Source organism: Cedecea neteri, assembly GCF_000758305.1.
GTDB lineage: Bacteria > Pseudomonadota > Gammaproteobacteria > Enterobacterales > Enterobacteriaceae > Cedecea > Cedecea neteri_C.
Map to the genome: position 1 here is coordinate 3,778,324 of NZ_CP009458.1, position 115,343 is coordinate 3,893,666.

General features: G+C 52.3%; 102 protein-coding genes, 2 pseudogenes and 1 other annotated feature (2 of these 105 only partly in view). Of the genes and pseudogenes, 38 read left to right on the forward strand and 66 right to left on the reverse strand.

The features are described 5' to 3' along the window. Together tpx and LH23_RS17625 are read left to right on the forward strand one after the other, a co-directional pair. A protein-coding gene (gene tpx / locus LH23_RS17620) for a thiol peroxidase (RefSeq protein ID WP_039293984.1) crosses the window boundary here: on the forward strand, nt 1–199 show its 3' end. 308 nt of this gene lie to the left of the window's left edge; only the last 199 of its 507 coding nucleotides appear in the window; its start codon lies off the left edge, out of view; the stop codon is at nt 197–199. A 146-nt stretch (nt 200–345) separates the two neighbouring features. Beyond that, nucleotides 346–973 (forward strand): annotated as a pseudogene (locus tag LH23_RS17625) (phage portal protein); the annotation flags it as partial. A 389-nt stretch (nt 974–1,362) separates the two neighbouring features. Here LH23_RS17625 and LH23_RS24180 read toward each other — a convergent pair. The 8 genes from LH23_RS24180 to pspA form a co-directional block, all read right to left on the reverse strand. Then, nucleotides 1,363–4,137 (reverse strand): hypothetical protein, encoded by a 2,775-nt coding sequence (locus tag LH23_RS24180; RefSeq protein WP_197062492.1) that lies wholly within the window; start codon nt 4,135–4,137, stop codon nt 1,363–1,365. A gap of 808 nt (nt 4,138–4,945) precedes the next feature. Next, the gene (tyrR, locus tag LH23_RS17640) at nt 4,946–6,508 is read right to left on the reverse strand and encodes a transcriptional regulator TyrR (RefSeq protein ID WP_039293991.1); all 1,563 of its coding nucleotides are present in this window, start codon (nt 6,506–6,508) and stop codon (nt 4,946–4,948) included. A gap of 226 nt (nt 6,509–6,734) precedes the next feature. After that, nucleotides 6,735–7,802: a YcjF family protein gene (locus LH23_RS17645; RefSeq protein WP_039293992.1), complete on the reverse strand. Its 1,068-nt coding sequence runs from the start codon at nt 7,800–7,802 to the stop codon at nt 6,735–6,737. Continuing rightward, nucleotides 7,799–9,196, reverse strand: coding sequence for a YcjX family protein (locus LH23_RS17650; RefSeq protein WP_039293994.1), 1,398 nt, complete (start codon nt 9,194–9,196; stop codon nt 7,799–7,801). Before LH23_RS17650 ends, LH23_RS17645 begins: the two co-directional genes overlap by 4 nt. 108 nt (nt 9,197–9,304) lie before the next feature. Next, nucleotides 9,305–9,535: a phage shock protein PspD gene (gene pspD, locus LH23_RS17655; RefSeq protein WP_039293996.1), complete on the reverse strand. Its 231-nt coding sequence runs from the start codon at nt 9,533–9,535 to the stop codon at nt 9,305–9,307. A 212-nt stretch (nt 9,536–9,747) separates the two neighbouring features. Beyond that, nucleotides 9,748–10,107 carry an envelope stress response membrane protein PspC gene (gene pspC / locus LH23_RS17660; protein ID WP_039293997.1) on the reverse strand — a complete coding sequence of 120 codons (360 nt, stop codon included), beginning with the start codon at nt 10,105–10,107 and terminating at the stop codon, nt 9,748–9,750. After that, complete coding sequence (pspB, locus tag LH23_RS17665; RefSeq protein ID WP_008461355.1) at nt 10,107–10,331, reverse strand: envelope stress response membrane protein PspB; 225 nt, start codon at nt 10,329–10,331, stop codon at nt 10,107–10,109. Before pspB ends, pspC begins: the two co-directional genes overlap by 1 nt. Nucleotides 10,332–10,392: 61 nt before the next feature. Beyond that, nucleotides 10,393–11,061 (reverse strand): phage shock protein PspA, encoded by a 669-nt coding sequence (gene pspA / locus LH23_RS17670; RefSeq protein WP_038471992.1) that lies wholly within the window; start codon nt 11,059–11,061, stop codon nt 10,393–10,395. 172 nt (nt 11,062–11,233) lie between these two features. Between pspA and pspF the strand changes: the two genes are divergently transcribed. The 10 genes from pspF (at nt 11,234) to pdeR (ending at nt 24,287) form a co-directional block, all read left to right on the forward strand. Next, nucleotides 11,234–12,232, forward strand: coding sequence for a phage shock protein operon transcriptional activator (gene pspF / locus LH23_RS17675; protein ID WP_039294009.1), 999 nt, complete (start codon nt 11,234–11,236; stop codon nt 12,230–12,232). Between the two features lie 114 nt (nt 12,233–12,346). Beyond that, the gene (sapA, locus tag LH23_RS17680) at nt 12,347–13,984 is read left to right on the forward strand and encodes an ABC transporter substrate-binding protein SapA (RefSeq protein ID WP_039294012.1); all 1,638 of its coding nucleotides are present in this window, start codon (nt 12,347–12,349) and stop codon (nt 13,982–13,984) included. After that, complete coding sequence (gene sapB / locus LH23_RS17685; RefSeq protein WP_039294015.1) at nt 13,984–14,949, forward strand: putrescine export ABC transporter permease SapB; 966 nt, start codon at nt 13,984–13,986, stop codon at nt 14,947–14,949. The genes sapA and sapB overlap by 1 nt, the downstream gene beginning before the upstream one ends. Beyond that, nucleotides 14,936–15,826, forward strand: coding sequence for a putrescine export ABC transporter permease SapC (gene sapC / locus LH23_RS17690; RefSeq protein ID WP_039294019.1), 891 nt, complete (start codon nt 14,936–14,938; stop codon nt 15,824–15,826). Before sapB ends, sapC begins: the two co-directional genes overlap by 14 nt. Further along, nucleotides 15,826–16,818: a putrescine export ABC transporter ATP-binding protein SapD gene (gene sapD, locus LH23_RS17695; RefSeq protein ID WP_039294023.1), complete on the forward strand. Its 993-nt coding sequence runs from the start codon at nt 15,826–15,828 to the stop codon at nt 16,816–16,818. The genes sapC and sapD overlap by 1 nt, the downstream gene beginning before the upstream one ends. After that, nucleotides 16,818–17,624, forward strand: a complete 807-nt coding sequence (sapF, locus tag LH23_RS17700; protein WP_008461344.1) for a putrescine export ABC transporter ATP-binding protein SapF — start codon at nt 16,818–16,820, stop codon at nt 17,622–17,624. Before sapD ends, sapF begins: the two co-directional genes overlap by 1 nt. A 276-nt stretch (nt 17,625–17,900) precedes the next feature. Next, nucleotides 17,901–18,692 carry an enoyl-ACP reductase FabI gene (fabI, locus tag LH23_RS17705; RefSeq protein WP_039294025.1) on the forward strand — a complete coding sequence of 264 codons (792 nt, stop codon included), beginning with the start codon at nt 17,901–17,903 and terminating at the stop codon, nt 18,690–18,692. 211 nt (nt 18,693–18,903) lie between these two features. Beyond that, on the forward strand, nt 18,904–20,079 hold the full coding sequence (locus LH23_RS17710) for a CMD domain-containing protein (RefSeq protein WP_039294028.1): 1,176 nt from the start codon (nt 18,904–18,906) through the stop codon (nt 20,077–20,079). An 85-nt stretch (nt 20,080–20,164) separates the two neighbouring features. Further along, on the forward strand, nt 20,165–22,099 hold the full coding sequence (locus LH23_RS17715; RefSeq protein ID WP_039294030.1) for an exoribonuclease II: 1,935 nt from the start codon (nt 20,165–20,167) through the stop codon (nt 22,097–22,099). A 196-nt stretch (nt 22,100–22,295) separates the two neighbouring features. After that, nucleotides 22,296–24,287 (forward strand): cyclic di-GMP phosphodiesterase, encoded by a 1,992-nt coding sequence (gene pdeR / locus LH23_RS17720; protein WP_039294032.1) that lies wholly within the window; start codon nt 22,296–22,298, stop codon nt 24,285–24,287. Here pdeR and LH23_RS17725 read toward each other — a convergent pair. Continuing rightward, complete coding sequence (locus LH23_RS17725) at nt 24,284–25,153, reverse strand: crotonase/enoyl-CoA hydratase family protein (RefSeq protein ID WP_039294035.1); 870 nt, start codon at nt 25,151–25,153, stop codon at nt 24,284–24,286. The genes pdeR and LH23_RS17725 overlap by 4 nt on opposite strands. A gap of 222 nt (nt 25,154–25,375) precedes the next feature. Here LH23_RS17725 and LH23_RS17730 point away from each other — a divergent pair, with 222 nt between their 5' ends. Beyond that, nucleotides 25,376–25,558, forward strand: a complete 183-nt coding sequence (locus tag LH23_RS17730; protein ID WP_008461338.1) for a hypothetical protein — start codon at nt 25,376–25,378, stop codon at nt 25,556–25,558. A gap of 68 nt (nt 25,559–25,626) precedes the next feature. On the opposite strand, the gene LH23_RS17735 is transcribed toward LH23_RS17730, so the two are convergent. Continuing rightward, nucleotides 25,627–26,742 (reverse strand): nickel/cobalt efflux protein RcnA, encoded by a 1,116-nt coding sequence (locus tag LH23_RS17735; RefSeq protein ID WP_039294038.1) that lies wholly within the window; start codon nt 26,740–26,742, stop codon nt 25,627–25,629. A gap of 118 nt (nt 26,743–26,860) precedes the next feature. On the opposite strand from LH23_RS17735, the gene rcnR reads away from it, so the two are divergent. Continuing rightward, nucleotides 26,861–27,133 (forward strand): Ni(II)/Co(II)-binding transcriptional repressor RcnR, encoded by a 273-nt coding sequence (gene rcnR, locus LH23_RS17740; RefSeq protein WP_039294041.1) that lies wholly within the window; start codon nt 26,861–26,863, stop codon nt 27,131–27,133. 40 nt (nt 27,134–27,173) lie between these two features. On the opposite strand, the gene fsa is transcribed toward rcnR, so the two are convergent. Continuing rightward, nucleotides 27,174–27,836 (reverse strand): fructose-6-phosphate aldolase, encoded by a 663-nt coding sequence (gene fsa, locus LH23_RS17745; protein ID WP_039294043.1) that lies wholly within the window; start codon nt 27,834–27,836, stop codon nt 27,174–27,176. Nucleotides 27,837–27,972: 136 nt separating this feature from the next. Here fsa and LH23_RS17750 point away from each other — a divergent pair, with 136 nt between their 5' ends. The 4 genes from LH23_RS17750 to osmB all read left to right on the forward strand — a co-directional run bounded on the left by LH23_RS17750 (nt 27,973) and on the right by osmB (nt 32,588). After that, nucleotides 27,973–28,872, forward strand: a complete 900-nt coding sequence (locus LH23_RS17750) for a glycyl-radical enzyme activating protein (RefSeq protein ID WP_039294047.1) — start codon at nt 27,973–27,975, stop codon at nt 28,870–28,872. Nucleotides 28,873–28,877: 5 nt separating this feature from the next. Beyond that, nucleotides 28,878–31,310 (forward strand): formate C-acetyltransferase/glycerol dehydratase family glycyl radical enzyme, encoded by a 2,433-nt coding sequence (locus tag LH23_RS17755; protein ID WP_039294050.1) that lies wholly within the window; start codon nt 28,878–28,880, stop codon nt 31,308–31,310. 43 nt (nt 31,311–31,353) lie between these two features. Next, nucleotides 31,354–32,112 carry a DNA-binding transcriptional regulator YciT gene (locus LH23_RS17760; protein WP_039294053.1) on the forward strand — a complete coding sequence of 253 codons (759 nt, stop codon included), beginning with the start codon at nt 31,354–31,356 and terminating at the stop codon, nt 32,110–32,112. 257 nt (nt 32,113–32,369) lie between these two features. Further along, nucleotides 32,370–32,588: an osmotically-inducible lipoprotein OsmB gene (gene osmB, locus LH23_RS17765; RefSeq protein ID WP_008461331.1), complete on the forward strand. Its 219-nt coding sequence runs from the start codon at nt 32,370–32,372 to the stop codon at nt 32,586–32,588. A 129-nt stretch (nt 32,589–32,717) separates the two neighbouring features. Here the strand turns inward: osmB and yciH are convergent, their stop codons facing one another. The 5 genes from yciH to pgpB form a co-directional block, all read right to left on the reverse strand. After that, nucleotides 32,718–33,044: a stress response translation initiation inhibitor YciH gene (gene yciH, locus LH23_RS17770; RefSeq protein ID WP_039294057.1), complete on the reverse strand. Its 327-nt coding sequence runs from the start codon at nt 33,042–33,044 to the stop codon at nt 32,718–32,720. After that, entirely contained in the window at nt 33,044–33,781 is a 738-nt protein-coding gene (pyrF, locus tag LH23_RS17775) for an orotidine-5'-phosphate decarboxylase (protein WP_039294060.1), read from the reverse strand. The genes yciH and pyrF overlap by 1 nt, the downstream gene beginning before the upstream one ends. A 194-nt stretch (nt 33,782–33,975) precedes the next feature. Next, nucleotides 33,976–35,145: a lipopolysaccharide assembly protein LapB gene (lapB, locus tag LH23_RS17780; RefSeq protein WP_039294063.1), complete on the reverse strand. Its 1,170-nt coding sequence runs from the start codon at nt 35,143–35,145 to the stop codon at nt 33,976–33,978. Nucleotides 35,146–35,151: 6 nt separating this feature from the next. Further along, nucleotides 35,152–35,457, reverse strand: coding sequence for a LapA family protein (locus LH23_RS17785; RefSeq protein WP_039294065.1), 306 nt, complete (start codon nt 35,455–35,457; stop codon nt 35,152–35,154). Between the two features lie 140 nt (nt 35,458–35,597). After that, nucleotides 35,598–36,362, reverse strand: coding sequence for a phosphatidylglycerophosphatase B (gene pgpB, locus LH23_RS17790; RefSeq protein WP_039296848.1), 765 nt, complete (start codon nt 36,360–36,362; stop codon nt 35,598–35,600). Nucleotides 36,363–36,567: 205 nt separating this feature from the next. Between pgpB and ribA the strand changes: the two genes are divergently transcribed. After that, entirely contained in the window at nt 36,568–37,158 is a 591-nt protein-coding gene (ribA, locus tag LH23_RS17795) for a GTP cyclohydrolase II (protein ID WP_039294068.1), read from the forward strand. 48 nt (nt 37,159–37,206) lie between these two features. On the opposite strand, the gene acnA is transcribed toward ribA, so the two are convergent. From acnA to topA, 6 genes are all read right to left on the reverse strand, one after another. After that, on the reverse strand, nt 37,207–39,882 hold the full coding sequence (gene acnA / locus LH23_RS17800) for an aconitate hydratase AcnA (protein WP_039294071.1): 2,676 nt from the start codon (nt 39,880–39,882) through the stop codon (nt 37,207–37,209). A gap of 230 nt (nt 39,883–40,112) precedes the next feature. Continuing rightward, complete coding sequence (gene ymiC, locus LH23_RS24315) at nt 40,113–40,211, reverse strand: small membrane protein YmiC (protein ID WP_231560145.1); 99 nt, start codon at nt 40,209–40,211, stop codon at nt 40,113–40,115. A 158-nt stretch (nt 40,212–40,369) separates the two neighbouring features. Continuing rightward, nucleotides 40,370–40,540: a hypothetical protein gene (locus LH23_RS24065; protein ID WP_156108056.1), complete on the reverse strand. Its 171-nt coding sequence runs from the start codon at nt 40,538–40,540 to the stop codon at nt 40,370–40,372. 2 nt (nt 40,541–40,542) lie between these two features. Then, complete coding sequence (locus tag LH23_RS23595; protein ID WP_071842743.1) at nt 40,543–40,671, reverse strand: YmiA family putative membrane protein; 129 nt, start codon at nt 40,669–40,671, stop codon at nt 40,543–40,545. A 345-nt stretch (nt 40,672–41,016) separates the two neighbouring features. Further along, nucleotides 41,017–41,991, reverse strand: a complete 975-nt coding sequence (gene cysB, locus LH23_RS17805) for an HTH-type transcriptional regulator CysB (RefSeq protein WP_008461319.1) — start codon at nt 41,989–41,991, stop codon at nt 41,017–41,019. Nucleotides 41,992–42,189: 198 nt separating this feature from the next. Further along, the gene (gene topA, locus LH23_RS17810; protein ID WP_039294073.1) at nt 42,190–44,787 is read right to left on the reverse strand and encodes a type I DNA topoisomerase; all 2,598 of its coding nucleotides are present in this window, start codon (nt 44,785–44,787) and stop codon (nt 42,190–42,192) included. Nucleotides 44,788–45,186: 399 nt separating this feature from the next. Here topA and LH23_RS17815 point away from each other — a divergent pair, with 399 nt between their 5' ends. Beyond that, the gene (locus LH23_RS17815) at nt 45,187–45,438 is read left to right on the forward strand and encodes a YciN family protein (protein ID WP_039294075.1); all 252 of its coding nucleotides are present in this window, start codon (nt 45,187–45,189) and stop codon (nt 45,436–45,438) included. A gap of 52 nt (nt 45,439–45,490) precedes the next feature. On the opposite strand, the gene sohB is transcribed toward LH23_RS17815, so the two are convergent. Continuing rightward, nucleotides 45,491–46,540 carry a protease SohB gene (gene sohB, locus LH23_RS17820; RefSeq protein ID WP_039294080.1) on the reverse strand — a complete coding sequence of 350 codons (1,050 nt, stop codon included), beginning with the start codon at nt 46,538–46,540 and terminating at the stop codon, nt 45,491–45,493. Between the two features lie 256 nt (nt 46,541–46,796). Here sohB and LH23_RS17825 point away from each other — a divergent pair, with 256 nt between their 5' ends. Next, nucleotides 46,797–47,558: a YciK family oxidoreductase gene (locus tag LH23_RS17825; protein ID WP_039294082.1), complete on the forward strand. Its 762-nt coding sequence runs from the start codon at nt 46,797–46,799 to the stop codon at nt 47,556–47,558. Further along, the gene (gene cobO, locus LH23_RS17830; protein ID WP_039294086.1) at nt 47,555–48,145 is read left to right on the forward strand and encodes a cob(I)yrinic acid a,c-diamide adenosyltransferase; all 591 of its coding nucleotides are present in this window, start codon (nt 47,555–47,557) and stop codon (nt 48,143–48,145) included. The genes LH23_RS17825 and cobO overlap by 4 nt, the downstream gene beginning before the upstream one ends. A 30-nt stretch (nt 48,146–48,175) precedes the next feature. On the opposite strand, the gene rluB is transcribed toward cobO, so the two are convergent. The 4 genes from rluB to rnm form a co-directional block, all read right to left on the reverse strand. Then, entirely contained in the window at nt 48,176–49,063 is an 888-nt protein-coding gene (gene rluB / locus LH23_RS17835) for a 23S rRNA pseudouridine(2605) synthase RluB (protein ID WP_008461308.1), read from the reverse strand. 190 nt (nt 49,064–49,253) lie between these two features. After that, nucleotides 49,254–50,075 (reverse strand): MerR family transcriptional regulator, encoded by an 822-nt coding sequence (locus LH23_RS17840; protein WP_039294088.1) that lies wholly within the window; start codon nt 50,073–50,075, stop codon nt 49,254–49,256. 10 nt (nt 50,076–50,085) lie between these two features. Beyond that, nucleotides 50,086–50,706, reverse strand: coding sequence for an L-threonylcarbamoyladenylate synthase (locus LH23_RS17845; protein ID WP_039294091.1), 621 nt, complete (start codon nt 50,704–50,706; stop codon nt 50,086–50,088). Further along, on the reverse strand, nt 50,703–51,602 hold the full coding sequence (rnm, locus tag LH23_RS17850) for an RNase RNM (protein ID WP_197062524.1): 900 nt from the start codon (nt 51,600–51,602) through the stop codon (nt 50,703–50,705). Before rnm ends, LH23_RS17845 begins: the two co-directional genes overlap by 4 nt. 138 nt (nt 51,603–51,740) lie before the next feature. Beyond that, nucleotides 51,741–51,838 (forward strand) — a sequence feature (Trp leader region). A 21-nt stretch (nt 51,839–51,859) separates the two neighbouring features. Between rnm and LH23_RS17855 the strand changes: the two genes are divergently transcribed. The 6 genes from LH23_RS17855 to LH23_RS17880 all read left to right on the forward strand — a co-directional run bounded on the left by LH23_RS17855 (nt 51,860) and on the right by LH23_RS17880 (nt 59,809). Next, nucleotides 51,860–53,422, forward strand: coding sequence for an anthranilate synthase component 1 (locus LH23_RS17855; protein ID WP_039294095.1), 1,563 nt, complete (start codon nt 51,860–51,862; stop codon nt 53,420–53,422). Then, nucleotides 53,422–55,017, forward strand: a complete 1,596-nt coding sequence (gene trpD, locus LH23_RS17860; protein WP_039294098.1) for a bifunctional anthranilate synthase glutamate amidotransferase component TrpG/anthranilate phosphoribosyltransferase TrpD — start codon at nt 53,422–53,424, stop codon at nt 55,015–55,017. The genes LH23_RS17855 and trpD overlap by 1 nt, the downstream gene beginning before the upstream one ends. Before the next feature lie 4 nt (nt 55,018–55,021). Continuing rightward, nucleotides 55,022–56,383: a bifunctional indole-3-glycerol-phosphate synthase TrpC/phosphoribosylanthranilate isomerase TrpF gene (gene trpCF, locus LH23_RS17865; protein WP_039294101.1), complete on the forward strand. Its 1,362-nt coding sequence runs from the start codon at nt 55,022–55,024 to the stop codon at nt 56,381–56,383. A gap of 12 nt (nt 56,384–56,395) precedes the next feature. Continuing rightward, complete coding sequence (trpB, locus tag LH23_RS17870) at nt 56,396–57,586, forward strand: tryptophan synthase subunit beta (protein ID WP_008454293.1); 1,191 nt, start codon at nt 56,396–56,398, stop codon at nt 57,584–57,586. After that, the gene (gene trpA, locus LH23_RS17875) at nt 57,586–58,392 is read left to right on the forward strand and encodes a tryptophan synthase subunit alpha (protein WP_039294104.1); all 807 of its coding nucleotides are present in this window, start codon (nt 57,586–57,588) and stop codon (nt 58,390–58,392) included. Before trpB ends, trpA begins: the two co-directional genes overlap by 1 nt. Before the next feature lie 367 nt (nt 58,393–58,759). Further along, entirely contained in the window at nt 58,760–59,809 is a 1,050-nt protein-coding gene (locus LH23_RS17880; RefSeq protein WP_039294105.1) for a hypothetical protein, read from the forward strand. Nucleotides 59,810–59,893: 84 nt separating this feature from the next. Here LH23_RS17880 and ompW read toward each other — a convergent pair whose 3' ends face one another. Continuing rightward, entirely contained in the window at nt 59,894–60,526 is a 633-nt protein-coding gene (gene ompW, locus LH23_RS17885) for an outer membrane protein OmpW (RefSeq protein WP_039294107.1), read from the reverse strand. Nucleotides 60,527–60,811: 285 nt separating this feature from the next. Here ompW and LH23_RS23600 point away from each other — a divergent pair, with 285 nt between their 5' ends. From LH23_RS23600 to yciA, 4 genes are read left to right on the forward strand one after another with little or no spacing between them, the layout of a single operon-like run. Further along, nucleotides 60,812–61,222, forward strand: a complete 411-nt coding sequence (locus LH23_RS23600; protein WP_071842744.1) for a YkgJ family cysteine cluster protein — start codon at nt 60,812–60,814, stop codon at nt 61,220–61,222. 28 nt (nt 61,223–61,250) lie between these two features. Next, on the forward strand, nt 61,251–61,994 hold the full coding sequence (locus LH23_RS17890) for a YciC family protein (RefSeq protein ID WP_039294109.1): 744 nt from the start codon (nt 61,251–61,253) through the stop codon (nt 61,992–61,994). A 59-nt stretch (nt 61,995–62,053) separates the two neighbouring features. Continuing rightward, nucleotides 62,054–62,590: a septation protein A gene (locus tag LH23_RS17895; protein WP_039294111.1), complete on the forward strand. Its 537-nt coding sequence runs from the start codon at nt 62,054–62,056 to the stop codon at nt 62,588–62,590. Then, entirely contained in the window at nt 62,590–62,985 is a 396-nt protein-coding gene (yciA, locus tag LH23_RS17900) for an acyl-CoA thioester hydrolase YciA (protein WP_039294112.1), read from the forward strand. The genes LH23_RS17895 and yciA overlap by 1 nt, the downstream gene beginning before the upstream one ends. 73 nt (nt 62,986–63,058) lie before the next feature. Here the strand turns inward: yciA and LH23_RS17905 are convergent, their stop codons facing one another. The 18 genes and pseudogenes from LH23_RS17905 to LH23_RS17970 all read right to left on the reverse strand — a co-directional run bounded on the left by LH23_RS17905 (nt 63,059) and on the right by LH23_RS17970 (nt 73,175). Further along, nucleotides 63,059–63,520, reverse strand: coding sequence for a hypothetical protein (locus LH23_RS17905; protein ID WP_039294113.1), 462 nt, complete (start codon nt 63,518–63,520; stop codon nt 63,059–63,061). Continuing rightward, nucleotides 63,507–63,626: a polymorphic toxin type 25 domain-containing protein gene (locus tag LH23_RS24450; RefSeq protein WP_156108057.1), complete on the reverse strand. Its 120-nt coding sequence runs from the start codon at nt 63,624–63,626 to the stop codon at nt 63,507–63,509. The genes LH23_RS17905 and LH23_RS24450 overlap by 14 nt, the downstream gene beginning before the upstream one ends. 20 nt (nt 63,627–63,646) lie before the next feature. Then, entirely contained in the window at nt 63,647–64,102 is a 456-nt protein-coding gene (locus LH23_RS17910; RefSeq protein WP_039294115.1) for a hypothetical protein, read from the reverse strand. Between the two features lie 4 nt (nt 64,103–64,106). Then, nucleotides 64,107–64,582, reverse strand: a pseudogene (locus LH23_RS23605) (polymorphic toxin type 25 domain-containing protein). Nucleotides 64,583–64,659: 77 nt separating this feature from the next. Further along, a complete protein-coding gene (locus LH23_RS17915; protein WP_039294116.1) occupies nt 64,660–65,154 on the reverse strand; it encodes a hypothetical protein in 495 nt (164 codons plus the stop codon). A gap of 473 nt (nt 65,155–65,627) precedes the next feature. After that, nucleotides 65,628–66,086: a hypothetical protein gene (locus tag LH23_RS17920; RefSeq protein WP_039294118.1), complete on the reverse strand. Its 459-nt coding sequence runs from the start codon at nt 66,084–66,086 to the stop codon at nt 65,628–65,630. Between the two features lie 89 nt (nt 66,087–66,175). Continuing rightward, complete coding sequence (locus LH23_RS24400; protein WP_331280461.1) at nt 66,176–66,427, reverse strand: hypothetical protein; 252 nt, start codon at nt 66,425–66,427, stop codon at nt 66,176–66,178. After that, nucleotides 66,397–66,615, reverse strand: a complete 219-nt coding sequence (locus LH23_RS24405; protein ID WP_331280462.1) for a hypothetical protein — start codon at nt 66,613–66,615, stop codon at nt 66,397–66,399. Before LH23_RS24405 ends, LH23_RS24400 begins: the two co-directional genes overlap by 31 nt. A gap of 202 nt (nt 66,616–66,817) precedes the next feature. Further along, complete coding sequence (locus tag LH23_RS17930) at nt 66,818–67,144, reverse strand: hypothetical protein (RefSeq protein ID WP_039294120.1); 327 nt, start codon at nt 67,142–67,144, stop codon at nt 66,818–66,820. Nucleotides 67,145–67,384: 240 nt separating this feature from the next. After that, nucleotides 67,385–67,843 (reverse strand): hypothetical protein, encoded by a 459-nt coding sequence (locus LH23_RS17935; protein WP_039294121.1) that lies wholly within the window; start codon nt 67,841–67,843, stop codon nt 67,385–67,387. A gap of 135 nt (nt 67,844–67,978) precedes the next feature. Continuing rightward, nucleotides 67,979–68,236, reverse strand: a complete 258-nt coding sequence (locus LH23_RS17940; RefSeq protein ID WP_156108058.1) for a VENN motif pre-toxin domain-containing protein — start codon at nt 68,234–68,236, stop codon at nt 67,979–67,981. Nucleotides 68,237–68,597: 361 nt separating this feature from the next. Next, nucleotides 68,598–69,233 (reverse strand): hypothetical protein, encoded by a 636-nt coding sequence (locus LH23_RS17945; protein ID WP_071842745.1) that lies wholly within the window; start codon nt 69,231–69,233, stop codon nt 68,598–68,600. Beyond that, nucleotides 69,202–69,477 carry an HNH/endonuclease VII fold putative polymorphic toxin gene (locus tag LH23_RS24320; protein ID WP_071842746.1) on the reverse strand — a complete coding sequence of 92 codons (276 nt, stop codon included), beginning with the start codon at nt 69,475–69,477 and terminating at the stop codon, nt 69,202–69,204. Before LH23_RS24320 ends, LH23_RS17945 begins: the two co-directional genes overlap by 32 nt. A 92-nt stretch (nt 69,478–69,569) precedes the next feature. After that, entirely contained in the window at nt 69,570–69,770 is a 201-nt protein-coding gene (locus LH23_RS17950; RefSeq protein ID WP_039294127.1) for a hypothetical protein, read from the reverse strand. A 9-nt stretch (nt 69,771–69,779) separates the two neighbouring features. After that, on the reverse strand, nt 69,780–70,106 hold the full coding sequence (locus LH23_RS24185; protein WP_197062494.1) for a hypothetical protein: 327 nt from the start codon (nt 70,104–70,106) through the stop codon (nt 69,780–69,782). 248 nt (nt 70,107–70,354) lie between these two features. Beyond that, nucleotides 70,355–70,798, reverse strand: a complete 444-nt coding sequence (locus tag LH23_RS24190) for a VENN motif pre-toxin domain-containing protein (RefSeq protein WP_197062495.1) — start codon at nt 70,796–70,798, stop codon at nt 70,355–70,357. 480 nt (nt 70,799–71,278) lie between these two features. Further along, a complete protein-coding gene (locus LH23_RS24325) occupies nt 71,279–72,541 on the reverse strand; it encodes a VENN motif pre-toxin domain-containing protein (protein ID WP_231560147.1) in 1,263 nt (420 codons plus the stop codon). 376 nt (nt 72,542–72,917) lie between these two features. Next, nucleotides 72,918–73,175 carry a hypothetical protein gene (locus LH23_RS17970; protein ID WP_039294130.1) on the reverse strand — a complete coding sequence of 86 codons (258 nt, stop codon included), beginning with the start codon at nt 73,173–73,175 and terminating at the stop codon, nt 72,918–72,920. Between the two features lie 362 nt (nt 73,176–73,537). On the opposite strand from LH23_RS17970, the gene LH23_RS23835 reads away from it, so the two are divergent. Further along, a complete protein-coding gene (locus tag LH23_RS23835) occupies nt 73,538–73,978 on the forward strand; it encodes a SymE family type I addiction module toxin (RefSeq protein ID WP_081946126.1) in 441 nt (146 codons plus the stop codon). A 44-nt stretch (nt 73,979–74,022) separates the two neighbouring features. On the opposite strand, the gene LH23_RS17980 is transcribed toward LH23_RS23835, so the two are convergent. The 6 genes from LH23_RS17980 to tonB all read right to left on the reverse strand — a co-directional run bounded on the left by LH23_RS17980 (nt 74,023) and on the right by tonB (nt 93,310). After that, on the reverse strand, nt 74,023–74,340 hold the full coding sequence (locus LH23_RS17980) for a hypothetical protein (protein ID WP_039294132.1): 318 nt from the start codon (nt 74,338–74,340) through the stop codon (nt 74,023–74,025). Continuing rightward, the gene (locus LH23_RS24195) at nt 74,340–74,837 is read right to left on the reverse strand and encodes a hypothetical protein (RefSeq protein WP_039294134.1); all 498 of its coding nucleotides are present in this window, start codon (nt 74,835–74,837) and stop codon (nt 74,340–74,342) included. Before LH23_RS24195 ends, LH23_RS17980 begins: the two co-directional genes overlap by 1 nt. Nucleotides 74,838–75,229: 392 nt before the next feature. After that, nucleotides 75,230–75,595, reverse strand: a complete 366-nt coding sequence (locus LH23_RS17990) for a DUF596 domain-containing protein (RefSeq protein ID WP_208330149.1) — start codon at nt 75,593–75,595, stop codon at nt 75,230–75,232. Further along, nucleotides 75,595–90,651, reverse strand: a complete 15,057-nt coding sequence (locus LH23_RS17995) for a hemagglutinin repeat-containing protein (RefSeq protein WP_039294138.1) — start codon at nt 90,649–90,651, stop codon at nt 75,595–75,597. Before LH23_RS17995 ends, LH23_RS17990 begins: the two co-directional genes overlap by 1 nt. A gap of 9 nt (nt 90,652–90,660) precedes the next feature. After that, nucleotides 90,661–92,322 (reverse strand): ShlB/FhaC/HecB family hemolysin secretion/activation protein, encoded by a 1,662-nt coding sequence (locus tag LH23_RS18000; protein WP_039294140.1) that lies wholly within the window; start codon nt 92,320–92,322, stop codon nt 90,661–90,663. Between the two features lie 262 nt (nt 92,323–92,584). Continuing rightward, the gene (tonB, locus tag LH23_RS18005) at nt 92,585–93,310 is read right to left on the reverse strand and encodes a TonB system transport protein TonB (RefSeq protein WP_039296853.1); all 726 of its coding nucleotides are present in this window, start codon (nt 93,308–93,310) and stop codon (nt 92,585–92,587) included. A 224-nt stretch (nt 93,311–93,534) separates the two neighbouring features. Here tonB and LH23_RS18010 point away from each other — a divergent pair, with 224 nt between their 5' ends. Further along, complete coding sequence (locus LH23_RS18010) at nt 93,535–93,831, forward strand: YciI family protein (protein WP_039294141.1); 297 nt, start codon at nt 93,535–93,537, stop codon at nt 93,829–93,831. Between the two features lie 43 nt (nt 93,832–93,874). On the opposite strand, the gene LH23_RS18015 is transcribed toward LH23_RS18010, so the two are convergent. The 3 genes from LH23_RS18015 to LH23_RS18025 all read right to left on the reverse strand — a co-directional run bounded on the left by LH23_RS18015 (nt 93,875) and on the right by LH23_RS18025 (nt 96,554). Then, entirely contained in the window at nt 93,875–94,639 is a 765-nt protein-coding gene (locus LH23_RS18015; RefSeq protein ID WP_039294143.1) for an EAL domain-containing protein, read from the reverse strand. A gap of 26 nt (nt 94,640–94,665) precedes the next feature. Then, the gene (locus LH23_RS18020) at nt 94,666–96,195 is read right to left on the reverse strand and encodes a sensor domain-containing diguanylate cyclase (RefSeq protein ID WP_039294145.1); all 1,530 of its coding nucleotides are present in this window, start codon (nt 96,193–96,195) and stop codon (nt 94,666–94,668) included. A 179-nt stretch (nt 96,196–96,374) separates the two neighbouring features. Next, nucleotides 96,375–96,554 carry a YciY family protein gene (locus tag LH23_RS18025; RefSeq protein WP_008454259.1) on the reverse strand — a complete coding sequence of 60 codons (180 nt, stop codon included), beginning with the start codon at nt 96,552–96,554 and terminating at the stop codon, nt 96,375–96,377. A 146-nt stretch (nt 96,555–96,700) separates the two neighbouring features. Between LH23_RS18025 and cls the strand changes: the two genes are divergently transcribed. After that, the gene (gene cls / locus LH23_RS18030; RefSeq protein ID WP_039294147.1) at nt 96,701–98,161 is read left to right on the forward strand and encodes a cardiolipin synthase; all 1,461 of its coding nucleotides are present in this window, start codon (nt 96,701–96,703) and stop codon (nt 98,159–98,161) included. A gap of 37 nt (nt 98,162–98,198) precedes the next feature. Beyond that, nucleotides 98,199–98,528: an HI1450 family dsDNA-mimic protein gene (locus LH23_RS18035; RefSeq protein WP_008454257.1), complete on the forward strand. Its 330-nt coding sequence runs from the start codon at nt 98,199–98,201 to the stop codon at nt 98,526–98,528. Between the two features lie 30 nt (nt 98,529–98,558). Here the strand turns inward: LH23_RS18035 and LH23_RS18040 are convergent, their stop codons facing one another. The 7 genes from LH23_RS18040 to LH23_RS18070 form a co-directional block, all read right to left on the reverse strand. Next, nucleotides 98,559–99,404, reverse strand: coding sequence for an ion transporter (locus tag LH23_RS18040; protein ID WP_039294148.1), 846 nt, complete (start codon nt 99,402–99,404; stop codon nt 98,559–98,561). A gap of 51 nt (nt 99,405–99,455) precedes the next feature. Then, nucleotides 99,456–100,460 carry a murein tripeptide/oligopeptide ABC transporter ATP binding protein OppF gene (oppF, locus tag LH23_RS18045; RefSeq protein ID WP_039294149.1) on the reverse strand — a complete coding sequence of 335 codons (1,005 nt, stop codon included), beginning with the start codon at nt 100,458–100,460 and terminating at the stop codon, nt 99,456–99,458. Next, on the reverse strand, nt 100,457–101,470 hold the full coding sequence (locus LH23_RS18050) for an ABC transporter ATP-binding protein (protein ID WP_039294150.1): 1,014 nt from the start codon (nt 101,468–101,470) through the stop codon (nt 100,457–100,459). The genes oppF and LH23_RS18050 overlap by 4 nt, the downstream gene beginning before the upstream one ends. A 10-nt stretch (nt 101,471–101,480) precedes the next feature. Further along, nucleotides 101,481–102,389 (reverse strand): oligopeptide ABC transporter permease OppC, encoded by a 909-nt coding sequence (gene oppC / locus LH23_RS18055; protein ID WP_039296855.1) that lies wholly within the window; start codon nt 102,387–102,389, stop codon nt 101,481–101,483. A gap of 12 nt (nt 102,390–102,401) precedes the next feature. Then, entirely contained in the window at nt 102,402–103,322 is a 921-nt protein-coding gene (gene oppB / locus LH23_RS18060) for an oligopeptide ABC transporter permease OppB (protein WP_008454251.1), read from the reverse strand. A gap of 108 nt (nt 103,323–103,430) precedes the next feature. After that, nucleotides 103,431–105,062 carry an oligopeptide ABC transporter substrate-binding protein OppA gene (gene oppA, locus LH23_RS18065; RefSeq protein ID WP_008454249.1) on the reverse strand — a complete coding sequence of 544 codons (1,632 nt, stop codon included), beginning with the start codon at nt 105,060–105,062 and terminating at the stop codon, nt 103,431–103,433. A gap of 803 nt (nt 105,063–105,865) precedes the next feature. Then, nucleotides 105,866–106,513 carry a YchE family NAAT transporter gene (locus LH23_RS18070; RefSeq protein ID WP_039294151.1) on the reverse strand — a complete coding sequence of 216 codons (648 nt, stop codon included), beginning with the start codon at nt 106,511–106,513 and terminating at the stop codon, nt 105,866–105,868. 476 nt (nt 106,514–106,989) lie between these two features. On the opposite strand from LH23_RS18070, the gene adhE reads away from it, so the two are divergent. Next, on the forward strand, nt 106,990–109,662 hold the full coding sequence (gene adhE, locus LH23_RS18075; RefSeq protein WP_039294153.1) for a bifunctional acetaldehyde-CoA/alcohol dehydrogenase: 2,673 nt from the start codon (nt 106,990–106,992) through the stop codon (nt 109,660–109,662). 116 nt (nt 109,663–109,778) lie between these two features. Here adhE and tdk read toward each other — a convergent pair whose 3' ends face one another. Next, complete coding sequence (gene tdk, locus LH23_RS18080; RefSeq protein WP_039294155.1) at nt 109,779–110,384, reverse strand: thymidine kinase; 606 nt, start codon at nt 110,382–110,384, stop codon at nt 109,779–109,781. A gap of 554 nt (nt 110,385–110,938) precedes the next feature. Between tdk and hns the strand changes: the two genes are divergently transcribed. Then, on the forward strand, nt 110,939–111,346 hold the full coding sequence (gene hns / locus LH23_RS18085) for a histone-like nucleoid-structuring protein H-NS (RefSeq protein ID WP_008454242.1): 408 nt from the start codon (nt 110,939–110,941) through the stop codon (nt 111,344–111,346). A 756-nt stretch (nt 111,347–112,102) separates the two neighbouring features. Here hns and LH23_RS18090 read toward each other — a convergent pair. The 3 genes from LH23_RS18090 to rssB all read right to left on the reverse strand — a co-directional run. Beyond that, nucleotides 112,103–113,443 carry a UDP-glucose dehydrogenase family protein gene (locus tag LH23_RS18090; RefSeq protein ID WP_039294157.1) on the reverse strand — a complete coding sequence of 447 codons (1,341 nt, stop codon included), beginning with the start codon at nt 113,441–113,443 and terminating at the stop codon, nt 112,103–112,105. Nucleotides 113,444–113,467: 24 nt separating this feature from the next. Further along, the gene (galU, locus tag LH23_RS18095; RefSeq protein ID WP_039294159.1) at nt 113,468–114,376 is read right to left on the reverse strand and encodes a UTP--glucose-1-phosphate uridylyltransferase GalU; all 909 of its coding nucleotides are present in this window, start codon (nt 114,374–114,376) and stop codon (nt 113,468–113,470) included. 202 nt (nt 114,377–114,578) lie between these two features. Next, nucleotides 114,579–115,343, reverse strand: the 3' portion of a protein-coding gene (rssB, locus tag LH23_RS18100) for a two-component system response regulator RssB (protein WP_039294161.1). Its footprint extends 249 nt past the window's final position; 765 of the gene's 1,014 nt are visible here — the last part of the coding sequence; its start codon lies off the right edge, out of view; it ends in the stop codon at nt 114,579–114,581.

Consider the following 115,343-nt stretch of genomic DNA (forward strand, 5'->3'; position numbering starts at 1 on the left):
TGTCACCCTGTCCACCCTGCGTAACCCTGAGTTCCAGCAGACTTACGGCGTCAGCATTGCCGAAGGCGCGCTGAAAGGCCTGACCGCACGTGCGGTAGTGGTTATCAATGAAAACGATGAAGTGATCTTCAGCGAGCTGGTGAATGAAATCACCACCGAGCCGGATTACGCTGCGGCACTGGAAGTGCTGAAGGCTTAAGCCTCAGGTCTGTATGAAAAGAAAACCCCGGCATGCCGGGGTTTTCTTTTCTTCATTTCATTGAAAAATAAATAATTATTTTTACTTCATCCACTTAGCATCCATCATTAGCGCCCTGAATGATTTCATCCAAGGCGTTTTTATTTTTGAGCAAAGATCAATACTGGTTTATCACCCGGCGTGATGCGGACTACGCGTTTAAGCCCGGCAGTATCTGCCAGATAAAAAACCAGCATTCACCAAGAGATCTATGGTGCGCCCGAATACACGACCTTGCTTCAAAGCGCTATGCTCAACAACCAGGCTACCATCTGCCGCCGTAACTACTACATCAACGGCACTCACCCCGGGGTAATTGTCTATCTGACAGACCCGATCACTAACAACAAAGGCGTTGAAAGTCTTAAGAAATCATTTAAAGATACGCGCGGCTGCGGGGCATTTAAAAACCTGTTTGTGTATGCCGCGGGCAGGAAGAAAGACGGCTTGCAAATTATGCCATTCAGTCAGATAGCGGCAAAGGATGAATTTACCGGCATCAAGGATGCGACGCGGGATGACATGCTCGCGGCGCACCGCGTCCCGCCTCAGTTGATGGGCGTCATGCCGGGTAACGCCGGGGGGTTTGGTGACGTCGAGAAGGCCGCCCGGGTCTTCTCTATCAACGAGCTGACACCGATACAGGAAAGTTTGAAAGAGCTAAATGACTGGTTGGGCATCGAAGTGATCCGCTTCAACCCTTACGCCCTAACCGCCCCCTCGGAAGCAGCCTGAACATTCAAAAACATTGACGCATCACCCCGCCTAGGTGTGGGCGCGACCGGCCGAAGGCAAGACGCGATATTAGCCCCCTCAGAGTCCCGCAGGTAGGGGCTCTCTCTTTTCACCCTCCAGCATGACCTCGAACGAAGCACATCAAAACAGGGCCGCACAGGCGCGAAAAAGGGCACCGGCAGACATACCCTCCTGGCCCCCTCAGCGCGCGGTGAATCCCCCGCCTCGCCCGCACACAAAACCCCCATCTTTTTGTGCAATCTTACATCTTGCGGCAGGCAGCGCCGCGTCTGGGCTAGCCTGACAAAATCACCATCAAAAAAATTGTGCAAACCGGGGCTAAAGCTTGCATTAAAATTACATATTTACAAAAAATTTGATTATCCAAATCACGATATGTTTTTAGAGTCGTTTAGAATCGTTTCCTTATCAGGAGTTAAACGTGCATTATGGTCGTGTAATGCCGTTAGTTTCTTACAATTATCGACCGATAAAAAATAAAAGGTGTAACACTCTTCTTCGATTAAGTCCAAATTAATAGCCACTACTAGGTGAGCATATAAGAATGGGTTTTCGGTTCCCCAAAAACCATTTTCACTTACCAACCCCACATTATCATCTGAAATTTTCTCAATTAACACATCGTACAAAGAATGTCCCCTAGAAAATTTGAACTCATTATCAAAATCCATATAGTAAAGTCCGGGGCTTTCAAGACCAAGAAATCCTTTCTCATCATTCATTTTCACCCCCTTTGAATAACGATAAACACCAGGCTCTCCCTTTAACTTATTATGAATGGTAACAATTTTTTCAGTTGGCAACTCTTTGAGTGTTTCTATTTCAATGATATTTTTTTTCTTTAATTTTACTTTATCCAATACACTCTTAATCCAATTAAAAACATCACGCTCAGCATAATACCCCCCATTCATTGAGTAGTGAACGCCATCAATAGGCTTCATCACCTCCCTTTTATTAATAAATGAATTAAATGTGCTACCCGATACAAGATTAGATAATCCCAGGCTTTCAGTATCCAATATTTTATCTAAACGTCTTTTTAAAGATACTGATACTTCATTTATATACTTCCCAACCAATTCATCATCTAAATCTGAGCTGGTAATAAATTTAGCAACAATATTATTCTTTTCAAGAATTATACCATCAAGGTATTCAGCGACAGCCTCTCTATTGGAATCATCAGCATCCCCATGATTTATCACCTTGAGAAACCCGGTGAATTCCTCACCTCTTAAATATGAAGAAATCGCCTGTAATTGAAATGTTGTAAGCCCAGTTACTTCTAAAAAATCTTTTTTGTCACGAATAAATATTGGGTTGAGATTATTTTTGTTAAACGAAGACTGAGTTATTATTGAGACAATGGATTTATAGGTGTCATCACTTGCAGATGCTACTGATGCTTGATAATCTGGTATCTCTCTTAAAGTTCTTCCAGAATCAAAATCTGTTTTTTTTGGAATGACAAAAAGTGTATCATACGTACCCTCCTTATAATACAGCTCATTAAAAAATTCCGCATTAACCCAAGACCTCAAATATTCAAAAAGTATTACAAGCTCATTGTCATCCTCTAAACTCTTGTCGCGTAGATAGTCCAAGCGAATCAAAATTAATGTAACAACATCTTTTACACATTGGACCATTTTAATTTCTATAGCACTTAATGACTCTCTATCATCGGGATCCTGAAGATAACGAAACTCCTTCGTTAAGAATTCTGTATTAAATCCAAAAGACATGTAGTTTTTATACAGTAAGTTTTGACACACTGTGTATACATATAAATCAAAAAAGCTAGAATCACCATCTACAAAACCATACCTTATTTTTTCATGAAGCGACCTACAAATTAAAATGTAGAACTCATGAAAATAATCATTGGTATAAAGAAATCGTCCAATATCAATAATACACTTCATTGCCTGACTGGTTTTTTTAACATCATTTCTTATTATCGCTTCGAATGCGACCTTTTCACAGAATGCCGCAAAAATAGAATAATCGACACTATTTTTTTTATTAGTATAACTAAATGAATGATCCAAGCCACTTATGGTTCTCAGAAAATCATTTTTATCAGTGAGTGCAAATAAAGCTTTTACACCAAAATCAATCCCCCACTCACTTCCTTTTAACAAGCTAGTTCTTATGTTTTTTATTACTGCCTGTTCATAATTCCGGTAAATAACAATTTCATCTGGTGTAGTATCTTTTGTTAAAAATGCCGAGCCGAGCATCTTTTCAATTTTATAAATCAATTCATCTTTGACAACTGAGCCATTTTCAAAATCAATATTGAATGAAGAATAGGAAACACTTAGATTAAAACTCAAGTTCAACAGCAACTTAACATCACCACCATCAGTACCATTTTTAATTTCATCATTTATAAGCCTAAGACACAGAGGACAGAACCCGCTTAATACAAGCTGCTCGCTTTCATTAAAAACATTTAGCGTACGCTGCTCTCTTAATAAAAAATTTGAGTTCCAACCATAATCAATATGACTTAAACCTTCACAGCACTCATTAAAACGCCTAATCAACCCTTGGCTATTAACAATGAAGGAATAATGATTTTCCCCTGCAGAATTTAGCTCCATAAACAAATAGTCATTTATAATTGCCGGATTTTCTGTGACATTATATAGTTTAAGATACATCAATCCATAACTAAAAATGAAACACAAAGAAACAATAATTGAAATAACATAAGCGATCATACCTCCACCAAAAGCTACAAGAACAATGCCACTTAATAAACTAAAAACTGAGTTCAGACTAAAAATTAGAAAATGGCTCTTTCTTAGCAGCAATGACTTGCATATATCTTCAAATCCCGGCTCTGAATAACTTGAAACTTGACTGACAAACATGCCCATAAATGTGATCGACAATGCAGCGATAGTACCATGTATCCCTAAAACGCCCACCCAAACGCCAGTCGTCCAATTGAGAGAAGTACTATTTAAATAAGAAGGTGTTATCAGTAAGTATTTAAATAAGGGTCCAAAAGAATCCGAGTAAAAAACACCAAAAATCCCTGCAATTATGATCATTAAATATAAAACGAATGTTAAAATAACATTTTCATTTAACCACAAAAAATCTCGCCTTTTCTCAACACGCTTCATAACATCTCCAGCATTATCCAATAACATCCCATGAAAAGGTAAACTAAACCAATAGGTTTTGTTTACACCTATAGTTCACACTTTCGGCATCTCTTAATTTTTTATATATGAAGCCTATTAATTTCTGCTATTTCCTTTCCTCGTCAACCATACTTACCTCTTGCTTCCTGTTATCAAATAAATTTTTCCAAGCAGCCGGGTCAGCCTTTTTCAACATCTCAGCATAACTACCCATGGGATCGCTCCTGAATTTCATGCTATCAATATTATTCCTTAGTTTCATATGCTGCCACAAATTAGAGGTTCGTCTGTCGAAACCGGTATCTTCCCGCTTCCTCAGCTCACCTGTGCCGGTTGCTGAGATAAGATAGCCGTCAATGCGCAAATGCTTACCATGTAGCTTCCGTTGGTACCAGATGCGCAACGGTAAATCGCGACGGGCAACGAATGTCCCGCCCTGCAATGGGGTGTATTCCTGCCAGTCTCCAGCATCCGCAGCGCGGTGCAACTAGGCAAAAAGCGGGTTTATCTTGTCGGCCTGTTCCTGATTGCGGAACCGGCGTAGCTCACGCCAGACGGATACCGGCGCGCCACCCAAAAACTGAAACTGACGAATTCCCCAGCAATATGCTCACCTGGCTCCCAATAACTTAAATGATGTGATGTTGCGTAACTTGCTTAGTGGCGACATGTGCATGGCATTTACTTCAACTGGTTATACCCATAAATGAAGTGACCCCATGATATATAGTGAAACATCGCTTATAGCATGGGGCTACGAATACCGGTCTCCCGGTTTTTTTTATGTTTACTCTTCGCCCTTCTTCTGGCTTAGTCCGTACTCGCGCAGCTTGTTGGCGATCGCGGTATGGGAAACGCCCAGCCGTTTAGCCAGCTTACGCGTACTTGGATAACTGCGGTACAGCTGTGTTAACACGGAACGCTCAAAGCGGCTGGTGATATCGTCCAGCGAGCCTTCCATTGCCTCTTCCCCCACGGCCAGGCTGGCCGAATCGAAGTCCGGCAGCAGGATGTCCTGCGGACGCAGCTCGTAGCCTTCCAACTGGGTTAAAGCACGGTAAATGGCGTTTTTCAGCTGACGCACGTTGCCCGGCCAGCCGTAGCGGGTCAGCACGCTGCTTAAATCGTGAGACAGCTTAGGCCGCGGTACGCCCTGCTCGTCGGCAAAGCGCGCCACAAACAGTTCCGTCAGCGGCATGATGTCCTGCGGGCGATCGCGCAGCGGCGGCAGGTTCAGGGTCAGGACGTTGAGGCGATAATAGAGATCCTCGCGGAACTCGCCTTTCTGCACCAGCTCCACCAAATTTTTTTGCGTCGCGCAAATCACGCGGACATCAACATGTACTTCGTGTTCTTCGCCTACGCGACGGAAAGTGCCGTCGTTCAGGAAGCGCAGCAGTTTAGTCTGCATACGCGGCGACATTTCACCGATTTCGTCCAACAGCACCGACCCGCCGTTGGCCTGCTCAAAGAAGCCTTTTTTACCTTCGACAGCGTTGGCATAAGCCCCGGCCGCGTGACCAAACAGTTCGCTTTCGATCACATCGTCAGGAATAGAGCCGCAGTTCAGCGCCAGATAAGGTTTCTGTGCTCGCTGGCTGCTCAGGTGACAGGCATTGGCCAGAAGATCTTTGCCCGTACCGGTATCGCCCACAATCAGCAGCGGAGCATTCAGCAGCGACAGTTTGCGGGCTTGCTCAACCACATGACGCATTTTCTGGCTGACGGCGACAATCTGGTCAAAGGCGCTGAAATCACTGCTGGAGAGGTTCTGCAGCTGGCGCCCCATGCGCACGGTAGAACGCAGCATCACAACCGCGCCCACCAGCAGCGGCTGATTATCTTCGCCATCCAGATGAACCGGCGTGATCTCCAGCAGGAAATTTTGCCCGTGGATCACAACATGTTCGGTATGGGAATCGTGCGGCTCGCTTTCCAGCCAGCGGGTAAAGTTAAACCCGCTGATCAACGTGCCCGCATTATGGTTACGCAGGCGATCTTCGCTCTGCCCAAACAGCGCGCAGCTAGCCGGGTTAGCCAGCTCAACTTTACTGCGCATATCCAGCGACAACACTGGCTCCGGCAGCGCCTCAAGCAGTGCGCTCAGGGCACGGTGTTCTCGCTCAGAAGGCATCCACGGCACTTTACGCACGTCGGTAACGTCAGGGATGCGGCGAATTTCCGCCATCAGGCTGCTGAAAGATTCAAAATCAAGAGAGGAAAAATTAAGGTAAATACGCCCGATCGGGTCAATTTCGATACCGCGCAAATCAATACCGCGCAGCACTAACAGATCGAGCAGTTCACGAGTGAGACCAAGGCGGTCCTGACAAAAGACTTCCAGACGCATGCAGGTGACCTTATGTTACGGAAAACGGCCTATACGACCTCCAGCCGGGCTGAAGGTCCTCATAGAGTTGCTGGGATAATAACGCAGTTAGCCGTTGGCAAGAAGATGCCTGTCATGAAATGTTGACACTAAAAGACAAACCACTGGTCAACAAGCACGAAATTTATACGTGAGCTGTAAATAACAAAGGGCAGCCGAAGCCGCCCTTAGGGTCAATGATACAAATTCAGCTGGCCGGTTTGTTTTTCCCGGAGGCCAGCGTCTCTTTCAGCTGAACCAGAAGCTGTTTGCGGAAATCGCCCAGCCGGGGCTTGTCATCCTCCAGCCACGGCAGCGGACGACAGAGTTCCATCGCCTTAATACCCAGACGGGCAGTCAACAACCCGGCCCCAATCCCCTGCGCGGCGCGAGCCGAAAGTCTGGCGGCAATATCCTGCGACATCCAGTCCATACCAACTTCACGCACCAGTTCGCTCGCCCCGGCGAAAGCGATATTCAGCAGCACCAGGCGGAACAGGCGAATACGGCTGAAATAGCCCAGTTCGATACCGTACAGCGTGGCAATGCGGTTAATCAGGCGCAGGTTGCGCCAGGCAATAAAAGCCATATCCACCAGCGCCAGCGGGCTGACGGCGATCATCAGCGTGGATTCTGCGGCAGAGCGGCTAATTTCACGCCGGGCCTGCGCGTCCAGCACCGGCTGAACAAGCTGAGCATAAAGCGCCACGACTTCCCGGTCGTTGTGGGTTTCATGGATCGAAGCATACCAGCGCTGCAGCGCAGGATGACCTTTATCCAGCCCGGCCTGGCTGGCCAGTTTTTCGCAGAATGCCCGCCCTCTGCCCGTGCCGTGACTGGCGAGCAGTTCTCTCGCCTCGTCACGCTCTTCGGCACGCTGGCGCAAACGCCACAACCGCCGCCATTCGCTGGCAATCGAGCCGACGCCAGCCGCGACGATAAGCCCCCCGGCAACGCCGCCGCCAAGCGCGATCCAGTCCTGAGTGACAAAAGCGTTGTGGGTCCACTGTACGCCCTGCGCTACGACGCTGACGCCAAACAGCGCCAGCCCGGCTGTCACCATTTTGCGCCACAGGCTGCGTTTCGGCCTTAAAGCGGCCTCAATAACGGCCTCGGCCTGCCCCTCTTCGTCGGCAAGCGTTTCAACGCTGGTGGTGACCGGGGTAAACTTTTGCGCTTCCGGTTCACTGAACGCGTGTGCCGCTTTCCAATCCTGCTCTTTTTCCGCCTCCAGCGGCTGCGCAAAATCGATGCGCGGTTTAATAGGATCGCTCATCGCAATTTATCTCCAATTAAGAATTCCAGCGCCGCGTCCAGCCTGATGTGCGGCAGCGGACGGTCAACGTCCATCACCTGCGGCCGAAACTGTTCGAACTGAAAGCCCTGGTTTTGCCAGAAAGCGTTGCCGGGCAGGCGCGAAGGCACTTCCCCTGGATACACCGTCAGCGGCGCACCATCGCTCAGGCGATTACCGCGCAGCGCCGGGATTTGCTCCCCCTGCACATCCACAATGCCGCTTTGCGTTGCCTGTACGGAAGCCAGCCCCATGCAGTCCATGCTGATACCTTCGAAGGCCGCGTTTTGCCAGGCATCCTGCACGAGCTGTTGCAGCAGAGAAACCATGTTGGCGTGCTGGTCTACCGTGACATGGTCGGCTTTAGTGGCGGCAAAAAGCAGCTTATCGATCACCGGGGAAAACAGACGGCGGAACAGCGTGCGCTGCCCATAGTGGAAGCTTTGCATTAGCTGGGTTAACGCCAGCCGCATATCGTTGAACGCCTGAGGCCCGCTGTTGAGCGGCTGCAGGCAATCCACCAGCACTATCTGCCGGTCGAAGCGCAGGAAGTGATTCTTGTAGAACCCCTTCACCACCTTTTCACAGTAATAATCAAATCGCGCGCGCAGCATGCCGATGTTGCTGCCCTTATCCGCCTGGGCCAGCTTCGACTCACCAAAAGCGTCCACATCTGGCCACGGGAAGAACTGCAGCGCGGGCGCGCCTGCCATATCTCCGGGCAGGACAAAGCGCCCCGGCTGAATAAAGTGCAGCCCTTCATTTTTGCAGCGCATCAGGTAATCGGTCCAGGCTTCGGCAATCGCCGCCAGGCGGTTTTCGTCTGCGGGCGCGAGAGGATCTAACCCCTCGCAAAGGCGACGCCATTCGGCCGACCACTCGGCGCGCTGGCCCTGCAGCAGGCCAGTCATCTGCCGCGACCAGCTCAGGTAATCCTGCGCCAGCATGGGCAGGTCAAGCAGCCATTCACCGGGATAATCAACAATCTCCAGGTAAAGCGTGGACGTGTCTTTGAAGTGACGCAGCAGCGAGTCGTTGGAGCGGTAGCGTAACGCAAGGCGCATTTCGCTTACGCCACGGGTCGGCGTCGGCCAGGCCGGTGGCGTGCCGAAAAGCTGCGCCATACCCTCATCATAGGTAAAACGCTGAATGCCCAGATCGCGCTGCGGCACGCGCTTAACGCCGAGCAAACGCTCTTCACGCGCGGCGCTAAGCATTGGCAGGCGTGCGCCGGTGTGAATGCCCAGCAATTGGTTGACCATCGCGGTGATAAACGCAGTTTTACCGCTGCGGCTAAGCCCGGTTACCGCGAGGCGTAAATGACGATCGACGCCCCGGTTCACCAGGGCGTTAAATTCGTTTTTGAGTCGGTTCATAAGCGTCCTGATTGCCTTCCGCTGCAGAAAATACCTTTATTGATAATATCAAATGGGAGCGATTGCCAGGAATCAAAGCATGGCGCGGAGGAACCCGCCGCCGGGAGGTTATTTGGCCATGCGGCGGTCGTAACGGTCATAGACGTTACGCATAATGCGGGTCAGTAACGGCTCAAGCACCACGGCCAGCACCATTTTAAGCGGGCGACGGGCAACGGATTTTATCGCCCACGCTGCAAAACCCGCCGGGCCGAAGCGCAGCGCGGTAAGTAAAGCAAGCTTCCCGGCAAGTTTCAGGCCTGGTTTAGCTTTCTGGCTGACGGAATGGAATGTGGTCATTGTCTCTCCAAAAGCGGTTAATTGCGGTGTGCGGTTAGACGTTGAGTCTGGGAGCCCTCACCCCGGCCCTCTCCCCCAGGAGAGGGAGAAAACCTGTTTATGCCCTCTCCCTCAGTAGCAGAATAACGCCTGTTTATCCCCTCTCCCTCAGTGGCAGAATAACGCCAGTTTATCCCCTCTCCCTCAGGGAGAGGGTTAGGGTGAGGGTTGTTTTACAGCTGACGAAAACGGCTGCGCAGCGTGAAAGTGTCAGACGTAATGTAACGCTCCATCGAGCGCAAACGCTGCTCACCGGCAGCCAGCTCAGCGTCCACCGCGTTCAGCAGATCGCGGTTGGTCGGTTGTGTATCTTTTTCATCTGCGCCGTAGGGCATCGGGTCCAGTACAAATGTCATCACGATGTAGGCCACCAGCACAAAGAACGACAGGCCAAAGAATATCGATAAAATCGCAATGGCGCGGACCAGCTTGACCGGCACATCAAGGTATTGCGCAATACCCGCGCAAACTCCTTTTACCATCCTTTTCTCAGGGATACGCCACAGCTTACGACCGGAAAATGAATTCACCATTAGTTGTTTCTCCAGTTCGGGTGTTCGGCATCAAGGATCTGTTCCAGAGACTGAATGCGCTCCCGCATCTGTCGCGCTTCATCGGTCAACTGGGCGAGCCGCTGCTGCTCACTCTGTGAAAGCTGCCCTGCATCAGGACGGTTGCTGTAGTGAAGCCACAGCCAAATCGGCGCCACGAACAGCACAAAGATGGTCAGCGGGATAGCAAGAAAAAGCGCAGTCATGTGTACTCCTTACGGGTCAGGCTTGAGTCGCGATGCGCCGGGCGCACCGCGGCCTGGATTATTATTGACGATCCTGGTTCATTTTTGCTTTCAGCGCGGCGATCTGGGCACTGATTTCATCATCGGCTTTGAGCTCGGCAAACTGGGTGTCCAGCGATTTCTGTTTGCCAAAACCGTGGCTTTCCGCCTCGGATTCCATCTGGTCGATGCGGCGCTCGAAAGATTCGAATCGGGCCATCGCTTCGTCCAGTTTACCGCTATCCAGCTGACGGCGAACATCGCGTGAAGAAGAAGCCGCCTGATGGCGCAGGGTCAGCGCCTGCTGGCGAGCGCGAGTTTCGCTCAGCTTGTTTTCCAGCTCGCCGATTTCTTTTTTCATGCGCGCCAGAGTTTCATCCACGTGCACAACTTCATTTTCCAGCGTGACGATCAGGTCAGTCAGCTTCTGTTTTTCAATCAGCGCGGCACGCGCCAGATCTTCTTTCTCTTTACGCAGCGCCAGTTCGGCTTTTTCCTGCCATTCGGCCTGCTGCGCGGTAGCCTGCTCAACACGACGGCTCAGCTGCTTCTTCTCGGCCAGCGCGCGGGCTGAAGTGGAACGCACTTCCACCAGCGTGTCTTCCATTTCCTGAATCATCAGGCGCACCAGCTTCTGCGGATCTTCCGCTTTCTCCAGCAGGGAGTTGATATTCGCATTCACGATGTCGGCAAAACGAGAAAAAATACCCATAATTCAATCCTCTTAGTCATTATCTCAGGTGCCAGGCACTCTGCTCTGACAGAATATTGCAGCATCCGTGCCAACTTTTTATTTCATTGATTAATAAGGATTCATGGAAATTTGACGATCCCACAAAAGCCGCTATAGTGGTTAAATTAACTAACTATTAGGGAATTTAACCATGCCAGAAAACAAGGACAGCCTCATTGGAGAGGCCAATAGCTTCCTTGAGGTCATGGAGCAGGTTTCCCGCCTGGCCCCGCTGAATAAACCGGTGCTGGTCATCGGCGAACGCGGCACCGGGAAAGAGCTGATAGCCAACCGCCTGCATTTCCTCTCCCAGCGCTGGCAGGGGCCGTTTATCTCCCTCAACTGCGCGGCGCTGAACGAAAATCTGCTCGACAGCGAGCTGTTTGGTCACGAAGCCGGCGCGTTTACCGGCGCACAGAAGCGCCACCAGGGCCGCTTTGAGCGCGCGGAAGGCGGCACGCTGTTTCTTGATGAACTGGCCACGGCTCCAATGTTGGTGCAGGAAAAACTGCTGCGCGTGGTGGAATACGGCGAACTCGAACGCGTGGGCGGCAGCCAGCCGCTGCAGGTGAACACTCGCCTCGTCTGCGCCACCAATGCCGATTTGCCGGAACTGGCCGAACAAGGGAAATTCCGCGCCGACCTGCTCGACAGGCTGGCGTTTGACGTGGTGATGCTCCCGCCCCTGCGTGAACGACGCTCGGATATCCTGCTGCTCGCCGATCATTTTGCGATTCAAATGTGTCGGGAACTTAATCTGCCGCTGTTCCCCGGCTTTACCGGGAGGGCCTGCGAGACGCTGCTTAATTATGGCTGGCCGGGCAACATCCGCGAGCTGAAAAACGTGGTCGAGCGCTCGGTATACCGTCACGGCTCAAGCGATGAGGCGCTGGACAACATTATCCTTAACCCTTTCACCCATAAACCTGCCCCGCTCCATCAGGCCAGACAAGAGGCTCCGGCGAGCCTGCCCGGCCTGCCGCTCGATCTTCGAAGCTGGCAAAACGAACAGGAGAAAAACCTGCTGGAACAAAGCCTGAAGCAGGCAACTTTTAACCAGCGCCGGGCTGCAGAACTGCTGGGCGTGAGTTATCATCAGCTACGAGCGATGCTGAAAAAGCACCAGTTAAACAGCCTGACGCCGGACTGAACGGCGCTTTTTTCATCGTCCTGCGCAGAAAATTGCCGATCGTCACCAGTAATTTTGGGGAGAAGGCAAGAGTGCGATACACTTTGCCTATCACTTGAGATAACTCAAAAACTTATGCGCGGAATGCTCTCCTCCCTGTTACTGGGTTTATGCTGCCTGAGCGGCGCGGCGCGTGCCGCAACGCCCGCTGAAAAGCCGGCAGATATTCGCCGCAGTGGCTTTGTTTATTGCGTCAACGGGCAGGTCAACACCTTTAACCCTCAGATGACCAGCGGTGGCCTGACCGTCGATACGCTGGCGGCGCAGCTTTATGACCGCCTGCTGGACGTCGATCCTTATACTTATCGCCTGGTGCCTGAGCTGGCAGAAAGCTGGGAAGTGCTGGATAACGGCGCGACCTATCGCTTCCACCTGCGCCACAATGTCCAGTTCCAGACTACCGCCTGGTTTAAGCCCACCCGGGCGTTAAACGCCGATGATGTGGTGTTTACCTTTGAGCGAATCTTCGACCGCAACCATCCGTGGCATAACGTTAACGGCGGCAGCTACCCCTATTTCGACAGCCTGCAGTTCCCGGAAACGGTGAAAAGCGTTCGCAAACTGGATGACAGTACCGTTGAATTCCGCCTCAATAAGCCGGACGCCTCCTTCCTCTGGCATTTAGCGACGCATTACGCTTCGGTGATGTCCGCTGAGTACGCCGCGCAGTTGACCAAATCTGACCATCAGGAATTGATGGACAGGCAGCCTGTCGGCACCGGCCCTTTCCTGCTTAGCGAATATCGCGCCGGGCAATACATTCGCCTGGCGCGCAACCAGCACTTCTGGCGCGGCGTACCGCTGATGCCGCAGGTAGTGGTCGATCTCGGTTCCGGCGGCACCGGTCGTCTTTCCAAACTGCTCACCGGCGAATGCGACGTACTGGCCTGGCCTGCGGCAAGTCAGTTAACGATCCTGCGTGACGACCCGCGTCTGCGCCTGACGCTGCGCCCGGGCATGAACATCGCCTATCTGGCGTTTAACACCAACAAACCACCGCTGAATAACCCGGCCGTTCGCCACGCGCTGGCGCTTGCCATTAATAACCAGCGCCTGATGCAGTCTATCTATTACGGCACGGCAGAAACCGCCGCATCAATTTTGCCGCGCGCCTCATGGGCCTACGATAACGACGCAAAAATTACCGAGTACAACCCGGCGAAAGCCCGTGAACAGCTGCAGGCTCTGGGCGTGGACAAGCTGGAACTCCGTCTGTGGGTGCCGACCAGTTCCCAGGCCTGGAACCCAAGCCCGCTGAAAACCGCTGAGCTGATTCAGGCGGATATGGCGCAAATTGGCGTGAAGGTGATTATCGTGCCGATGGAGGGCCGCTTCCAGGAAGCCAGGCTGATGGACATGAATCACGATCTGACGCTGGCCGGCTGGGCAACGGACAGTAACGACCCGGACAGTTTCTTTCGCCCGATGCTGAGCTGCGCGGCAATTGGCTCGCAAACCAACTATGCCCGCTGGTGTAACCCGCATTTCGACAGCGTGCTGCAAAAAGCGCTCTCTTCTCAGCAACTCTCCGCTCGCATTGAAGCTTATAACGAAGCGCAGGACATTCTGTCCGCCGAGCTACCGGTGCTGCCGCTGGCTTCTTCGTTAAGGCTGCAGGCCTACCGCTACGACATGAAAGGCCTGGTGCTCAGCCCGTTCGGCAACGCCTCATTTGCGGGCGTGTCCAGGGAAAATGAAGAGGCGAAAAAATAATGATCATCTTTACTTTGCGCCGCCTATTGTTGCTGCTGATCACCCTGCTGTTCCTGGCGGTGGTCGGCTTTAGCCTCAACTATTTTACGCCGCACGCGCCGCTGCAGGGTGCCTCGCTGTGGAACGCCTGGGTGTTCTGGTTTGAGAGCCTGCTGCACTGGGATTTTGGCGTGTCCAGCATTAACGGTCAGTCGATTAACGAGCAATTACGCGACGTCTTCCCGGCCACCATGGAGCTGTGCATTCTGGCCTTTGGGCTGGCGTTGCTGATTGGTATCCCGGTCGGGATGCTGGCGGGCATCATGCGCAATAAGTGGCAGGATAAGCTGATCAGCGCCCTGGCGCTGGTGGGCTTTTCGATTCCGGTGTTCTGGCTGGCGCTGCTGCTGACGCTGTTTTTCTCACTGACGCTGGGCTGGTTCCCGGTCTCCGGGCGTTTTGACCTGCTGTATGAGGTCAAGTCCGTCACCGGCTTTGCGCTGGTGGATGCGTGGCTCTCGGACTCACCTTACCGTAGCGAAATGATCGTCAGCGCCCTGCGTCATATGGTGCTGCCTGTTGCCGCGCTCGCCGTCGCCCCGACCACCGAAGTGATTCGCCTGATGCGTATCAGCACTATCGAAGTGTTCGATCAGAACTACGTCAAAGCCGCCGCCACGCGTGGGCTTTCCCGCTTCACTATTTTGCATCGCCATGTGCTGCACAACGCGCTGCCGCCGGTGATCCCTCGCCTGGGCCTGCAGTTTTCAACCATGCTGACGCTGGCGATGATCACCGAAGTGGTCTTTAGCTGGCCGGGCCTGGGACGCTGGCTGATTAACGCCATTCGCCAGCAGGATTACATGGCGATCTCCGCCGGGGTGATGGTGATTGGTTCGCTGGTAATTATTGTTAACGTGATTTCCGATATTTTGGGCGCTATGGCCAACCCACTGAAGCATAAGGAATGGTATGCCTTACGATAGCGTCTACCGCGAAAAGCGACCGCCAAGTACGCTGCGCCTGACGTGGCGAAAATTCTATGGCGATACCACCGCGATGATTGGCCTCTACGGCTGCGGCGGGCTGGCTATTCTGTGCCTGTTCGGCGGCCTTTTTGCGCCTTATCAGATTGACCAGCAGTTTCTGGGCTACCAGCTTTTGCCGCCGTCCTGGTCCCGCTACGGCGAAGTTTCGTTCTTCCTTGGCACCGACGATCTCGGCCGTGATGTGCTGAGCCGCCTGCTGAGCGGCGCGGCTCCCACCGTAGGCGGCGCGTTTGTCGTCACGCTTGCGGCGACAATTTGCGGCATCGTGCTCGGCGTGATTGCCGGGTCGACCCACGGCCTGCGTTCGGCGGTGCTGAACCACATTCTCGATACGCTGCTGTCGATTCCTTCGCTGCTGCTGGCGATTATTGTGGTCGCCTTTGCTGGCCCACATCTCAGCCATGCGATGTTTGCCGTCTGGCTGGCGCTGCTGCCGCGAATGGTACGCTCGGTCTACAGCGCGGTGCACGATGAACTGGAGAAAGAGTACGTGGTCGCCGCCCGTCTGGATGGCGCTTCTACCCTGAACATTCTGTGGTTTGCCGTCATGCCTAATATTACCGCCACGCTGGTAACGGAAATCACGCGAGCACTGTCCATGGCGATTCTGGACATTGCCGCGCTCGGTTTTCTCGATCTTGGCGCGCAGCTCCCTTCTCCGGAATGGGGTGCAATGCTCGGCGACGCACTGGAACTGATTTACGTTGCTCCCTGGACTGTCATGCTGCCCGGGGCGGCCATTATGATAAGCGTTCTGCTGATCAACCTGCTTGGCGACGGCCTGCGCCGCGCAATTAACGCGGGGGTGCAATAATGCCGCTACTTGATATCCGCAATCTGACTATCGAATTTATGACGTCCGAAGGCTGGGTAAAAGCCGTCGATCGCGTGAGTATGACGCTTGGTGAAGGGGAAATTCGCGGCCTGGTCGGCGAGTCCGGCTCAGGGAAAAGCCTCATCGCGAAAGCTATCTGTGGCGTTACCAAAGATAACTGGCGGGTCACCGCCGACCGTATGCGCTTTGACGATATCGACCTGCTGCGACTCTCGCCGCGCGAGCGCCGCCGGCTGGTGGGTCACAACGTGTCGATGATTTTCCAGGAGCCACAATCCTGCCTGGATCCTTCTGAAAGAATTGGCCGCCAGCTGACCCAAAATATTCCCGGCTGGACTTATAAAGGCCGCTGGTGGCAGCGCTTTGGCTGGCGCAAACGCCGGGTTATCGAGCTGCTGCACCGCGTGGGGATTAAAGATCACAAAGACGCCATGAGCAGCTATCCGTACGAGCTGACGGAAGGTGAATGCCAGAAGGTGATGATCGCCATTGCGCTGGCAAACCAGCCGCGCCTGCTGATTGCGGACGAGCCCACCAACGCCATGGAGCCGACCACACAGTCGCAGATTTTCCGTCTGTTAACGCGGCTCAATCAGAACAACAACACCACCATTTTGCTGATTAGCCACGACCTGCAGATGCTGAGCCAGTGGGCGGATAAAATTAACGTGATGTATTGCGGGCAAACCGTGGAAAGCGCGACGAGCGAAGAATTGGTCGCCACCCCGCACCACCCGTATACCCAGGCGCTGATCCGCGCGATCCCTGATTTTGGGAGCCCGATGCCGCACAAGAGCCGGTTAAACACCATGCCGGGTGCGATTCCGCTGCTGGAACAATTGCCGATGGGCTGCCGCCTTGGGCCACGCTGCCCTTATGCCCAGCGCAAATGCATTGAAGCGCCGAGGCTCGAAGGGGCCAAAAATCACCTCTACGCCTGTCATTTCCCGCTGAATATGGAGAGTCAGTAATGGTCGAAACGCTGCTGGAAGTCCGCAATTTAAGTAAGACGTTTCGCTACCGTACCGGGTTGTTCCATCGCCAGCACGTCGAAGCGGTGAAGCCGCTCAACTTTACGCTACGCGAAAAGCAAACGCTGGCGATTATCGGGGAAAATGGCTCAGGTAAATCTACGCTGGCAAAAATGCTGGCGGGGATGATCGAGCCAACCACCGGCGAGTTAGTGATTGACGACCACCCTCTCCACTTCGGCGATTATTCCTGGCGCAGTCAGCGGATCCGCATGATATTTCAGGATCCGAGTACGTCTCTGAATCCACGCCAGCGCATCTCGCAAATTCTGGACTTCCCGCTACGGTTGAATACCGAGCTGGAGCCGGAGCTGCGGCAAAAGCGCATCCTGGACACCTTACGCATGGTTGGCCTGCTGCCGGACCACGCCAGTTATTACCCGCATATGCTGGCGCCGGGGCAAAAACAGCGTCTGGGCCTGGCCCGCGCGCTGATCCTCCGGCCAAAGGTCATTATCGCCGACGAAGCGCTGGCCTCGCTGGATATGTCCATGCGCTCACAGCTGATCAATCTGATGCTTGAGCTGCAGGAAAAACAAGGCATTTCTTATATTTACGTGACTCAACACATTGGCATGATGAAGCACATCAGCGACCAGGTGATGGTGATGCACGAAGGCGAAGTGGTGGAGCGCGGCAGCACGGCCGACGTGCTCGCCTCCCCGCTGCATGAATTGACTAAACGGCTGATTAACAGCCACTTCGGCGAGGCTTTAACCGCTGACGCCTGGCGTAGAGATCGTTGATTTAGACTACTTCACCACGGTCATTCTGCCCCAACTTCCACTAGATAATTTGAGTTGCAGGTAGGCGGCAAAGGAGCAGTTTTCAGGAGCTTACTAAAGTAAGTGACTGACAAATGGGAGTGCAGCCAACACCCCTGCGGCTCAAATTATGACGTGGAAAAGTGGTCGGATTAACGCTTACGCGGGAGTCATGTTAGAATCGCCCCGTCTTAACGTCGGCTTGCCTGTTTATTCACCTGCTGGCCGCAACAACAATGACTATTAAGGATTAAAGCTATGGGTTTTCTTACCGGTAAACGCATTCTGATCACTGGCGTCGCCAGTAAACTCTCCATTGCCTACGGTATTGCACAGGCGATGCACCGCGAAGGCGCCGAGCTGGCATTCACCTACCAGAACGAGAAGCTGAAAGGCCGTGTGGAAGGTTTTGCTGCCGAGCTGGGTTCAAGCATTGTGCTGCCTTGCGATGTGGCTGAAGATGAGAGCATCGAAGCGCTGTTTACCGAACTGGCGAAAAGCTGGCCGAAATTTGACGGTTTCGTTCACTCCATCGGCTTCGCCCCAGGCGACCAGCTGGATGGCGACTATGTGAACGCCGTTACCCGTGAAGGCTTTAAAATTGCCCACGACATCAGCGCATACAGCTTTGTTGCAATGGCGAAAGTTTGCCGTGAAATGCTGAACCCAGGCTCCGCCCTGCTGACCCTGTCCTACCTGGGCGCAGAGCGTGCTATCCCTAACTACAACGTTATGGGCCTGGCTAAAGCATCTCTGGAAGCTAACGTTCGCTACATGGCTAACGCTATGGGCCCAGAAGGCGTGCGCGTGAATGCCATCTCCGCTGGCCCAATCCGTACCCTGGCTGCTTCCGGCATCAAAGACTTCCGCAAAATGCTGGCCCACTGTGAAGCCGTTACCCCGATTCGTCGTACCGTAACCATCGAAGATGTGGGTAACTCCGCAGCCTTCCTGTGTTCCGACCTGTCTGCCGGTATCTCCGGTGAAGTGGTTCACGTTGACGGCGGTTTCAGCATCGCAGCCATGAACGAACTGGAACTGAAAGACTAATTTCTGTTTCTGAGCGAAGCGGGCTGCGGCCCGTTTCGCTATTTCCCCCTGCTTTCCTCGCCTGATTCCGAATTAGTTATACCTTTCCGATATTTATTATCACCGATCATTCTTTTGTCACCTCCCGAGCTTGCGCCAGGATAAAACAGCGAACCAGGCCCGGCATTCACGTTGTATCCGGGTCTGCAAACTTTTTGACCAAGGAACGACCATGGAACAACGCCGCTTTTCTGGTAAAAGCCACTGGTATCATGAAACCCAGTCCAGTCTGTGCCCGGCGGATGTACTGCCTTTAGTTCCCGAAGCGGCGCAGTTTGAAGACCGCTTTCTGCTTGATGTAGTCCCTTCTGAAGCGCAATTGATTGTTGAAGCCCCGTGGCTTGATGCCGCCCGAGCGGCAGCCGATGTGCTGCTGCCCGAAAGTATTAACGTGACGCGTTTACACACCCTGAGCAGCTACGATCGCCTGAGCACGGCGCTGACCGTCGCGCAGGTCTACGGCGTCCAGCGCCTGTGTAACCACTATGCCGCTCGCCTCGCCCCGCAGCCCGGCCCAGACTCATCCCGGGAAAGCAATCGTCGCCTGACTCAGATCACCCAGTTTGCCCGCCAGCTTGCCAGCCAACCGACGCTTATCGACGAAAGCGCTTTAGCACAGCTGGATGAATGCGGCCTCTCTGTGGACGATATTGTCTCTTTCACCCAGATTATCGGCTTCGTGGGCTTCCAGGCGCGCGCCATTGCCGTCTGGCAAGCGCTACAGGGGCTGCCCGTTCGCTGGCTACCGGGACTTGCCGGGCAACAGGACGCGGAGCCCGCGCTGTTTACGCCGTACCCGGTCAACTGGCTTCCGGGGTTGGCACCGGTTGAAATGCGCTATGCCCGTGCGGAACAGCTGGAAGTCCTGAGCATCAGCCAGCCGCTGCGTACTCTGCGTGATATTGCCTGGCTGCTTGCCCACGATGAGCGGGCGCTGTCTTACCTCAGCCAGCTTACCCGTCTGTTCTGGCAGACCACGCCTCAACATCCAGACGATGCGCTGCTGGTGGTGATGCTGACGTCACGGATTAACGGCAGCGCCGCCTGCTTTAGCGATACCGTAGCGGCCTGGCAGGGAGATGCTGGATTACCGGACGCCATGCGCAACGGGGAACGAGCGTTGAACGCCTGGAGCCACAACCACCCTCGTGAAAAAGCAATTATTCAGGCTGTGCAACTGTTAACCCGCGCCCCGGACAGATTTAGCGCAGCGCAGCTTCAACCTTTGTATGAGCAAGGTTTTAGCGAACAGCAGGTGCTGAAATTACTGGTTAGTGCCGGCCTGGCCGGGTGGATAAACCGCCTGAAAATTGGCCTGGGAAATACCGCTCAAGCGCTGAATCCATAAGCCTTCACGGCAATCAGCGCTTGCCGCAAGGTACGGTTTCGCGTAAAACTGTCAGCCGCTCTTTTGGCCACGAAAACGAAACGATATGCTTCAGGATAACCCGCTGCTCGCGCAGCTAAAACAGCAACTGCATTCACAGACTCCACGCGCTGAAGGCGTGGTGAAAGGCACGGAAAAAGGGTTCGGCTTCCTCGAAGTCGACGCGAATAAAAGCTACTTTATTCCACCGCCGCAGATGAAAAAAGTGATGCACGGCGACCGTATCAGCGCCGTCATCCACACCGATAAAGACCGTGAGTCCGCCGAGCCGGAAACGCTTATCGAACCTTTCCTGACGCGTTTTGTTGGCCGCGTTCAGAAAAAAGACGACCGCCTGTCAATTGTGCCGGATCACCCACTGCTGAGAGATGCCATTCAGTGCCGCGCGGCGCGCGATGTGACGCATGACTTCCAGAACGGTGACTGGGCAGTGGCTGAAATGCGCCGTCACCCGCTGAAGGGCGATCGTGGCTTCTACGCCGAGTTAACCCAATTCATCACCTTCGGCGACGATCATCTCGCACCGTGGTGGGTGACACTGTCACGTCATAATCTTGAACGCGAAGCGCCAGACGGCGTGGCCACCGAAATGCTTGACGATGGTCTGGTGCGCGAAGACTTAACGTCGCTGGATTTTGTCACCATCGACAGCGCCAGCACCGAAGATATGGACGATGCGCTGTACGTTGAAGAACTTGCTGACGGCAAACTGCAGCTGACCGTGGCCATCGCTGACCCAACGGCGTGGATCGCGGAAGGCAGCAAGCTCGACGGCATCGCCAAAATTCGCGCTTTCACCAACTATCTGCCTGGCTTCAACATTCCAATGCTGCCGCGCGAGCTGTCAGACGACCTCTGCTCCCTGCGTGCCAACGTTGTCCGCCCTGTCCTCGCCTGCCGCATGACCATTGAGCAGGACGGCGCTATCGCCAGCGACATTCATTTCTTCGCCGCGAATATCGAGTCTAAAGCCAAGCTGGTTTATGACGAAGTTTCTGACTGGCTGGAAGAGAAAGGTGGCTGGCAGCCGCAGAGCGACGCCATTGCACAGCAAATTCGCCTGCTGCATCGCGTTTGCCTGGCCCGCAGCGAATGGCGTCAGACCCACGCGCTGGTCTTTAAAGATCGCCCGGATTATCGCTTTATTTTGGGCGAGAAAGGCGAAGTGTTGGATATCGTGGCCGAGCCGCGCCGCATCGCAAACCGTATCGTTGAAGAGTCGATGATTGCGGCTAACGTTTGTGCGGCCATCGTGCTGCGCGAGAAGCTGGGCTTCGGGATTTATAACGTTCATACCGGTTTCGACCCGGCTAATACTGAACAGCTGGCCACCATGCTGCAAACCCACGGCATCACCGTGGACGCGCAGGAAGTGCTGACGCTGGAAGGCTTCTGCAAGCTGCGCCGCGAACTGGACGCTCAGCCGACCGGGTTCCTGGACAGCCGCATTCGTCGTTACCAGTCGTTCGCGGAGATCAGCACCGAGCCAGGCCCACACTTCGGCCTGGGCCTGGAAGCCTACGCCACCTGGACTTCCCCAATCCGTAAATTCGGCGATATGGTTAACCACCGTTTGCTGAAAGCGATTATTAAAGGCGAAGCGGCGGCTCGTCCGACGGAAGACACTACCGTCCAGATGGCGGAACGCCGTCGTCTAAACCGGATGGCCGAGCGTGACGTGGGCGACTGGCTGTACGCTCGTTTCCTGAGCCCGAAAGCCGGCACCGATACTCGCTTCGCGGCAGAGATTATCGATGTCAGCCGCGGCGGGATGCGCGTGCGTCTGGTGGAAAACGGCGCTGTCGCATTTATCCCTGCGCCATTCATCCACGCGGTACGTGATGAACTGGTTTGCAGCCAGGAAAACGGCACCGTGCAGATCAAAGGCGAAGTGGTTTATAAAGTGACCGACGTTATCGACGTAACCATCGCGGAAGTTCGCATGGAAACGCGCAGCGTTATCGCTCGCCCTGCTGCCTGATCCTGATTTTCACCGTATAAAGCCGGGCGCTCTGCCCGGCTTTTTCATTTCTGCCCTCTCAATGTGCCGATATATTGCACATCCTCTGCAAAAACAAGATCTTTTCCTCTTTACCAGGGCTTTAACATCGGCCGTCTGTTGCTACTATAAATAATAGATTTAGGTGATATTTTTCCCCTGAGGCTCAGGAGCACGAATGAAAGACGATTTGGAGCAGAACCTGCTTTATCGTTACCTGGGGACGACCAGCCCCTACTGGCGTCTACCGGCGGACAGCAACGCCCTTCAACTGGCGGCCAGCGAAGATTCAGACACCGGCCAGGTGGTGGCGTTGGACATGGCACAGGCCGACGAAATTCGCCAGATGACGGTGATTACCTCCAGCCTGACCATGACGCTGTCGCTGTTCGGCATAGAAGTGCCGGTGCATATGGTCGGCCGCAAAGTGTCTAAACGCGAATGGGCGGGCACCGCCTCGGCCTGGCATGATACCCATTCGGTAGCTCGCGACCTGGTGCAGGGCCTCTCTTTTGCCGAGCAGGTTGTCTCTGAAGCGAATTCCGTGATTGTCATTCTTGATAAACAGGGAAATATTCAGCGCTTCAACCGGTTAAGTGAAGAATACACCGGGATGAAAGAGCATGAGGTCATCGGTCAGAATGTCTTTAAGCTGTTTATGAGCCGCAGCGAAGCCGCCGCCTCAAAGCGCAATATCAGCGGATTTTTTCGCAACGGCAGCTCCTATGAAGTTGAGCGTTGGGTCAAAACCCGCAAAGGTCAGCGGCTGTTTTTGTTCCGCAACAAGTTTGTCCACAGCGGCAGCGGTAAAAACGAAATCTATCTGATTTGCTCCGGCACCGACATTACCGAAGAACGCCGCGCGCAGGAGCGGCTGCGGGTGCTGGCCAATACCGATACCATCACTGGATTGCCTAACCGCAACGCCATTTACGACCTGATCACCGAGGCCATTGCCAAACGGGGCGACACGCAGGTCGGTATTGTCTATCTGGACCTCGATAACTTTAAAAAAGTGAACGATGCCTACGGTCACATGTTTGGCGATCAGCTGCTGCAGGCCGTGTCGCTGGCGATTTTAAGCTGCCTTGAAGAAGGCCAGGTGCTGGCGCGCCTCGGGGGTGATGAATTTATCGTGCTGGCAACAAACACCTCTCAGGGCTCGCTGGAAGCGATGTCTTCCCGCATTCTGACCCGCCTGAAGCAACCCTTCAGGATTGGCCTGATTGAGGTCTACAGCGGCTGTTCACTGGGTATCTCCCTTGCCCCGCAGCACGGCGATGAACGAGAGAATCTGATTCGCAACGCCGATACGGCGATGTATACCGCCAAAGAGAGCGGCCGCGGGAAGTTTTGCGTGTTCTCGCCAGAGATGAATCAGCGGGTGTTTGAGTATTTGTGGCTGGATACCAATCTGCGTAAAGCGCTGGATAACGATCAGTTGGTGATTCATTACCAGCCGAAAATGACCTGGCGCGGTGAAATCCGTAGCCTGGAGGCGCTGGTGCGCTGGCAATCGCCGGAACGAGGTCTTATTCCTCCGCAGGGCTTTATTTCCTATGCGGAAGAGTCCGGCCTGATTGTGCCGCTTGGGCGCTGGGTGATGGTCAGCGTTGTGCAGCAGGTAGCTAAGTGGCGGGACAAAGGCATTAATCTCCGCGTGGCGGTCAACGTGTCCGCCCGCCAGCTTGCCGATCAGACTATTTTTAGCGATCTCAAACAGGCACTGAAAGATCTGAATTTTGAATACTGCCCGATTGACGTTGAGCTAACCGAGAGCTGTCTTATCGAGAACGAAGAGCTGGCGCTGTCGGTTATCAAGCAATTTAGTCAACTGGGCGCACAGGTGCACCTGGATGACTTCGGCACAGGGTATTCGTCTTTATCGCAGCTGGCGCGCTTCCCTATCGATGCCATTAAGCTCGATCAGTCCTTTGTGCGCGATGTGCATAAACACTCAGTGTCTCAGTCGCTGGTGAGAGCCATTGTGGCCGTGGCGCAGGCGCTGAATCTGCAGGTCATCGCCGAGGGCGTAGAAAATCAAAAAGAAGACGCCTTTCTTACCAAGAACGGCGTCAACGAACGGCAGGGGTTCTTATTTGCAAAACCAATGCCCGCAGCCGTGTTTGAGCGTTGGTTTAAGCGCTATCAGGCCAGAACAAAGCGCTAGCCCGCTTTACGCAAAGCCGTTGAAGTATGGCGGTTTTGCAGCATGACCAGCCGCTCCATATAAGCAATATCCTTGTCTTCAAGGCAGAACGCGGCATCCACCCAGTCTTCGGTGATGTCCATCAACTCTGAGCGCGGCAGCTGTAACACGCGCTGACGCGCGCGCAGCATGGCTTTCACGCCGTTAAGTTTAGGCTGCAGGGTATCGATGAAGGTGCGCGTGGCCAGGTATCCCTGCCCCGGCTCAAACAGCTGATCCACCAGCCCGTGCTGCTGGTACCACTCCGCCGTGTGTGACTCGCCTTTATAAATCAACTCTTCGGCAAGTTTCATCCCGGAACGTCGCGCGACCAGAGAATAAGCCCCCATACCGGGGAACAGGTTGAAGGCAATTTCCGGGAACCCCAGCCTGGCATCGCGCTGCGCCAGCAGGAAATGGTGCGCGAGTGCCGCCTCAAATCCGCCGCCAAGGGCACTGCCCTCAACCATCGCCAGACTGATCGCCCCCGTATCAAAACCACGAGACGCAGCGTGCACGCAGTCCACACAGGCGCGGGCATAGGCGCGAAGTGCCTCCCGACGTCCATTCCGAATAGTTTCTACAAAAAAACCTAAATCGCCGCCGGTATTGTACATCCCGGGGACCAGCGATCCGGTCACCCAGAAATCGACTTTAAATCCGGCCTTCTGGACGATATATCCGAGGTTCATTATTTCCTCGATAAGTCCGTGATTGAAGCAGGGACGCGGGCGGGCACGAAGCATCATCCAGACGGTACGGCGCTCTTCTTCGTAATATCCAGACAGTTGAGTAAAACGTGCAGTATCAGTAAAGAGTTTGCAGGTTGGTTGGTTGATAACTGTCATAGCCAGATCCTCATTAAATGAATGTGCGGTCATCGCAGGATCAGACTAATCCACGCCCGTAGTTTGATGAATGCAGCGTAAGGATTAATAATTAATGCTTATATGTTGTGCGATAATTTATTGAAGAATAAGGCTAAGAATTCGCCGACTGCCCTTCTCTTTATCGGCTATTTTTTGCATTATGGGCGAATGATTGATTCCCTAACACAGACAGGATTAACAATGCCAACACTGGATCCGCAGCAGCTTGCCAAACGTATTGATACCGTGCTGGATATTCTGGTTGCCAAAGATTATGCCTCCGCGATAAACAACCTTGAGATCCTCAAAGCTGAATTACTGAGCATAAATAACGACGAAAATAAGCAGGACGGCGAGCAAAAAAAATCGCCCTGGGAAATTTAAATTTTCTGGCCGAAAAAGCAGCCCAAAATAAAGGCTGCTTTTCTTTTATACAATCATAGTGAAAGCGTTCAGTGAACCAGGCCGGTCCAGCCCTGGATGGCCATATATATTCCCATCGCCGCAATCAGAATGCTGGAAAAGTAAGGTGCTCTTCTGGCCACGGTGTTAAATCCACTCCAGCGTTTTGCCACCTGACGAACGCCAACCGCCGCGCTCACGCCAACGGTCACCAGCGTCAATGCCAGACCCACGCTAAAACCGATAACCAGCGTTGCCCCCAGCACCAGCGCCTTAAGCTGCAGGCAAATCAGTAAGACGGTTATGGCCGCGGGGCATGGGATAAGCCCTCCGGTCAGGCCAAACAGTAAAATTTGCCCGTTGGTGACATCTTTGTTGGTAAAACGGCGCTTAATGTCATTGGCATGCGCCAGCTCATGCGCATCCTGATACTCCCTGGAGCCCACTTCCAGCCCCTCGGTTCCCGCATGGCTGTGGTCATGATCGTGCTCGTGGAACGCCAGATCGTAATCGTGGCTGTGCCCACGATGGCCAAACGAAACACGGACGTTGAAGTTATGAGGTTCCGGGACAATCGCCGTCGACTCCATGTAGTCGCCACAATCTACAAACTGGAAGACCTGGGAAAATCCCCCCTCCTCGCGCCTGGTCACCAACGAGATGTCCCCTGGAGCCCATTTTCTTCGGCTGAGATTGCGCAAACGCCAGCGTGGGGGTTGGCCCTGCTCAAAGATCGAAAGCTCAACCAGGCCGTGGCCGGTGTCTATTCGTTTGGTTTCATCGTCGTGGTGATGCTCTTTTGCCTGCGACTCTGTCAGCCAGTTTTGCTCTCCCTTCCAGGTGCGCCAGAACATCCAGAATGCGGTGCCCAGCACAATGACGGCAGAAATTAACTGCAGCCACGGCTCGGCAGACTCCGCGGTAAAACGCTGGCTGATGTACATCCCGCCAAACGCGATGAGCCAGACAATGGCCGTATGGGAAAGCGTTGCCGCAAGGCCAAGCATGATCGCCTGTCTGGCCGTGCCTTTAATGGCGATGATAAACGCCGCCATCATGGTCTTTGAATGCCCGGGTTCAAGTCCATGCAGGGCACCAAGCAAAATTGCACTGGGGATAAACAGCCAGGCATTGCCTTGCTGGAGAAGCGTAGTGAATTCAGTCATTGGGATCATTCTTGCTGAGATGCGGGATCTGAATTCTACTCCCCCCCAGTACAAAATACTACCCCCCAGTAGATTTGTAATAGTATCATTATGAAGTTCTTCTCAGAGGGAAATTCACATGTCACATACCATTCGCGACAGACAAAAGCTCAAGGCCCGGACCAGTAAGATCCAGGGACAAGTGATTGCGCTTAAAAAGATGCTTGATGAACCGCATGAGTGCGCCGCAGTCCTGCAGCAAATTGCCGCCATTCGAGGGGCGGTAAACGGATTAATGCGCGAGGTGATTAAAGGGCATCTGACGGAGCATATCGTGCATGAGGTAGACGAAGTGAAGCGTGAGGAGGATCTGGATGTGATCCTGAAAGTGCTGGATTCCTACATTAAATAGGCTTTACGTGACAGCCACCGCGAACGGTGGCCATAAATGATTAGAGCGTTAATGAGCCAAACGCCCCTTGCCAGTCTTTTTCAAAACCGCTTATCGCCGCCGTCACCGCAGGCGTGACCAGCATCTGTTCGACCACATCAAGCGGCAGCGTGATCGCTTCGCAACCGGCCAGAAGACATGACATCGCCTGATGCGGGGTGCGGAAGCTGGCCGCCAGCACTTTCGCATCAGGGGCATGCAGCGTCAGAAGCTGCTGGAGATCCTGCACCATCTGAATACCGTCCCCGCCCTGAGCATCGAGCCGGTTCACATAAGGCGCAACGTATTCAGCGCCCGCCAGCGCGGCCAGTAGCCCCTGCGTCGCGCCATAAACTGCCGTCCCGAGCGTTGGGATCCCGAGGACTTTAAGCTGCTTGAGTGCTGCCAGGCCTTCTGGCGTAGTGGGAACTTTAACCACCAACCCCGGTACACGCGTGGTTAACAGCTGCGCCTCTTTCACCATTTCATCGGCCTGGTTCGCAATCACCTGAGCAAACAGCTTACCTTCTCCCCCCAGCGCGTCCTGCAGCGCAGGGAGCACTTCCCACAGGGAAATACCCGCTTTGGCAACGATAGAAGGATTGGTAGTTACGCCCTGCAGCGGCAGAACACGGGCCAGGCGCTTAACGGCGGCAACATCGGCGGTATCTAAATACAGTTCCATTACGCTCTCCAGAATTAGAGTCATCTCTCATTGAACGCATCATAACCCGGCTGTCGATTGTTTAGCTGATCAATATCAATATAACTTTCATTCGAAAGTAATTTAATTTACGAAAGAAACAAGATGAGATAATGCCATGCTGTTCAATATTCAGCGCTACTCCACGCACGATGGTCCAGGGATCCGCACGGTGGTCTTCCTGAAAGGATGCTCGCTAGGCTGCCGCTGGTGCCAGAATCCCGAAAGCCGCAGCCGGGAATGCGACGTTTTGCTGGACCGCCGTTTGTGCATCAAAGGGTGCGAACTTTGCCAGCAGGCCGCTCCAGACGTAATTTCCCATGTTAACGGCGAACTGGTTATTGCTCGCGGTAAACTCAGTGCGGAGGCGATAAATGCACTGAGAGAATGCTGCCCTACCCAGGCACTGATCGTTTGCGGCGAAGTAAAAACGGCAGATTCTATTATGGCCACCGTGCTACGCGACAAGCCTTTTTATGCTCGCAGCGGAGGGGGAATTACGCTTTCCGGCGGGGAACCTTTTATGCAGCCCGACCTGGCGCGGGAACTACTCCAGCGCAGCAAAGAAGCCGACCTGCACACCGCCGTGGAATCCTGCCTGCATGTGCCGTGGAAATACATCGAACCTTCATTGCCTTTTTTAGATTTGCTGCTGGCGGATCTTAAGCACGTAGACAAAGCGCGCTTTCAGCAATGGACCGACGGCAACGCCGAACGTGTGATGGATAATTTTCGCAAGCTGGCCGCCCGCGGCGTAGAGATGACCATTCGCGTGCCATTGATTCCCGATTTTAACGCCGATGAACGTTCCATCCGCGCCATCAGTGATTTTGCCGCCGACGAAATTGGTGCGAAATCCATCCATTTTCTGCCGTATCACACCTTAGGGATTAACAAATATCACCTGTTGGGTCAGCCCTATCTGGCCGCCAGCAGGCCACTTGATGCACCAGACCTTCTGCACTTCGCCGAACAGTACGCCAGCCAAAAAGGCATGACAGCCTGGATTAGAGGATAATCATCATGACCGAACTGAATCTGAACTTTCTCAGCCCACGAATAGAAGCACACAAAGAGGCGCTGATACATATCGTTAAGCCGCCGGTCTGCACCGAACGCGCCCGCCACTACACGGTCGTTTACCAGCAGCATCAGGATAAACCGCTGCCGGTTCGCCGCGCGATGGCATTGGCCCATCATCTGGCAGAGCGAACTATTTGGATCAAACATGACGAGCTTATCGTCGGCAACCAGGCAAGCCATGTACGCGGAGCACCGTTTTTCCCGGAATATACCGTGGGCTGGATTGAGAGCGAAATCGACGAGCTTGGCGACCGTCCGGGGGCTGGCTTCTCGATTTCCGACGCGGACAAAGCGGTTATGCATGAAATTTGCCCCTGGTGGCGCGGGCAGACGGTACAAGATCGCTGTTATGGCATGTTTACCGACGAGCAAAAAGCGCTGCTGGCGACCGGGATCATCAAAGCCGAAGGCAATATGACTTCCGGCGACGCTCACCTGGCGGTTAATTTCCCGCTGTTGCTTGAGCTCGGCATCAGCGGCCTGCGTGAGAAAATCGCAGAGCGACGCGGGCGTTTGCAGTTAACCGACTGGGACGATCTGCATAAAGAGCAGTTCCTGAAGGCCATTGATATGACTTTTGCTGCCCTGAGCGACCATATATTACGCTACGCAGAATTGGCGAAGAAAATGGCGGAAGAAGAGTCACGCACTCCCCGCCGTGACGAGCTGTTGGCGATCGCTGAAAACTGCGAACATATCGCCAGCAACCCGCCGGTTACTTTCTGGCAGGCTTTACAGCTCAGCTATTTCGTTCAGCTTGTGCTGCAAATTGAATCCAACGGGCATTCTGTCTCCTTTGGTAGGCTCGATCAGTACCTTTATCCGTGGTACCGCCGGGATGTGGAATTACAGCAAACCACCAGTCGGGAACAGGCCATTGAGCTGCTGCAAAGCTGCTGGCTGAAGCTGCTTGAGGTGAACAAAATTCGCTCCGGTTCGCATTCAAAAGCCTCCGCCGGTAGCCCGCTTTACCAGAACGTCACCATCGGTGGACAAACGCTGGTGCACGGCGTCGCGGTGGACGCCGTTAACCCGCTCTCCTACGCCATTCTTGAATCCTGCGGCCGCCTGCGCTCAACGCAGCCTAATCTCAGCGTTCGCTATCACGCCGGGATGAGCAATGACTTCCTTGACGCCTGTGTGCAGGTGATTCGCTGCGGATTCGGCATGCCGGCGTTTAACAATGATGAAATTGTTATCGAGGAATTCATCAAACTCGGCGTCAGCCGGGAAGATGCCTATGACTACGCGGCTATCGGCTGCATTGAAACCGCCGTCGGCGGAAAATGGGGCTACCGTTGTACCGGCATGAGCTTCATCAACTTTGCCCGGGTGATGCTGGCGAGCCTTGAGCATGGCCTCGATGCCACCAGTGGAAAAATTTTCTTCCCGCAGCAAAAGGCACTGTCCGAAGGCAACTTCACTTCGTTTGACGAAGTCCTCGACGCCTGGGATCGGCAAATTCGTTATTACACACAAAAATCGATCGAGATCGAATGCGTGGTGGATACCGTACTGGAGGAAAACGCGCACGATATTCTTTGTTCGGCGCTGGTGGATGATTGTATTGAACGGGGCAAAAGTATTAAGCAAGGGGGCGCGAAATACGACTGGGTTTCTGGGCTCCAGGTCGGGATTGCCAACCTTGGGAATAGTCTCTCAGCCGTGAAAAAACTGGTCTTTGAACAGGGTATCATCGGGCAGCAGCAGTTAGCGGATGCCCTGGTTAACGACTTTGCCGGGCTGAACGGCGAGCAGCTTCGCCAGCGATTAATCAACGGTGCGCCAAAATACGGCAACGACGATGACGAAGTCGATATGCTTCTCGCCCGCGCCTACCAGACCTACATCGATGAACTTAAGCGCTATCACAACACGCGCTTTGGCCGCGGCCCTGTTGGCGGGACATACTACGCGGGAACATCCTCTATCTCTGCAAACGTTCCGTTCGGCGCAGCCACAATGGCCACACCTGATGGCCGTAAGGCGCATACACCTTTGGCAGAAGGCGCCAGCCCCGCGTCCGGGACCGATCATCTTGGCCCTACAGCGGTCATCAGTTCCGTGGGCAAACTGCCAACCAATAAAATCCTCGGCGGTGTTTTATTGAACCAAAAACTGAATCCCTCAACGTTAGATAATCCACGCGATCGTGAAAAATTAATGTTTATGCTGCGTACCTTCTTCGAATCACACAAGGGCTGGCACGTTCAGTACAACATTGTCTCTCGTGAAACACTGCTTGAAGCCAAACAAAATCCTGATAAATATCGAGATTTGGTGGTAAGGGTTGCAGGATACTCGGCCTTCTTTACGGCCTTATCTCCTGACGCGCAGGATGATATTATAGCCCGCACGGAACATACTCTTTGACGAGAAGGCGGTGGTTAATCCCACCGCCTGACGACTGGCCGACATGAACTCAAGACAACAAATTATTCTGCAGATGGTTATCGATCAGGGCCGGGTTAGCGTCGCCTCTCTGGCGAAAACAACCGGCGTTTCAGAAGTCACCATCCGCCAGGATTTAAACCTGCTGGAAAAAAATAATTACCTTCGTCGCACGCATGGTTTTGCCGTCCCGCTCGATAGCGATGACGTTGAAACTCGTATGATGAACAACTACACCCTCAAGCTACAGCTCGCGCAATATGCCGCTTCGCTGGTGAATGATGGTGAAACCGTGTTTATCGAAAACGGCAGCAGCAACGCGCTTCTTGCCCGCACGCTGGCGGAGCAGAAAAAAGTCACGCTGATCACCGTCAGCAGCTACATCGCTCATTTACTGAAAGACACCGATTGCGAAGTCATTCTGGTCGGCGGGATCTATCAGAAGAAAAGTGAAAGCATGGTCGGGCCGCTTACCCGCCAGTTTATCCAGCAGCTGCATTTCAGTAAGGCTTTTATCGGCATCGATGGTTTCTTGCCAGAAACCGGCTTTACCGGGCGCGATATGCTGCGTACCGACGTGGTGAATTCTGTGCTGGAGAAAGGTAGCGAGGCCATTGTGCTTACGGACAGCAGCAAGTTTGGCAATGTGCATCCGTACACGCTTGGCCCGATTTCACGCTTTAACCGCGTTATCACCGACGCAGCACTGAGCCAGGAGACGCTGGAGCAGTTGAAAGCAGCCCATCTTCAGGTGGATATCGTCGATCCTTACGCCGTCGTTTAACGCTTTTTGCCCGTGTCAGGCACGGGCCTTTCCTCTCTCAGAATATTCCCACGCTGTAATTAAGAGTTTTTACCTGTGTTAATCATGCGGAAAAATTAGAATAGAATTTAGCGATATAACAGGGAGTAATATACGCACCTGCCCTTTTTAAGCTTATATCGTGACATCGTTTCACGAACCGCCCGGTAAAGTGGTGAATTCTTACTATACTTAACTGAGACTGGCTTCCGTGAATCAATTATTCTGGAGAAAGTATGATGACCTTAAATAACAAAAAAGTGGCCGCTGCAATGCTGGCTATTACCCTCGCAATGTCCCTGAGTGCCTGCTCTAACTGGTCTAAGCGTGACCGCAACACGGCAATCGGCGCAGGTGCCGGTGCGCTGGGCGGTGCAGTACTGACCGATGGCAGCACGCTCGGTACGCTTGGCGGTGCGGCAGTAGGCGGTATTATCGGTCACCAGGTGGGCAAATAAGGCAGGACGCCAGCAAAAGCAAACCCGCTTTGACGAATTATTGTGTGTTAATTTTCAGGTCTGACTAACAGCAGTTAAAATAAAAGGCCACGGTAATTGCCGTGGCCCAATAATTAATATTATTCCGAATTAACCGCCCGCGAGTTTTACTTTCATCCCTTTCGCTTCCAGCAATGATTTTATCAAATCACGCTTATCGCCCTGGATTTCAATCACACCGTCTTTCACCGCGCCACCACAGCCACATTTCTTTTTCAGCTCGGCGGCAATGCTCGCCAGCGTCGCATCGTCCGCATCAATACCGGAGATCAGGCATACGCCCTTTCCTTTGCGCCCGCTGGTTTGCTTTTGAATACGCACAATCCCGTCGCCTTTTGGGCGCTGGACTTCGACTTTCGGTTCATCAATACGCCCGGTTTCCGTGGAGTAGACCAGCCGGCTGTTATTATCTTTCATCACGCCCCCTGTGCCAGCGAGGCGCGGATATCCCGTAGAGTCTGTGCCGGGTCCGCAGATTGGGTGATCGGACGCCCAATCACCATAAAGTCTACCCCAGCCTGTTGAGCCTGCTGCGGCGTCATGATTCGGCGCTGATCGCCTGCATCACTGCCAACCGGGCGAATGCCAGGGGTAATGAGTTTGAATTCACGGCCTAACGCCGTCTTAAAGCGCACCGCTTCCTGTGCAGAGCATACGACGCCGTCCAGGCCACACTCTTTTGTCAGCGTCGCCAGGCGCTCAGCGTAGTCTGCCGGGCTGGCGGTAATGCCCAGGTCAGCCAGGTCGCTGGCTTCCATGCTGGTCAGTACGGTAACGGCGATCAGCAGCGGCGCGTCTTTCCCAAATGGAACAAGCGCTTCTTTTGCCGCACGCATCATACGAGCGCCCCCCGTAGCATGAACATTGACCATCCACACGCCCATTTCAGCCGCAGCCGCCACGGCACGCGCGGTGGTGTTAGGGATATCGTGGAACTTCAGATCGAGGAAGACATCAAACCCTCGCTGGTGCAGGTCGCCCACCAGCTGTGGACCAAACAGGGTAAACATCTCCTTGCCTACTTTCAGACGGCAGTCGCGCGGGTCGATACGGTCAACAAAGGCCAGGGCGCTATCGCGATTATCATAATCAAGTGCAACGACTATCGGCGATTCAGTGACAACACGGGAGGAGGATGACGCAGTTGAATTCATGGCAAAACCTTCTGACTGTTGGGCACCAGCGCGGCGCAAAAAAGTTAAACGGCAGCATTCTACTCGCCAGCCAGGTAAATTTACAGCCGCGATTGCCCCTGCTAAGCGAAAGTTGCACGATGCTGAAGTTGGGCAGGATGAAGATCTCTATAGTATGTTGTAACTAAAATGTGGGCTTTTAAAAAATCGGAGGCTTACTGACCATCCAGCCCGCGAATCGGTTTCACCGTTGACCATGCGCGGCAGGACGGGCAATGCCAGTACATGGTGTAGGCAGTAAAGCCGCATTTTTGACAGCGATAGCGGGGCTTGGTGCGAATTTGCTCGCCAACCATATCCCTCAATACCATCAAACTCTCTTTCGCTCGCCCTTCCTCCGCCTCATGCAGGTGATAATCCATCAGACGATGGAATACACGCATTGTCGGATGACGCTGGAGCTGACGGTTGATATACATCTGAGCAGTTTCAGCCCCTTCGCGCTGCTCGAGAATACTCGCCAGCATAAGCTCTGCCACCGCCCCACTGTTTTCTTCCACGCAGCGCTTAAGGAAGACTTCCCACTCATCCGGCTTATCAAGCTGCTGGTAGCAAACCTGCAGCATCTCCAGTGTTTCACTGACCAGTTCGCTATCTTGCTCAATCACACGTTTTAGCGAGTCTACCGCTTTGGCATACTCGCCTTTTTCCATAAAAATACGCCCCATCATGATGGAGACCCGGGCGCAGTTTTTATCTGCTGCGGCCCCTTTTTTCAACAATGACATGGCTTTGTCTGTATCGTCATTGCCGATATTTTGCAGCGCAAGTTCACAGTAGAAGTGCGCGATTTCCACACGCTGTTTGTCTTTACCGAGTTTCACCAGACGTTCGGCCACGTCGATGGCTTTCTGCCAGTCGCTTGTTGCCTGGTGAATTTGCAGCAGCTGCTGCAGCGCGCTGATGCGGAAATCGGTCTCGTCGATAAGCTGGCTGAACATATCTTCGGCGCGGTCATAAAGACCTGCAGCCATATAGTCTTTGCCAAGCTGCTGCACGGCAAGCAGGCGCTGATCATAGTTCAGCGATGCACTCTCCATAAGCGACTGGTGGATACGAATAGCCCGATCGACTTCGCCACGCTGGCGGAAGAGGTTGCCTAACGTGAGATGCGCTTCAACGGTGCCTGTGTCCTCTTTAAGCATGTCGAGGAACAGATCAACCGCTTTATCCTGCTGGTTAGCCAGCAGGAAGTTCACGCCGGCCACGTAGTCACGGGAAAGGCGGCTGGCCTCCTGCTGTTTGTCTTGCAGCGCACTTCTGCGCCCCATATACCAGCCATAAGCGGCCGCAACGGGTAATAGCAGAAACAGCAGTTCCAACATAGAAGATTATTCCTTCACAGCCGGCACATTCGGAGCCGGCACATCAGCAGTGGGGGTAACTTGTTGCTCAAGGCGTTTAATTTTTCGCTCAGCGCGGGCCAGGGAAACACGGACGCGCAGCCAGAACAGACCGCAAATCAGCCATCCAATAATAAATCCTGCGGCAAACAGCGTCGCCAGCAAACTGGATACCCGATATTCCCCCTGTGCCAGCAGGTAGTTAAAGTTCACTACCTGATCGTTTTGCGCCCCCAACGTAATTGAAATCACAAAGATGGCGAGGACCAGCAAGAAAATGAATAAATATTTCACATGACATCCCGTTATGTGGTCACAGCTGGCTCAGCTATGCCAAAAATGAATCCCGGAGGTATAAACTACCATTTCAGGCCAAACCGGGGAATCCATTAACCCCCATCAATGCATAAGAAATGGGGGTTAAAACACTATTATCAACTTTTTTCGTTGCGTTCGGTTATTTCCTGCTCTTCTTCGGCGGGTGGCGTGAGCGGACCACACCAGCGCTGCGCCAGCCAAGTCGCCAGAATGACTAACGCCCCGGAGATAATCGTAGCGACAACCAGATCGCGGGGCCAATGCATCCCCAGCAGCAATCGACTCCCCATCACGCCGGTTGCCCATATCAACAACACCGCCAGCGTCAATGTCCGTCGGCGCGGCCAAAGCAATCCTACGCCCAACAACGCCCAACTGGCAGCAAACATCGTGTGACCTGAAGGAAAAGCGAAGCCGGTTTCGAACTGCCAGTGCTTGCGTAACCAGCCTGGAATATTATCCTGCCCTTCCAGCTGTGCTTTAACCAGTTCCGCACGCTGAGTACGCTTTAAATTGTAGAACTCGTCGGTAGGGATATGGTGAGTTTTTTCAAGCCATACGACGAAAGGCCGGGGTTCCTGCACTTTATTCTTGATAACGGACTTAATGCCCTGACCTATAAGGATAGCGGCAGCGAGGATAGCAAATAACATCAGTGCAGGCTTAAGGCGATAGCGCAGGCACCACAGAAACCATGCGCAGAGAATAACATGCGTAATGACTCCCCAGGGTTGGGTGACGGTCTCAGTGACCCAATAAAGCATTTTTAACTCGCTTTCATTGCCCCCAGGGGCCCATTGCCAGCCGCTGAGCCAGACGAGTAACGGCATGATTAACAGAAGTATTGTGCCAGCTGCGATGCGTTTTGCTATTGCCTGCATGAAAACCTCATGATAATGAAAGCTTTTAAAGAATAACCGAAAATGCCTGAGAAGGTTAAACCACGCGGTGGTCATTGGCAAAAATGGCTTTTTAATCTGTCAATGAAGCGAACGACCGCGCGTTATGGCAAAATATCCGACATTAACGTACAGGCCAGACTTCTGGCAGACACCAAGGTGTCAAAATAAGTACCTGGAGAATCACATGCAGCTTAAACGTGTGGCAGAAGCCAAACTGCCAACCCCATGGGGCGATTTCCTGATGGTGGGTTTTGAAGAAGTGGCAACGGGACAGGATCATGTTGCCCTGGTTTTTGGTGATATTAGTGGTGAAGAACCTGTTCTGGCGCGCGTTCACTCCGAATGTCTGACCGGTGACGCGCTGTTTAGTCTGCGCTGCGACTGCGGTTTCCAGCTTGAAGCGGCGTTGACCCACATTGCTGAAAAAGGCCGTGGCGTGCTGCTTTATCATCGTCAGGAAGGCCGTAATATCGGGCTGCTGAATAAAATCCGGGCCTATGCGCTGCAGGACAAAGGCTACGATACGGTAGAAGCGAACCACCAACTCGGTTTTGCTGCCGATGAGCGTGACTTTACGCTGTGTGCCGACATGTTCAAACTGCTGGGCGTGGATGCCGTACGTTTGCTCACCAACAACCCGAAAAAAGTCGAAATTTTGACCGAGGCAGGGATCAACATCGTTGAGCGCGTGCCGCTCATTGTCGGCCGCAACCCGAAAAATGCGCATTACCTAGACACCAAAGCGGCCAAAATGGGCCATCTGCTGTCGGAATAAGCGTGTTCATCTCGTAAAAAAGCCCCTTTTCAGGGGCTTTTTCTTTTCTTACTTCAGCATATTTCTGATCACATAATGCAAGATACCGTCGTGACGGAAATAGGTCAGCTCATTGCCGGTATCAATACGGCAGAGGCAGTCAATCACTTGCTTGCGCCCGTCGGCAAAGGTCAGCGTAACCGGCACAACAGCACCTGGCTTCAGCTGGTTTAACCCGCTGATATCCAGCTTCTCCTCCCCTGTTAAACCTAACGTTTTTCGCGTGACGCCCTGTGGGAACTCCAGCGGTAAAATGCCCATGCCGATAAGGTTCGAACGGTGAATACGCTCGAAGGATTCGGCGATGACTACCCGCACGCCCAGCAAACGAGGGCCTTTGGCCGCCCAGTCTCGGCTTGAACCAGAGCCATACTCTTTCCCGGCGATTACTGCCAGCGGAATGCCCCGCTCTTTGTAACGCATTGCGGCGTCATAGATAGACAGGACTTCTTCACCCGGCAGTAACCGCGTCATGCCGCCTTCAACGCCCGGCACCATCTCGTTACGAATACGGATGTTGGCAAACGTCCCGCGCATCATCACTTCATGGTTACCGCGGCGAGAACCGTAGGAGTTAAAGTCCCTGCGCTCTACGCCATGCCCCTGCAGGTAGCGCCCCGCCGGGCTGTCTGGTTTAATGCTCCCCGCAGGGGAAATATGGTCGGTAGTAACCGAATCCCCCAGCATCGCCAGCACGTTAGCCCCGTGAATATCCTCCACTGGTTTTGGCTCAGCGCCCATCTCATCAAAGAACGGCGACAGTCGGATATAGGTTGAATCATCCTGCCAGCCGTAGGTGGCCGACCGCTCCACTTCAATGTTGCGCCACTCTTCAGTCCCCTCAAACACTTCGGCATATTCTTTGTGGAACATCTCGGTAGTGACCTGCGCCACAGCCGCAGCAATTTCCTGACTGCCCGGCCAGATATCTTTCAGGTAGACGTCAGCGCCATTTTTATCCTGCCCCAGTGGCTCTTTAGTCAGGTCGATGTTCATGTTGCCAGCCAGCGCATAGGCGACGACAAGCGGCGGTGAGGCCAGCCAGTTAGTTTTCACCAGCGGGTGAATACGGCCTTCGAAGTTGCGGTTGCCGGAAAGCACAGCGCCTACGGTAAGATCGCCTTTTTTGATCGCCTGCTCAATAGGATCGGGCAACGGGCCTGAGTTACCGATACAGGTAGTACAGCCGTAGCCCACCAGATTAAAGCCTAGCTCATCAAGGTATGGGGTTAATTTGGCTTTCGCCAGATAATCCGAGACCACCTTAGAGCCCGGCGCAAGCGAAGCCTTAACCCACGGCTGCGGCTTAAGCCCTAAACTAACGGCTTTTTTAGCCAGCAACCCAGCCGCCATCAGCACGCTAGGGTTTGAAGTGTTGGTACAAGAGGTAATTGCCGCAATCACCACTGCGCCATCCGGCAATTGATGCTCTTCGCCTGCCAGCGTGTAGCTGACCGGATGACGATCTTTATGGGAAGCGTTGACTTCAAGCTCGTTGCTGGCGGCAAAAGCTTTTGGCACTCCGCCGAGCGGGACACGATCCTGCGGGCGTTTTGGCCCGGCCAGGCTTGCCTCAACGTCATTCATGTTCAAAGAGAGCGTACTGGTGAACACAGGCTCATCACCGGTATTGCGCCACATGCCCTGCGCCTTAGCGTAGGCCTCCACCAAAGCCACCTGCTCTTCGCTACGCCCGCTGAGGCGCATATACTCCAGCGTTACGCCGTCAATCGGGAAGAAGCCGCAGGTCGCACCATATTCAGGAGACATGTTGGCGATAGTTGCCCGATCGGCGAGCGGGAGCGAATCGAGGCCATCGCCATAAAACTCAACAAATTTGCCCACAACGCCGTGTTTACGCAGCATCTGGGTGACGGTCAGCACAAGGTCCGTCGCGGTGATCCCTTCCCGCAGTTTGCCCTCAAGCTTAAAGCCGACCACATCGGGAATCAGCATCGATACCGGCTGGCCCAACATCGCCGCTTCCGCTTCGATACCGCCAACCCCCCAGCCCAGCACGCCAAGACCGTTAATCATCGTAGTATGCGAGTCGGTGCCCACCAGCGTGTCAGGGTAAGCGACAAGTTCGCCGTTCTGTTCTTCACTCCAGACGGCTTTACCCAGGTACTCAAGGTTGACCTGGTGGCAAATGCCGGTCCCGGGCGGCACAACGCTGAAACGGCTAAACGCCTGCTGGCCCCAGCGTAAGAAAACATAGCGCTCGTGGTTTCGCTCCATCTCGAGGCGAACGTTTTCCTCGAAGGCATCGTTGTCACCGAAGTGGTCTACGGTCACGGAGTGGTCAATCACCAGGTCGACCGGGGAAAGCGGGTTAACTTTGGCCACATCGCCGCCAAGGCGCTTGACCGCCTCACGCATCGCGGCCAGATCCACCACCGCTGGTACGCCGGTGAAGTCCTGCATCAGCACCCGGGCGGGACGATAGGCAATTTCGCGATCGGCGTGGGCCTGTTTCAGCCAACCGGCCAGGGCATGAATATCTTCGCGGGTGACGGAGTCTTCATCCTGCCAGCGCAGCAGGTTCTCCAGCAAAACTTTTAGCGACTTAGGTAACCGGCTGATATCCCCCAGCTCTTTTGAAGCCAGCGGCAAGCTGTAGTAGTGCCAGGTTTTATTTAGCGCCCGTAGAGTATCCTTACTGGCTTCGCGTAGGGTTAACGACATAGCTCCTCCTTTATGACAGGGATAGCGAGTGCCCTGATTATTCGCAGGGTCACTATTAAAGATAACACAAACCTGCCGTAACGATTTGATAACAACCCGAATTGATAAATGGCGGTAATGGAGAAGCGGTAATAAAACGAACGCCCCAACGATAACGTCAGGGCGAGAGGAAAACCGGGAGGATAATTCGAAGCAGTAAGGACGTGGCGTTTAGCCACTGACAACAAAGGTTAATTGGCGAAGGCGCGAAGTATTTCTACCCAGAACAAGGCAGAGAGCGTAAAAGCGCCCATCCATGACCAGTATTTTACAGCATTGTGATTATTCATAGGGTTAACCCAATGTGACTATATGCAACCAGACTGCTTATTTAAGCAATCACCAGAATGTATTGCTGTGTGTAATTATTAGTGAATAACAGGTTACCCGGCGGTAAATAAAAAGTGCTTTAAACCCCGCAGAGAAAATAAACGATTCAATAACGATTTTATTGTTTTTTACTGTCGTCTTCAGAAAACAAATCAATAAAGGCCTGCTGCTGTTTCGTCAGCGTCCAGCCTTCAGATGGCGTGTTTTCCTCTTTCTTAACGTCTTTTCGTGGCTTGCCGCTGTTGCGGGCCACGACCTTAGGTGCAGAAGCCCTATCCCGAGTAGACATAGCTACCCCCAAAAATGCCAGGCAACCAGCGCCACAACCAGCCAGAACAAGGCTGAAACCAAAAACACCGCAATCCATGCCTTGCGTTTCAGAGCCGGATCTTGTTGCGGTTCCTCACTTCCTGATGACATTGCTAGCCTCATACAATCGACACCACTTATCGTAACGTTTCTAAACAATCGGTATAACTAATCGCCAGTTGGGATTAATCCTAAAGAAACTCTAGCTCAAAAGCCAGAAAAATTGCGCAATAAGCAGGAGAAAAGATTTAATCTTTTGACCTGAAATAAATAATCGAAACCTCAGATTTGCGCAACCACGAATTATTTACTAGCTGTGTCTCTTAATTGCGACACAATAACCATTAACAGGATGTGGCTTATTTGCGGGAATGGGAATAGACGAAGAAATGCGTTTAATTCTTGTTTAATAATGACTCGGGCATCTCCGGATTCACCCGAAGATACCCTGGGGAATTATTTGGCAGGTAATTTTATATCTTTAAACATCGCTTCAATATCTTCGTTAGAGCGCAAAGCTACGGCGGTATCCACCACGTCACGGGTTAAATGTGGCGCAAAACGCTGAATAAAATCATACATATAACTGCGCAGGAAAGTACTCCGACGGAAACCTATTTTCGTGGTGCTGTGGCTAAATACGCCCTGGGCTTCGATACGGACTAAATCAGGGTCTGAAATCGGATCCACCGCCATGCTCGCAATAACCCCTACTCCCAGCCCTAAGCGAACGTAGGTTTTAATCACATCGGCGTCGGTGGCAGTAAAGACGATTCGCGGCGTTAACCCTGCGCGGTTGAAGGCGGTGTCCAACTCAGAACGTCCGGTAAAACCAAAGGTGTAGGTGACCAGCGGATACTGTGCCAGCTCTTCGATGCTGACCGATTCTTTAGAAGCCAATGGATGATCCGGCGTGACCACAATGGAGCGGTTCCAGTGGTAGCAAGGCAGCATCACCAGGTCGTCATAAAGATGAAGCGCCTCAGTAGCGATCGCAAAGTCTGCATTTCCTTTGGAAACTGCCTCTGCAATCTGCGTCGGCGAGCCCTGATGCATATGCAGTGAAACCCGAGGATAACGTTCGATAAAGCCTTTAATCACGCCTGGTAGCGCGTAACGAGCCTGCGTGTGGGTTGTCGCCACATAGAGCGAGCCTTTGTCAGGCCAGGTGTGTTCTCCGGCAACGGATTTGATCGCATCGACTTTCGACAGCACTTCACGGGCGATGCGGATGATTTCCTGCCCCGCCGGGGTGACCTGGGTCAGGTGCTTCCCGCTACGGGCGAAAATCTGGATCCCCAGTTCGTCTTCCAGCATACGAACTTGCTTACTGATCCCGGGCTGGGAGGTATAAAGCCCTTCCGCCGTCGAGGAGACATTAAGATTGTGGTTTACGACTTCAACGATATAACGCAGCTGCTGTAATTTCATAGCTTACCGTCCAGGGTCAAAGGCCCCGGCGCGATGGGCGGGGTTAAGACGCAGAAAAAACGAAAATTGACATTGCTTTACTCACTATATCAGTTATAGCTACTTTGTATAGATGGGATGAAAAGATAATAAACGAGTTATATAAGGCGCCATAAAAAAACCGGAGACAGGCTCCGGTTTTCACAGGTTCAGGCAGAATTATTTCTTGCCAACGACCCACTTGCCGTCAACGAAGAAAGCCGACCAGCCGGTCGCTTTGCCGTCTTTGTCAGAAGCCACATACTGCTGCTTCGTTTTGCGGCTAAAGCGAACGAACGCTTTATTGCCGTCTGGATCTTCCTGAGGAGCATCGGCCAGATAGCGCAGTTTCTCAGGCAGACGATCGCGGAAGCGATGCAGCTCTTCAACCAGCGGGGCGCGTGTTTCACGAGATTTCGGGAACGTGTTCGCGGCCAGGAAGACGCCAGCGGCACCGTCTCGTAGAACGAAATACGCGTCCGATTTCTCACACGGTAATTCCGGCAGCGGGACCGGATCTTCCTTCGGTGGCGCAACTTCGCCATTACGCAGGATCTTACGGGTGTTTTTGCACTCATCGTTGGTACAAGCCATGTACTTGCCAAAACGCCCCATTCTCAGGTGCATTTCTGAGCCACATTTCTCGCACTCAACAATTGGGCCGTCATAGCCCTTGATGCGGAATTCACCCTCTTCGATTTCGTAGCCGTCACAGGTCGGGTTATTACCACACACGTGCAGCTTGCGCTTTGGATCGATGAGGTAGCTGTCCATTGCCGTGCCGCACTTCTGGCAGCGACGCTTGGCGCGCAGCGCGTTGGTTTCCGCATCATCACCTTCAAGCACGTTAAGAACTTCGTTCTCCGGTACCAGGTTGATGGTGGTTTTGCAGCGTTCTTTCGGCGGTAACGCATAGCCAGAACAGCCGAGGAATACACCGGTACTCGCGGTACGGATCCCCATTTTACGGCCGCAGGTTGGGCAGTCGATGCTGGTCAGAACCATCTGGTTCGGGCGCATACCGCCTTCTTCCGGATCCTGCTCCGCTTTCTCAAGCTGGCCGCTAAAATCAGTGAAGAAGTTGTCCAGTACGCCTTTCCACTCGGCCTGGTTATTGGCCACCTGATCGAGGCTGTCCTCCATTTGCGCCGTGAAGTCATAATTCATCAGCTCGCGGAAGTTCTCTTCCAGACGATCGGTAACAATCTCACCCATTTTTTCAGCGTAGAAACGGCGGTTCTCAACGCGCACGTAGCCACGATCCTGAATGGTCGAAATGATAGACGCGTAGGTGGACGGGCGGCCAATTCCGCGTTTTTCCAGCTCTTTCACCAGCGACGCTTCGCTGAAACGCGCTGGCGGCTTGGTAAAGTGCTGGGCAGGAAGCAGCTCAACCAGGGTCAGCGCCTCACCTGGGTTCACCGCCGGTAAAGTGCGGTCTTCATCGCCCTTACGCAGAGCAGGCATCACTTTCGTCCAGCCATCAAAGCGCAGCGTGCGGCCACGCGCCTTCAGGCGGTACTCACCGGCTTCCACCGTCAGCGTCGTGGAATCGTATTTCGCAGGCGTCATCTGGCAGGCCACGAACTGGCGCCAGATCAGCTGATAAAGCTTCTGGGCATCCGCCTCCATGTCTTTTAACGCTTCAGACTGCACGGACACATCAGAAGGACGAATCGCTTCGTGCGCTTCCTGAGAGTTGTCCTTGCTGGCGTATTGATTGGCTTCAGCCGGCAGATATTTCTTACCGAAGTTTTCTTCGATGTAGCCGCGCACCATGCTCACCGCATCCTGGCTCAGATTGGTAGAGTCAGTACGCATGTAGGTAATGTGGCCCGCTTCGTAAAGACGCTGCGCCATCATCATGGTTTTCTTCACGCCGAAGCCAAGGCGGGTACTGGCGGCCTGCTGCAACGTGGAGGTAATGAACGGTGCCCCAGGTTTACTGCTGGTTGGCTTGTCTTCGCGATCCAGAACGGTGTAACGCGCTTTTTCAAGCAGGCTAACGGCCGCCATCGTCTGCTCGCGGTTAACCGGACGGAACGGTTTGTCTTTATAGTGACTCACCTGTACCGGCAGCGCGTCGCCCTTCGGCGTCGACAGATTGGCGTCGATTTCCCAGTACTCTTCCGGAACGAACGCTTTAATTTCGCGCTCACGTTCGACCACAAGGCGAACCGCCACGGACTGAACGCGCCCGGCTGACAGGCCACGCGCAATCTTTTTCCACAGCAGCGGAGACACCATGTAGCCCACAACGCGGTCCATAAAGCGGCGCGCCTGCTGGGCATTCACACGGTCAATATTCAGTTCACCCGGCTTTTCAAACGCCTGACGAATCGCATTCTTAGTGATTTCGTTAAACACCACGCGGCTATAGCGGGTGTCATCGCCACCGATAACTTCCCGCAGGTGCCAGGCAATGGCTTCCCCTTCGCGGTCAAGGTCGGTTGCGAGATAGATGTGGTCTGCTTTTTCTGCCAGTGACTTCAGCTCGGAGACCACTTTCTCCTTGCCTGGCAGCACTTCGTAATGAGCATCCCAGTTATGCCAGGGATCGACACCCATACGGTTGACGAGCGCTCCGCGTTCATCCTTTTTGACCTTTTTGGCCCCTTTGGCGGCGGTAGAGTCAGCGCTCTTCTTGGTGGTTGATCCACTGGTCGGCAAATCACGGATGTGACCGACGCTGGACTTCACCACGTAGTCATTTCCGAGATATTTGTTGATCGTTTTGGCTTTTGCCGGGGACTCAACGATAACGAGAGCTTTACCCATTTTCACCTTTACCTATTTAATTCTTCCAGGAATACGTCGCAAATTTTCACCTTCCACTGGCGACGCGCTTTTTTATATTGCGGCAGCGTAGAAGGAGATCAACTCTTTTTTCAATAACCTGCAACACCCTCAGCTCACTCATCGGTTACTGCAGGCCAAAAGCCTCGAGCAAGTGGCATAGCACGACGGAAGTTTGGTCGAATGTCAAGCAATTCTGTTGCCAGATTTGCGAAAGCGTCACACTCTACCTGATAAAATATGTTACGCAACTTTATTAGCATGCAATACCCGATCCCGCCAGCACGGTTAACTTTTTTAAGGCCACAGGGTTTACAGGGAAAATTTGCCCTTTTCCCTCAAGCGGACGTAAACTAGCGCCAGTTTTTTAAGGAGAACATCATGCAAGAGACAACTCAGCCTATTGACCGCGAATCCCTCCTAGTCGAGGCGAACAAAATCATTCGTGAACATGAGGATTTCCTGCACGGGATGGAAGCCACCGGCGTGGAACAGAAAAACGGTGTGCTGGTCTTTAGTGGAGAATACTTCCTGGACGAGCAAGGTTTGCCCACGCCGAAGAGTACGGCGGTGTTTAATATGTTTAAACACCTGGCACACGTCCTGTCGGAAAAGTATTCACTGCAGGGCTAAACGAAAAGCGAGGCTTGAATGCCTCGCTTTTTTGTTTTAGCAAAAAATGGCTTTACAGCAGGGGTTTTTCACCACGCTGCCACCAGCGTAACAGCAGGCGGTCTAAGCTGTTCGCTGCGCTACCGGTGAAGCGGTCCATCACTTTTTTACGCTGCAGATAGCGTACATTAATAGCGTCAAAATCTTTCATCATCCCCAGCAGCAGATCGTCGCTGGTCGCCACGTCATCCACCAGACCTTTTTCTTTCGCCTGCGTACCATACCAGTGCTCGCCCGTGGCCACCGCTTCAATATCAAGGCCCGGACGCATACTGCTGACAAACTGCTTGAACAGATGATGCGTTTCATTGAGGTCTTCCCGGAACTTCTCCCGCCCCTGTTCGGTGTTTTCACCCAGCAGAGTTAGCGTACGTTTGTACTGCCCTGCAGTGTGCAGCTCAACGTCAATATCATTCCGCTTTAGCAGGCGATGGAAGTTAGGGATTTGCGCGACAACGCCAATTGACCCAATGATGGAGAATGGCGCGGCCACAATGCGCTGGGCCACACACGCCATCATATAACCGCCGCTGGCCGCCACCTTATCGACCGCAATGGTTAAAGGCACTGCTTTGTCTCGCAAGCGCTGAAGCTGGGATGCCGCCAGCCCGTAGCCATGAACCACGCCGCCGGGGCTTTCCAGGCGCAGCAAAACTTCATCCTTGGGTTTAACCACAGATAACACGGCGGTAATTTCTTCACGGAGCGAGCTGACTTCGTGGGCATCCATACTGCCTTTAAAATCGAGGACATAAAGCGTCGGCTTGCCCGAACTGGCCTTTTCACCGCGTTTAGCCCGCGCTTTGGCCTGCTTAGCCTCCAGCTTAAGCTTTTTCTTTTCTTCCTTAAGCCACAGCTTCTGCTGATGCGGGTCAAGCATCGCGACCTGCATCTCTTGCTGCACATCCTGATACTGCTCGCTCAGATTTGTCAGCCTCAGTTCACCCCGGGCCTGCTTCTTACGTTGCGCAACGTTCACCAGAATGAGAGCAACGGCACCAATTGCTACCACAATGGTCACCGCTTTAGCCAAAAAAAGTCCATAGTCAGCAATCAGATCCACATTTACCGCCTTTATCACTAAGCATTGTTAATGTCCGCAGTGTACCCGAGCTGGCACACGTTCGTCTGTAAGTAACTATAAAGGCAGCAACAGCGCTTCTTTAAAGCGTTTGGCCCGGGGAAATTTTTGCAAAATGTTAATCCTTAGCATTGTCTCCGGCTGACTGATTGAAATACGCCCGTCTTTAAGGCATAAAGCCGGGTAACCCAATGAGAAATAAGACGTGAGCATATTGCATCACGCGAGGAGTAAAACCGTGCACTATCAGCCGCAAGATAATTTACTGAAAAATCGCATTATTTTAGTAACCGGCGCCAGCGATGGCATCGGCCGCGTCGCCGCGCTCACCTACGCTCGCTTTGGTGCCTCGGTCATTTTACTGGGTCGCAATGAGCAAAAGCTCCGCGCCGTCGCCGGTGAGATCCAGTCTCACGGTTTGCTCCCTGCGCACTGGTTCACGCTCGACCTGGCTACCGCCACGTCAGCAGATTGCCATGCGCTGGCTAACAAGCTTAGCGCGCTGGTTCCCCGCCTCGATGGCGTCCTGCATAATGCCGGTATTCTTGGCGATGTCGTGTCAATGGATAAGCAGGATCCCGACACCTGGCAGGCCGTCATGCAGGTGAACGTCAATGCGACCTTTTTCCTGACCCAGGCTTTGCTTCCTTTATTACTTAAATCCGAATCCGGCTCTCTGGTGTTTACCACCTCGAGCGTGGGTCGCCAGGGCCGCGCTGGCTGGGGCGCTTACGCTGCCTCGAAGTTTGCTACGGAAGGCATGATGCAGGTACTGGCGGAAGAGTATAAGCAGCACAACCTGCGCGTGAACTGCATCAACCCAGGCGGTACCCGTACAGCCATGCGCGCCAGCGCCTTCCCTACGGAAGATCCGGCCAAACTGAAAACGCCGCGGGATTTAATGCCGCTTTATCTCTGGCTGATGGGCGACGACAGTCGCCGTAAGACCGGCATGAGTTTTGATGCCCAGCCTAACCGCAAACCCGGGATTTCAGAATGAGCGAGGACCGTTATCAACAGCGCCAACAGCGCCAGAAAGAAAAGGTTGATGCGCGCATTGCAGAAGCCCAGCAGGAACGCGGGATTTTGATCGTCTTCACCGGCAACGGAAAAGGTAAAACAACCGCCGCATTCGGCACAGCGACCCGCGCCGTTGGCCACGGCCAAAAAGTCGGCGTCATTCAGTTTATCAAGGGCCAGTGGCCGAACGGAGAACGTAATCTGCTTGAGCCACACGGGGTTGAGTTTCAGGTGATGGCGACAGGCTTTACCTGGGAGACGCAGAACCGGGAAACGGACACCGCCGCCTGCCTTACCGTTTGGGAGCACGGCAAACGGATGCTGGCTGACGCCACGCTGGATATGGTGATCCTCGACGAGCTGACCTACATGGTGGCTTACGATTATCTGCCGCTGGAAGACGTCTTAAGCGCGCTGGCTAACCGCCCGGTGAATCAGACAGTGATTGTGACAGGCCGCGGGTGCCACCGCGATATTCTGGAGATAGCCGACACGGTCAGCGAACTCCGCCCGGTTAAGCATGCCTTTGACGCCGGGGTGAAGGCGCAGATGGGTATTGATTACTAATAAAAAACCCCTCGCTTGAGGGGTTAAGATTTAGCTGCCGCTGCCGTTATTACGGCTGCTGCTGGCGCGGCGGTTGCCGCCGGTCACTTGGGTGTGACGCTTCACGGCGCGGCGGATCTGATTCGCCTTCATGCGGCGACGATCTTTCTCCACAGCCACTTTGCTGCTGGTTTCTTCCGGCAATTCCACCAGCGTACGCAGATAGTTTGTCTGCGCCAGGTCAAGTTCGGTGTAGCCCCCGCGCGGCAAGCCTTTCGGCAGTTTAATGTCACCGTAGCGCACGCGAATAAGGCGGCTAACCTGTACGCCAACCGCTTCCCAAAGGCGACGCACCTCGCGGTTACGGCCTTCGGTCAGGGTCACGTTGTACCACTGGTTAATGCCTTCGCCGCCGGTGAACTTGATGGTTTTGAAGGCCGCAGGGCCATCTTCAAGCTGCACGCCGCGTGACAGTTGTCTTACCTTGTCGTCATCCACCTGGCCAAATACGCGCACGGAGTATTCACGCTCCACTTCACGGCTTGGGTGCATCAGGCGATTTGCCAGTTCTCCGTCGGTGGTGAACAGCAGTAAACCACAGGTATTCACATCCAGACGCCCAACGGCAATCCAGCGTGCACCGCGCAGCTTTGGCAAACGGTCAAAAACGGTTGGGCGCCCTTCCGGGTCGCTGCGGGTACACAGCTCACCTTCCGGCTTGTAATAGGCCAACACGCGGCAGATTTGTTCCGCAGATTCGCGGATGGAGATCAAATGACCATCGATGCGGATTTTAAGCGACTGGGTGATTTCAACACGATCGCCCAGCGTGGCAATTTTGCCATCAACGCTTACGCGACCTGCAGAGATAATGGTTTCAATCTCACGACGGGAACCATGGCCAGCGCGAGCCAGCACTTTTTGTAACTTTTCGCTCATTGAGCTTCCTCGGGTGTCGCCTTCACAGGCGTCTCAGATACTTTGAAATCAAAAGGCATGGGCCTGATGAAGTATAAATACGAATTTGAATGGCTGCCCGGAAATACAGGAAAACCGCTGACAGCATCGTGGCCGCACATAGTACACGAATTTTAAGGTAAATGGAGTGAAAACCCGTTTCCCGATTTACTCACCGCTGGCTCTGAGTATCCAGCAGCATAGTTCGCTCGCCGGGAGCACAGTTTCGCGGAGTAGCCGCATGTTTATTTCCTCTGGCGGCCTCACTGCCCCCCAGAAAAACAGGAATGCCACTCTTCAGCCAGCGGTGATACAGCGCCTGTTGATTAGCATCCAGCGCCTTATCGGCCCAAATCATAATGTGGTCAGCGTGAATACGGCTAAGATCCGGGCAGGGAATACCGCGATCCAGTACCTCGACGCAAAAACCGTCGCTGGCAAAACGGATCCCTTCCAGCCACAGTTCAACGGGGTCTTTAAGCGAAAGCGCCAGAATAAACAGACTGCCACCCGGGCGCTTACGCCCGCTGGCCAGGACGAACGTCGCATATTCAATCAGCGCCGTATCAAGCAATGCGCTATTCATCGCCTGCTCCTGCTGTGCATCGGCGTTAAGCCATAGTCTCAGCGGGCGGATAACTTCATCGATAAAAATAGCGGGCGGGACTTCGCGGCCATAGCGCCAGATAAGCCCCCGCAGCTTCGCAGGCTGCATCGCTTCACACTGCGCCAGCAGGGCTTCCTGAACGTCGAGCCATCTGAAAGGCGGAGACATCTCCTCGCCTTTCAGCAGCGCCAGCATATCCGACAAAGCAACCCCTTTTTCAAGCCAGCCGACAATAGCGGCGACCTGCGAACAGTGGGTAAAATCAAAAAAACGGTGCCCGTTCTCATCCACCTGCGGCTTGATCAACCCATAACGCTGCCAGCTGCGAATATTGGCGGGCGTCACGCCGCATTGAGAAGCAAGAACATCAATGTTAAATCGGGCCATAGCGATTTCCTTACAGGAAAGGTTTAACGTCCCCGACGCCCTCGCGCATAACAACCGGCGCGTCTTCCGTCAGATCGATAACCGTGGTGGGCTGCTGCCCCAGATAACCGCCGTGGATAACCAGATCCACCACTTTCTCGAGGCGATCTTTGATCTCCTCGGGATCGGACTCGGTAAACTCGTTGCCCGGCAGCATCAGCGAGGTCGACAGCATAGGCTCGTTCAGCACTTCAAGCAGCGCCAGCGCAATCGGGTTTGAAGGCACGCGCAGCCCGATGGTTTTACGTTTTTCCTGCAGCAGGCGGCGAGGAACTTCTTTGGTGCCCTTCAGAATAAAGGTGTAATTCCCCGGCGTGTTGTTTTTAATCAGCCGGAATGCCACGTTGTCGACAAAGGCGTAAGTCGACAGCTCGGACAGATCCCGACACATCAGGGTAAAGTTGTGGCCGTCAGGGAGCTGACGAATACGACAAATGCGCTCCATAGCGCCCTTATCTTCAATCTTGCAGCCCAGCGCATAGCCGGAATCGGTAGGGTAAACAATGACCCCGCCTTTACGAATAATATCGACGGCCTGGTTAATCAGGCGCGGCTGCGGGTTATCCGGATGGATATAAAAAAACTGACTCATACTGCCCTCTCTTTAGCGATGTGGCTCTGCTCCCAGTGCTGCCATACGGGCTCAACGCCCGCCGGTAGCCACAGCTTACGACCCAGTTCAATCCACGCGCAGGGCAGATGAAAATCAGACCCCTGCGACGCCAGCAGATTAAATTGCTTAGCGTAGCTCGCAAGCTGAGTACGTTCGTTGGGAGCCTGCTGGCACTGCGCAACTTCCATGGCATCGCCACCGTGTTCGGCAAAGTGCGCCAGCAGTCGTTTTAGCCATTTTGCGGTCAGGCCGTAGCGCCCTGGATGCGCCAGCACCGCCTGCCCGCCAGAATGATGAATCACATCAATAGCTTGTTCTATTGTACACCACTGGGGCGGAACGTATCCGGTTTTCCCCTTCGCCAGATACTTCTTGAAGACATCTCCCATATTGCTGGCCTTGCCCTGCTCGACCAGAAAACGAGCGAAATGCCCGCGGGTAATTGCCCCATTGCCTGCGTGGCGCATCGCCCCTTCTAACGCGCCGGGAATACGTGCTTTATCCAGCCGCTCAGCAATCATTACCGCGCGCTGGCTGCGGCGTTCACTTTGCTGTTCAAGAAAAAGCTTCAGCGCCGGGTGATGCTCATCAATGCCCAGGCCAACGATATGAATTTCGTGATTTTCCCAGACGGTGGAGATTTCAACGCCGCTAATTAACTGTAGCGGTAAATTTAGGCGCTGGATTTCAGCCCTCGCAGCAGGCAGGCCCGCCACGGTGTCATGATCGGTAATAGCCAGTACAGTGACGCGCATATCAACCGCGCGATTAACCAAAGCTTCAGGAGACAACAGGCCATCCGAGGCGGTAGTGTGGCTGTGTAAATCGTGGATCGTGGCCAGGGTGGGCTCGCTCAAAATGGCTCCAGAATGGATAAACAGAAATTTAGCGGCCCATGATAACGATAATCGGCTATTTTAAAAAATCAGTATTGACAATATAGCCGCGAACCAGTTTACTAGTACGCAAGTTCACATAACGAGGTATCTGAAATGAAAGCGATGAATTCCCTGCACGGTTGGTGGCGTACTCCCTGAACTCGGGCGGTGCGATCGCGTACGCTGTTTAACAGCACAGATACCAGGCCCGCCAACGATGCGGGCTTTTTTTTGAACAAAATTTGAGAACTAAAATGCAAACACAAAAACCGGAACTTGAACTCCTGAGCAGCGAAGCTGCCTACCGTGAAAACCCAACGGCCCTTTTCCACCAGCTGTGCGGTGCGCGCCCTGCGACGCTGCTGCTGGAATCCGCAGACATCGATAGTAAAGACGACTTAAAAAGCCTTCTGCTGGTGGATAGCGCCATGCGCATTACGGCCTTAGGTGACACTGTCACCTTACAGGCATTGTCTGCTAACGGCGCTTCCCTGCTGCCGCTGCTGGATGCCGCGTTGCCAGCCGGCGTCGAAAACGAACATTTCCCGGATGGCCGCACCCTGCGTTTCCCAACGGTCAGCACGTTATTAGATGAAGACGCGCGCCTGTGCTCGCTGTCGGTCTTTGATGCATTCCGCATTATGCAGGAACTGGTCAGCGTACCAGCGGAAGAGCGTCATGCGATGTTCTTCGGCGGTCTGTTTGCCTACGACCTGGTGGCCGGCTTCGAAGACCTGCCGCAGCTGAAACAGGACAACCGTTGCCCGGACTACTGCTTCTACCTGGCTGAAACCTTATTGACCATCGATCACCAGAAAAAGCAAACCCGCATTCAGGCCAGTCTGTTTACGCCGTCAGACAGCGAAAAACAGCGCCTGCTGAAACGCACCGAACAGCTGCGCCAGCAAATCAGCGAAGAGCCTGCTGCTCTGCCTGTACAGAAAGTTGAGCACATGAGCTGCGATGTCAATCAGACCGACGAAGAGTTCGGGGCGGTAGTTCGCCAGATGCAAAAAGCCATTCGCATCGGTGAAATTTTCCAGGTTGTGCCGTCCCGCCGCTTCTCGCTGCCGTGCCCGTCACCGCTGGCGGCATACCAGACGCTGAAGAAGAGCAACCCAAGCCCGTACATGTTCTTTATGCAGGACAACGATTTCACGCTGTTTGGCGCTTCCCCGGAAAGCTCACTCAAATACGATGCGACGAATCGCCAGATTGAAATTTACCCGATTGCCGGCACCCGCCCTCGTGGCCGCCGCGCCGACGGTTCGCTGGATCGCGACCTGGACAGCCGCATCGAGCTGGAAATGCGTACCGACCATAAAGAGCTTTCTGAGCACTTAATGCTGGTTGACCTGGCACGCAACGATCTCGCCCGCATCTGTACGCCGGGCAGCCGCTACGTGGCTGATTTAACCAAAGTTGACCGTTACTCCTTTGTGATGCACCTGGTGTCTCGCGTTGTTGGCGAATTGCGCCACGACCTGGACGTGCTGCACGCCTACCGCGCCTGTATGAACATGGGCACCCTGAGCGGAGCACCGAAAGTCCGTGCGATGCAGCTGATTGCCGGGGCCGAAGGCGTCCGTCGCGGCAGCTACGGCGGCGCGGTGGGTTATTTCACCGCCCACGGCGACCTCGATACCTGCATCGTCATCCGCTCAGCCTACGTTGAAGACGGTATTGCCACCGTGCAGGCTGGCGCTGGCGTTGTACTTGATTCAGACCCGCAGTCCGAAGCCGACGAAACCAGAAACAAAGCCCGCGCTGTTTTGCGCGCCATTGCTACCGCGCATCACGCCCAGGAGATTTTCTAATGGCTGACATTCTGCTGCTCGATAATATCGACTCATTCACCTATAACCTGGCAGACCAGCTGCGCGCGAACGGCCATAACGTGGTGATTTACCGTAACCACGTCCCGGCGCAAACCCTGATCGAACGTCTGGCCACCATGGATAACCCGGTGCTCATGCTGTCCCCAGGGCCTGGTGCCCCAAGCGAAGCGGGCTGTATGCCAGAATTGCTGACGCGTATGCGCGGTAAACTGCCAATTATCGGTATTTGTCTCGGCCACCAGGCCATTGTCGAAGCCTACGGCGGCTACGTCGGCCAGGCAGGCGAAATCCTGCACGGCAAAGCTTCCTCAATTTCCCATGACGGCGAAGCGATGTTTGCCGGGCTGCCTAACCCGCTGCCGGTAGCGCGCTATCACTCCCTTGTGGGCAGCAACATCCCTGCCGGCCTGACAATTAATGCGCATTTCGACGGCATGGTGATGGCGGTTCGCCACGAGGCTGACAGGGTTGTGGGCTTCCAGTTCCACCCGGAATCCATCCTCACCAGCCACGGCGCACGCCTGCTGGAACAAACCCTCGACTGGGCGCTGCAGAAGCTGAAGCAGGCCAATACGCTGCAGCCGATCCTCGACAAGCTTTATCAGGCGCAAACCCTGAGCCGCGAAGAGAGCCACCAGCTGTTTTCCGCCATCGTTCGCGGTGAGCTGAAACCAGAGCAGCTTGCCGCCGCGCTGGTTAGCATGAAGGTACGTGGCGAACACCCGAACGAAATCGCCGGGGCCGCATCCGCCCTGCTTGAGCACGCCGCACCGTTCCCGAGCCCGAGCTACGAGTTTGCAGACATCGTCGGCACCGGCGGTGACGGCAGCAACAGCATTAATATCTCCACCGCCAGCGCCTTTGTCGCCGCTGCGGTCGGGCTAAAGGTCGCCAAACACGGCAACCGCAGCGTTTCCAGTCGTTCGGGGTCCTCCGATCTGCTGGCAGCGTTTGGCATCAGCCTGGAAATGAACGCGGACGCTTCCCGTAAAGCGCTGGACGAGCTGGGCGTTTGCTTCCTGTTTGCGCCTAAGTACCACACCGGATTCCGCCACGCGATGCCGGTTCGCCAGCAGTTGAAAACGCGTACCTTGTTCAACGTTTTGGGGCCGCTGATTAACCCGGCGCATCCGCCGCTGGCGCTGATCGGCGTCTACAGCCCGGAACTGGTGCTGCCGATTGCTGAAACCCTGCGCGTCCTCGGCTATAAGCGTGCGGCTGTGGTTCACAGCGGCGGCATGGATGAAGTATCGCTCCATGCACCAACGCTGGTCGCTGAATTAAATAACGGCGAAATCAAAAGCTATCAGCTGACCGCCGCCGATTTCGATCTTCCGGCCTATCACCAGGAAGCGCTGGCGGGCGGTACGCCGGAAGAAAACCGTGACATTCTGACTCGCCTGCTACAAGGTAAAGGCGAGACCGCGCACGAGTCTGCCGTCGCGGCTAACGTAGCGATGTTGATGAGATTGCACGGCCATGAAGACTTGAAGGCTAACGTCAAAAAAGTGCTGGATGTATTGCACAGCGGAGCCGCATATGACCGCGTTACCGCGCTCGCAGGGAGAGGATAAGGGAATGCAGGAGACTGTTTTAAACCGCATCGTGGCTGACAAAGCGCTGTGGGTCGAAGCCCGCAAGCAGCAGCAGCCGCTGGCGAGCTTCCAGAATGAGATTGTGCCAGCCACGCGGAACTTCTATCACGCGCTGCAGGGTGCCCGCACCGTCTTTATTCTTGAGTGCAAAAAGGCATCTCCCTCTAAAGGGGTGATCCGCGATGACTTCGACCCGGCGCTTATCGCCGGTGTGTATAAGCATTATGCCTCTGCCGTGTCGGTGCTGACCGACGAGAAATACTTCCAGGGCAGCTTCGATTTTCTGCCGATCGTCAGCGGAATTGTCAGCCAGCCGGTGCTGTGCAAAGACTTTATTATCGACGCCTACCAGATCCATCTGGCGCGTTTTTACCAGGCGGATGCCTGCCTGCTGATGCTCTCGGTGCTGGACGATGAACAGTATCGCCAGCTGGCCGCCGTGGCCCACAGTCTGAACATGGGCGTGCTGACTGAAGTCAGCAACGAAGAAGAACTGGAGCGTGCCATCGCGCTCGGTGCCAAAGTGGTTGGCATCAACAACCGCGACCTGCGCGATCTGTCCATTGACCTGGACCGCACCCGCCAGTTGGCTCCACGTCTGACTCATGGCGTAACGGTGATCAGCGAATCAGGCATCAATAATTACGCCCAGGTTCGTGAGCTAAGCCACTTCGCCAACGGGTTCTTGATTGGCTCTGCGCTGATGAGTGAGGATGACCTGAACGCTGCGGTACGCCGCGTGCTGCTGGGTGAAAACAAAGTTTGCGGCCTGACCCGAGGGGAAGATGCTCGTGCAGCTCAGGAAGCCGGGGCTATTTACGGGGGCCTGATCTTCGTCCCGACTTCACCGCGTTTCGTCAGCGATGAGAAAGCCGCCGCAGTCATTGCCTCCGCGCCGCTTCGCTACGTGGGCGTATTCAGAAATACGCCGGTAACAGAAGTTGTGCAGAAAGTAGAGACATTCTCACTGAGCGCAGTTCAGCTTCACGGCGCTGAGACCCAGGCATACATTAATGAGCTGCGTGCGCTGCTGCCGGAGAAAACACAAATCTGGAAAGCGTTAAGCGTGGCCGACTCGCTTCCAGAGCGGAATCTGCAGCACGTCGACAAATACGTGTTCGATAACGGCCAGGGCGGCACCGGGCAAAGCTTTGACTGGCGACTGTTAGCCGGACAAAAGCTGGACAACGTGATTCTGGCGGGCGGCCTCGGAGCGGATAACTGCGTGGAAGCGGCTAAAGCCGGCTGCGCGGGACTGGATTTCAACTCTGGCGTAGAAAGCGCGCCAGGAATAAAAGATGCTAACAAGCTGGCTGCGGTCTTCCGGACCCTGCGGGCTTACTAAGGAAGAGATACCATGACTTTACTGAACCCTTATTTTGGTGAATTTGGCGGTATGTACGTGCCGCAGATCCTGATGCCTGCTTTGCGCCAGCTCGAAGAAGCTTTCGTGGCGGCACAAAGCGACGCTGAGTTCCAGGCGGAATTTACCGACCTGCTGAAGAACTACGCGGGCCGTCCAACGGCGCTGACCAAATGCAAAAACCTCACCGCAGGCACCAACACCACGCTGTACCTCAAACGTGAAGACCTGCTTCACGGCGGTGCACACAAAACTAACCAGGTGCTGGGCCAGGCGCTGCTTGCCAAGCGCATGGGCAAAACCGAAATCATCGCCGAAACCGGCGCGGGTCAGCACGGCGTAGCGTCTGCTCTCGCCAGCGCCCTGCTCGGCCTTAAATGCCGCATTTATATGGGTGCCAAAGACGTCGAGCGCCAGTCGCCAAACGTCTTCCGTATGCGCCTGATGGGGGCCGAAGTCATTCCGGTGCACAGCGGCTCATCCACCCTGAAAGATGCCTGTAACGAGGCGCTGCGCGACTGGTCTGCAAGCTATGAAACCGCGCACTACATGCTCGGCACCGCTGCGGGTCCGCACCCGTTCCCGACCATCGTGCGTGAATTCCAGCGCATGATCGGCGAAGAAACCAAAGCGCAGATCCTGGAAAAAGAAGGTCGCCTGCCTGACGCGGTGATCGCCTGCGTGGGCGGTGGCTCCAACGCCATCGGCATGTTTGCCGACTTTATCGACGAAACCAGCGTGGGCCTGATTGGCGTTGAGCCAGCCGGGCACGGGATCGAAACCGGTGAGCACGGCGCGCCGCTGAAACATGGCCGCGTGGGGATCTACTTCGGCATGAAGTCGCCGATGATGCAAACCGACGAAGGGCAGATTGAAGAGTCTTACTCTATTTCTGCCGGGCTGGACTTCCCGTCCGTGGGGCCACAACACGCGTACCTGAACAGCACCGGCCGCGCTGATTATGTCTCCATTACTGACGACGAAGCGCTGGATGCCTTTAAAGCACTGTGCCGCAGCGAAGGGATTATTCCCGCGCTGGAGTCCTCCCACGCCCTCGCCCATGCCTTAAAAATGATGCGCGAGAACCCTGAAAAAGAGCAGCTGTTGGTAGTGAACCTCTCTGGCCGCGGCGACAAAGACATCTTCACCGTCCACGATATTCTGAAAGCACGAGGGGAAATGTAATGGAACGTTATCATCATCTGTTTGAACAGCTGCAGGCCCGCAAGGAAGGCGCATTCGTTCCCTTCGTGACGCTGGGCGACCCGAACCCTGAGCTTTCGCTGAAAATTATTGATGCACTGGTTGAAGGCGGCGCGGATGCGCTCGAGCTGGGCATTCCGTTCTCCGATCCGCTGGCGGACGGGCCAACCATCCAGGGCGCAGCGCTGCGGGCTTTTGCTTCTGACGTAACGCCAACCCAGTGCTTTGAAATGCTGGCGACGATCCGCCAAAAGTACCCGGAGATCCCGATCGGCCTGCTGATGTATGCCAACCTGGTCTTTAACCGCGGCATCGACGAGTTTTATGCGCTGTGTGCCAAAGTGGGCGTGGACTCCGTGCTGGTTGCAGACGTGCCGGTGGAAGAGTCCGCTGAATTCCGCCACGCCGCAATGCGCCACAACGTCGCGCCTATTTTCATCTGCCCGCCGAACGCCGACGAAACGCTGCTGCGTGAAATTTCGGCTCATGGCAGGGGTTACACCTACCTGCTTTCTCGTGCAGGCGTTACCGGCACCGAAACGCGCGCTCAGCTTCCGCTACATCATTTAATTGAGAAACTGGGCGAATATCAGGCCGCACCGCCTCTGCAAGGCTTCGGAATCTCCGAACCTTCTCAGGTACGCGATGCCATTGCCGCCGGTGCAGCAGGCGCGATTTCAGGCTCTGCGGTGGTGAAAATCATCGAAAAGAATCTGGCGCAGCCTGAAGTGATGCTCAGCGAACTAAAACAGTTCGTGCAGAACATGAAAGCCGCCACGCGCGGTTAATCAAAATGTAAGGGTACTCCAGAAGTATCCGAAAATATCAGGCATAGCGGTTTTGAAAGAGTATTGATTATTCTTTCTTTCAACACGATAGCCGCTGTGCCTGCGCTTTCCTTCAGACACATTCCTTCGTTCCTGCCCTCTTTTAGCGCCAGGCAGCAAAAATCGCATGCATTGCGCCTTTACTCTTTGTATTTTATCGCCGCTGGGAAATGAGAGTCGCAGGAAGACGACCCTAAAGCGGTCAAACCCCTTCTGTCGGGTTTGCACTCACACCAAAAAATTTGGAGCGGAAAGCACGTTCTAACGCTGGTTGCCATCAGCGATAAGAATAAAAACATTTTGCTATGCATACACAGGATCACACACCGTGTCTGACACCACTCTTTTCAAACACATTTCCAGAGTCACAACCTGTTTTGCTTTCGTATTACTCTCTTTAACGCTCGGTTTGCCGCAGGCATTTGCCCAGACGCTCCCCCGCATCGTCATTCCCATTCATGCCAAACTGATGGCTAACGATGGCCTGCGTTATAGCGTGACGCTGACCATTGGTGGCAAACCCGTTGAAACGATGCTCGATACCGGTTCGGTCGGCCTTCGCGTGATGCCGGGCGTGCTTAACGCCGACAATGTAGAGCGGCTCAACAAACCTGAACACGTGCAATATGCCAGCGGCGTGCAGCTTGATGGCGAACTTGTCAGAACGCAAGTTGGACTCGGCGGCATCACGATGTCGACCGTTGTTCAACAGGTTGAATCCGCCACCTGCAATGTTATTCGCCCGCATTGCATTGCCTCCAAAGCGCCGATTGAGCAATTTCGTATGGGCGGCGATCCCGTGAGCGCTGGCTACAAAGCTATTCTGGGGATCGGCATGACCCGCAACAATGCACCTAATCCCCTGTTAGCAATGGGTGAGCGATGGATAGTGATTCTCCCTCGCCCGCACGACAGCGAGCCCGGTAAGCTGATTATTAATCCGCTGAATGCCGAAATCAGTGGGTTTAGAAAAATCGCATTATCGGCGCAGCCGCCAAAAAACGGGGATACACATCAGTACTGGAAAGATAGCGAGATTGACGGTTGCCTGGAACGACTTGATACCGGAGAAAAAGTCTGCGGGAAAAACATCATAGATAGCGGCTCCGAGGGCTTTATTTACTTCAGCGCCGATCCACAGGCGCAGGACAAATGGCCAGACGGTACTCCGGTTCACTACACGCTTACGCTGGCAGATGGCAAACAATTTGGGCAACGCTTCAAGGTCGCTAGCGATGGCGGACGCTATATCCATCACATCGTTAATCTGACCAAACACAGCCTGAACACCATTAACGGCGGGATTATCACCTATTTTGATAACTATGTTTTATACGATCAAACTGCCGGTACGATTGGATTAAAGGCACGGCATTGATATCGGGGTGATAGCCATTAATCACTTACGGGAGAGATAAACCTGACCGAGATGGCCAACTGACGGCCAGCTCGGTCACAGCCTTTAGAAGCGGTAACCCGCGGAGAACATAAACACCCACGGATCGATGCGCGTCTTGATGCTCTGCTGCTCTTCCCCGGCTTTAAATTTCACCGTGGTGTCGATGTCCATATACCAGACGGACATGTTCAGCAGCCAGTTTTCGTTCACCAGATAATCCAGCCCGACCTGACCCGCCGCACCCCAGGAATCTTTCACTTTAAGATCGCTCAGGCCCGCGCTTTTGCCGGTGTCATTGAAACTTGCGTCAAAGAAGGTGGTGTAGTTCACCCCGACGCCCACGTAAGGCCGTACTTTGCTGCCTGCATCGCCAAAGTACCACTGCGCCATCAGCGTGGGTGGCAGCTGGTGCACGGTGGCCAGGTCACCGGTTGGCCCAAGCCCTACCTTATGACGGAACGGCGTTGCCGCCAGCAGCTCAATCCCGATGTTATCGGTGACCATATAGTCGAAGGTCAGCCCCAGTTGGGTATTGTTATCAACTTTAAAGCTGCCCATGTTGAGCACGTCATCCGAACCCGCGGTGGGTCGCACCGTCGCGGTACCCGCGCGCATAAAGAATTCCCCCGCCTGATGCGCCGACGCCGCACCGGACAAACATCCCATCGCCAGTAATGCCAGTGTGAGTTTTTTCATAGCCCTTCCCTTGTTATGGTTTTTAACAGCGGGCTGAATATACTTAGAAAGAAGTACAAAGTGATCTAACACCGATCACACTTTATCCACTAATTTAACATTCAATGATCTGGATTAATTTTTGGTTGCGCAGTGAAAAACAACAAACCGAAACCAGATCAACTTTGTGAATAATCACATCCTGAAAATTCTTCCCCCTCCACCTCTTGCAAAACGTCCTGCCCTGGCTAATTTGGATATTCCTCTCAACCGTTGGAACGTGAAATCAGAAGTTGCAGGTGCAAGATGAGCGATAACCCTTGTATGACTTGTGGTGCCTGTTGTGCTTACTTTCGTGTCTCTTTCTACTGGGCTGAAGCCGACGATGCTGGCGGCCTGGTCCCTTCACACTTAACCGAACCTGTTACCCCTTTCCTGCGCTGCATGAGCGGCACCAACCAGCGCAATAGCCGCTGCGTTGCGCTGGAGGGCGAGCCGGGTCAGCGGGTCAGTTGTAGCATCTATGATAATCGCCCTTCGCCCTGCCGCGAGTTTGCGATGTCCGGGGAAAACGGTATCACCCACGATGCCTGCAACCGGGCAAGAGCCCGCTACGGCCTGGTACCGCTGTACGGAACTGACGCTATTCAACCGCTTATAGAAAGTCTTTGTGGTGCCACGGCAGCCTCATCCAGGGTACAATTGCCCCCAGATTGATAACCGTTAGCAACATCAAGGAGAGTGCATGTCTATCACGGCAGGTTCCGTATACCGTGACACGGGGAATTTTTTGCGTAATCAGTTTGTTACCATATTGCTGATTGCGTTACTTTGCGCCTTAATTTCGGTGATTATTGGCCGTGCGTTCTCGCCCAGCGAAGAACAAATGGCGATTCTGAGTGAGGGAGATAACCTGGCGGGCAGCGTCGGGCTGTTTGATTTAGTGCAGAATATGTCGCTGGAACAGCAGCAAGTGTTACTGAAAGCGTCTGCGGCCTCCACGTTTTCGGGCCTGATTGGCAACGCTATTCTGGCGGCCAGCATGATGGTACTGATGCAGATCGTCTCAGCGGGTCAGCGCGTTAGTGCCCTGCGCGCGATTGGTGCCTCCGCGCCCGTGCTGCCAAAAATGTTTATTCTGATCTTCCTGACCACGCTGCTGGTGCAAATCGGCATCATGCTTGTGGTTGTGCCTGGCGTGCTGCTGGCAATCCTGTTGTCGCTTGCCCCGGTGATGCTGGTGCAGGATAAAATCGGGATTTTCCGCTCTATGCGCAGCAGCCTGCGCCTGGTGTGGGCAAACATGCGCCTTGTCGCCCCTGCGGTTGTTGCCTGGCTGGCAGCTAAAACGGCGTTACTGCTGCTGGCATCCAGCTTTGCTGCGCTGTCGCCTGAAGCCGGGGCCGTGATTGCGAATACCATAAGCAACCTGATTTCTGCCGTGCTGCTTATCTACTTATTCCGCCTGTACATGTTGATACGTCAATAACCTTCCCCGACTCCTGACCGCGCGTTATAGTCAGGAGTCACCTCTTTACGGAACAGATTATGAAGCAGTTTCTCGACTTCCTGCCCCTGATTGTCTTTTTTGCCTTCTACAAGATGTACGACATTTTTGTCGGCACCTGGGCGCTGATCATCGCCACCGCCCTCGCGCTGGTTTACAGCTGGGTGAAATACCGCAAGCTGGAAAAAACCACGCTGGTGACCTTTGTGATGGTTGCCGTGTTTGGCGGCCTGACAATTTACTTCCACAATGCCGAATTCATTAAGTGGAAAGTCACGCTGATTTACGGCCTGTTCGCCGCTGCCCTGCTGGTGATGCAGTTCGGTATGAACAAGCTGCTGATTCAGAGCATGCTGGGTAAAGAAATCACCTTGCCAACTGAGGTGTGGACACGCCTGAATATCGCCTGGGCGCTGTTCTTTATCGCCTGTGGTTTATTGAATATTTACGTGGCGTTCTGGCTCCCGGAAAGCATCTGGATTAACTTTAAAGTCTTCGGGCTGACCGCTATCACGCTGGTCTTTACCCTGCTGAGCGGCGTCTACATCTACCGTCATATGCCAAAGGAAGAGCAGTAATGCCGAACGAATTACCGCAAGGTGAATTAGTGCTGCGCACCCTGGCGATGCCAGCGGACACCAACGCCAACGGCGATATTTTTGGCGGCTGGCTGATGTCGCAGATGGACATGGGCGGCGCCATTCAGGCCAAAGAAATCGCGCATGGCCGCGTGGTAACCGTGCGCGTGGACGGCATGACGTTCCTGAAGCCAGTGGCAGTAGGCGATGTGGTGTGCTGCTACGCCCGCTGCGTTAAGCGCGGGACAACGTCCATCACCATCAATGTGGAGGTCTGGGTGAAAAAGGTTTCTTCCGAGCCAATCGGCCAGCGCTACAAAGCCACCGAGGCGATATTTATCTATGTCGCTGTGGATAAAGAAGGCAAGCCTCGCGCGATACCTCAGATTGATTAGTGATGAAGAGAAGCCCGGCAATGCCGGGTTTTTTTATTCCCTAAGCCTTTAGACTGCAGTTAACCGGCAAGATTTAGTTATAAATAATTATTACAACCCAGGCAATATAGGTAAATCTCGATAGCCAGAGAAGCACATCCGCAAAAGAAAAATCAACCTTAGTCAGGAATACCTTGATGAAAAAAAATGGATTTTTATCATCAATAACTCCCCGATATAAATACTTCCCGTATACACCGAAAAGCAAAATTGACAGACTCCCGGACACATTCGCTAGCAGTGTCGTGATACTTGCACCTTCCCGCAACTGAGCAAAAGCTTCAGCTGCATATGCCAGCACAAGAAAGGTCAATGCCAGTCCTGATAAAATATTACGTCTGAAAAAGATGAAATTAAAAAAAAGAAAAGAATCGCGTCCAACCCTTGGACCACCGAGCGCCTTATAAACAAAAATGAAAAAACACCCTGCGAAAATAATTAGGAAAAATAACATCATCACAGACAGCACGTTAAATAAAATATCATTTGAAATCATAGTGATAGACTTCCTTAGCTGTATCGCTATTCATTTCAATTTTTCCACTCTGATGTGAGGTTGTGGATGTTTTCAATCCAACATCAGTAACTACACTAGAAAACATAGTGATGTTAGTATACTAATTTAGCGTATCATCCCGATCAACCATCCCAGATACCCAATCCGACTTAGCCATAAAAATGGGCTGGTGAATCCAGATCTTCTGATATTAGTTAATTCCCTCATCGGTGCCAGGCCATCATGCTTGATAACAACATGCTTTGCACTATAGCGACAATGCATTATCAGAAAGAAAATTCCGGCGATCCCCAAGCCAAAATAACTTTCGGGACTCCCCCAAAAATGGGATTTCAATTTTAAATAAAAGATTCCCCACAGGCTTAGTAAAAAAATCAAGAAAGAACAGGCAGCAATGTTCATCTCGCTTTTTCTTCCGAGTCCAAAAAAAAGTGAATCAAAAAAATGCATTGTTGTTATGGGATACTGAAGATTTCTCTCCGTTATCTTACCAAACCGATAGAATATGACTGTTCCAACAGCAAACGCAATCAGAGCAATAGCTAACAGCAACAGCATCATTTAGTTAGTCCTTTATAGGCCACGACATTATTTCGGTACTACCGGAACTATTAAGCTCAGGCTGATTATTGTGGTTTTCACTTTGTCGGAAACTTGTGCCAATTCCACCGCCAAATATCAAAGAATCACCAATATCGTCTTTACCAATATCCCCCTCAACAGAAATAATTCCATCCGATACGGAACCTGCATAATCATAGGTAGGGCTGAAATCTTTAATCGGGTAAGGCCCAAAAGTCAAACCTACAGATGCATCAGCTCGCCAGCTGAAGGCCTTTGTCACCCTGCATTGATCGCGAATTTATCTTCGGAAAGAACACTTTCAAGATACCCTCCTGCGCCAACCCCTGCCACCACTTGTCCTTTCATACCATCTTTAATTTTTGCTACATCTCCGAATGGTGGGTTGAGATGTGATTTTTCTATTGCTTTGGTTATTTTGTCACTGGCGACGCCTTTATCTCCCAGACTGAAAGCCAACGATGCAGGAAGGTAGCCTCGCTACGATACCTCAGATAGATTAATGCTTAAGAGAAGCCCGGCAATACCAGGTTTTATTATCGTTCAACTTTAATCAGTGAATCATAACAACCAAACTCAGGGAAACGATCATAATTTCCTGATACATCAGTCTTCGTCTGGCTTTCCTCTAAAAGATGGGGATTAAACTGCTCTTCCCGTACTACGGTATTTCCATCCTCATTAAAAATGTAAGTGGTCCCACGCGATACATTCAATATACCAGCACCTTCGCCTTCATTTTCAGCGAACTCTCTATAAACCGCCGTTGATAAAAAAATATCAATATTATTCAATACATTGAAACTATACAAAAGATACTCTCTGAGCTCTTTATCCAGAAAACTCACACTGACCCATCCAGCATTCTGCGTTACATTAATAAAACATAATGGATTCGTATCAGAACCAATCAGCACAGTGTAAGGCTCACCTACCTTATGTTTTTTGAGGGCTTTCTTTTCATCCCATAACTCAATTGGTTTTTTCTTTGCTCTAAACCATGACTTACAGTAAAAAACATCCTTATCCATTTATATGCCTCCCCGTTGGCATTACGGGTCATTACATTAGCTTTTTTAGCTGAACCAAGTACTGATTGAGGTATAGGTTGAGCTCAAGAAGGAATCTCCAGAATATTAGTCCCCTTCAACTGACTCCAGGTAGTCCCCAGTAAGCTACACAGGAAGAACAGTAACTGACTGGCAGACAAATTAAAATATCGGCACCGCGACAGATATTTTTAATGATCAATAGAAATCCGGATTTATATGACCATCTGCTTTCAGGATTTCAAGAGATCGGTTATAGGCGGTTTCGTCGCATTCCCGAAGGTCATCTAATAAATTCTCTTCAATTAATGCATTATGATAAAAATCCGAATGATAGTAAATAACACATTCAGGGATTCAATCTTGCTGATGAAGTCCCTTTCTTTGCCTACAGCACTATTTATCATAGCCAAGCTACAAATCCAATCCGTTGTTAAAGAGCATTCAAACCAAATTTATACGTCATACCCAGCATTTTTGAACACAGCACGCACATGTTTAGTAAGACTCTGAAGATCATCATAAGCTATCGGGCTAAAATCTGGAGAATACTCACTAACATACTCGTTTACTGCACGTGTACCTGCCTCCATTTTCTTACCAAGTTCTTCAATATATTTAGGCAAGATACATCTATTAACCCCTGGGCCATATTCTTTTTTTTGGCTAATCATAGACCACTGCACTTCTCCTTTATAAGATTTAATGGCCTTTTCTAACAACACAACAATTTCCGGATTCTCTTCTTTAAACCGAAAACTGGTGTAAGGGGGATACTTAGAACGATCAACTTTTTCAAAATGGTCATTTACCCATTCATCCTGAATCCGACTCTGATAACGACGCCACTCGAGAACACCTAAAGATTCGATAAAATTTAATAATACGGTTTCTTTCTTACCTATATGAGACATTATTATAATCCCTGAAATTTGTCGGAGAGCATAACATTTCCTTGATTTAAATATTTTACATGCTTTTCCCCGCTCCCTAAGGATCGGTTTTAATTTGAGTCTTTAAGATAATAATAAAAATCAATAATACTTTTTAAGTCGGTTTTCCATTCAGATACTTCCATACCCTCTTCACTATGAGTCTCTCGCCTACCAATGAAATCATTAATGGGTCCTGGGGTAAATTCTGAACGCTCATCTAAAAACAACATTTTTTTAATATAAACATCCTCGTCATAAAAATACATCACCCATATAAAAATAAAATTTGTTAAGCTAGGCTCATACATTGAAACAGCCAAAGCGGAGTGATCTTTTTTTCAATCCCTTGCTTAAGAGAACTCATCCAGCTTATTTTATAATCCTCAATTGACCAATAAGACATAGGAATATGAAGTGATTCAGTAAAATAACCAATTACTATTGAGCAAGGAAGAACCAACTCATTATTCTCTACTATCAATTCACCACTATGGAAAATACCAAACATTATTTAACCTTTAATCTTCTAAATTGCCATCATAAGTCCCTAAATGACTCTCTGTTCGGTCGAACATCTTCCACACACCAGTAAAATTATGACTATCAATATCTGGTGTAGCATAAGCTTTTCATTAAAGATGTCGGTTAAGAGAGTAACTAACTGGCATGTAGACTAAAATCACAACAACAAAGTTACGTGATTGGTTTTATTATGGACCAACCCAAATTAGTTTAGATTTCGAATCATTAGGCACTATACTAAATAACTCCTTTATATACATAATATTTTGATTGTAGTTTGGCGATATATCTTCATTACATTTTTCAAAGTAAGCTTTTGCTTGGTGATTCAAAAACCATATGTCGTGATCTGTAAAGTTCTTATCCAGAATGGTAACCGTCAAATTATGAACAAACTCAGCTTCCAGATAGCAAGACAAATTCAGAATTTTTTCTTTCCTTTCCAATTGTAGTAGGTTTCGTATGTAAGGCAGCGCAAGCTCTAGCATTTTTACGTATAATTCATTTTTATACATGCAACTATCCCCATTATTAATATGTATAAAATGTAGCATTTTTGACCGACATAAAATAAGCTCTAGCCGGATAATTTTTAGTCTGAGACATGAGTTATTTTATATAAATTTTTCTACACACGAAACTAAATAAAATCTTCAGAAATGCAAGGTTTCTGATGAATGCTCTCTCTTTGCCCTACAGCACTATTTATCAACGTCAAGTTACAAATCCGTTGTTAAAGAGCACTCAAACCAAATTTATACGTCATACCCGGCATTTTTGAACACTGCACGCACATGCATGGCCAATCCAACAAGATCTTCATAAGCGATTGGACCGAAATCTGGTTCATATTTTTCCATATACTTATCAGCTGTAAGTTGAAATTCAGACCATGCAAAATCTCTTTTTTTATTAACATATTCTGGCAATATACATCTATTTACACCTTCGCCAAATTCTTTTTTTTGACTTATTAATGTCCATTTCAATATTCCACAATATGAATTAACTGCCTTTTCCAGAAGAGCAATTATCTGGTCATTTTCATTTGAAAATCTAAAACTTGTCGCTGGAGGTCGAGATGAGCGATCCTCGCTAAATTCAGGAGTGCTTTTAAATTTAAAAGAGGGGTATCTGGATGGAATCCTTCTCCATTCGATATCCCCAAGCTTGCTGATAACATCATAAAGTTCTTTGCCGTTTGATGTATTCATTACTTCAATCCATTATATTTATGCCATTATAATTAATTGACTTCATGTGTTTTCTCCAATCCCCTTTCGGAATGGGTTTCAACGACAAACCAGGAGCATAAACATATTTTCCTCATACTTCTGTGATTATTTTATCTATCCTTCTTCAGTTCCACCGCTCAGAAGATTATTCTCAACCTCAACCCGGGCAGCATTTGCACCGCTGGCGGCTGAGAACGTACTGCCACCCACGCTACCGCCTGCCACTGCGCCTATGGCGGTAGCAAGGTTGCTGATGAAGTCCCTCTCTTTGCCCTCCAGCGCTTCGGCTTTTTTACCGTAAAACGCCATTGCCAGGCTGTCGCCCATCACGCCGAACTCATACCTCCGGCAGCCGCGGCTAGCGGGCCACACACCTTAAGTTGCTGCCCGGAAAATATTATTTATCAGCGTCAATATTTATCTATATCGCCGTGGATAAAGAAGGCAAGCCTCGCGCGATACCTCAAATAGGTTAATGCTTAAGAGAAACCCGGTCATGCAGTTTTTTATTAACGAATACTTAAAGAATGCATCAAACCAGTCGGTTCTAGTTATCAATTATTATTAAAGTCCAGGCAATATAGATAAATCGCAACAGCCAGAGAAGCACATCCGCAAAAGAAGAATTAATCTTGTCGGAAACTAACCACGGCTATCTTTTACCAATCAGGAGCATCAAATATCACCTAACAATGCAACACTGACTTTAAATATTTTTAAACACAAAAAATATTTATCGCATGATATTCCTCAAAGTAAATTCTTTACCAATAGCAACAACCTCTGAGTCACTTTCATCAAATCGACCTAAGAGAAAAAATATAACCCCATCGTTGTGCAATATATTCTCAATCCATTTTTCCATCCGCCCCCTGACAGAAACATGAGTATCAATCAAGTCTGGTGACAAATTAGAAAAGAAAAGCTTTTCATCAACATTTATTAACTTCTGAATGTCACTGGCAATGCAACTATCGGCACAACAAACCCCTGTTAACACCAAGTCTTTATTTCCTTTATCAATAAAGGATTTCTTACCCCAAAAGACATCCGTTTTTACTCCTGAAGACTCTATCAACCCCCATGTTTTTTTATAATTTACTATCGCGGTATTGGGCTGTTCTGGTGATAACTGAACCATTAAGTGTATATTATCGCTGTCATTATCAGTCAAGGTAGAAAAAATTTTTTTTAATAACTCACCTCCATACTCTCTGCGAGAGTATCCATGCCATTCCCAACTAACAGCTGAAATCCCATCTACTGCAGGAAGTAAACCATCAAAATTACAAATATCATTTTTGTCATTTATATTCTTAGCATAACGCTTAACATAGTTAGTATTTATAGTGATTATCTTTTTCATCATTAAAATGCGGACCTCGATTCTGGCTTGGATCATCTGCAAAGAAATGTCCACCAGCATCATCTCGAATAAATACTTTCTGAGTTCCACCACCTCCCAAGATGTAACCCTGCGTGGGACCTGGGGATTTTGAGGTAAAAAAACAGGCTATTATAAAATAGCCTGCCAGAAGAATTTTTTGGGGAGGAGTACTAAGAGATAGCGCTATCTGGACATCTGAAAGGTGAAGGGTCGCTATTTTTAACAATGACTCCTCGCCTCCTCATTGTGTTTTGATTACCGGAGGTCGGATAAAGGCTGAATTTTAATGTGCAAACCCCGGTCGTCGCCGGAATCTTCTTAAGAGTTCCATTTGACATTAAAATCAGCTAACTGATTATCAAGATAATCTTTTTTTTCAAACCAATAATCAAAAGATTGAGCGTCTTTATTACGTAAAATCAGATAATACCCCCCTGTATCACCATGAGTATCATCAACAATTTGGATTTCCCATCCGGAGTACTCACCGTTAATAACTATGCCATTGTTCAAAATCATTTTGCTTACTTAATCCTCATAAGGAACATGATTGTTGGAGATGTATTTACCAGTTTCAGGATTTTTTACACCAAAATGAACATGCGGAACACCAGGAGCATGAGCACCGCCAATTGAACCTGAGTCTATCCTAAATTCCTTTGTTCCATCGGCACCATGATAAACACCTGACCCTGACTTACCGATCTCTTTATATCCGGCTCCCAAGAACTTTAATCCAGCGGCTAATGCTTCATCTGAAGTAAGGGTTGTCGAACTAGTGAAATTTTTCTTACCTGACAAAGTTTCGTTAATAATGCTGTCGATCTTACTGTTAGAATTTTCTGACAGATACACAACATCTTCTTGGTGAATGGATCTGCGCCTGGGTTAACTAAAATGCTCCCGCCCGTATTCGGCTTTCCATCCGTATTCCCGGTATGGCTGCTGCCGTTTCGATCGCGCTGATCCGGTGTGGTCAGCGTCGTGCCTTTGTTTTGCTCCGGGATGGGGTTCGTCAGCGTACTGTCAACCAGCGGCCGGTCAAGCGCCGGCAACGGAAGCAGAGTGGCTTTCTGTCCCTCGACCATTTCCTTATACGCCGCCTACTGCTCCGGGGTCAGCCGCTCGATGGCATCGGCTTTACCCGTCATGGCCGCTGCCAGTAACATTGTGCGGTCTGCATCTGAGAGATTGTCCATCGCCGTTATCGCCACGCCGATGCCCAGCAACGCCCCCAGCCCTTTCTCCACAACCATATTACGGCATGAGGCGATCTTAGAGCATGCAGTGACGCCAAGACGCACGACGGCTGCCAGATTATTATTCTCAACCTCAACCCGGGCAGCATTTGCACCGCTGGCGGCTGAGAACGTATCGCCACCCACGCTACCGCCTGCCACTGCGCCTATAGCGGTAGCAAGGTTGCTGATGAAGTCCCTCTCTTTGCCCTCAAGCTCTTCGGCTTTTTTGCCGTAAAACGCCATTGCCAGGCTGTCGCCCATCACGCCGAACTCATACCTCCGGCAGCCGCGGCTAGCGGGCCACACACCTTAAGTTGCTGCCCGGAAAATATTATTTATCAGCGTCAATATTTATCTATATCGCCGTGGATAAAGAAGGCAAGCCTCGCGCGATACCTCAGACAGATTAATTCAGCTGCCCGGTAACGCCGGGCAGTTTATTTCCCTCCACCTGACCACCTCATTTCTCCCCGATTTCCCGAAGAAGATAATCAATAAAAAGGCGCGTTTTAGCTGCTGATGGGCTCGCCTTCATCAGCATCATAACGACTAAACACCTGGGCTATTTTTTAGTGTTAAATTTATCTATCAAATTGAAAACTATTGTAGCCGATGTAATCGCTATCCCTGCGATGCATCCAAAAATAATAGCTCTCTTTATCTGTCCATCAGGAATCAGAAAATATCCATTCTTTATGTATATAATGAACGATGCCCCAGCCCCTAAAAGAAAACAAAACAGTATACAAAAAATGCAAGAATAAATTAACAATTTGATATACGGAATCATTTTTCAAGCTCCTTTTCTTTTTCAGGTTTTTTTTGCACTGCCGGTGCATTTAAGAGATCTTTTGTGTACCCTCCTAAAAACTCTGTTCCGAGTGAACCTATCGCATCAAATACTAATCCAGGTACTTCCTTTCCTGTTACCAAATTAACAGCCTTTGGTGCGTACTCACCAAATCCCCATCCCAGCCCAGCATCTCCTGCTGCGATACCAACAGATCCAACATCAGCACCATCGCTAAACACCGCCCCACCTGCAGCTATACCGACACTCTGCCAGACCCCTCGCCCCGGTGCCAGCAGCCCCGTAATACCTGCTGAAACACTTCCCTTATAATCCCAGGTTTTTTGCTGGTTTTCCGGCAAGCTTAGATTTTTTTCGCTGTTAATATCGAACCACTGATAAGTACCGTTAGCAATTTCTGCGATGACGGCCCCCCCCACAGCTTTACCCACCGATGCCGCTGGCCCTAAATAAGCCGCTCCCGCGATCAGCACACCATCTTTATATCCATTGACGATAACTTTGGTGATATTGGCACCATCCGGTAAATCACCTTTAGCGAGCTTATCCAGCCCCGCCTGAGTTTGTTCCACTGTCAAATTATTGTCCTGCGCATACTGGCTCCAGGAAAGCACCGCCTGACCGTAATTCATCATCCCGGATGGCAGGCTTAACCCATTATTCTCAACAGCATTCTTCCCAACCTGAGCGCCGGTAGTCGCCGCTGCGGTGCTATTCCCCACCACGCCGCCGGCGATCCCTGCCGCCATGGTGCCGAGCAGGCTAACCAGCTGTTTCTGGTCCTGGGTTAAATTACCCGGATCTTTACCGGGGAACATCTCGGCGGCGATATGCCTCGCCGCCAGTTCGCCGCTGAAGGCGCCCGCCGCACCTGCCGCCGCATTGCCGCCTGAAAGCTGCGCCGCCAGAGCGCCCCAGACCGCATGCGCCATCAGGTTAGCAGGCTCATTGACTTCGTCACCCTTGGTAGTGGCGCCCTTAATAACCTGCGCCATCACCGGGTTCAGCCCCCCCGCCAGGGCTTTATTGAAATCGCCCCCGGCGGCGCCGGCCAGAATGCCGCTCACCGACTGCGCGACCATCTGGTATTTACCGCCGATGCCGTAGTCGCCAAAGGCTTTCTGGTAGTCCTCCGTATTGCGCAGTTCTGCAGCGCTCATGCTGGCGTATTTGCTATCTTTGGCACGCACGGCATCCAGCGCCTGCAGATCGCCATAGGTGGCCACCACGCCGGTCATCTGGCCGCCGATTTCACCCACCAGCTGCGCCGTTTGCAGGCGTTTTTGCTCTTCCTCTTTGTTAAAGATCTGCCCGATACTGCCGTTGGCATGTTCGGTGTCGCGACTCAGCGTGGCAAAGTCCTGCTGCTGATTCGCCTTCTACGTTATGCTTGATAACGTCTACTCTAATAAATATGAAAGTTTAGGTGAAAAAGGTTTCTTCCGAGCCTATCGGCCAACACGACAAAGTCAGCGAGGCCATTTTATTTACGTGGCAGTGAACAAAGAAGGCAAGCCTCGCGCGATACCTCAGATAGACTAATGCTTAAGAGAAGCCCGGCAATGCCGGTTTTTTTATTCATTAAAACAATATTGCTGGGAAGACGAGAATAATTTAGCCGATCTTATATTTTAGACAGATTTCATTCGAAGTTAAACCACCATTAATCAATTGATTATATTCACTTTCTGTTATTTCCACTCTTTTCTCTTCAGTTCCTTGATTGCCTGACAAACAGAAAAACACATACTGACAATCATTTATTTTCTTTATTCGCCACCAAGTGCTGGTTGAGAATTCACCCTCTGCCAGTGAGGCCTGTTCAGGATATGAAAATGATTTCATTGTGTAGCATTTATCCATATCGTTCATTTCACTTACCACCGTTATATTTATGCAGCAATATTCCTTTCCGTCAGAAAGTCACGCCATCTAAAGGCATTATTATTTCTTGAGCAACAAGGAATGCAGAGAGATGAAATAAGCGTAATCGTTATCAACAATGCAACGTTACATTCCACCGTATTATTTTTAGAAGACACCTCGCAAGATTGGATATAGCCAGTGAATCAGGCTCTGTGTTTTTGTACAGCATGATATAATACTCAGGTGTTGAAGCGAATGGCTTACAGAAGAGAAGTACGACATAAGAAATTAATTATTAAGTACCGCGACATAAAGGTGTACCACCACCTCTATGTCGCTAACCACATACAACTTACAAGGAGTTGAACATGGCTGCGAAGAATTTTAAGCCAGAAGCCACTATTTCCAAAACAAAATCAAACGCATCGGAAAATAACGCTGAATACTGCGATTCGGTACGCAATAAACCAGATAAGTGCTTGCCAGCAGCCCCACCTTCCCGCACTGAGTTTTACGACCGGGTGCGGTACGACTATCTGCCACTTCAGGGTGAATGGATTTCACAAGCCGGGTTTACACCGGGTATGCCGATAAAAATTCGGGTGATGCCGGACTGCATTGTGATCACCGCCCAGAACAGTCGCGAACTTTGGGGTTGTGCTGAGGGGTTAAGCGTCACACATTTCAACAAGAAGAAGATGCAGCAGTGGATAAAAAGCTTCCCTGGGGCGTTGAACGACACCGGCGATATCCCGGTTATCAGGCGGGAGTCACCCCGCTATGACTGCCTGAAGCGGGGTAAGGACTGAGCTTTAACGTGAATATCCCAACCGCGAGAAGTTGGGATTATCATCTAACCAATAAATTCATCTCTCTCATAAGGTTCTGGCCAGGAACTTTCAAATGCAACAGCTTCAATTTCCAACTGATTTGATGTAACCAGACTAACCATAAAACAACCACCATATGGTAGTTTTTTATGCTCAAAGTTACGTTCCCAATAGCGTTTTTCTTTATTTATTTTAGAGAAAGGCTGGTTGAGCTGTACCGTGGTAAAAAATCCAACACCCGTTCTATTCCTTTCTAAAACCTCAGCACTATCCAATTGAAAAACCAATTCTTCACCGAGTGCAAAGGTCAACGCGAAATATTCTTCATCCAATAACTGCATTAGAACGGCCTCAAAGGCGCTGTTGATATTCTGAATTCACCATTAACAGCAATGTCCTTGACACTTACATTGCTGTTACCAACACGTACTGTTACCCAACTCCCTGTTTGATAAGAACCCGAATTTCTAGCCAAAGGTTGAGCTGCATTATGCATTTCTTTTAAAGCTGCTTCCTGAGAACCAAACTCTTTTATAAGGCTACTGACTTGATGCTTATCTGCAAATATATGGGATACTTTTTTGATATCATATCCCAACTTCTCAACATCTTTCTTCGCTATTTCAGCTGATTGCTGGCTCCGTGCATTCCCCTCATCTTCTGGCCCCCAGCCACCTGGCGTTCCTGAACCCGCGCCACCGTATTCGGCTTTGTCATCATCCGACAGGTCCTTGCCTACATTCGGTTGGCTTTGCTTATTGTCACCACCACCAAGCATTTCACCAATAATAACCCCAAGGCCCGCATCTGCCGCACCGCCTGCGGTGCCACCGCCCATACCACCACCGCGTATGAGGTCATCACCGAGACTATTAGGACAAGTTCAAGTTTGATGAACATAACCACACCCCCTATCAAAAAACGTTCAATCTCAGAAGGTGTTGGCTTTTTCCGGGCCGATCGGCCAGCGCAATAAAGCCACCGAGGCGATATTTATCTATGTTGCCATGGATAAAGAAGGCAGCCTCGCACGATACCTCAGACGGACTAGCGCTTAAGAGAAACACGGCAATGCCGGTTTTTTTATCACTATGCTACAGAGGCTGTCTGCTGCTCAAGTTTGCGCTCGGAGATTGACGACTAGCTGCCGAGGTAATGATTGCAATAACTCCGTAGGTAATCTGACAGGCAAAAAAAATCCCGCCAGCTGTGGGCGGGATAGACATTATTTTAGGTCCATAACTCTTTACCATCGGATGATAACCATACCACTCCGGCAGGAGCTTTAACCAAAAACCACATACCATACTCATCTAAATCATCATCTTCCTCTTCGCATGGGTATGGTGGCCAAGCTGCTTGTATCATCAATACTTGTTGCTCAACAGAGCCCGATAAAAAAACACCATTCACCGCTAATTTTATTTTTTTCTCAGTTAATAGTCTGGTCAATATACAAAAAAACACTTTCTTTCTGAAGGCGTAATTATCAGAAATCTCAGCACATTCAACACTGATATGCTGCCATATAGTTCCCATTGACAGGCCATAAGAACTTTTAATAACCAATGAACATATTTCATTAATATCTTTCATTATTTAAATTTAACCTCCACCCTTCTTCCGCCATTTATCGATGGGGTCATCAAATCTATAGTCCATTTAGCACCTGTCTGTTGCGCTGATGTTGAAAAATCTCTCAATGTTACAGTACTACCAGCAGAAGGTCCTTCTGTAATTTTTACTGAGTACAGATTACCTTTTCCGGGAACAACCTTAACCGAAGGCATATTTTCTGATCCTGTAAGCTGTTTAAAGTAAGTCATGACATCAGCATCAGTGGCCCCCTTAAATACAGGCGCACCTAAACTTAGCTCTGGATCCGTAACCATCGTTTTCCCATTAATGTTTAACTGAAAATCTTTTGGATGTATGGCCGGATTATTAAATTGAGATGCAAGGTTATCAATTTTCTTCACTGCCTGCTGTTCTAATACTGTTCCCAATGGTTTAACACTTAAATCAGTACTGTTTTTCGAGTTCTGTGCTATTTTTTCTAAGGCTTCTTTTTCCGCCGATAGTTTTCCTGCAACTACAATACTGTCTGGCAGCTTCTTGCCTGGCACAAGAATACTGGCCAGCACTCCGCCCGTGGCTTCTACGGCAGCCTGATTTCCGTTCCATGCCTGTACCACTGTACCCGCTACTGCTGACCAGGTTTCACTTTTCATCAGAGCTGTAATATAGTCGGCTACCGCTTGATTCTTACCTGACAGATCGCTTAGAGCTTTATCACAGTAGTTGTCCCTCACAGCACAGGCTGTAAGCGCCATAGCAGCATCAGCACCATAGTCAGTAGTCGCCAATGCTGTGTCACCAGTATCTGCAGCTGCATTAATCACACTGTTAACCATTGCTGACAACGGGCCTTCACCTAGTTTATCTCTGACGAGATCTTTCCAGACTTTTGCACTTTTCTTAACAGATTCACGAGTCTTGTCACCGCTCAGTGAGTTATTCTCAACCTCAACCCGGGCAGCATTTGCACCGCTGGCGGCTGAGAACGTATCGCCACCCACGCTACCGCCTGCCACTGCGCCTATGGCGGTAGCAAGGTTGCTGATGAAGTCCCTCTCTTTGCCCTCAAGCTCTTCGGCTTTTTTGCCGTAAAACGCCATTGCCAGGCCGTCGCCCATCACTGCCGAACTCATACCTCCGGCAGCTGCGGCTAGCGGGTTACCGCCCTGAGCACTGGCGAGCCCGGCCGATACAATACCATGCAGCGCAATACGAGCGGCTTCATTACCCTGACTAACATCCTTCACCAGCTTCGCCATGTAAGGCGCCGCACCGGCAGCCATACCGCCCTGAATATTGCCCCCCAGCACGCCCGCCATTACGCCAGTCACGGCGCTGGTTGCTCGCCAGAAGTCGCTGCCAGGGCCATATTCTTTATCAGCGTCAATATAGCGAGGGTCACTTTTCACTACGCCATCCAGCGCTGTGTCCGTCACCAGCGGGTGTTGTTTACGTAACTCCTCTTTTAGCGCAGCGTTTTTCTCATCGGCCTCTTTCATCATCGCCGATTTATAGACATCCGCAGCCTGAGTGCCCAGCGCGATAGTTTCTCTTTGGATCTCGAGACGATCTCTTACCTTATCGGCATCAAATCCGTCTTTCACGCTGTGGTTAGCATTTACCGTGTCGCGGCTGAGATCGGTGACATCCTGCTTCTGGCCTGCAGGATCGCGAATAACAATGCTGCCATCCGCAATTGCGCTGCTGGTCGTGCCCTGTTCTTTGCCCTTACTCTGTCCATAGCCTGTCGTTGGCATCCCCTGTGAAACAGGAGACCACTGTCCAGTGTTGAGGTCCTGAGTCGCGCCACCCGACACGGAGACGTTAACGGAGTTGCCGCTCCAGTCGGATTTATTACGCAGCTCGCTCCAGCCCAGCGTGCCGGTATCAAGGCGGTTTTTATCTGCCGTTGCGTCTGAGGCAATCACCGCCCCGTCCAACTGAGTGTGATTGCCTACGGTAATGTCAAACCCACTCTGCCCGGCGTGAATGCCGCTTTGCTCCAACACAGACTGGTAATTGTTACGCAGCTTCTCCGCGCTAAAGCTGGCGCTACCCTGTACCGTATTGCCCGCGCAGATTGGCGGCACGCAGACGCTGACGTTGGCTCCGGACGATGTGGAGCGGCTGTCATACTTCGCGGTGTCCTGCACGCTGGCAATGGTCAGGTCGCGCCCAATATTGGCGATAACTTTATCCCCGCTCAATACCGCGCCAGTTAAAGCAGTATCGCGCCCACTGTTGACGCTCAGCAGCTCGTCGGCGTGCACGGTGCTGTTCTTATTGCTCAGGCTATTGCCGTTAGCATGACTGTTGTTGGCGCTATAGCCAGCTTCAATCGTAACGCCGTCCTGGCTCTTACCTAATGTGAAGCCCACGCCTGCATTAAACTGGCTACCGCTGCTGCTGCTGTTTTGCGACTGGGTGTTTTGTGCCGCCGTGAGCGTAATGTCACGCCCGGCATCCAGCACAACGGTTTTCCCCCGAATATCAACGCCTGCGCCTTCGATATCCTGGCGCGCTTTAAGGATGACGGACTCCCCGGCATGAAGCGTGCTGCCCTGCTGATGCTGACTGGTTGCCTCCTGCTGCTGCTTCGAGCTTCCTGCCGTAACGCTTACGCTCACCTTAACGAGAGGAGCATTCATGTCATTCTGGATGGTCTGGCTGGCCATATTCAGCCCCGCCTGAGCCGCATAAATAGCCGTCAGGCGCGGATCTTTCCCATCCTGAACTGAACGGGCCGATTTTTCTGCGGCCTGCACGGCGCTGACGATAACGCCTGAGGTTGATCCTTTAACACCGTATTGCGTGGAAGAGGATTCACTTTGCGTATGACGATCGTCTTTACTGACGTCAATCCGAACGTTTTCGCCGTTCAGCAGAAGCGTTTTCCCGGCGCTGATATCCGCCCCACTTAGCGAGATGTCCTGTCCGGCCTGCAGAGCTACATTGCCGTTTTGGCTGGCAAGCTGGCTGCGCAACGTACTTTGTTGTTGGCTCTCCAGCAGAGACGACTGACTGCCTTTGCTCCAGCCCACGGTGCCGCTGTAGCCATCGCCGCCAAGGTTGCCTACTTTCGTCTGGCTGCCGTGCTGCTCATCGCGCACTGTGTGGTTTCCGGCCGTGACGCTGATGTCGCCTTTGTCCGCGGACAATAGCAGATCGTTGATTGCCGCCAGAGAACTGCCGGAAATATCTATGCGTCCTTCATGGCTGTTCAGATAAATTTCCCGGCCGCTGAGCTGAGATCCCGTCTGAGCCTGCGTTTCCCGGTCGCCGTTCGCCGATGAGCGTTCCATGCCGAACGGCAACACGTTGCTGCCGTGACTGGCGCCGCCATTTACCGTGCGTATCGCTGAACCAATCGTTGGCATCGCGCTGGTGACGCTCCAGCTTTTACTCTCAGAATGCTGGCTGAGCCGTTCACGATCGGTTGACGCATTGACGGTGATGTCGTGCTTCGCTTCGGCAATAATCGCCTCGCCAGCCCCCACCCGGCTGCCGTTAATCAGAATATCGCCCTGGCCTGCATTGCCTTTTGCATTTAGCTGAACATTGCCTGCCGCCTGCAGATGGCTGCCGGTGAGGTATTCCGCATTGAACTGCGATTCACTGTGGGACGACGAGCGGCCATAGCTGATTGGCAGCGATGTCCCGAGTGAGAAATCAGCTACGGATGCAGCCCCTTCCGCGGCCAGCGCTTTAAACTGAGAGATCCCGTCCCCACGGGCTTTGACGATATCGCGAAGATTCAGCACCGAGTCGACAATCGGGTTAGATAAGGAAATCCCGATCCCCTGGCTTTTTTGAGACTGCTTCACCGTTTCCTGAACGGTATCTTTGCCAGGAATGATGGCAATGTCGCTGCCGGTAATATCAATATGGCCCGTTTTTCTTGCCGTATCGTCGGCGGAACGCCCTGCAACCATGTCGACCGCGCTCAAGGTGACCTGCTTGCCCGCATCGATAACCACGTTCCCGCCGGTGGTGCCGATCACGCTCCGCGCATCGCTTTGCTTCACTTCTGCGCCATTACGCTCAGTTTTTGCGGATTGCGAGCCAATGGTGATCCCCAGACCGCCGCCGCCAAACACGCCGCTCTTCTTCACGCTCTTCATGCTGTAGCTGGAGCTTTGATCTTCGGCGGCTTCAACTGTGACATTGTTTCCGGCCTTCAGCGCAATATCGCCATCAGCGGTAACAGCTGACCCTTTCACCAGCAGATCGTTGCCCGCTTTCAGCGTCACGTTATCGCCGCTCAGCAGCGTGCCGGCTTCGCGGGTCGAGCTGGTTTCGTTGATGGTGTGGGTCGTTTTGCTGCTCAGGAACCCTTTTTTGGTTTTGGTTTCTTCGTCGTAGTGATAGTCGCTGTCGGTGGCCGTGGCGAGGTTGATGTCCCGCCCTGCGCCTACCCCGATATCCCCGTGAGCCGTCACCTGCGCGGCTTGGGTGTTAACATCGCGCCCGGCAATAATTGTGGTGTTCCCGCCGCTGGCGATTTCTGTGCCTTGCTGACGCACAGATTCGTTGATATCGACTTTTTTCTTCGCGGTGTACTTATCGCTGTGGGTAGATTCCGCCGCCGCTAAGTTAACGTCCCGCCCGGCCTGCAGCCCTACGTTCTCTTGTGCAAGCAGGTTACTGGCTTTAACAGCAATATCGCGGCCAGCTTGCAGATTAAGCGTTCCCCCGCTGGTGATTGAGCTTCCTTTGTATGTGCTGTTTTGCTCAAAATAATTACCAACCTGCTTGCGCTCAACAAGCTGGTTGCCAGTAAGGGAGATGTTATCCAGCGCCTTCAGCAGCATATCGCCACCTGCGCTGAGGTTAGCGCCGGTATTGAGGATGTCTTTACCCGCGATGAGGCTCAGGCTGTCAGTGGCTGTAATAGAAGCCAGTGGGCCTACTTCTGTATTCGAGAATGCCAGAACCGGGTTATTACGCCCGCTGGCCTTGCCCCCCGTATCCCATTGGTGGGTCAGCGTCTGGTTAATGATGCTGCCGCCCACGCTCTCAAGACTGACTTTCTGCCCGGCGATAGTGGAGCCAATATTGTTGATATCCCCCAGCGCGCTGAGCTGCAGGCTACCGCCCGAATTAATTGCCCCGCCGTTAATATTGCTGATGGTGTTCTGGCTGCTGGCGCTCAGCAGCGTTTTGCCCTGCAGCGTACTGCCGTCGTTGGTGATATTCCCGGCGTTGAGGATCGTCTGATTCCCGGCGATCACGCTGCCGTTATTCACCGCAACGTCCTTCGGAGAGATATACAGTTTAGGCACGAGGACGTTTTGCCCGTCGATTACCGCGTTTTCCCACCACAGGATGCTGGAATCAAGCGCCGCGACCTGGTCAGCGGAAAGGCTGACGCCCAGCTTTAAGCTCAGTTTGTCACGAGCCTGAGCGGCATGGTCAATCAGGTACTGCATCTGCTCCAGATCGGAACCGACGCCGTTCACGTAGCGGTTCCCGGTCTGATTCAGGATTTGATTGCTGACATAGCGGGTATCAAAGGCCGCATCCCCCAGGAAACGGTAGTCATATTCCGGGCGCAGGTTCAGTCGAGCGAGGAAATAATCCGAGCCGAGGAATTTATTGGTATCGGTATAAGTGGCGCGCGTTTCCTGAGGTGCGTTTGGCCCGGCCATTCCGGCAAGCTTGTAGATATCGTTGAACAGGCTGTTGTCCAACTTTCCAAGACTGTCCAGTTTGGGGTTGGTGACGATCAGGTACGGGCTTTTCGGATCTTTATTGACCACAAAATAGCCGTTATTGCCGGCAGGCAGCGGATAATCGCTGAGCTTAATTGGCGACCCGCTGGCCGTCAGCTTCGAGGTAATCGCCGAAATATCCGTCAGCTCAATAGGGCGATAATCATATCCCGGCGGTGGGGGTGTTTTACCTCCGCTGGATTGCGCTATCACCTGAGCGGCAGCGGTGGCAATCTCATCATTTTTTTGACGAGACGACTCACCCGATTGCTGTTTGGTCAGCTCGACAACCTCACCGTTGACAGGTGTGAGATTGCCACCATTCGCCTTCGAATCCGCCAGACCCGTCGCGTTGCCCGCTAAATCGATACCGGACCCGCCCTGCTGACTGAGATTTATATCGGTGATCTTACCGCCGGCCTGCCCATAGTCCGCGCCATTCTGTGGCCGGTTATCCACGGCGGCTAATCCGCCGTTTCCGGTTGGGTTTTCGATACTGCCAATCCCGCGGCCAGGCAAATTGATCGTTGCCTGCGGTGCGGCCACGGTATTACTGGTGCCCGTTTTTAGATCGGTGGCCTGCGCACCGCCAGTGACGCCTGGGCCACCGGCTAAATTAAGCCCCGGCGCGCTGCGGCCTGGGGTATACCCTGGCGTATTCGCTGAGACAGACGTATTGCTGATGTTGTTGCTAAAGTTGGCGACGACTGCGCCACCGGCCTGAATGACTGAGCGGAAGGTCTGTCCCGTATCACGTCTAACATGTTCTGGAGCACCATTAAGATAATATGTTACCCAACGATCCCTTGACGCCCTTTTATTATAAATTTCATTTATAGTCTGTGGCGTAGCCACAATATTCGCTAAACGACCACTATATTTATAAACATGATACTCATCGTCTGCATAACCAAAATACGACTGGTTATTCATTGTCGAACCTGTAAGATTTATTACATTCCCGGCAAGTAAATTACTGGCTCTATTTTCAAGATTATTTGCATAAATATTTAGATTTCTATTTGAAGAAATACGCGACGCATCACCACTGGCCACAACATTAACGATTGTGGACCCTGTAAGTACTCTTTTTGTCGCTCCTGCGTTAGTAGGTGCAACAGTTGATGTGACACTTCCTCCCTGTGTCGAACCGTGAAACTCTTGATAAAATCCCCAATTCCCATCACCCAGTTCAACAACTTTTACATTTAAAGACGTTAAGTCATTTGAAACATTATTAGCTGGCAGGTAACTACGAGATTCTGAAATACCGTCCCGCTCATTCAATAAATGCCCGGTGCGAATAGAAATATCGCCATTCTGCGTCTCAATATTTCCTGAGGTATTCACCACTTCCGCGTTGGCGTTGCCCGCCGCATCACGCTGCATCCACAGGCTGTTGCCAGCCAGAATATCGCCGCGGTAGTTGCGAATGCTGTTGGCAAACAGGCTCATGTTATTGCCCGCATACAGCAGCGCGCTGTTGAGCAGCGTGCCGCCCGCGCTGGCAATTAAATCACCGGCGGTGCCGACGAAGCCCGCGTTGTTGATACCGTTCTGGCTGGTCAGGCGCAGCGTCCCGCCTGCCTGCACGCTGCCCGCGCCGTTCAGATTAAGCTGCCCGGCACTGAGGTGGCTTTCGCCGTAGCCCGCACGCACCTGCCCGTTATTATTCAACGTGCCTGCGGCAGAGAGCTGCACGCCCTGGCCCTGCATCAGGCCATTGACGTTAATATCCCCCTGGCTACTGACCGCCAGCGTATTGCCAGCCGCCAGCGTGGTCAGCTGGTTGTAGCTGCCCTGGCTGTTAAGCGACAGGTTGCCCAGCGCCGCCACCTGCCCCTGCAGGCTGGTATTCCCGGCGTTGATCCCCATATTACCCTGGCTAAGCAGCCGCGCCCCGGCAGAGCTGTTAACCTGGCTGGCCGTGATGCCCAGGTTCTGCGTGGCATACACGGTGCCGTTGTTATCCAGTTGTCCTGGATTAACGGTTAAATTGCCCCCCTGCAGCATGCCGTTATTCAGGATATAACTGCCGCCGATCGTCCCCTGCTGCTGCGCCAGCACCGTCCCGCTGTTGCTCAGCGAGCCAGCATTCAGCCAAAGCCCATAGCCCTGAACCCAACCGCCATTGCTAAACCCTGGCGCATTAAGCGTCAGCGTGCCGCCGCTCAGGAGCTGGCCCTGGTTGTTGCCGCGCTCACGCAAATCGATGCGGGTATTGCCGTTCCCCTGAACGGTACCGGTGTTGCTTAGCTGCTGCGCCCCAAGATCCAGGCTGCCCTGGCTTAACAGCACCGCGTTTTGTCCGTTATCCAGGCTGCCGCTCAGCGTGCCGGTGAGGGCAGAGTTCGCTTCTATACGCCCCTGGTTGTTCAGTGCGGCGGCGTTGAGCGTGACCGCGTTGCCCTGAACGTGGCCCAGGTTGGTGATGATATTAGCCCCGACGGTCAGCAGGCCATTGGTCAGCAGCCTGGCGCCACTTTGTACGTCCAGGTTACCGCCCAGCGAGATGCCCAGACCGTCAACGCCACTGATGCTGCCGCTGTTATTGAGCGCGTTACCGCTGAGCGCGAGATTTTTAGCCTGGATCTGCCCCTGGTTTGTTATCCCCGGAGCCGTGACGGTGGCCGCGTTATTGGCCGTGATGGCACCGGTATTCGTCAGGCCGGACGCCAGCGCCAGATCGAGGTTGCCGGTACTTTGCAGCGTGCCGCTATTTTGCAGTTGCTGCGCGTTCAGCTTCAGGTACTGCGCCTGCCACAGGCCGCCGTTGATGACGTTCTGCCCGGACACCAGCATTGCGCCCTGGGTTTGCATGGCGCCGCCCAGCCGGTTGTTGATGTCCTGCTGAGGCTGCAGGGTCAGCGACTTCAGGCCAATGACCGAACCCGCGTTGTCTATTGCCGTGTTGTTGGCCGTGAGGTTGCTGCCCTGAATATTGCCGCGGTTCAGCAGCGCGCCGCCGCTGAGCGTTAAATCCCCTTCGCTCAACACTGCGCCGGTGTTGTTTAACGTTCCGGCGGTTATCTGGCTCACGCCCTGGCTGAGCAAACGCCCGCCGTTGGTCAGTTGGTTATCAACCTGAGCCGTCAGCCCGTTGAGGCCGAGCGCGCTGCCGCTATTGCCCCAGTCAGTCGCCTTCACGCCCAGGCTCTGCCCCTGCATAATCCCGGCGTTGCTAATCTTTTGGCCGTTCAGCGCCAGTTGCCCGCCCGCGAGCATTTTGCCGCCGGACAGGTTGTTCAGCGCGGCAGCGTTAACCGTCAGGTCTTGCCCCTGCAGCGTGCCATGGTTGTCCACGGTATCGGCATTGACCGTCATTCCCTGCTGCGCCAGCAGGGTTCCCTGATTGGCGAGCGTCGACAGGTTAAGCGCCAGCGCCCCGCCGGTCAGTATTCTCCCGTCGTTCTGGTTGGAGACCGTCAGCGTGGATGGCATGCCCGAGGCCAGGGTCAGCGCCGTATTACCCTGCAGCAGGCCCGCGTTGTTCAGGGTATTCGTCGTTATCTGAACGGCGTCACCTGCCAGCGTGCCCTGATTGTTAAGGCTGGCTGTTTGCAGAGTCAGGCCTCTCTCTGCCAGAAGTTTGGCCGCATTGCGATTGAGGATGCTGTCGGTAAAGTTCAGCGCCAGGCTACCGCCCTGCAGCATGCCCTGGTTATCCAGGCTCGCGCCGGAAAGCGTGAGCGCCTCTTTGACGGAGATCAAACCCAGGTTGACCATCTGCGGAATGGTCAGGCTCAGCGGGCTGCCGCTCACGATCTGCCCGCCTGCCAGGTTATTGAACTGCGGAGTATTCAGCGCCAGGGCATTGTCGCCCTGGAGCACGCCCTGGTTATCAATGCGGTTGCTGCTAAGGTCAAGCTTGTCGGCGGCAATCACGCCGCTGTTCGCCAGGGTTTCGCTCTGGCTGTGGAGCGTGTCTGCTGCCAGTAGTTTGCCGCCGTTTTGGTTATTTAACTGCCAGGCGATATCCAGCGTTAAATTACCCGCCGAAAGCGTCCCCTGGTTGCTCAGGCTGCCTGCGGTGAAGGTCAGATTGTCCCGGGCCTGAACGGTGCCGGTGTTGTTTACGTCGTTAGCGGCAATGTCGAGCTGGCCGCCGCTGAACAGCTTCCCGCCGCTCAGGTTATTCAGAACACGAACCGTCTGAGGCGGAGCTGCGGCAAAACTTCTCAGCAGTATCATCTGAGGGCGACTGGCCCCGGAGAGCGACAGACTATGATTGCCCTGCACCAGCCCGCTATTATTGAAAATGTTGACCGCCAGGCGCGCGTTATCCGCTGCCACCGCGCCGCCATTGCTCAGCGACTCCCCACTGAAATCAAGCGTGCCGGCTGCCAGCAGTTTCCCTGTCGCCTGGTTGGTAAGTCCGTTTTGCAGGGCAAGGGTGAGCGCGTCACCCTGGACGATGCCACTGTTGTCGAAGTTTGTGCCGATAATATTCAGCGCCTGCTTCGCCAACAGCGTGCCGCTGTTTGTCACGGCGGCAGTATGGAGATCTAACCCGTTGTTGCCCTGCAGCGTTCCCCGGTTGTTAAGCGCATCGGCCTGAATACCGACCGTTGTTGCGGCCAGCACGCCATTATTATCCAGCTGGCCGGTGGCAAGTTGCAGCTCGCCCTGACTCAGCATCTGCCCGTCGTTAGTGACCGATTTATTGGTGTTAATCGACAGCCTGTCTTTACCGGACAGCGAGCCGGTATTGTACAGATCGCCGCCCTGCAGCGTCAGGGTTTGCCCCTGCAGCAGTCCGGTGTTGTTCCACTGGTTGCCGCGAAGATCAAGCCAGCCCCCGGTCAGCACTTTGCCTGCCGCGCCGTTGCCAAAATGCGTGGCGTTGAGCTTCAGGCTGCTTCCGCCCTGCAGCAGGCCATCATTTTGCCCTTGCAAAGTCGTTAACGTGACGTTGTCACCGATAATTTGCCCGGCGTTAGCCCAGTCGCCAGTGGTCATTGCCATCTGGTTGCCCGCCAGCAGTGAGGCCCCCGCCTGATTGTTTAACTTCCCGCTCAGGTTCAAATCCAGGTTCTGGGCGTCGATGGCCCCGAGGTTATCTAAATTTCTCCCGTCGAGCTGAAGATGTTTGCCGGCAGAAATCGTGCCCGCGTTGTTGAGTTCGGGCAGCGTCAGGGTGACGTCATCCCCGCCCGCCACCGTGGCACCTTTGTCGTTTTGCAGCGACGTGGCCGTTAGATTAAGTTTTCCGTCGGCCTGAATCAGGCCGCTGTTGCTTGCCTGGGCTTGTCCGGCATCAATGTCCAGGGCAGAAGCGGCGATAATGCCGGTATTGCGGAGCGGCCCGGTCTTCAGGCCGAGATAATTCTGGCTAATCAGCCGACCGCCGTTGTTGAACGCCCCGCCGAATAAAATATTCAGCGCTTCGCGGCCAAGGATCTGCCCCGTGTTTTCACCGCCATTTTGCCCGCCGGTGAGCGTGATATTTCTGCCCTGCAGCCGACCGGCGTTATCCAGACGCGCAGCCGTCACGTCGATATTGCCGTCACTTAACAGCTGGCCTGCGCCACCGTTAGTCAGCGTCCTGCCCCCGGCGCTAATGCTGTTGTTACCCTGGAGCAATCCGGTATTAGTCAGGTCGCCAACCGCCAGGGTGGTATTGTTGGCGATCAGTTTCCCGGCGTTGCTGCCTTTTGCCGCCGTCACCGAGAGCGTGTTGTCGGCGAGGAGCACGCCGCCAGCCTGATTATCCAGCCCTTGCGTCAGCCCCAGCTTCACGTCGCTGGCTTCAATGTTGCCGCTGTTGGTGAGATTCACCCCGTCGACCATCAGCCCTTGTTCGACGGAAATCAGCCCGGCATTGTTCAGCTCAGGAATAGACAGCGACAGTCCGCTGCCGCTGATGATTTTCCCCTGCGCGAGGTTATTCAGCACCGTGGCGCCAAGACGCAGCGATTTTTCGCCCTGCAACAGGCCGCTGTTGACGTTACGCTGGCTTTCAACGCTGAGGTCAGCCGCCGCCAGCGAGCCCCGGTTATCGAGGCTGTTACTGGTCAGCGCGAGCTTGTCCTTACCGAGGATTTTACCGGTGTTAACAAGGTTATCTGTCGCGGTCAGGTTGAGGATGGACAAGCCAAGCAGCTTGCCGCTGTTGGTCATCTGGCTGGTTTTTAGCGTTGCGCTGTCGGCCTGAATATCTCCTGCATTGGTCATCTGGCGAGCGGCAAGCGTCAGTGCTTTTTCGGCCAATACGGTGCCGCCTTCGGCGTTATTGAACGTATCGCTTGTGGCGTTGAGCGCGGAATCCCCTTGCAGCAAGCCCGTGTTAGAGACGTTTTGTGCGTCCAGCACGGCGTTGTCCGCAATTAACTGGCCCGCGTTATCTAATTCAGATGAGGAAAGCTGCAGATTGCGTTTTGCCACCAGCACGGCACCGGCAAAGTTATTGACTTTGTCACGCAGTTTCAGTTGAAGATCCTGCGCCTCAATACGGCCCCGGTTATCGAGCGTCAGCCCTTCGAGGGTCACAGCCTGGTTGGCGGAAATCACCCCCGCGTTCACCAGGGCCTGGACGGTGACGTTCATGCCGCCGCCGCTTTGCAGCCAGCCGGCATTGGTCACGCTCCCGGCGTTGAGATCAAACTGGCCGCCCGAGATGACACCCTCACCGTCCGGCTGACCGACAATGATTTTTCCTTGCGGGTCGTTATTCAGTTCCCCGCTGACGCTGGCCGTTAAGCTCTCGCTTCCGCTGGTCAGCCCGCTGTTATTCCATCGCCCCGCGCCGATCGCGAGATTTTTTCCCTGCAGGCTCCCGGCGTTATTGACGTTGTCAGCCGTGATCGAGAGCGCCTCTTTCGCCAACAGTGCACCACTGGCCTGGTTGTCTAACTGCCGGCCCGCATTCAGTGTCATGGCCTGCGATTCAATATTGCCGCTGTTAGCCAGCATCAGGCTCTCAATGGCCAGCCCCTGCTGAACGGAAATCAGTCCTGCATTGGTGAGCTGAGGGATGCTGAGCGCCAGGCCGCTGCCGCTGATGATTTTGCCGCCGCTTCGGTTAGTCAGCTCCGCGGCGGTTAACGTCAGGCTCTGGCCGCCCTGAAGCAGCCCGCCGTTGTCCAAAGAGGTTGTTTTCAGGTTGAGGGAGGCAGCGCCCAACTGCCCGGTGTTTTTTAGCTGCGCCGCCGTGGCATTCAGGTTTTTCTCTGCCAGCAGGCTGCCGGTGTTGGTCAGGGCGGTCTGCGCAGTCAGATCAAGCGTGGAAGCCGCGACCTGCCCATCGTTGTTAAAGCTATCGGAGGTACTGTTCAGATCCTTGCGGGCGGTGATTTTCCCACTGACCTGGTTGTCGATATTCCCCGCGATCGCCAGTGTCAAAACATCGCTGTCCAGCGAACCCCGGTTGGTAAGATTCTGGGCATTAATCTCTAAATTCTTCTGTGCCAGCAGAGCGCCACCGGCCTGTTGTACAATGCTGTCTGCGGTGAGCGACATCCCGCCGTCAGCCTGAATATTTCCGCTAGTGTCGAGCTGTTTAACTCCAAGCGTAACGGTATTACCTTTGGTGCTTCCGCTGTGCGTCAGCGACCCGGTGTTAACCGTGAGCGCCCCTTTTGCGGCCTGCGTGCCGCCAAGCGTGACGCTATTATTCGCCTGCAGCAGCAGATTGCCTTCAGATTGCAATTGCCCACCAGCTAAGGTTTCAAATCGCTCGCCCTTGAATATCAGATCTTTTTGCGAGGTGATTTGCCCGGCGCTTTGCAGCTGCTGAGTCAGCAACTCAAGGTTGCCCCCGCTTGCCAGCGCGCTTCCCTGCAAGCCGTTAAACCGATTGCTGCTTAACGTCACATCCTGCTTGCCGTTAACCGTCCCCGCATTGCTGAAACTGTCAGCCTGAAGCGCAAGATTGCCGCCACTCAGCAGTTGACCATTTCGGCCCACAGTAAAGGCGTTGCGGTTGGTCCATGCCTGGTCGGTGCCGCTGCTCAACATGCCGTCTATCCACGCATCGCCGGTCGTGGCCGTGAGCCCTGCCCCGGCCAGCATCTGGCCGTTGTGGGTGAACGAGCCGAGATCGAGCTGGATATTGCGCTGCGCCTGCAGGTTACCGCTGTTGTTAAAGCTGCCTGCCCTGGCGTTAAGGTTCCCGTTGGCCGCAATTTGGCCGCTGTTGATTAACTGGTCTGCGGATACAGCTACGTCACGCCCTGCCGTCAGCTTACCGGCATTGTCCATACGTGTCGCCGCGCTGGCCCGAATCGCGCCACCTGCATTGGCTTCGCTGGCGGCATCCGTGCTTACCGCCCTGGCATTGAGAGTGATGTCATTGCCTGCGGCGAGCTGGCCGTTGTTCAGCGCCAGTTTTCCGCTGCCGTTCAGCGTTATGTCCCGGTCGCTGGCTAACTTACCGTTGGCGACGGTGATGTCAGAACGGCTATTAACCTGCGTTGCGCCTCCGCTTTTATGCTCGCCGCTCAGTACTACGTTATCCGCCTGAGCCGTTAGATTGCCGCTCGCAAGGCTATTATTCACCACCAGCTTGCCGCTGGCATCCAGGGTGATGTCGCCCTGGCGCGCATTCAGGTTCCCCAGGTTAACGCCCACGCCTTTGTCGCTGGACACAAGGTGAATACGGTTGGCATACATACCGCCCAGCGCGCCGGTATCCACGGCCACCACGGGCGCAGCCCCTTCTCCGGCTATCGGCGTGACTGCACCAGTGGATGAAACGCGGTTGGCGCCCACGGTCACCTTAAGATCTTTGGCGTGAATACCGGCGTTGACTTCCGTCGCCCGGGCAATGATCGACAGCGCATCGCTTTTGCTGGCGTCCAGGCCCTGGCCTTCTACCGTGATGGTGCCCTTGCTGACATCCAGCGCCAGCAGGTTGCCTGCCGCATCAAACTGGGGTTTGCCCGTGGTTAGCGTGGCATTGGGGGTGTTGATAAATCCGCAGCCGTTACAGGTGATGCCGTAGGGGTTCGCGACCATCACGTTGGCCGCCTTGCCCGCCACTTCGGTATAGCCCTGCAGCTGTGAGCGATTGCCGCCGACGACTTCATTGATGATGCCGGTCGCTTCCTGACCGGCCCGGAGGTTAGGGTTGTTCTGAATAAGCCCCCCGAGCTGAGTTTGCGTCAGCTGCCCGGTGGCATTGTTCAGAATCAGCCCCTCTTTTCCGACGTTATAGTCCTGGAACTGGTTATGGGAGATCCCCGCCTGGTTGGGCGTAGCAATGTTAACGACCGGGACGCCGTTTCCGGCCTGATCCATCTGCGTACCCGGCGTGACCGGGTTGATAGTCGCCGCCACCGCCGGAAACACCGGCTGCCCGGCGATCAGGCAGATGATAAGGTAACTTAACAGGCGCTTCGCTAATCCAACGGGGTGCTTATCCATTTTTTTACCTTAAATCGCCAGGCCCAGGCGGTAATAAATCACGAGGTGATCCGGCGCCAGATAGCCCGGATAATGAATTGGCGTACCAACCGTGAACTGGCTGGAGTAGTAGCGTCCGGCAACCGTGAGGCCAGCGGATGTGCCCCAAAGCGTGCCGGAAGCCTGCTTATCGTCGCTGTCATTGCGCAGCCAGCCGCCATCAACGGCAGCGTTCAGGCTGACCTCACCCAGATAAGGGAGGCTGAACAGGGCGTAGTTCAGCTCATTGCGAAGATAGCCCCCGTTGTCGCCGGAGAGGTATTGCTCTTTGAAGCCACGCACCGAGCTTTCACCGCCAATCGTTAAGCGCTCACTGCCATATAATCGGTCAGGTGACCATTGCCCGTAGACGCTGGTTAACCACCAGATTTTTTGCGTCAGCGGGCGCTGGAAGCTGCCGCTCAGGCTCCATTTTTTGAATTCAGCTTTTGGCACGTCGCCTTGCTTGCCGTTGTCGTTTTCGGCCCCAAACCACGGCACGCCGTGGCTGAATGACGGGTTCAGGGTTGCCACGCCGCCCGCGATTTTCTGCGTGTGGTTAAGGCCGAATTGCAGGCTGGTTAGCTTCCGGCTACTGCTGAGCAGCGGCGCGTCATTCAGGTAGTTGCGGCCGATCCGGTGAGTCAGGCCGACGGAGGCGGCGGTTTTTAAGTCCCCGTTTCGGTAGAGCACGTGGGAGAGGTTCAGGCGATGCGTTTCGGCGCGGCCCGTCGAACGCCACAGATAACCTTTGTTATCCAGGGTGGTGAGGTAGTCGCTCCAGCTGTAACTGTAATCGACGAGGCTATAACCCCAGGGCACGTTCACCCCGGCCTGAAAGCTTTGGGCATCATGGTCGCTTGCAAAATCGCTGCTGCGCCCACCGCTGATAAACCATTTATCGGCCAGCCCCAGCGGGTTATTGGCGGTCAGTGAGGCGGTAAGTTGCCCGGTACCGGTGCTTTTTTGCCCGCTATTATCAAACCCCGCGGCTACGGAAAGTGGAAACTCAGGCGTCGCCGTAAGATTAACAATGGATTCCCCGGCCTTTTCACCCGGCAATATTTCAATTTGTACCGGCGCGGCACGTAACCGGTTTATTTGCTCCATCCCCTGCTCAATATCACGCAGGTTAAGTATTTTCCCTTCCAGCCCCGGAAACGCCATTGTTAGCTGGCGTGAAGGTGCTCCTTCAATACGAATGGCCTGTAGCTTGCCTTCCAGCACTGCAATATGCAGCGTTCCCTCCGAAAGATCTTGTTCGGTCAAAAATGCACGGCTGGTGATATATCCGCGGCTGATATACCAGTCAGAAATATCCCGGGTCAGCTGATTGATTTTCGCCATGCTGAGGCATTGATTAATATAGGGAGTAATTAAGCGGTTGCGGGCCGGTTCGGAAAGCAGAGTCGTATTATCAATCTCAATATGACGAATGCTGAAACAGGGCCCCTGGTCAGGATTGACAACAGGGCTTGCCAGTCGAGGCTGGAGGCTGCGCTGAATCTCCTCTCGCTGTTGCCTGTTCTGCAACAACAAATCCTGCTGTTGCTGCTGAATAGTGTCCCGATCGGCAGGCGTTAGCGGCGCGGCATAGCTTAGGTCAGAGTAAAAAAGCGCGCACAGGAAGGCGGCTTTGTAATAATGGCGCATAAAATAAGAGTCTATTTTTGTCATTTCTTTTTAGTATGCCAGCGCAGCAATAAATAAGAAAAGTCTTAAATAAACGCCCTATTAATATTGGTAGTGAATTTGCTTTAAGTGTAATTATTGAATTTAGGATAAGGCAAAAAATAGCGAATGCATTGTTTTATCCGACATAGTTTACCAAGCCATTAATTGAACGAATGTTAATCTAAAAAATAAAAAAGGCCGCGTATTCTCATACGTGGCCTTTTTAAAAGACGGGAGATGGTTAATCCATACTTGCGCCACCGCTAATGCGGAATTTGATGTTAACGGTAATGCCCTGCCCTGGCTTACCGCTCTCATAGCGCCACTTTTTCATCGCCTGCTTCACTTCGCGTTCGAACATGTTGGCCGGCTGGGCAGAGAGGATCTCGACATTATTCACCCGGCCATCGGCATCGACATCAAACTTCACGCGAACGTTGCCGTCCATACGCAGTGCAAAAGCACGCGTTGGGTACTGCGGCCTGTCGCGGCTGATAACGCGCGGCCCGGTATTCACCGATGGCGCCGGCGCTGCCGGGGCAGGTTTCACTGCTGGGGTTGGCGCAGGCTGCACAGGCGCATTGTTTTCAAACGGAGACGCCTGGCGAGGCTCAACCGGCTTAACATCACGCCTCGGCTGCTCGACCTTTTTCACCGGTTTAGGCTTCGGTTTTGGCTTGGGTTCCGGCTTATGAATCACAACTGGCGCCTCTTTCGGCGGCTCAGGTATCGGTTCTGGCTCCGGTTCAGGTTCCGCGACCGGCTGCGGCGGAGGCTGAACAACCTGAGGCTGAGGAGGCTCAAGGTCAGCAGGCGCAACCATCGTGACGCTGATCGGCTGCGAAGGTGCTGGGGACTCAATAACCTGATGTACCGAGGTGTAGAGCAACCCGGCCACAACGGCACCATGAATCCCGACGGAGAGAAGAGTCGGCCACGGAAAGCGGCGAGGTAATTCCAGGGTCATTGACGTCATAATGGTTTCAGTGTCTTTCAAGAGACAACGATTTTAAATGCAAATAACAATCATATTCAACAACGCATTGCCCAAAGGCGCACTTTTTCCTGCTACCTGCGCGAGTTTCCCGCTATTTTCTCAAGGATTTAACATCCTGTTTATCTTTCAATTGCAGTCTGCCCACGGTTCACTTAACGTGGTTTACAACCCAACACCAAGAAGGAAGAGTGCCCGTGCTGTACGTCATTTATGCCGAAGATATTGCTGATTCACTGGAAAAGCGCCTGTCCGTCCGCCCTGCCCACCTGGCTCGTCTTCAAGTGTTACGCGACGAAGGTCGGCTGCTGACCGCAGGCCCGATGCCGGCTGTTGACAGTAACGATCCCGGCAGCGCCGGATTTACCGGCTCAACGGTCATTGCCGAGTTTGCGTCTCTGGCAGAGGCGAAAGCCTGGGCGGATGCAGACCCGTATGTCGCCGCAGGCGTGTACGCTAAAGTTGAAGTCAAACCCTTCAAGAAAGTGTTCTGATTTACCGTTCTGTGAGCCTGCGGTAAGCAGGCTCAATAACCCGTTAGTTTTCCGTCGCCTGTAAATGCTTTTGTCGGAAGTTGTCCCGGCTCAGAGGCCGTGAGAAGAGATAACCCTGTGCCAGCCTGACATTGTTATTGAACAGCATCTGCATTTGCGAAAAGGTTTCCACCCCTTCGGCAATAACGTCCACTTCACTTTCCTGTGCGCACCGGATAATACGCAGCGTTTCCTCGCTGCACGTCGCCTTGAAACAGGAACGATCAAGTTTGATAAAGTCCGTTTCCACCTGCGCCAGTCTATCCTGTAGTTGCTCCACGCTGTGAATATCATCCCAGGCCAGTAAAAAACCGGTCTCACGAAGGCGAGCGGCATTTTCGCGTCCCGCGTCATCCAACATGACGCTGTTATCCGTTATCTCAAGCACGATTCGCTGCACGGGAACAGCCCGCCGTTCAGCCAGGGCAATCACCCGTTCGGCAAACCCGACATCATTCAGCTGCACAGGGGAAAGATTCAAATGTAATAAATAACTGCTGCTGTGCGGCACGATGACATCAGTCATATAACTAAAAGCTGTGGCAATGATGTGTTTGCCCAGCAAAACAATGCCGCCATTTTCTTCCAGCCGGTTAATGAACACGTCCGGGGCAACCAGCGCCCGGCGATGCACGCCCCGAATCAGCATTTCGGTTCCGACACATTTAAAACTTGAGGTGTCAAAAATTGGCTGCAGCACCGATTCAAAAGCCAGGTTTAAGTTATTCTTCATCACGCGATTAACGATGAAGTCTGCACTTTTCTCCATGTAATAACTCCTTATGCAGGCTTTTCTTAGCTGGTTGAGATAACCACTTTATTTTTACCATTGGATTTTGCTTTGTAGAGCAGCTTGTCGGCTTTCTCAATCAGATTTTCGTAGTTCTCTCCACGCCACGGGCAAAGACCTCCGCTGAAGGTGACAGCCAACCCTTGTTCACGCCAGGTTTTATTTTCGACCCGCTTACGCCAGTTTTCCATAATCTCCATGGCTTTAACCTGGTTATCAGAGAAATAAACAAAGGCAATTTCTTCACCGCCATAGCGATAGAGCTTAGCGTGATCGTCCAGTAACCCCATGCCCATATCGGCAATGACTTTTAAAACCGTATCACCAACAAGATGTCCATAACCATCATTTATTTTCTTAAAGTTATCAATATCGATAATACCCAGGCTGAAGGGAGCTTCACGAGTTAATAGGTAATTAACATCGTTGTCAAAACTTCGGCGATTAAGCAGCCCGGTCAAACCATCCGTTAGCGAAGCACTTTTTGCATTTTTTATTTGTTGGCTACTTTCGCTGATCTCACTTAAAATTTCCTTATCTACGCCATCTTTTAGTTCGATTCGACCAAAACGCATCATCGAAACAATATCCACAATCATCGACTTTATCGACTGGCGCATGAACAACCACAGCAACAAATAAATAGCCAGACTCGAAGCGAAGGCTATTAAAATAATCCACACATAATACAACGTGTATTCATTTATTACTTTATTATCAACGGTGAATACCACAAACCAGTCGGGATTCGAGAAAGAATAATAGTAATAATGTTTACCAGTCACTTTATCGTGAAATGAGCCGAGCCCGTTAGTCATTCGGTGAATTGCCGCCTGCGGGACAACCGGCGTGCCTATCGCATCGCTGTCAGCATCCAGTACGGCGCGTCCCCTGCGATCAACAATCGATAAGTGCCCTTCACTCGGGCTCTCCAGCTGGCGCAGCACCTGGCTCAGATTGATCAGATTCAGATCCATGGCAAATACGCCATAGCGCTCACCTTTGTCGTCATGCAATAGTTTGGCTATTGTCACCACGGGTAAGCCATCTACTGCATTGGCATAAATTTCAGAGTAATTAACAAAAGAGCTCTTTGCGCTAAGACGTTCGTACCAGGTGCGGCCTGCAAGAATGTAATTACTGTCTACATAGGATTTGGGAATGCTGTTATATCGACCATCGCGCGTGGCAATGATATACCCGGAAATAGCAGGCAGCATTGATATTGACGCGGTAAGTTTTTTCTCCAGCTCTTCATCTTCAGACTTGACCAATGCTTCAACACATTCGTTGTCCAGCAAAACAGTATTTTGCCATAGTGCATTTTCTAAGGTTTTTAGCTGTTGCTTCAGAAAGAAAGTGGCGACATTATGGACAAAACCCTCATTCTCTTCATTCAGTGTGCTTCCCAGATGATTATAACTTACGCAGGCAATAATAGTGCTAAAGACGACTAACACGGAAATGATAATCACAAACAGGAAATTTATTTTCCTGGCGTAAGAAAAATCCTTTTTTATTAAATCACTGATCACTGATTTTGATATCCTGGCGATATAAGAAAATTCGCGAGGATTATGGCGTTATTTTAGGCTTGAATGATGATCACGATCATTTTAAAAACAAATTTCCGTCATTTGGAAATAAAATTTCAGGGTAAAGGGAAGGTTTATTTCCCAGGGATTTTATGGGCACCGCACGCGGTGCCCGAACTTTATGCCCAGCGATCGTGGATGGCAAACAGCAATGAATTACGCTGCTGATTAACCAGACATTTACGAATGGCATGAATGCGCATATTGCGCCGTGACTGGCTTTCCAGCCAACGCGCCCTGCGCTTTTGCGTTTGACGCTGCATACGCCAACGCCCAACTTCCGTTCTGCTACGTCTCATGTCTACGACTCAATTTCCTAAAAAAGACGTGCCATTATAGAACCTTCTGCCGGGCAAACCATCCGTTTTGCGTATACTTTTAGTATTAAGCAATGAAAGTTCTGCGTACACTCTCAACTCTTCGGTTTCAAAAGGATTTTTAAGGCATGACAACCTTCTATACCGTGGTGAGCTGGCTGGTCATTCTCGGCTACTGGCTGCTTATCGCCGGCGTTACGCTGCGTATATTGATGAAACGCCGGGCTGTTCCATCGGCCATGGCGTGGCTGTTAATCATCTATATTCTGCCGCTGGTCGGGATTATTGCCTATCTCTCCGTAGGAGAACTGCACCTCGGCAAACGCCGGGCAGAACGCGCTCGCGCCATGTGGCCTTCTACCGCTAAGTGGCTCAAAGACCTGAAAAACTGCAAGCATATTTTTGCCTCAGAAACCAGTGAGGTCGCCAGCTCACTGTTCCAGCTTTGCGAGCGCCGCCAGGGGATTGCCGGCGTGAAGGGTAATCAGCTTCAACTGTTAACCAGTTCAGATGACACGATGCAGGCGCTGATCCGCGATATCCAACTGGCGCGCCATAACATCGAAATGGTGTTCTATATCTGGCAACCCGGCGGCATGGCCGACCAGGTAGCAGAATCCCTGATGGCCGCAGCACGACGCGGCATTCATTGCCGCTTGATGCTCGACTCAGCAGGCAGCGTCGCCTTCTTCCGCAGCCCGTGGGCCAATATGATGCGTAACGCGGGCATTGAGGTGGTTGAGGCGCTGAAGGTTAACCTGATGCGTGTTTTCCTGCGTCGTATGGACCTGCGCCAGCACCGCAAAATGGTGATGATCGATAACTATATTGCCTATACCGGCAGCATGAATATGGTCGACCCTCGTTTCTTCAAGCAGGATGCGAATGTGGGCCAGTGGGTCGATTTGATGGCGCGTATGGAAGGCCCGGTCGCCACCGCAATGGGCATCGTTTACTCCTGCGACTGGGAGATAGAAACCGGGAAACGGATCCTTCCGCCACCGCCGGATGAGAACATCATGCCGTTCGAAGAGGCCAGCGGACACACGATTCATACTATCGCTTCTGGGCCAGGCTTCCCGGAAGATCTGATTCATCAGGCGTTGCTGACCTCCGTTTATGCCGCGCGTGAATACCTGATCATGACGACCCCGTACTTCGTGCCGAGCGATGATTTGCTTCATGCCATTTGCACCGCAGCTCAGCGCGGTGTGGACGTGAGCATCATCGTGCCGCGTAAAAACGATTCTCTGCTGGTAGGCTGGGCAAGCCGTGCCTTCTTCACTGAGCTGCTGGCGGCGGGCGTGAAGATTTACCAGTTTGAAGGAGGACTGCTGCACACCAAGAGCGTGCTGGTCGATGGGCAATTAAGTCTGGTCGGTACGGTGAACCTGGATATGCGCAGCCTGTGGCTCAATTTTGAGATTACGCTGGTCATCGATGATGAAGGGTTTGCCGGGGATTTGGCCGCCGTGCAGGACGACTATATCTCTCGCTCACGGCTGCTGGACGCGCATTTGTGGCTAAAACGTCCACTCTGGCAGCGAATGGCCGAGCGACTGTTTTACTTCTTTAGTCCGTTGCTGTAAAACGTGGCGCATCAGCACTCGATAAGTGGATGTAGAGATGGAAATGGATCTGAATAACCGCCTGACCGAAGACGAGACTTTAGAACAGGCTTACGATATTTTTCTCGAGCTGGCGGGCGATAACCTCGATCCTGCCGACATTATTCTTTTCAATCTGCAGTTCGAGGAGCGCGGCGGTGCGGAGCTGTTTGATCCGGCTGAAGACTGGCAGGAGCACGTCGATTTCGACCTGAACCCTGACTTCTTTGCAGAAGTGGTTATCGGGCTGGCGGATACCGACGGCGGTGAGCTGAACGATATCTTTGCTCGCGTCCTGCTGTGCCGTGAGAAAGACCACAAGCTTTGCCACATCCTGTGGCGTGAGTAATCTTTCCTGCGCGGCCTTCAGGCCGCGCGGTTACTTCTCATTGGGCGGAAGATGCTCCCCGCAAGTTTTGCAGTAATGCGCATTGCTGGCATGATCCTGCTGATGACAGCGTGTACATTCCCTCACTGACCGCCTTCTTTGCAAATCCTGTGACATCTGCGCCGTTAATATTCCGGTGGGGATGGCTATCACCGAATAACCAATCAGAATCAGCAGCGAGGCAACAAAACGACCCAGTGCAGTGTGCGGCACAATATCGCCATAACCGACGGTTGTCACCGTCACAACGGCCCAGTAGACCGCTACGCCCAGGCTGGTAAAACCGTTGGCCTTCCCTTCTATGCCGTACATCAGTGCCCCCGCCGCGACCATCACGATGGCAATAAACGAGTAGAACAGGATCAGCTGATTGCTGGCGTTGATCAGACTGCGCCACAGGCTTTTAAGCGCGGGCATATAGCGCAGGAGTTTGAGGATACGCAGCACTCGGATGGCGCGCATTGCTCGCCAGGCAAAATAGTAATGAATGGCAAACTCTGGCCACAGCCACAGGACATAGAGCGGCAGCATGGTCGCCAGATCAATAATGCCCCAGAAGCTAAACACGTAGCGGATGGGCTGCGGCCAAGTGGAGACTCGCAGCAGATATTCACAGGTGAACAGCAGCGTGAAGATGATTTCCAGCCAGATAAACAGCTGCCATTCGCCGTAGGTTAGCCGGGGGTCGCTCCCGACGCTGGACTCGGTAAAAACAACGGCAACGCTGAGCAGCGCCAGCAGGCCGCAAAACGCCTCGAAACGGCGCCCGGAACGGGTGTTTTGATCGAACAGAAAGCGGTAAAGCAACACACGAAGTGATGAAATGTTCCCTGCCACGGTAATCCTCGCAAAAAGAAAGGGCCAGCGCGGTGCTGGCCCCAAGCGAGATTATAGCGGGTCAACCTTCAGACAGGAAACCGCATGGCGGAAACTGCCTTCCAGCACCGGCCGCGTTTTGGCGCATTCCGGGCCGGCAATCGGGCAGCGGGTGCGGAACACGCAGCCAGATGGCGGGTTGATTGGCGACGGCAGCTCCCCTTCCAGCAGCTGGATAGTTTTATTCTTTTCCAGGTCCGGGTCGGGGATCGGCACCGCCGACATCAGCGCTTTGGTATAAGGGTGCAGCGGGTTGTGGTAAACCTCATCGTAGGTGCCCAACTCCACCGCATGGCCCAGATACATCACCAGCACGCGATCCGAAATGTGTTTCACGACAGCGAGGTCATGGGCGATAAAGATTAACGACAGCCCCATTTCGCGCTGCAGTTTCTGCAGCAGGTTAACCACCTGCGCCTGAATCGACACGTCCAGCGCCGAGACCGGCTCATCACAGATGATGAGTTTTGGCTCAAGGATCAGCGCGCGCGCGATGCCGATACGCTGGCACTGGCCGCCGGAAAACTCGTGCGGGTAGCGGTTGACCAGGTTTGGCAGCAGGCCGACTTTCATCATCATTGCCTTCACGCGGTCGCGTACTTCCTGCTTTGGCATTTTTGGATGATAGGTCAGCAGCGGCTCGGCGATGATATCGCCGATGTTCATACGCGGGTTCAGCGAAGCCAGCGGATCCTGGAAAATCATCTGAATATCGCTGCGCACGTCACGCCACTCTTCCGGCTTCATGCCCAGCAGATCTTTACCCAGCCACGCGACGCGGCCATCGGTTGCTTTCACCAGGCCAATGATGGCGCGGGCAAAAGTCGATTTACCACAGCCGGATTCGCCTACCACGCCGAGGGTTTCCCCTTCGTACAGGCGCAGCGTCACGCCATCGACGGCTTTCAGGGTTTTGGAAGGTTGCCAGAACCACTGCTTGCCATCTTTGATGTCAAAATGCACCTTCAGATCGGCGATTTCTAACAGAACTTTTCTCTCTTCTGCAACGGTGCTCATACTAATTCCTCCACCGGTCTAAAGCAGGCACGCAGGCGGCCATCACCAAACTGCTCCAGTGGCGGAGCACTATTACACGCTTCCATCGCAAACTGACAGCGAGGCTGGAACGGGCAACCCTGCGGCAAGCGCAGCAGGTTCGGCGGGTTGCCAGGAATGGTCAACAGAGATTCACCTTCCGCATCCAGACGCGGTACCGCGTTCAACAGGCCGATGGAGTACGGGTGTACCGGCTTGTAGAAGACGTCACGCGCGTTGCCGTATTCCATCGTACGCCCGGCGTACATCACCAGCACTTTGTCGCAGATCCCGGCCACAACGCCCAGGTCGTGGGTGATCATGATGATCGCCGTGTTGAACTCACGCTTCAGCTCGTTCAGCAGCGTCATGATCTGCGCCTGAACGGTCACGTCCAGCGCAGTAGTCGGTTCGTCAGCAATCAGCAGTTTTGGCCGGCACAGCAGCGCCATGGCAATCATCACGCGCTGGCGCATCCCGCCGGAGAATTCGTGCGGGAACATGCGCATGCGTTTACGCGCTTCCGGCATTTTTACTGCATCCAGCATCCGCACAGACTCTTCAAACGCTTCCGCCTTACCGAGTTTTTTATGCAGCATCAGCACTTCCATCAGCTGGTCGCCCACGCGCATGTACGGGTTCAGCGATGTCATGGGATCCTGGAAAATCATTGAGATTTGCTCGGCGCGCAGGCGGTTAAGCTGCGACTCCGGCAGGTTCAGGATCTCTTTGCCGTTGAATTTCGCAGAGCCGCCGATACGGCCATTGGCCGCCAGCAGGCCCATCAGCGCAAAGGCCGTTTGGGATTTGCCCGAGCCGGACTCGCCGACGATGCCAAGGGTTTCACCGGCACGCAGGCTAAAGTTGAGGTCGTTAACTGCCGTGACGTCACCGTCGGGCGTGCCAAAGGTCACGCGCAGGTCTTTAACGTCCAGCAGAACTTCAGATTTGTTCAGTGGAGCGGCCACCGGAGAGGTTTCAATAGTACTCATGGAGGACTCCTTAACGATCTTTCGGGTCGAGGGCATCACGCAAGCCATCGCCGATAAAGTTAAAACAGAACAGCGTAACCACCAGGAAGCCTGCCGGGAACAGCAGAAGCCACGGTGATACCTCCATGGAGTTTGCACCGTCGCTTAACAGCGCTCCCCAGCTGCTCAGAGGCTCCTGCGTGCCGAGGCCCAGGAAGCTCAGGAAAGATTCGAACAGGATCATGCTAGGCACCAGCAGCGAGGCGTAAACTACCACCACGCCGAGGACGTTCGGCACGATGTGGCGCAGAACGATGTTGAGGGTAGAAACACCGCCTACGTGTGCCGCTTCGATGAACTCTTTGCGTTTCAGGCTCAGGGTTTGGCCACGCACGATACGCGCCATATCCAGCCAGGACACCATGCCGATAGCCACGAAGATCAGCAGGATGTTTTGCCCGAAGAAGGTCACCAGCAAAATAACGAAGAACATGAACGGGAAGGAGTTAAGGATCTCCAGCAGACGCATCATCACGGAGTCAATTTTTCCGCCGAGATAACCGGCCAGACAGCCGTAAAGCGTTCCGACAATTACCGCCACCAGCGCAGCAGAAATACCGACCATCAGGGAGATACGTCCCCCGATGGCGACTCGCACCAGCAGGTCACGGCCCGACGAATCGGTACCGAAATAGTGACCGGATGCCATGTCAGGGGCCGCCGACATCATGCCCCAGTCGGTATCAAAGTAAGTAAACTGCGACAGAACGGGCGCAAACGCCACGAACAGCGCAATCAGCGCCAGAACAAACAGGCTGGTGATCGCCGCACGGTTATGGATAAAACGGCGACGCGCATCCTGCCACAGGCTACGGCCTTCAACTTCCAGTTTTTCACTGATGTTTTCCAGCGCCTCGCTGTTTTTCTTAGTCAACATTATGGCCACTCCAGCTTAGTAACGGATTTTCGGGTCGATAACGGCATACAGCACGTCAACGACCGCGTTGAACAGAATCGTCAGCGCACCGACCAGAATGGTCAGGCTGAGAACCAGTGAGTAGTCACGGTTCAGCGCCCCGTTAACAAACAGCTGACCGATACCCGGCAAGCCATAAATTGTTTCAATAACCATAGAGCCCGTGATGATCCCCACAAACGCTGGTCCGAGGTAGGACAGGACCGGCAGCAGCGCAGGTTTCAGAGCATGACGCAGCACAATACGACGCATCGGCAGGCCTTTAGCGCGAGCGGTGCGAATAAAGTTAGAGTGCAGAACTTCAATCATTGAGCCGCGGGTAATACGCGCGATGCTCGCGATGTACGCCAAAGACAGGGCGATCATCGGCAGTATCATGTACTTCGGCGCTCCCCCGTTCCAGCCGCCGCCGGGCAGCCATTTCAGGGTGATAGCGAATATCAGTACCAGCAATGGCGCCACCACAAAGCTGGGGATAACCACCCCCGTCATGGCAAAGCCCATTACCGTGTAATCCCATTTGGTGTTTTGATTCAGCGCCGCAACCACGCCCGCCGTCACACCCAGCACAATGGCAAAGATGAAAGCAGCTGCGCCTAATTTTGCGGATACCGGGAAGCTGGACGCCACCAGGTCGTTGACCGAATAGTCTTTGTATTTAAATGACGGCCCAAAATCCCCGTGCGCCAGCTGTTTTAAATAGCTGAAGTACTGAGTGGTGATCGGATCGTTAAGGTGATACTTCGCTTCGATGTTTGCCATAACTTCTGGCGGCAGCGTACGTTCGCCGGTAAAAGGACTTCCCGGTGCAAGACGCATCATAAAGAAGGAGATCGTAATAAGAATAAAGAGTGTCGGAATTGCTTCCAGACAACGACGTAGAATAAATTTCAACATTGCCCGTACCTTCTGGCCTGTGCCTTTGCAGTGCGATGTAAATAAGACACGATGGGGCAGAATTTATCCACCGGTCGAAACCGGTGGCTCCTGCCCCACGAATTGCCATTAATGTTTGATAATGTACAAGTCTCTTACGTAGACATTATCCATTGGGTCTTTACCGGTGTAACCACCTACCCATGGCTTAACCAAACGGGCGTTAACGTAGTAGTAAACCGGGACGATGGCTGAGTCTTTATCCAACTGTTGCTCAGCTTTCTCGTACAGCGCGGTACGCTGGGCTTCGTCGGTCACTTTCAGCGTGTCGGCAATGATCTTATCGAAGGCCGGGCTCTTATAGTGCGCGGTGTTGTTAGAGCTGTCGGACAGCATGGTGTTCAGGAAGGAAGTCGGTTCGTTGTAGTCCGCACACCAGCCGGCACGCGCCACGTCGAAGGTCCCCTGATGACGGGTATCCAGGAAGGTTTTCCACTCCTGGTTCTCCAGCTTGACGTTCACGCCCAGGTTTTTCTGCCAGATAGATGCCACGGCGATAGCCAGCTTCTTGTGCAGATCGGAGGTGTTGTACAGCAGGTTGAAGGTCAGCGGCTTGTCTTTGGTGTAGCCCGCTTCAGCCAGCAGTTTTTTGGCTTCTTCGTTACGCTTGTCCTGAGACCAGGTGAACCACTCTGGTGGAGTCAGTTTCGCGCCATCGGTATACGGTGGAGTGTAACCATAAGCCGGCAGGTCGCCCTGGTTTTTCACTTTATTCACGATGATGTCGCGATCCAGGCCCAGTTTCAGAGCCGCACGGACACGAGGATCGGTGAACGGAGCTTTCTGGTTGTTGATCTCGTAGTAATAAGTACACAGGTACGGATCGGCGTGAACTTCAGTTGGGATTTCTTTTTTCAGTTTCTGGAACAGCTCAATCGGCAGGTTGTTATACGTCATGTCGATTTCACCGCTGCGGTAGCGGTTAACGTCTGTTACTTCAGAAGAGATTGGCAGGTAGGTCACCTGGTTAATCACGGTTTTCGCGTTATTCCAGTAGTTGGTGTTACGCACCAGAACGATACGCTCGTTCACCACCCAATCTTTTAATTTGTATGCACCGTTGGTCACGATGTTTGCAGGCTGGGTCCACTTGTCACCAAACTTCTCAACAGTGGCTTTCGGCACTGGAGAAACGGATGGGTGAACCAGCAGTTTGTAGAAGTATGGCACCGGCTCGCTCAGCGTGACTTCCAGAGTGTGGTCATCGATGGCTTTCACGCCCAGATCGCTGGTTGGCTTCTTACCGGCGATGATATCGTCGATATTGGTCAGGTGGCCGTACTGCAGATAGCTTGAATAAGGAGAAGCGGTTTTCGGGTCAGCCAGGCGCTGCCAGCTGTAAACAAAGTCCTGCGCGGTGACAGGTTCGCCGTTGGACCATTTAGCGTCTTTACGCAGGTGGAAGGTCCAGACTTTAAAATCTTTGTTGTCCCAAGACTCTGCGACGCCCGGAGATGGGTGGCCCTGCAGATCGCTTACCAGCAGACCTTCAAACAGGTCACGGCTAATATTGGACTCTGGCACACCTTCGATTTTGTGCGGATCAAGAGATTGAGGTTCTGAGCCGTTATTACGGACCAGATCTTGTTTCTCTGCCAATTGCACACCCGCCGGAACATCTGCCGCCATCGCGACATTGCCAGCAATCAGCGCAGTTAAAATGCCCGCTGCTATCAGGCTTTTTTTAGTGATATTTGTCATTGTGTTGGTACTCCACTCATTATAATTACCGACCCGAAAGCCGGCCTCTTCCCCTCAGGGGTCCCTTACAGCGCAGGAGCGTTAAACGTCCGTACGGGATACTGCTTTCCTTACTACTTCGCTATCACCGACTTTATTTTCGGGCCGCTCGATTTGGCAGCCTCATTACGTCGATTCTTTCTGCCGCCGATTGCGTGGTCGACGGCCATGATTTAGTTGTTCGCAGGACATGATTACGCTGCGAAATCATTCTCATCTAGAAAAGAAACATTTTTCAGCGAATTGTTTTGCCCGGAAAGTATCAAAAGCTTCAGATACCCGCCAATACAATTTGCAAATTTGTTAACCATTTCTCTTTTATGGAGAGATTATGGGGAGTGTCATGCAGAAAGGATGTCTATAAAAACCCAATCATAATCTTGATTATCATGGGGTTAGTATACTATCACTGCATTAGAGAGGAGGTCGGTTTATCGCCTGCTTCATCACTCACAAAAAATTAACAATTGATTATTTTTTAGCACATTCCTCTGCGGGAAGGCATGAATTACTAATATCATCTCAATAAACCCGCAGCAAGCCTGATTGCATAACGGATGCTAAATATCATTTCGATCGCCACTTTTCTGTACAGCTTGTTACAACGTCAACCGCTAATGCACGGTTTTCCAAAGCATTTTCTTATGAAAGATTCGCAATTACTTTTGCGATAATGAGGATAGCGAGCAGATGAAATTTTCTTCTACTGAAAGAAAAAAAGCAGAATAGAGATTCTGCTTTTTCATTTGAAGGCGGCAGCGGAATTAACTTGCCAGACCAGGGAAGATGGCTCTGACGCCGGTAACAATAAACTCGATACCCAGAGACATAAGGAGCAAACCCATAATACGGGTGATGACGTTGATTCCAGTTTGCCCCAACATACGTACCAGCCACGGTGCAATACGGAACAGCAGCCAACAGCAAAATGCAAACAGCGCGATGGCAAGGGAGAAGCCCAGAAGGTGGCCCCAGTTATGATAGCGACTTCCCCAGACAATCGTTGAACTGATGGCACCAGGCCCCGCCATCAACGGCAATGCGAGCGGAACAACCCCCACGCTTTCGCGAATCGCGCTCTCCGACTTCTCTTGCTTGTTCTGTTTATCTTCACCCAACTTGCCGCTGATCATTGACATCGCGATGGTGACTACCAGAATCCCACCGGCAATACGAAATGAATCAATCGAAATACCAAAAACTTGCAGAATACCGTCACCCAAAAAAAGCGAGGTCCAGAGAATAATCGCCACCGAGAGGTTGGCCGTGAGGTTGGTTTTATTTCTTGCTGCGGCACTCTGGTAACTGGTCATACTAATAAATACGGGAATGATCCCTACCGGGTTGACCAGAGCAAACATCCCGATAAAGAACTTAATATAGGTGGGCAGGTCGAAAAAGGATTGAGCCACGCAAAACTCCGCAAATGAACAAAGCAAAAGCAGGCGTAATGTAATGGAAAAAAAACCCTGCCGCTACGCTATTTCCTTACTTAATCAGCACCTGCAGCAACTTATTTTAGCATTATGGTGAACTGTTACCTGAATGTTGAATTTATGGTACTTTGTTTTGACGTCGCTGTGACTAAATTTTTAAAGATTTATCAATCACCTGGATAGCGCCTGCTGAATGGTGTCAGCATCAATTAGTTGTGATTTAGATCACGAAAAACCTACTCAGAAGTGAGTACTCTTGGACACATCTGGAAAGCAGGTATCTCGACTAACACAGCTTATTCAGATGAGGCTCTTTTAGTAAATCAGCGCATGAATCCAGGTCATTTTTATGACAGTTTTTTGTCTTAAACACGCATTCTGTGGCTGCTGACTATACTGTCGACTCGCGCAGCTTATTTACTAAAAGAGTTTAACATTATCAGGAGAGCATTATGGCTGTAACTAATGTCGCGGAACTGAACGCCCTCGTAGAGCGCGTAAAGAAAGCCCAGCGTGAATATGCCAACTTTACTCAAGAGCAAGTCGATAAGATTTTCCGTGCTGCCGCCCTGGCCGCTGCCGACGCTCGAATCCCCCTGGCTAAATTAGCCGTCGCTGAATCCGGTATGGGTATCGTCGAAGATAAAGTGATTAAAAACCACTTCGCTTCCGAATATATCTATAACGCTTATAAAGATGAGAAAACCTGCGGTGTGCTGTCTGAAGATCATACCTTCGGTACCATCACTATCGCCGAGCCTATCGGCATCATCTGCGGTATCGTGCCAACGACTAACCCTACTTCTACCGCTATCTTCAAGTCTTTAATCAGCCTGAAAACCCGTAACGCCATTATCTTCTCGCCACACCCACGCGCTAAAGATGCAACCAACAAGGCGGCTGATATCGTGCTGCAGGCTGCCATAGCTGCCGGTGCACCAAAAGATCTGATCGGTTGGATCGACCAGCCGTCTGTAGAACTGTCTAACGCCCTGATGCACCACCCGGATATCAATATGATCCTGGCGACCGGTGGCCCAGGCATGGTTAAAGCAGCATACAGCTCCGGTAAACCTGCTATCGGCGTTGGCGCCGGTAACACCCCGGTTGTGGTTGACGAAACCGCAGACATCAAACGTGCTGTTGCTTCTATCCTGATGTCCAAAACCTTCGATAACGGCGTTATCTGTGCTTCTGAACAGTCCGTCATCGTTGTCGACTCCGCTTATAACGCAGTACGTGAACGCTTCGCGACCCACGGTGGCTACCTGCTGCAGGGTAAAGAGTTGAAAGCCGTTCAGGACATCATCCTGAAGAATGGCGCGCTGAACGCCGCTATCGTAGGTCAGCCGGCCACTAAAATTGCAGAACTGGCAGGCTTCACTGTGCCAGCAGATACTAAAATCCTCATCGGTGAAGTGTCCGTTGTAGACGAGTCAGAACCATTCGCTCACGAAAAACTGTCTCCGACGCTGGCCATGTATCGTGCTAAGAACTTTGAAGACGCTGTGATCAAAGCGGAAAAATTGGTTGAGATGGGCGGTATCGGCCATACCTCTTGCCTTTATACCGACCAGGACAACCAGCCTGCACGCGTTAAGTTCTTCGGTGACAAAATGAAGACCGCACGTATCCTGATTAACACCCCAGCGTCTCAGGGTGGTATCGGTGACCTGTATAACTTCAAACTGGCGCCTTCTCTGACGCTGGGTTGTGGTTCATGGGGCGGTAACTCCATCTCCGAAAACGTGGGTCCTAAGCACCTGATCAACAAGAAAACCGTTGCTAAGCGAGCTGAGAACATGCTGTGGCATAAACTTCCGAAATCTATCTACTTCCGCCGTGGCTCCCTGCCAATTGCGCTGGATGAAGTGATTACTGATGGCCACAAACGTGCGCTGATTGTGACCGACCGTTTCCTGTTCAACAACGGCTATGCCGATCAGATCACCTCCGTGCTGAAAGCCGCTGGCGTTGAAACTGAGGTCTTCTTCGAAGTTGAAGCTGACCCTACCCTGACCGTTGTTCGCAAAGGTGCTGAACTGGCGAACTCCTTCAAACCAGACGTGATCATCGCGCTGGGCGGCGGCTCCCCAATGGACGCAGCCAAAATCATGTGGGTGATGTACGAACACCCAGAAACCCACTTCGAAGAACTGGCGTTGCGCTTTATGGATATCCGTAAACGTATCTACAAGTTCCCGAAAATGGGCGTAAAAGCGAAAATGATTGCGGTGACCACGACTTCCGGTACCGGTTCTGAAGTGACACCGTTTGCGGTTGTTACCGACGATGCGACTGGCCAGAAATACCCACTGGCCGACTATGCACTGACCCCGGATATGGCCATTGTTGATGCCAACCTGGTGATGGATATGCCTAAGTCGCTCTGCGCCTTTGGTGGTCTGGATGCGGTGACCCACGCGCTGGAAGCTTACGTTTCCGTCCTGGCAAGCGAATTCTCTGACGGCCAGGCTCTGCAGGCACTCAAACTGCTGAAAGAAAACCTGCCAGCGTCCTATAATGAAGGCTCTAAAAACCCGGTTGCCCGCGAACGCGTTCACAACGCCGCGACCATCGCCGGTATCGCGTTTGCTAACGCCTTCCTGGGCGTGTGTCACTCCATGGCTCACAAACTGGGTTCTCAGTTCCACATTCCTCACGGTCTGGCGAACGCCCTGCTGATCTCCAACGTCATTCGCTATAACGCCAATGACAACCCAACCAAACAGACTGCTTTCAGCCAGTACGACCGTCCACAGGCTCGTCGTCGCTACGCTGAAATTGCAGACCATCTGGGTCTAACCGCAGCGGGCGACCGTACCGCGGCTAAGATCGAGAAACTGCTGGCATGGCTGGAATCCATCAAGGCTGAACTGGGCATTCCTAAGTCCATCCGTGAGGCTGGCGTACAGGAAGCAGACTTCCTGGCACACGTCGACAAACTGTCTGAAGATGCGTTTGATGACCAGTGTACCGGTGCTAACCCGCGCTATCCGCTGATTTCTGAACTGAAACAAATTCTGCTGGATACCTACTACGGCCGTGAGTTCGTAGAAGGCGTAGCGACGAAAGAAGCCGCACCTGCAGCAAAAGCTGACAAAAAAGCGAAGAAAACCGCTTAAACATTAGCACTTAAAACACAAAACCCGCCGAAAGGCGGGTTTTTTTATGCCTGAACGCAATGTACAGGCCACTGCGGCACGTTTAATAACGAGGCAAGGAATACGCCCCGTTTAAATTAACTGCCCTGCATCTCCTGCAGAGAGCCTTTAATTAGCGCTTCTTTATAATGCTTGCGGCAAACCGAGACATAACGCTCATTACCGCCGATCACCACCTGCTCACCTTCATTATAAGGTCGCCCGTCCTGATCGAGACGAAGCACCATGCTTGCTTTACGCCCGCAAAAACAAATCGTTTTCAGCTCAACCAGCTTGTCGGACAACGCCAGCAGGTACTGGCTGCCGCTGAATAACTCACCGCGAAAATCCGTACGCAGGCCGTAGCACAAAACGGGAATATCAAGCTCATCGACAACGTCAGATAAAGCATAAACCTGTTCTTTAGATAAGAACTGGCTTTCATCCACCAGCACGCAGTGTACGGGCGCAGATTGCTGCTCTGCACGAATGTCGGCATACAGGTCCGTGGTCGAATTATAAAGCCTTGCAGGGGAAGACAGGCCAATACGCGAACTGACTTTTCCCACACCAAAACGATTATCTATCTCTGCGGTATACACCAACGTGCGCATTCCTCTTTCCTGGTAATTCCAGGAGGACTGAAGCAGCGCGGTTGATTTTCCCGCATTCATTGCTGAGTAGTAAAAATAGAGTTGAGCCATTGCACCTGTAGCCTGAATCAAAGTGTAAATTATGTTTCGGCGGATTGTACCACACAGTACGACATCAGTGGATTGCCGATTACCTTGCTAAAGATCCGGGTTAATTGCATCAGATATATTAATAAATCCCGCTTATACAGCGGGTAATAGTTGTAGCCGTGCAGATATGGAACGGCTACAGCGGAGGCCTTCCCGCACGTTTATCGCGCGCCCGTGAAATTATTCAGCACCTCAATTATTATAAATTGTAAACGACCTGCAGCGCTCATAAACATTAATACACTCGCATGATATTTGATGATTAATGCGAAATTTCTATCTTTCTCTGCCTGCAACAAACCCTTTTGATGCCAGGGTTGTTGTCTAAAATTTGAGTCTTAAAGTGCCATTTCGCGTGGCCTGGAAGCCAGAAATTAAGTTAACGGTATTTAAACCGCCGCATATATATCAGCAAATTTTGAATTCCTTACATTCACGGCTATTGCAGAACTTAATATAACGCTCTATTATTAGCTCAAACGTCACCCCCCAATAATAAGTTTGAGATTACTACAATGAGCGAAGCACTTAAAATTCTGAACAACATCCGTACTCTTCGTGCCCAGGCAAGAGAATGCACCCTGGAAACTCTGGAAGAGATGCTGGAGAAATTAGAAGTTGTCGTTAACGAACGTCGTGAAGAAGAAAATGCAGCGGCGGCTGAAGTTGAAGAGCGTACTCGTAAACTGCAGCAATACCGTGAAATGCTGATTGCTGACGGCATCGACCCTAACGAACTGCTGAACAGCATTGCTGCTGTTAAATCTGCAGGTAAAGCGAAGCGCGCTGCGCGTCCTGCTAAATACCAGTACATCGACGAAAACGGCGAAACTAAAACCTGGACTGGCCAGGGCCGTACCCCAGCAGTTATCAAGAAAGCAATGGATGAGCAAGGTAAGAAACTGGAAGACTTCCTGCTGTAATCCACTCAGTGCTGCTTATTAAGATCCCGCTCCGGCGGGATTTTTTATTTGTGACGCACCTCATTTTTATGCCCCGGCTATGCATTGCTTCAGTAAAACAATCCTATAACAGCTTACGTTTCTTTATTAATGAATCGTATCTAATATCTTTAGATACAATACCTGTCCTTTAGTACAGTTAATTTCGCTCGCTAATCATCAGGTTAAGCCCGAAACTGATTTATCTGACGTTAAGATAATCCTTTTCCTGAGCCGATATACTCCGTAAGCGTTATCAACTAAAAAGTAAACATTGCTACATAATGTTGAATCATAGCCTGAGGAAATGCTTTCCTGCCTAAAGATCTCATTAACGATGATTATTAAGCATGGCTTACGTGGTTTTAATCTTCTTAAAACGACCCGCCTGGAACCTCCCGATCCACCTCGTTTCAGTTTGCTTAAGTATATTCCCGCCCTTTGAGTCATGAATATTCATCCTTTTGCCATTTAACCTGATGACCAGCCTTTATGCACACATCGCGGCCAGACGGTTAAATAACGAGCACAAAACTGTATTCCGGCGTGGAGTATAAGGACGTTAGATGGCTGTCAGCAAAACGCACCGATGACGGGCTGAAATAGCCTGTAGACAAGCTGTGGCGAGGATTTAAAAGCTTACGGGTAGCCAAAGATGGATATCGTGACCGGCAGCGCACAGGTTCTCTGAGAGTCCTGTCGTGCCGATCACGTTAAATAACAAAAGGTGGGTATTTCTTAGACGATATTAATGGAGGCACCACGACCGATTGCGTAATAAACAAAACCACGTTTATTCAGTCTTTCTGGATCATAAAGGTTACGGCCATCAAAGATAACCGGTTGCTTCAGGGACTTCTTCATGAGGTCGAAATCCGGTGCCTTAAAGCTCTGCCATTCGGTACAAACTACAAGTGCATCAGCGCCCTGCAGGGCCGCCTCTTTGGTCCCCATCAGCCTTAAATCACTACGGTGACCATAAATACGCTGAGTTTCGTCCATGGCTTCCGGATCGTAAGCCTGCACCTGTGCACCACGTTCCCAAAGTGCCTCGATAAGCACGCGGCTGGAAGCTTCACGCATATCGTCTGTATTCGGCTTGAAAGACAGTCCCCAAAGCGCAAAGGTTTTGCCTTTGAGATCCTGGCCGAAGTGGCGAGTCACGAATTCAGGCAACTTTTGCTTCTGAGCATAGTTAACTTCTTCGACCGCCTGCAGAATTTTAGGCGTGTAGCCAATCTGCTCCGCGGTGCGAATCAGCGCCTGAACATCTTTCGGGAAACAAGAACCACCGTAACCACAGCCAGGATAGATGAAGCTGTAGCCAATCCGGGAGTCAGAGCCGATACCCATGCGTACTTTCTCGACATCAGCCCCGAGACGTTCGGCCAGGTTAGCAATTTCGTTCATGAAGCTGATTTTGGTCGCCAGCATGCAGTTAGCGGCGTATTTGGTCAGCTCGGCGCTGCGGATATCCATCAGAATCATGCGATCGTGATTGCGGTTGAACGGTTCATACAGTTCACGAAGCAGCTCAACCACCTCTTCGTTATCCGTCCCGATGACGATGCGCTCAGGACGCATACAGTCGGCAACCGCGGCACCTTCTTTCAGGAACTCCGGGTTAGAAACCACATCAAAATTAATCTCCAGACCGCGAGATTTCAGCGTTTCTTCCATCACCGCACGCACTTTGTCTGCCGTGCCAACTGGAACCGTTGACTTGTCGATGACGACTTTATGTGAATCCATATACTGCGCAATGGTACGCGCAACGGCTGTCACATATTTCAGGTCAGCGGAACCGTCTTCATCCGGTGGAGTCCCCACGGCGATGTAGTGCATTTCACCATGGTTGACGCCCTCTTCAGCGTTGGTACTAAACTGCAGGCGCCCTTCTTCATAATTTTTCTTCACCAACGGCGCAAGGCCTGGCTCAAAGATAGGGATTTCGCCTTTTTTAAGGTTTTCCACTTTCTTTGCATCTACGTCAATACACATGACGTCATGCCCAACATCGGCGAGCACGGCGGCCTGGACTAGGCCAACGTAGCCAATACCAAATACGGTAACTTTCATCTTACCATCCTGCGTTGAATGAACTTATTTCTTCGCGCCAACGGTGGCTTCAAGCCAGGTTTTAAAGTCCGCACCCAGCGTGTTATGACGAATACCGTACTCAACAAACGCCTGCATATAACCCAGTTTGTTGCCGCAGTCGTGGCTCACGCCCTTCATGTGGTAAGCTTCAACGGTCTCTTTTTCCATCAGCATGGCAATAGAGTCGGTGAGCTGAATTTCATCCCCGGCACCTGGAGGGGTTTTCGCCAGCAGCGGCCAGATATCCGCGCTCAGGACATAACGTCCGACAACGGCCAGGTTTGACGGCGCAACGTCAGCTTTAGGCTTCTCAACAATCCCGACCATAGGGACGCTGTCACCTGCAGAAAGTGCGACACCTTTGCAGTCAACCACGCCATATGCAGTCACATCCGCAACAGGCTCAACCATGATTTGGCTGTTCCCTGTCGCGTCAAAGCGGCGGATCATTTCAGCCAGGTTGTCCTGAGAAAGATCGGACTCAAACTCGTCCAGAATTACGTCCGGCAGGATTACCGCTACCGGCTCATCACCGACAACAGGGTGTGCGCACATGACGGCGTGACCCAAACCTTTCGCTAGCCCCTGACGCACCTGCATGATGGTGACGTGCGGCGGGCAAATAGACTGTACTTCTTCCAGAAGCTGACGCTTAACACGTTTCTCAAGCATGGCTTCCAGTTCAAAACTGGTATCGAAGTGGTTCTCAATAGAGTTCTTCGAAGAGTGGGTAACCAGCACAATTTCAGTAATACCGGCAGCGATACATTCATTAACGACATACTGAATCAGCGGTTTATCAACCAGCGGCAGCATCTCTTTTGGAATTGCCTTTGTTGCCGGCAACATACGCGTTCCCAACCCCGCAACCGGGATAACAGCTTTTCTTACTTTAGAATTAATGGCAGCCATCGAAAAAACCTCCAGGACTGTTCAAGTTTCACACTTGTCGTCAATTTAAAAACGCGGTTGAGTATATCAGCTTAAAAACAAAAACCGCCCCCCGTTTACTCCGGCAGCGGCTAATTTAAGACAAATACGATTAGGTTGAGCGCGATATTACCACCGCCCGGGTGCCAGGAAAAAAGCTAAATGTAATCAGTTGTTCCGTTGTTTATTCCGCAGACAACATCAGGCGTAAACGTCCACCTGAACCCCACACCTGACATTGCCAGGCTTCGCATCGCTGGCTGATTTGATTGAGGTAAGCGTTGCCCAGCGTACCCAGCGGCACGCCGTTGCTGACCTGAATTTGGTGCTCGCCGGTATTTAAGGTTGCATTAAGCCCGGCTGAGACCAGGATGAGGTTTTTTAATCCGCTGTGATAATAACCAACAATGAGCGGAAATTGTCCGCTCAGGTTTGCCTGACGCAATAGCTGATTGACCTGTTTAAGTAAATTACCCAACTCAGGTAAACGCTGCCCTTGATGGGAAAGCTGTTCCTGTAATAATCCATTGAATAATGCTCTGAGTAACAGCGCCGCTAATACACCGTTATCGCCGGCGCGGGTAACATCGAGGCAATAAAAAGCCAGGTCATTATCTGAAAGTGGCGCAATATCGAGCACCAGGCCTGGCTGGTCGACAGAGATTAACTGGCGATAATTTATTCGGCAACGTGACATAACCTGCTGGACCGGCGGCTGGAGTTCCTGCAACAGCTTCGATGCAGCCTGAGGATCCCGTGCCAATGCGTCCCAGTCCTGAAACAACCGCTCCTCTTCTTCTACCCGTGAATTAAACATTGCGGGGTAGATACAGGAGAGTACGGTCTCTTTTAATCGATTAAGATCTTTAATGGGTTTTAGCAATACGTCCTGCACCCCGAGCCGCAAAGCCTGGGCTATATCAGACATATTTTCCGTCGCCGAAATAAC

Coding starts and splice junctions, on each gene's coding strand:
- LH23_RS24065 (WP_156108056.1), bottom strand. CDS start 40,540: ATGTCTACTCGGGATAGGGCTTCTGCACCTAAGGTCGTGGCCCGCAAC.
- pspF (WP_039294009.1), top strand. CDS start 11,234: ATGCCAGAAAACAAGGACAGCCTCATTGGAGAGGCCAATAGCTTCCTT.
- cobO (WP_039294086.1), top strand. CDS start 47,555: ATGAGCGAGGACCGTTATCAACAGCGCCAACAGCGCCAGAAAGAAAAG.
- LH23_RS17995 (WP_039294138.1), bottom strand. CDS start 90,651: ATGGATAAGCACCCCGTTGGATTAGCGAAGCGCCTGTTAAGTTACCTT.
- LH23_RS17760 (WP_039294053.1), top strand. CDS start 31,354: ATGAACTCAAGACAACAAATTATTCTGCAGATGGTTATCGATCAGGGC.
- acnA (WP_039294071.1), bottom strand. CDS start 39,882: ATGTCGTTAACCCTACGCGAAGCCAGTAAGGATACTCTACGGGCGCTA.
- ymiC (WP_231560145.1), bottom strand. CDS start 40,211: ATGAATAATCACAATGCTGTAAAATACTGGTCATGGATGGGCGCTTTT.
- sapB (WP_039294015.1), top strand. CDS start 13,984: ATGATCATCTTTACTTTGCGCCGCCTATTGTTGCTGCTGATCACCCTG.
- LH23_RS17710 (WP_039294028.1), top strand. CDS start 18,904: ATGGAACAACGCCGCTTTTCTGGTAAAAGCCACTGGTATCATGAAACC.
- LH23_RS18025 (WP_008454259.1), bottom strand. CDS start 96,554: ATGAGACGTAGCAGAACGGAAGTTGGGCGTTGGCGTATGCAGCGTCAA.
- LH23_RS24180 (WP_197062492.1), bottom strand. CDS start 4,137: ATGAAGCGTGTTGAGAAAAGGCGAGATTTTTTGTGGTTAAATGAAAAT.
- LH23_RS17905 (WP_039294113.1), bottom strand. CDS start 63,520: ATGATTTCAAATGATATTTTATTTAACGTGCTGTCTGTGATGATGTTA.
- LH23_RS17845 (WP_039294091.1), bottom strand. CDS start 50,706: ATGAGTCAGTTTTTTTATATCCATCCGGATAACCCGCAGCCGCGCCTG.
- LH23_RS18015 (WP_039294143.1), bottom strand. CDS start 94,639: ATGGAGAAAAGTGCAGACTTCATCGTTAATCGCGTGATGAAGAATAAC.
- LH23_RS17990 (WP_208330149.1), bottom strand. CDS start 75,595: ATGAAAGATATTAATGAAATATGTTCATTGGTTATTAAAAGTTCTTAT.
- lapB (WP_039294063.1), bottom strand. CDS start 35,145: ATGTTGGAACTGCTGTTTCTGCTATTACCCGTTGCGGCCGCTTATGGC.
- sapF (WP_008461344.1), top strand. CDS start 16,818: ATGGTCGAAACGCTGCTGGAAGTCCGCAATTTAAGTAAGACGTTTCGC.
- LH23_RS18050 (WP_039294150.1), bottom strand. CDS start 101,470: ATGAGTACTATTGAAACCTCTCCGGTGGCCGCTCCACTGAACAAATCT.
- sapD (WP_039294023.1), top strand. CDS start 15,826: ATGCCGCTACTTGATATCCGCAATCTGACTATCGAATTTATGACGTCC.
- LH23_RS17815 (WP_039294075.1), top strand. CDS start 45,187: ATGCAAGAGACAACTCAGCCTATTGACCGCGAATCCCTCCTAGTCGAG.
- sapC (WP_039294019.1), top strand. CDS start 14,936: ATGCCTTACGATAGCGTCTACCGCGAAAAGCGACCGCCAAGTACGCTG.
- LH23_RS24405 (WP_331280462.1), bottom strand. CDS start 66,615: ATGTTTGGTATTTTCCATAGTGGTGAATTGATAGTAGAGAATAATGAG.
- oppF (WP_039294149.1), bottom strand. CDS start 100,460: ATGAGCACCGTTGCAGAAGAGAGAAAAGTTCTGTTAGAAATCGCCGAT.
- galU (WP_039294159.1), bottom strand. CDS start 114,376: ATGGCTGCCATTAATTCTAAAGTAAGAAAAGCTGTTATCCCGGTTGCG.
- cysB (WP_008461319.1), bottom strand. CDS start 41,991: ATGAAATTACAGCAGCTGCGTTATATCGTTGAAGTCGTAAACCACAAT.
- trpD (WP_039294098.1), top strand. CDS start 53,422: ATGGCTGACATTCTGCTGCTCGATAATATCGACTCATTCACCTATAAC.
- LH23_RS18035 (WP_008454257.1), top strand. CDS start 98,199: ATGGAAATGGATCTGAATAACCGCCTGACCGAAGACGAGACTTTAGAA.
- osmB (WP_008461331.1), top strand. CDS start 32,370: ATGACCTTAAATAACAAAAAAGTGGCCGCTGCAATGCTGGCTATTACC.
- LH23_RS23835 (WP_081946126.1), top strand. CDS start 73,538: ATGGCTGCGAAGAATTTTAAGCCAGAAGCCACTATTTCCAAAACAAAA.
- yciH (WP_039294057.1), bottom strand. CDS start 33,044: ATGAAAGATAATAACAGCCGGCTGGTCTACTCCACGGAAACCGGGCGT.
- pgpB (WP_039296848.1), bottom strand. CDS start 36,362: ATGCAGGCAATAGCAAAACGCATCGCAGCTGGCACAATACTTCTGTTA.
- LH23_RS17735 (WP_039294038.1), bottom strand. CDS start 26,742: ATGACTGAATTCACTACGCTTCTCCAGCAAGGCAATGCCTGGCTGTTT.
- LH23_RS17920 (WP_039294118.1), bottom strand. CDS start 66,086: ATGTCTCATATAGGTAAGAAAGAAACCGTATTATTAAATTTTATCGAA.
- pspD (WP_039293996.1), bottom strand. CDS start 9,535: ATGACCACATTCCATTCCGTCAGCCAGAAAGCTAAACCAGGCCTGAAA.
- pspA (WP_038471992.1), bottom strand. CDS start 11,061: ATGGGTATTTTTTCTCGTTTTGCCGACATCGTGAATGCGAATATCAAC.
- LH23_RS17915 (WP_039294116.1), bottom strand. CDS start 65,154: ATGGATAAGGATGTTTTTTACTGTAAGTCATGGTTTAGAGCAAAGAAA.
- trpCF (WP_039294101.1), top strand. CDS start 55,022: ATGCAGGAGACTGTTTTAAACCGCATCGTGGCTGACAAAGCGCTGTGG.
- hns (WP_008454242.1), top strand. CDS start 110,939: ATGAGCGAAGCACTTAAAATTCTGAACAACATCCGTACTCTTCGTGCC.
- LH23_RS17945 (WP_071842745.1), bottom strand. CDS start 69,233: ATGATGAAAAAGATAATCACTATAAATACTAACTATGTTAAGCGTTAT.
- fabI (WP_039294025.1), top strand. CDS start 17,901: ATGGGTTTTCTTACCGGTAAACGCATTCTGATCACTGGCGTCGCCAGT.
- LH23_RS24195 (WP_039294134.1), bottom strand. CDS start 74,837: ATGGGCGGTGGCACCGCAGGCGGTGCGGCAGATGCGGGCCTTGGGGTT.
- LH23_RS17725 (WP_039294035.1), bottom strand. CDS start 25,153: ATGACAGTTATCAACCAACCAACCTGCAAACTCTTTACTGATACTGCA.
- pspB (WP_008461355.1), bottom strand. CDS start 10,331: ATGACTGCGCTTTTTCTTGCTATCCCGCTGACCATCTTTGTGCTGTTC.
- LH23_RS23595 (WP_071842743.1), bottom strand. CDS start 40,671: ATGTCATCAGGAAGTGAGGAACCGCAACAAGATCCGGCTCTGAAACGC.
- yciA (WP_039294112.1), top strand. CDS start 62,590: ATGCCGAACGAATTACCGCAAGGTGAATTAGTGCTGCGCACCCTGGCG.
- LH23_RS18000 (WP_039294140.1), bottom strand. CDS start 92,322: ATGCGCCATTATTACAAAGCCGCCTTCCTGTGCGCGCTTTTTTACTCT.
- LH23_RS23600 (WP_071842744.1), top strand. CDS start 60,812: ATGAGCGATAACCCTTGTATGACTTGTGGTGCCTGTTGTGCTTACTTT.
- tyrR (WP_039293991.1), bottom strand. CDS start 6,508: ATGCGTCTGGAAGTCTTTTGTCAGGACCGCCTTGGTCTCACTCGTGAA.
- oppA (WP_008454249.1), bottom strand. CDS start 105,062: ATGACAAATATCACTAAAAAAAGCCTGATAGCAGCGGGCATTTTAACT.
- fsa (WP_039294043.1), bottom strand. CDS start 27,836: ATGGAACTGTATTTAGATACCGCCGATGTTGCCGCCGTTAAGCGCCTG.
- LH23_RS17935 (WP_039294121.1), bottom strand. CDS start 67,843: ATGAATACATCAAACGGCAAAGAACTTTATGATGTTATCAGCAAGCTT.
- tdk (WP_039294155.1), bottom strand. CDS start 110,384: ATGGCTCAACTCTATTTTTACTACTCAGCAATGAATGCGGGAAAATCA.
- LH23_RS17715 (WP_039294030.1), top strand. CDS start 20,165: ATGCTTCAGGATAACCCGCTGCTCGCGCAGCTAAAACAGCAACTGCAT.
- tonB (WP_039296853.1), bottom strand. CDS start 93,310: ATGACCCTGGAATTACCTCGCCGCTTTCCGTGGCCGACTCTTCTCTCC.
- LH23_RS17645 (WP_039293992.1), bottom strand. CDS start 7,802: ATGAGCGATCCTATTAAACCGCGCATCGATTTTGCGCAGCCGCTGGAG.
- LH23_RS17890 (WP_039294109.1), top strand. CDS start 61,251: ATGTCTATCACGGCAGGTTCCGTATACCGTGACACGGGGAATTTTTTG.
- pspC (WP_039293997.1), bottom strand. CDS start 10,107: ATGGTGAATTCATTTTCCGGTCGTAAGCTGTGGCGTATCCCTGAGAAA.
- LH23_RS17930 (WP_039294120.1), bottom strand. CDS start 67,144: ATGTATAAAAATGAATTATACGTAAAAATGCTAGAGCTTGCGCTGCCT.
- trpB (WP_008454293.1), top strand. CDS start 56,396: ATGACTTTACTGAACCCTTATTTTGGTGAATTTGGCGGTATGTACGTG.
- LH23_RS17980 (WP_039294132.1), bottom strand. CDS start 74,340: ATGCAGTTATTGGATGAAGAATATTTCGCGTTGACCTTTGCACTCGGT.
- trpA (WP_039294104.1), top strand. CDS start 57,586: ATGGAACGTTATCATCATCTGTTTGAACAGCTGCAGGCCCGCAAGGAA.
- cls (WP_039294147.1), top strand. CDS start 96,701: ATGACAACCTTCTATACCGTGGTGAGCTGGCTGGTCATTCTCGGCTAC.
- LH23_RS17855 (WP_039294095.1), top strand. CDS start 51,860: ATGCAAACACAAAAACCGGAACTTGAACTCCTGAGCAGCGAAGCTGCC.
- LH23_RS17895 (WP_039294111.1), top strand. CDS start 62,054: ATGAAGCAGTTTCTCGACTTCCTGCCCCTGATTGTCTTTTTTGCCTTC.
- pyrF (WP_039294060.1), bottom strand. CDS start 33,781: ATGAATTCAACTGCGTCATCCTCCTCCCGTGTTGTCACTGAATCGCCG.
- LH23_RS17750 (WP_039294047.1), top strand. CDS start 27,973: ATGCTGTTCAATATTCAGCGCTACTCCACGCACGATGGTCCAGGGATC.
- LH23_RS18090 (WP_039294157.1), bottom strand. CDS start 113,443: ATGAAAGTTACCGTATTTGGTATTGGCTACGTTGGCCTAGTCCAGGCC.
- LH23_RS17730 (WP_008461338.1), top strand. CDS start 25,376: ATGCCAACACTGGATCCGCAGCAGCTTGCCAAACGTATTGATACCGTG.
- LH23_RS17840 (WP_039294088.1), bottom strand. CDS start 50,075: ATGGCCCGATTTAACATTGATGTTCTTGCTTCTCAATGCGGCGTGACG.
- LH23_RS17910 (WP_039294115.1), bottom strand. CDS start 64,102: ATGATGCTGTTGCTGTTAGCTATTGCTCTGATTGCGTTTGCTGTTGGA.
- LH23_RS24325 (WP_231560147.1), bottom strand. CDS start 72,541: ATGACCGGCGTGGTGGCCACCTATGGCGATCTGCAGGCGCTGGATGCC.
- LH23_RS17650 (WP_039293994.1), bottom strand. CDS start 9,196: ATGAACCGACTCAAAAACGAATTTAACGCCCTGGTGAACCGGGGCGTC.
- LH23_RS24450 (WP_156108057.1), bottom strand. CDS start 63,626: ATGTTTTCTAGTGTAGTTACTGATGTTGGATTGAAAACATCCACAACC.
- sapA (WP_039294012.1), top strand. CDS start 12,347: ATGCGCGGAATGCTCTCCTCCCTGTTACTGGGTTTATGCTGCCTGAGC.
- ompW (WP_039294107.1), bottom strand. CDS start 60,526: ATGAAAAAACTCACACTGGCATTACTGGCGATGGGATGTTTGTCCGGT.
- rluB (WP_008461308.1), bottom strand. CDS start 49,063: ATGAGCGAAAAGTTACAAAAAGTGCTGGCTCGCGCTGGCCATGGTTCC.
- adhE (WP_039294153.1), top strand. CDS start 106,990: ATGGCTGTAACTAATGTCGCGGAACTGAACGCCCTCGTAGAGCGCGTA.
- pdeR (WP_039294032.1), top strand. CDS start 22,296: ATGAAAGACGATTTGGAGCAGAACCTGCTTTATCGTTACCTGGGGACG.
- LH23_RS17950 (WP_039294127.1), bottom strand. CDS start 69,770: ATGATTTTGAACAATGGCATAGTTATTAACGGTGAGTACTCCGGATGG.
- ribA (WP_039294068.1), top strand. CDS start 36,568: ATGCAGCTTAAACGTGTGGCAGAAGCCAAACTGCCAACCCCATGGGGC.
- rcnR (WP_039294041.1), top strand. CDS start 26,861: ATGTCACATACCATTCGCGACAGACAAAAGCTCAAGGCCCGGACCAGT.
- oppB (WP_008454251.1), bottom strand. CDS start 103,322: ATGTTGAAATTTATTCTACGTCGTTGTCTGGAAGCAATTCCGACACTC.
- LH23_RS17970 (WP_039294130.1), bottom strand. CDS start 73,175: ATGAACGATATGGATAAATGCTACACAATGAAATCATTTTCATATCCT.
- topA (WP_039294073.1), bottom strand. CDS start 44,787: ATGGGTAAAGCTCTCGTTATCGTTGAGTCCCCGGCAAAAGCCAAAACG.
- LH23_RS17755 (WP_039294050.1), top strand. CDS start 28,878: ATGACCGAACTGAATCTGAACTTTCTCAGCCCACGAATAGAAGCACAC.